We start from the raw sequence: 104,756 nt of genomic DNA, 5'->3' as shown, positions 1-104,756 counted from the left end.
GCCGCAACGTTTTCCTGCTTGGCGTCGATTTCGGTCTTGCCCTTGACTTCGGTCTTCTGGGCGAAAGCCGGGGAAGCGGCAAAGGCGGCGGCGATGATCAGGGTGGCGATAGTGCGCATGAGGTTTCTCCTAGGTTAGTAATTGATTGCTACGACGCTTCGTTTGCAAGATATCTATTTCTATTTCGGTGGCGTCGTAGTTCCCTTAACGACCGAGTGCCGACTCGGTTGACTTCCCGACCCAAGATCGCGGTGCCTTAATTCGGTGATCCGCCGTTTCGAGAAAAGCCTTGAACTTCGTACGAAACTCGGCAGTTCGGCGCAAAAGGCGTCGGAGGTGGCGGCAATAAGCCGCTGATCTTTGACGCGCTCCTTGTGGTTTCCCGAACAACGGCGCGGGAACGAGTACCGGGGTCGCCTCGCTCTCCCCCCACTAACGAGGCATTGGCCGCCTACTTTCTCGCCATCCAGCCGCTCGATGCGGCGTAGTGACTTGATGGGCCGTATCAATAACCGAGCCGCCAAGCGTGGAAGCGCGCGACCCAGGCAAGCAACTTCTGTGGTGCGTGCGCTTTTTTCCAGTTTCCAGCGACGTACTTGTTGGCTTCGGCCAGCGTCGGATAGATGTGTATCGTGGCGAGTATCCGGTTTAGGCCGATGCCCTGCCGCATCGCCAGAACGTATTCGGCGATCAAGTCGCCAGCGTGCTCGCCGACAATGGTGACGCCGAGGATTTTGTCCTTGCCGGGAACGGTGAGAACCTTGATGAAGCCGTGCGCTTCGCCGTCGGCGATCGCTCGGTCGAGGTCGTCGATGCCATAGACTGTCACTTCGTGTGCGATGTCACGTTCCCGGGCCTCGCATTCGTTAATGCCGACGCGTGCCACCTCGGGCTCCACAAAGGTCGCCCAGGGGATTACCGAGTAGTCGGCACGGAATTTGCGGAACGGATCGAACAGCGCATTGACTGCGGCATACCATGCCTGATGCGCCGCCGTGTGGGTAAACTGGAACGGCCCGGCGACGTCGCCGGCGGCGTAGATGTTCGGATATTTCGTTTGCAGGAAGTCGTTCGTCGCGATCGTTCGACCGACCGTGATCCCCAGTTCTTCGAGGCCGTAGCCAGCGAGATTAGCGACTCGGCCGACAGCGACCAGCAGTGCGTCGAAGGGGATGCGTATATCCTCACCGTTGTGCTCCGCGATCAGGATTTTTTCGCCATTGTCGACGACGAACTGCTTGGCGCGGTGGTTGACCCGCAGGACAATTCCCTCGGCGGCGAAGCGCCGGCTGACCAACTCGGAAACATCTGGGTCTTCGCGCATCATGAGCCGTGGTGCTGCTTCAACCTGTGTCACCGCGCTGCCGAAACGGGCGAAAGTTTGTGTCAGCTCGCAGCCGATCGGGCCGCCGCCGAGAACCAGCAAGCGGCGTGGCAGCTCGCGCAATTCCCAGACGTTGTCCGAAGTCAGATAGCCGACTTCTTCGATGCCCGGAATCGGTGGCACGAAGGGACGGGCACCGGTGGCAATGACGATGCTGCGGGTGCTGATTCTTTCCTTTTCTCCGCTCTGGCGGATGACCTCGACCTCCCAGGGCGAAACGATCCTGGCGCTTCCGGCGATGACCTCGACGCCGAGCGCCGCATAACGTTCCGCCGAATCGTGCGGCTCGACGGCCTTGATTATTCGCTGCACCCGTTCCATCACCTCGGCGAAGTCGAACTCGGCGCGCGCGCTACGGATGCCGAATTCCGCCGAGCGTCGCAGTTGCGAGAGCAACTTCGCCGAGCGGATCAGCGCCTTCGAAGGCACGCAGCCGGTGTTCAGACAGTCGCCGCCGAGGCGATGCTTCTCGATCAGAGTGACCTTGGCCCGCACGGCCGCCGCAATATAGGCTGTGACCAGCCCGGCCGAGCCGGCCCCGATGACGATCAGGTTGCGCCCGAAACGTGTCGGCTTTTTCCAGCCGGCATAGACGCGGCGCGCGGTCAGCGTGCCGACGACCCTCTTGGCGAGCAGCGGGAATACTCCCAGCAAAACCAGCGAGCCGAGCAAACCGGGCGAAAGAATGCCGGACGGCGAGTCGATCTTCGCCAATTGCGTGCCCGCGTTCACGTAGACCAATGTGCCAGCGAGCATGCCGATCTGACTGACCCAATAAAAGGTGCGCGTTCGAATCGGTGTCAGACCCATCAGCAGGTTGATGACAAAGAAGGGAAAGACCGGTACGAGGCGCAGGGTGAACAGGTAGAAGCCACCTTCGTTTTCAATGCCGGCGTTGATCGCCCGCAAGCGTTCGCCGAAGCGTTTCTGTACCCAGTCGCGCAGCAGAAAACGTGAGGCCAGGAAGGCCAGAGTGGCGCCTAGCGAAGAGGCGAAGGAGACCAGCAGCACTCCCCACAGCAGGCCGAAAACCGCGCCGCCGATGAGTGTCAGCACGGCGGCTCCCGGCAGCGAGAGACCGGTCACCGCGACGTAGACGACGAAAAAGATCGCAGCCGCCAGCAAGGGTTGGGCGCTTCGCCAAGCCTCGATCGTCGCTTGCTGGTTGCGAAAATGGTCGAGGCTCAGTAAACGGCCCAGGTCGAGCCCAAAATACGCCAGCACAAGGGCCGCCAGAGCGGCCAGCAGCAGTAACTTATGGGTTTTCATTGCAGGGCGCTTTCCAATGGTTGTTGAGGTGCACAACATTGTGTCGTTCGCCGATCGTCGGTCCTTACACGCTGTTCCAGCGTCTTCTAATGACCGTCCGACATTTCGCCTCAGCCGAGTCTTCCACGGCAAGCCAAACCAGAAACTCGGTCGGGTGCCTGTCGCGCTGCCCTGGAGCTATGAACTTTGGACACTCGAGAGCGAACTGGCCGGTCTCTGCGAAAGGCGCGACGCCCCCGATACCGCGCCGCTTCAGTAATTGGCAAGCCTTATCATGATTTCGCGAATCCGCTCGCCGATCTCTGCCGCGGGCAAAGCGTAGGCGAACTTGCGGATATAGCGGCCATCCGGACCGAGCAGGAACATTCCCGCCGAGTGGTCAACCGCGTACTGTTCCGCTGGTGCTCCGGGTTCGCGCACGATTTCGTAACGGACGAGGAAGTTGTCGGCCGCGCGCCGAATCAAGGCTGGCGGGCCACTCAGAGCCATGATCCGCGGGTCGAAAAAACCGACGTAATGCTGTAGGACGCTGGCCGTGTCACGCTCTGGGTCAAGCGTGATGAACAAGGTCTGCAGTCGTCCCGCTTCCTTGCCGAGTCGGGTCAATATAGCCGCCATTTCGGCCAGCGTGGTCGGACAGACGTCGGGGCAGGAGGTATAGCCGAACGAGATCAGTTGGAAGCGTCCTGGAAAATCGCCATTGCTTACGGCGCGCCCGTTGCCGTCCATCAAAAGGTAGCGGCCATGGCTCGGAGAAGGCGTTTCGAAGCTGGCTGTCGGCTCCTCGTTGTCCTCGGCCGCGCCGCCGATCAGCGGTGCGAAACCCGCCGCCAATAGCGCGCAGAGCAGAAGCCTCTTCGGCCTCATTGCGGCTGACCGAGCGACAAGACAGCCGGTAGGCGCTGTGCCATTTCGTCGACTCTGGAGTTGAAGTCAGTGGCCGCCGGGCACTCGCGCTCACCTTGGGCCAGAAAGGCAGCACTGCTCTGTTCTTCGAAGATCTCGCCGTAACGGCGGGTTTTGGGAGAGTACTTGATCATCAGTGCCTTGATCTGGCTGACAACGGTCTTTTCGTCGCAGGCCAGCGCTTGGCCATTCAGCCGCCCGAGCTCGCCGACGGCGGCGAGTCCGGCATCGGCCATGGCCGCTTCGACGAACAGGCTAAGGAAGGCGAGCAGGGTCAGGTGTCTCATCGCGCTTTCAGCGGTAATGGATGGTGTTCACTGCAGGGACTCCGATTATAGGCGGTCTGGCAAGAAACCGTCCTTGATTGGCCTCAAGAAGCAAAGGCGACCTGTCGATGCCGACAGGTCGCACAAGCAGTGAACTGCCGGCGTGTTCGCTAGTGCGCTAAACTGTGCCGTCGCTGTCGCTCCCATCCGCCAATGGCGACACACACCGGATTTCCCCATGTCGCAACTCGTACTCTTGCCGCACAAGGATCGCTCGCTTGCCCGCCGCCACCCCTGGATATTTGCTGGCGCGGTCGACCGGCTCGATGGCCGCGCACGGCCCGGTGACACGGTCGAGGTTGTAGCCGCCAATGGCCGTCCCTTGGCCAAGGCGGCGTGGAGCCCGGCGTCGAAGATTCGCGCTCGGGTGTGGACCTTTGACCCGGCAGAAGTCGTCGACGACGCTTTCTTCAAGCGCCACATACAGGCGGCGCTCGAGCGACGTCAGTCGATTCCCGAATTGCGTTATCAGGACGGCCTGCGCTTGCTGCACGGCGAGTCCGACGGATTGCCGGGCGTGATCGCCGATCGCTATGGTGACACCGTGGTCCTGCAATTGACAGCCGCCGGCGCCGACCGATGGCGCCGGGCGATCATTGGCGCGCTGCAGAGGGCGAGCGGCTGCGCTCGAATCTACGAGCGGTCGGATTCCGACGTGCGCCGACTCGAGGGACTCGATGCGGTGACGGGTTGGGTTCTTGGTACGGCGCCCGCCACGCCGCTGACCATCGTCGAGAACGGCGTGCGGATGCAGGTCGACGTAACGGCCGGCCACAAGACCGGCTTTTATCTCGACCAGCGCGAGAACAGGCGGCTGACGCGCGACCTGGCTGCCGATCGGATGACCTTGAACTGTTTCTGCTACACCGGTGGTTTTTCGCTGCAAGCGCTGGCCGGCGGCGCGGCGCACGTGCTGTCGATCGACTCGTCGGCCCCGGCCCTGGCAACTGCGATCGACAACCTGGCGCTCAACCCGCAACTTGCGGCCGAGCGCGCCGAATGGCGCCAAGCGGACGTCTTTGCGGAGTTGCGCACCCTGAGAAGTGCCGGTCAGCGCTTCGACCTGATCATTCTCGATCCGCCCAAGTTCGCACCTTCAGCGGCTTACGCCGAGCGCGCGGCGCGTGCCTATCGGGACATCAATGTTCTGGGTTTTCGCCTGCTCAATCCAGGCGGTCTGCTGATGACTTACTCGTGTTCGGGCGGTATCCGCGGTGAGCATTTTCAGCAGATCGTCAGCGATGCGGCGCTCGACGCCGGACGTCAGGCACGCCTGCTGCGGCGGCTCGCGGCGCCGCCGGATCACCCCGTAGCGCTGCACTTCGGCGAGGGCGAGTATCTCAAGGGCCTACTCTGTCAGGTTGATTGACGGCGCCACGGAGGGCAGCCTGGGCGAAACGACGGCCAGTCGCTAGCCGCTGCCCCAAATTTGCTGGACGCGGGCGTCGCGACCGCAACCTTGGCGATAGTAGGCATAGCGGATCGGGTTCTTCCTGTAGTAGTCCTGGTGGTACTCCTCAGCCGGGTAGAAGGCAGAAGCCGCCATGATCTCGGTTTCGATGCGCGGCAGCTTGCCGCTCGCCAGCAGCGCGTTGCGGCTGCTTTCGGCAATTCTTCGCTCGCCCTCGTTCTGCCAGTAGATGCCGCTGCGGTATTGGCTGCCGACGTCACAGAACTGCCGGTTCTTGACGGTGGGATCGATGTGGCGCCAAAAGTACTCTACCAGTTGTGCATAGCTGACCTTCTGCGGGTCGTAGCTCACGCGGACGGCCTCGGTGTGGCCAGTGCTGCCCGCGCTGACCTGCTCGTAGGTCGGATTGACGGTCCGTCCGGCGGTGTAGCCGGATTGCACGGCAACGACTCCCGGCAGCTTCTCGAAATCCGCTTCGATACACCAGAAGCAACCACCGGCGAAGATTGCACTGCGGACTTCATTCTTGCCGGCGAGCGGAGCGTCAGCCGCACCGGTGGCACCGGCAACGACGCTTAGGACGAGCACAGCGACCGTCATCCGGCGGGCGCTCACGTACGCAGCTCCGGCAGTTTGTCGGTCCGCGGAACGAAAGCCAGCGCCACGCCGTTGTTGCAGTAGCGCTTGCCGGTGGGTTTTGGCCCATCGTTGAACACGTGACCTTGGTGCCCGCCGCAGTGTACACAGTGGTACTCGGTACGCGGATAGATCAGCTTGAAATCGGTTCGGGTCGCGATCGATCCCGGCAAGTGGTCCCAAAAGCTAGGCCAACCGGTACCGCTCTCATATTTCTTCGAGCTGTCGAATAGCGGCAGGTAGCACGCGGCGCAAACGAAAGTGCCGTCGCGCTTCTCGTGGTTCAACGGGCTGCTTCCGGCGCGTTCGGTATCCTCTTCGAAGAGGACGCGATAAGCGGGCTGCGGCAGCAGCTTCGCCCACTCGGCTTTTGTCTTTTGCAGCGGCGTGTCGCCCCTCTCGCCCGCCCGGCTAGGGCCAGGGGCGGCTATGGGCAGCACGAAGGCAGACAAGCAGCTCAGCCATCTCAATGTTTGACGACGATCCATGGAGTTCTCCGAAAAATTAGAAGCAAGAAGTGGCAATCGTCACGGCGCCGCCACCTCCTGTGTCTGAAGGCAAGGATTCCACCGGTCGCCAGGGTTCAGGTGAGCGAGCTAAAACGCTTGTCCACCATATTTGCCCCGGTCCAGGAAGGACTGTGACAGTTCGTACGGCCAATACGTTGCGGCAAAGACGTCTGACGACCCAGTGGGTTCGCCGCCTTCTCGGACGCCGGACTTGAGGATTGGTCGCTGGTCGAGCGAAAAACTTACACTGCTTGCCCAGCGCTGTTCCAGCGGACTTGTTCCCGCTCGGGCCGCAGTCGGTGCGCAGAACGATTGCCCTCCTACGGCCAGTTGGCGAACTTTTTGAGGTTGCCCCCATGCCATCAAGATGGGCGACCGGCTTCGAAATGTTCGGCGTTCGTTACGAGACAAGGCTCGCGCCGCGCGATTCAGTGCGCGTGGAACCTGACAAGGGATCTCGGGTCGTTGACGAATGCCATGCCGACGGGCCTTGGCAAGCAGCGGCTGACGTTCTAGTATGGCGTGACTTCCCGACCAGAAAGGACGCTTCATGAAGACAATCAGGCAAATCCTGGCCGCCAAGAGCGGGCCGCTGGTGATCGTCGCCCCTGACGACGCTGTTTTTCATGCTTTGCAAGTGATGGCCGACCACAACGTGGGCGCTGTCCTCGTGCTCGATGGAAAACAACTGGTCGGCATCTTCTCCGAGCGCGACTACGCGCGCAAGGTCATCCTGTACGGCAAGGCCTCGAAGGACACCACTGTGCGCGAGATCATGACTGACAAAGTGCTTTACGTCACCCCTGAGCGCACGGTCGATGAGTGCATGGCCATCATGACCGAAAAGCACTTCCGTCATTTGCCGGTACTCGACGAGGACGGCCGGGTACTCGGTATCGTTTCGATTGGCGATGTGGTGAAGGAAACGATCTGCGAGCAGCAGTTCATCATACAGCAGATGGAAAAGTACATTACCGGCTGAGGATTCCGCGCGCGCCCTCATGGAAGTTCGTCGAGGCCGAACTTCGCCAAGTGCGCCGTCTGACCCCAGGCTTCGAGCCTCCAGGAGTCGCCGCGAACACTGACCCAGTTGATCGCCGCGTTGGGGATCAGAAAGTCGCGCGGGGCGCTCAGTGGATTGCCGCGCACCAAACGGTTGACGATGTCGAGGACACCGCCGTGGGTGACGACGATGATCGTCTCGCCACGATGGTCGGCGGCCAGCAGCCAGAGCCCTGTGCTGACGCGCTCATGCAGTTGCTGCAGGCTCTCGCCGCCACAGGGAATCACGAACTCCGGGTCGCGCCTCTCGAACGACAGATACTCGGCCGTGTAGGCGGCACGTGATTCGGAGTAGGTCAGTCCTTCGAAAAGGCCATAACGCCGCTCGCGGAATTCCGGCCGCAGAATCGGCACCAACCCCAAGCGGTTGGCGATGCTTTGTGCGGTCTGCCGGGCGCGTAACAGGTCGCTGCTGTACAAGGCGGCCACCGGTTCCCCGGAAAGCCACTTGGCAGCCGCGTCAGCCTGCGCCAGGCCGGCGGCGTTCAGCCCGATGTCGATTTGTCCTTGGATCCGTTGTTCCGCGTTCCAGTTGGTTTCGCCGTGCCGGACGAGGCAAATATGGGTAGCTTCCATGTCGATCGCTCAATCGCCGCCGTGTCTGCGGACGGCTTCGGGGCCTTGGAAAATGAATCCCAGATTCTAAACGACGCGCCGAGTTTTCGCCGCCGGCTATGTTTTCTCAGCCGCGCCACTTTCCGAGGTGCCACGCAGGCGGTCGCAACAGCCGTTAATTGTGTTCTGCCTACCGAAAGACTGACCCTCGCGATCGCCGCCGGGTTTCGGCGGCATGCGAGTCGCGCAAGAAGTTTTCGGAAGAGCCAAACAAGCACTTGCCATCGCCAAGCGTGCGGGTTGGGAGCCATTGGCCAAGAGGCAAGCACTGAACGCCTCGGAAGCCTATAATCGGCGCGATGTACATCGTCGTGATCGGATGGCTGTACGTCACCGCGCTGATGGCGCTGACTGAATCCAGCGTGGTTGCCGGCACCCTCTCCTTCCTTTTCTACGGGTTGCTGCCGATGGCCTTGCTGCTGTGGCTTTTCGGCGGCCCGGGGCGCCGCCGCCGTGCCGCTGGCCGCTCACGCGCCGGAGCGGCGGAGCCCGATCGCTGACTAATCGTCGGATAGCCAGATCATGGAAGCCATTCGTCCGGTGACGCCATCGCGTCGGTAGGAGAAAAAACGGCTTTCCTCACGCACGGTACAGTATCCGCCGCCAAACAGAGCCCCTACTCCGACGCGGCCGAAAGCCTGCCGCGCGAGCAGATAGATATCGGCCAGCCACTTGGACTGATGAGACTCACGCGAGGTCCCGGAGCGGCCAGACACGCCGCCCGATCCGCCGCCAGCGGACAAAGGGGTAAACGCTTCGGCCGCCGCGGCGTACGCATCAACGAAAGCCCGTCGTACTTCCTCGCCGACCTCGAACGACTGCGGGCCTATCGCCGGTCCCAGATAGGCGAGCAACTGCCGGCCGGGAACGCCGACAGCGCCTACCGTTTGTTCGAGGACGCCAGCCTGCAAGCCGCGCCAGCCGGCGTGGACCGCCGCGACGACGCGAGCCGAGCGGTCACAGATGAGAACCGGCAGACAGTCCGCAGTCATCACCGCGCAGACGACGCCTGTCTGTCGAGCGACTGCGGCATCGGCAACCGGAGCCGACTCCCGGTCCGTCTTCGCGGCATCGACGACCGTCGCACCGTGCACCTGTTTCAGCCATAGCGGTGGAGCCGGCAAACGTCGTGCCAAGCGTCGACGGTTCTCGCTCACCGCCAGTGGATCGTCACCGACATGATCACTCAAGTTGAAACTGGCATACGGCGTGGCGCTCACGCCGCCCGAGCGGCTGCTGATGAGGCTTCGCACGCGTGCCGGCGCTGGCCAATCGGGGACGATCCAGCCCTCGCTCTCACTGTTCTCCTGGATCATCGTCTTCCGGCTCTTCGACATCGACGTGGAGGATTGACGAGCGGCCGTCCTCGTCCCAGAACTCTTCCTCATTACGCTCTCCGTCCACGCCATCCATGTCCTGAGCGGACAAAGACTCGAGCCGTGACGCATGAAGTAACGCGGCCATGTCGGCCGGCAAGTCAGAGCGCCATTGCATCGCCCTGCCTAGTTCCGGGTGAAGCAGCGCTAGACGCCAAGCATGCAGGGCCTGACGCGAAAACAGCGGGCCGCGCGCGACGTGACCGGCCCCACCGTAGATCGGGTCACCGATCAGCGGATGTCCGATCGACGCCATGTGTACGCGAATCTGGTGCGTCCGCCCGGTTTCCAGTGCGCATTCGATCAACGTACAGTCGACGAAGCGCTCGAGCACCCGATAGTGCGTACGCGCCGGTTTGCCGTTGTGAACGACCGCCATTTTGGTGCGTACACCCGGATGGCGCCCGATTGGCGCATCGACCACTCCGGCCCGATCGACGCCGCCGCGCACGAGCGCCTGATAGCAACGCCTTACCGTGCGTGCCTGCAACTGCCGGACGAGATCGGTATGGGCCTCGAGTGCCTTGGCGACGACCATCAGGCCGCTGGTATCTTTGTCGAGTCGATGCACGATGCCCGCCCGTGGCACCTCGGCGAGCTGCGGCGCATGGTGCAGCAAAGCATTGAGCAGAGTCCCCGTCCAGTTGCCGTTTCCCGGATGCACGACGAGTCCCACCGGTTTGTCGATAACGATCAGGCTGTCGTCTTCGTACACAATCCGCAGGGGTATGTCCTCGGGTGCCGACGATTCCGCTCGCGCGTCGCTCGCCTCGGCGATCTCGATGGCCTCGCCGCCCCAAAGTCGGTGGCGAGGTTCGACGGTGCGTATTCCTCCGACCACGACTCGTCCTTGACGAATCCAGTCCTGCAGGCGGCTACGGGAATGTTGCGTGAGCAGACGGGCAAGCACTTGGTCGAGGCGTTGCCCGCCGCAGTCGACCGGCACGCTCAGGGCGATTCCAGGGTTTGCGCTATAATCGCGCGACCCGCCGTCCTTCATGAACGTGTCTGACGGCGCCTTTCTTTTCTGTGGGTTTTCCATCATGCGTAGTTTAGCGGTTATCGCGGCGCTTATCGTCACCGCTCTCGTGGCGGGTTGTGGTCTGCTCCCGGAGGCGAAGGATGAAACCATAGGCTGGTCGGCCAACAAGCTCTACGCCGAGGCCAAGGAGGCGCTCAACGACGGTTCCTACACCAAGGCAATCAAGTACTTCGAGAAGCTTGAGTCACGCTATCCCTATGGCCGCTACGCTCAGCAAGCGCAGATCGAAATCGCCTATGCCTACTGGAAAGACCTCGAACCGGCTTCGGCGATCGCTGCTTGCGACCGTTTCATCAAGCTGCATCCCAACCACCCGAACGTCGACTACGTCTACTACTTACGCGGCCTGATCAATTTCAACGAAGACTTGGGCATCATGGGAGCTATCAGCAATCAGGACATGACGGAGCGCGACCCGAAGGGCGCGCGCGAGTCATTCGATGCTTTCAAGGAATTGGTGACGCGCTTTCCGGACAGCAAGTACACGCCCGATGCGCTGTTGCGCATGAAGTACCTGGTCAATGCCTTGGCTTCGCTCGAACTGCACGTCGCCCGCTACTATATGAAACGCGGTGCCTATCTGGCGGCGGCGAACCGCGCCCAGTATGCGGTAAAGAACTACCCCGATGCGCCGGCGACTGAAGAAGCGTTGTTCATCATGGTCAAGGCCTACGACTCGCTTGGCTTGAACGACCTGCGCGACGATGCCGAGCGCGTCATGCGCCGGAACTACCCGGACAGCCTCTACTACACACGCGGTCTCGACCGCAAGGAAGCGTGGTGGAAGCTCTGGTAGGCGCGAAGTCGAGGAAGTCCTTCACTTTAGATCGACTGTTTGACCGCCAGTACCGCCTGGTTGCGCAAGGTCCGCAACAACGTCAGTTCCTTTTCGGAGATTACGATATCCCCGGCATGCTCGCCGTCGGCATAGATCATGGCGACCGGGCTGGCCTTGAGACAAAGCGGGAACACAACGAAGGTCTCGGCGTTGACCGCTTGGCGAAACCAGGCCGGAATGCGAGCCGCGATCTTCGGATCGTTGGTGTCAGTGATCAGGATGTCGACGCCATTGGCGAGCGCCGCATGAAAGATGTCAGGCGTGAAGACCAGCGAAAAACGGAAACGCCGAGCGATCTCCTGAGCGTCGGGACCGAAGCCGAAGCGGCCGAGCATCGAATTGCTGCGCCCATCGCGGATGCACAGGATGACGCTCTTGAAGCCCTTGGCGCGATACATGGTTTCCAGAATGATGCGCAGCACGTCGTTGAGCTTGAACTCGCTGACCAGCGCGTTGCTGACATCCTGAATTCCGGCCAGAAGAACGATTTCGCTAGCCGCCGCAGCCTCGCCGGCCGGGACGCCTTGGTTGCCGTTGTCAGCTTCCGCATCGGGGGCGGGTATCTCGGGAGCGGTATCGGCCAGCAGAGCTCCGGATAACGCTTCTACGCGGGTCGCCGTCGCCTCGGCTATGGCCGGAACGGCTGCGGCCGCGGCCGCGCCGCCCCAGGCTCGGATTTGGCGACCGAAGCGGGTCTGTTGAAGATTGAGATGGATCGTGGAGGCGAGCTGCCCTACTTGTTCGAAGGACTTCTCCATCGTCCGACGCAGATCCTGCTCATTGAGCGGAACGACGTCTGCGAAGCGTGTCACGATGCGGCGCAATTCCTTCTGCTGCTGTTCGGGGGGCGTGTCGGCAACCACCACGCAGAGCTCGTTCGAGAGGGCCGAAAGCAGGCGCAGGTTTTCTTCAGCGTTAGTCGGTCGACGGATGCTGCCGGCCGGCAGCTTGCGCATGCTGTTGACGATCAGTCTCGGGAAGCCCCAAGTCTGAGCAATCGCAACGCCCAAATCCTCGTACGAAATGCCCAGCACCTGCAGCGCTGCCGCATCAGCCGAGCAGTTCTTCTGCTGCGTGACACGCCTGATTTCGGCACTCTCCTCCGGAAAGTAGTACTGACTGAGCAAGCGGCCGAGATTGTGGAACATCGCGCAGATGAACACCTGCTCGCCGTCGCCGCGCGCTGCCGTCTTGCTGCCGATGTCTTTGGCCAGAATCGCCGCCAGATTGGCGCGAATGAACTCGTCCTTGAGTTGATTGGCATTGTCCTTATTCTGCAGATGCTCGAACAGCATTACGGTGACGGCGATGCTGCGCACCGCATCGAGACCGAGAACGACGACCGCGCGCGATACGGTACTGATATTCCCGCCGCCGGCCTGGCGGTAGTAGCTCGAATTGACCATGCGCAGAATCTTGTTGGTCAGCGACAGATCTTTCAGGATCGTGTTGGCAACGTCCGAGATGTTCCGTGTTTCCGACGAAGTGATCCTGTTGATCGCGCCGACCGACTCGGAAAGCGCGGGGAAGTCGCTCTTGTGCCGCATGCGCCGCAGCAGGAAATCGATCGTGCTCTGCCGACCATCCACCGCCGCGGGGTTTTCCGGTGCCAGAAAGTCGTCGAGTGCCTCGCGCATCTGGACGGCGGACGCGTAGCGCTCCGCTGGATCACGCGCCAGCGCGCGATACAACAGGTGCACCAGCTTCTCGTCGAGCGCCGCTCTCATTTCCGGCGGCAATCGGATGTCTTCACTCGCGATCCGGTGCATCACCTGCTTGATATCGCTGCCCGGAACCGCTCGTTGCCCGGTCAGCAACTCGTAAAGCACGAGACCGGCGGAAAAAATGTCCGACCTTTCACTGCTCAGGCGCTGCGCGATGTACTCCGGCGCCATGTACGCCGGCGTGCCAACCAATTGCCCGCCACTATTGGACACGCCCTCGGCACGTGTGGCGATGCCGAAGTCCATTACTCGTGGGCTGTCATCGTCGTCGAGGAGGATGTTGCTCGGCTTCAGGTCGCGATGAATGATTCCGGCCGCGTGCGCATGGGCGATCGCGTCGAGGATCGGTTGCATGATGGCGATCGCCCTGTCCGGCGGCAGCCCGCCGCTGAGCCGCAGGTACTCGGCCAGAGTCTTGCCCGGCACATACTGGAACACCAGGTAAAGGTCGCCCTGCTCTTCCCCCGCCTCGAAGATCGGCACGATGCTCGGATGCCGCAACTGGCTGACGACCCGCGCCTCTTCGAGCAGTTGCCTGTCCTGGTTCGGATCGGGTCGCGAGAAGTGCAGCGTCTTGATCGCCACCTGCCGCTGCAGATGCGGATCCCGTGCCAGATAGACGACGCTCTGCGCTCCCCGACCGAGTTCACGAATTACCTCGAAACGTCCAACGCGCTTGTTCACGTATTCAACCAGCCTCCCCAAAGACTCATTCTAAGCATAAAGGCTGCCGCCACGGGGCCGTCACCGTCACGCGCAGCGCAACATTGCCGGCTTTCAGGCGCCTTCTTCGTCCGTCGTCGCGATCTCCTCGAGGTCCCCCAGCCGTCGTCGCACCTCCGGCAGCGGCAGTGCCTCGACACTTTTCAGCTTGCGCTCGATCTGGCGTGTCCGCACGCCTGCCGACTCGATACTTCGGCTGGCCTGCTCCAGTTTCCGGCGGGTCGCGTCGAGAACTTCGCCAAATCTGCCGAATTCGGTTTTGATGGCACCCAGAACCGCCCACACTTCGGATGCGCGGCGCTCGATCGCCAGCGTCCGGAAACCCATCTGCAGGCTGTTAAGCAGGGCCGACAGCGTCGTCGGCCCGGCAACGCAGATGCGCCACTCGCGCTGCAGGCCGTCCACCAGCCCCGGCCGGCGCAAAGCCTCGGCGTACAGGCCTTCGGTCGGCAGGTAAAGGATGGCGAAATCGGTCGTATGGGGCGGCTCGACGTACTTGTCGTGAATCTTGCGCGCCTCTTCGCGCAGCCGTGTCTCGAGCGATTTGACCGCCAGTTCGAGCGCCATCGTGTCGCCTCTCTCCTGCGCGTCGAGCAGGCGCTGGTAGTCCTCGAGCGGGAACTTGGCGTCGATCGGAAGCCACACCGGACGCGCCTCGTCATGACCCGCCTCGCGCCCGGGCAAACGGACCGCAAACTCGACACGGTCGCTTCCGGTCGGCCGCGTCATCACGTTCTTGGCATATTGTTCGGGCGTCAGAAGCTGCTCGAGCAAGGCCGCCAGTTGCACCTCGCCCCAAATGCCGCGGGTCTTGACATTGTTCAGCACGCGCTTCAGATCGCCGACCCCGACAGCCAGGGTCTGCATCTCGCCAAGCCCGCGCTGCACCTGTTCCAGACGATCGCTGACCAGCTTGAACGATTCACCCAAGCGCTGCTCGAGTGTGGCGTGCAGCTTCTCGTCGACGGTCCGGCGAATGTCCTCCAGCTTGCCGGCGTTGTCGGCCTGCAGCGCCCCGAGGCGAGCCTCGACAGCCCGACGCAGATGCTCGGAGCGCTGCTCGTGGCTGTCCGTCAGGCGTGCCAACTGCTGGGCGAAGGACTCGAGTTGTTGCGCCTGCTGCTTGCCCAGCTCACCCAACTGTGACGCCAGGGTTTGCGACAGACGGCCGACCGCCAGCGACTGCTCCTCGCGGTCGCCGCGTGCCGCGCTGGCCGCTTCTTGACGCCCCAAGGTCATCTCCTGGCGCAGTTCGCGCTCCAAGCGCTCGAGGCCGCCCTGCAAATCGCGGAAGCTCGCTTCCAGCCTTTCCCTTGCCAGCGCCGTACGGAGGAGAACGGCAATCTGCAAAGCGACCATCACGCTGGTGACCAGGACGACGACGTACGGCCAGGCCTCACTCACCGGCGGCGGCTTTCGGGGTACGTGGGCTGGTGAGTGTCGGAACGCTCATTTGAGCGAGAAGGCCACGCGATTGCCCGCCAGCCGATCGGTTGCCCCCGCCTTGCTCTCGGGTTTGTCGAGTTTGACCGGCAACATGAACAGGCGCTCGCCGGCAAGTTCATGCGCCAGCAGCCAATCGCGCACGGCTTTCGCCCGGCGGTCGGCAAGGTCGCGCAGATCTTCGTCATCGACGGACGAGTTGGCGAGAATCAATTTCTCCATTTCCTCGACCGGCAAGCCCTTGACCATACCCACCAGGTTGCGCGGTTTGGGGAACTTTTCAGCCCGATAGACGCGCTCGAGCAGTGCTGGATACTCATTCGCACCAACCTCGACGGAATCAGTCGAGCCGCTCTCCACACCGTTCTTCGTCAAGTCCTCCCTCTTCAAGGCGCGCACCTTGGTCGCCAGGCGAGCACGCTTCAAGCCCTCGGGATCGCTCTCCGTATCCGCTCGACCTTCGATTTCGAGTTTCAGCGCTGGCCGGTCAAGGAGGGCTTGCGCGAGCTTCTCGAGACGTTGCTGAATGGCCGGCGTGATCACCGCCTGTCCAAAATCGAAGTCGACAGTCGAGAGCTCTTCGCCACCGGCAAAAACCGAGCCCAGCAAGGCAAACGGCGAGGTCACCGCCTTCACCAGCAGATTGACGATCACTTTGACGACCAGGCCGCCAATACTGAATTCGGGGTCGTCCAGCGAACCCGAAATCGGCAGGTTGATGTCGATCTCGCCGTTACGATTCTTGAGCAGGGCTACCGCCAGCGTGACCGGCAGCTTGGTCGCTTCCGGACTGGCGATCTGATCGCCAAATGTGAGTTGGTCGAGAAACAGCCGATTTTCGGCGGTCAGTTGGCCGTTTTCGATCTTGTATTTTACGAACAGGGAGAGCTTGCCTTTCTCGATCGCGTAACCGGCATACTTGCCGGAGTACGGCGATAGCGACGTCATCTCGATCCCTTTGACGTCGGCCTCGAGGTCGAGATAGGGGGCAAGCGCCAGCGGGTTGAGTTTGGCCGTGACGGTCAGCGGTGCGATGTTGTCGTAGCTGCCGCGCAGGGCCAGGCTGGCGACACTGTCGGTGGCCGACGACAGGCCGCTGATGCTGCCGCCGACCTGCTTCAGGTTGGCGGAGTAGTTGGGCCTGATGAAGTTGTCGCTGAACCGGATGTCGCCGCCTTGCAGCGTTATCTTGCCGATCTTGATCGGCAACGCGGGCTTGCTCGCTGTGGCTATCGGCGCTACGGCCTTGCCTTCGGCCGTCGCCACGGCCGGCTCCGACGCTTTCGCTGGCGCGGCGGCCGGTGCCGTAGCCGTCTGGCGAACGATTTGCAGCAGGTTCAGCTTGCCCTCTCGACTAACGATCACCCTGGCGAAAAAGTCCGCCAGAGCGACTTCGCCAATCGCCAGCGAATTCGGATTAAGGCGCAGGTCGAGATGACCCAGGTGCAGGGATTTCCACTTCACGAAGTCGGCCGAGTTGATCTTGTCGATAGCGAAAAGATCGCCGACCGTGACCTGGCCGGAGAATCCTCCGCTCAGCGGAACCGCTTCGCCCGCCGCGTTTCCCGCCCGATGCAACTGCAGGTCGCCGCTCAACGTTACCTGCCCGCGTGTCAGCTCGATGTTCAGGAGCTCGGTAAAATAAGGCTGCAGTGGCAACAACTCGAGTGCTTTGGCGCTGATCTTGAGATCCACCGCCAAAGGAAAGGCTCTGGCCGTTCCACCGACCTCCACTTCCCCCTTGCGGTTCAGTTTGAAGCGGGCGGCCAGCGTCGCCGCCTTGCCCGGCTCGGTGGAAACGTTCTCGGCCGAGACGTTCAAGCCTTCGATAGTCTGCGTTGCCGTCGGCGACACGGTCGCATCCTCGAAGCGCAAACCAAGATCTTCGCCGCGATACTTGAGTACCGTCACCTTCCACGGTCGGGCGGTATCCTGCTGTGAGGCCACGACGACCTTCAATTGGGGCGGCTGCACGAACTCGACGCGACCGTTCGCGACGCGCCGGATCAATACCTTGCTACCGCTGGCCGTAAACTGGTCGATCAACAGCTCGCGCTTGGCCAGGTCGAGTCGCCCGCCCTTCACCGAGACCTCCGCATGTTTGATCCATTCGCCGGCATCGAGCCGCCACGCGACATCGAACTGCGCGGGTGCGTCTCCCTGGCTGTCGAGGTTCCGCAGGTCCAGCTCGAGTCCTTCGATGCGTGCGTCGAAAGGTGTGCCGTGCGACTCGTCAAGCCAATGCAGGGCGCCGGAACTGACCTGCGCCGCGCCGAGCGACCACACCGCCGGCACCGGCTTGACTTCCTCGGCCGACCCCGCCCGGGCCGCAAGTTCGCGCCTGAAAAACTGCAGCCAGTTCATCTCGCCCTGCCGGCTCACCCTCGCGTGAATCTCGGGTGATTCGATGGCCACGCGGTCGATCACGAACTTCCGTCCGAGCGGATCAAGGCTCGTCGCGAGCACCTGCAGGCGTTTGACGGCGAGTAGCGCCGCGCCGCTGGCATCCTTGACGTCGACATCCTTGACCGTAACGCTGCCGGAAAGTATCAGCGCCGCCGGAGCATCGTGCTGCCGGTGAAAGCTCAGTTTCAGATCACTGTCGAGGGCGCCGGAGACGACTTGCACCGGCAGGCGAAGCGATAGGTAGTCGAGGTACTTGGCCAACTGCACGTCGCGAAGATCGAGCGCCAGCTCGCTTTCCAAGGTTTCGGCAAATGGCTTGCTCTTGCCCTGGATGACCAGCGGCGAACCATCGACCGCGGCCGAGAAAGCCGGTTCGACGAAAATCTCGGCGGCTGTGGGCAAGCTGGAAATGAACGGCAAGGCGATATTGACTTCGCTGATCAGGTGTTTTTCGTCCAGCACCTGATCGTCGAGCTCGACTCTTCCGCCGCTGATTTGGATGTTGTTGACCGAGAACAGCGGCGTCGGATCGTCCGTGGCGGGTCGCGCCAGGAACTCGTCGATCAAGTCCGAAAAGTTGAAGCGTCCGTCAGTGTAGCGAACGAGCCTGAGTACTGGGCCGACCAGCTTGAGCTCGCTGACCACCGGCCCACCACGCAATAGCGAACTCGACTCGAGATTGAGGTACAGGCTGTCGAAGCCCGCGACTGTCTGCCCTCCACCCTTTTCCTGGATCGCCAGGCCGGCTACTTGCACCGACAGCGTGTAGGGGTTTATGCTCACGCCTTCAACGCTTACCGGCCGATGCAGTTGGTTGGACAGCCCATCGACGACCATCGACCGGACAAGCGGCGGTAGCGCAAAGTAGCCGAGCGCGCCGATGACGAGGACGATGAACGCGGTTCCCAGCGCGAGTTTCTTGATGGTCATGGAGGCAGTCGCCTTGGAAGGATCGCTTGGTTCAGTCATGGCAGGCCGCAAGCTGGCTGGTCGAACGGCGAATTTAGCACGAAGATGCGCTTCCCGCACCGGCACGAGGATTCGGGCAGAGCGGTGGGCGGCGTACCGCCGGACAGGAAGTCACGGCCTATGGCTTTCCCGTACTGCCGGCCCGCACATTGAGACCAACTTGTGAACGAGAAGAGCACCAAGACGTCATCCGGACCGAGAGTCCTGCTCGTTGACGATTGCGATTTGACGCGGACACTGCTGCGTAGCATCCTGCGCGACAACCGCTATGATGTCATTGGCGAGGCGCGCAATGGCGTCGTGGCGCTCGAACTCGCGGAACGTCTGCGCCCCGACATCGTCTGCCTGGACGTGATGATGCCGGAAATGGACGGTCTCGAAACGCTGCAGGCTATCCGAGTGATGTACCCGGAGACAGTCGTCGTGATGGTTACCGGAAACCCCAGCGCAGACGCCGTGCGCGAATCGATTCAGGCCGGCGCCAGTGGCTTCGTCATCAAACCGTTCAAGGCTGGCACGCTGCTCGACACGGTCGGCCGGGCCTGGCAGTCAGCGCGGCAACCGACGCCGTCGGTGAGCCGGCAAACCGCCTGAACCAGAATCGCCCGGCTCCAGGCCATTTCAGAAAGCGTTCTTCCACTCCCGCAAAGCGCCAAATACGGCGACTTCGTCGCGCGCCTCGGGAGCCCTGCGCTGAGTGCTGGCCAGCACTTCCGGTTCGCGGCAACGCAAGAAAGGGTTGGTCGCCTTCTCGATGGCGATGGTCGACGGCACCGTCGCGGCTCCTCGGGCGCGGGCCGCCGCCACTTCGGCGGCACGGTTCTGTAGTCGACGGTTGCCGGGCTCGACTGCCAGCGCAAAACGCAGGTTGGCCTGTGTGTATTCGTGCGCGCAATAGACGGCGGTTTCGTCCGGCAAGGCGGCCAGCCGAGCCAGTGATTCCGCCATTTGCGCGGCACTTCCCTCGAACAGGCGGCCACACCCGCCGGCGAACAAGGTATCCCCACAGAACAGACAGCCTGCGCCATAATACGCAACGTGTCCCAGCGTATGCCCGGGGACCGCGACGACCTGGAAGTCGTCATCGCAGGCGGCGATGCGGATTGTCTCTCCGCCACGCAAGGGGCGCGTGATGCCTGCGATGGATTCCGCTGCCGGCCCGAAAACCTCTGCCGCATGGTGCGCCAGCAAGTCCGACACCCCCCCCTGGTGATCGGCATGGTGATGCGTGACGAGTATGGTGGTCAGCGAAAGACGTTCTCTCCTGAGCACATCGAGGACCGGGCGCGCATCACCAGGGTCGACGACAGCGGCAGCGGCACCGTTGTGCAACAACCAGATGTAGTTATCCTTGAAGGCCGGGATACGGATGACGTCGAACATTGTCGAATTTTGGAAGAACTGCGGAAAATGTCAATTGCTGGCCTCGACGCCTGGCTGCAAACCCCGCAAGGGCGCTACGTCATGGCTTGGGAGAAAGCGCGGATCGATGCCACGGTGGCCGACCTGTTCGGCTACAACGCGATCCAGCTCGGGCTGCCGCAGTTCGATCTGCTCGCTCAGAACCGCATCCCGCTGCGCCAGATCGCCTATCCGTCGGGCCAGGCAGACGTCATTTGTGACCTGCGTCAACTGCCTTTCTCGGCGCATAGCGTCGACCTCCTGGTCATGCCGCACGTGCTCGAATTTCATGATGATCCACACCAGATTCTGCGCGAGATCGAACGCGTTCTGATTCCTGAAGGCGAAGTCTTGATCACCGGTTTCAACCCGATCTCCCTCTGGGGTCTGCGCCGCCGGTTGCCCAACTGTCCTGCCGGCTTTCCGTGGAATGGTCAGTATCTGTCGGTACTTCGGCTCAAGGACTGGCTGCAACTGCTCGGCTTCGAGGTTGATCGAGTCAGTTTCGGCTGTTACGTGCCGCCTTGCCAGCACGAGCACTGGTTGAGGCGCTGGCACCTGATCGAAGGAATCGGTGAGCGCTGGTGGGGGTTTGCCGGCGGCGTTTACCTGGTACGCGCGATCAAGCGCGTGCACAGCATGCGCCTGATCCTGCCGAACTGGAAGCGACAACCTGCACCTCGTAAGGCGCTATCCATAGTCAGCCAAAAAAGGGGCGAACTTCATGGGCGCTGAACTGCTGGTCACCATCTACGCCGACGGCGGTTGTCGCGGCAATCCTGGTCCCGGTGGCTGGGGTGTCGTTTTGCAGTCGGGCAATTACGAGAAGGAGCTATGGGGTGGCGAACCCGTTACGACGAACAATCGAATGGAAATGACCGCCGCGATTCGTGCCCTCGAAGCTCTCAAGAAGCCGGCGACGGTTCAACTCCACACTGATTCGCAATACCTTCAGAAAGGTATCAGCGAATGGATTCACAACTGGAAACGCAATGGTTGGCGAACGTCGGACAAGAAACCAGTGAAAAATGCCGACCTCTGGCAGCGTCTGGATGAGCTTGCTGGCCAACACCGGATCCAGTGGTGTTGGGTCAAGGGACATGCCGGGCACAGCGGTAACGAGCGGGCGGACGCTCTGGCCAATCGTGGAATGGACGAGCTGCGACACGTCGGTCCTGTGCCCCCGGTTGGCCAACAATCATCGTCCGGCTGAGCGGGCTGGCAAGGGCAGTCAAGTTCAACGACGGAATGACACGCATGCGACAGATCTTTCTCGATACTGAAACGACTGGCCTCGAGCACAAGTTCGGCCATCGCCTCATCGAGATCGGCTGCGTCGAAATGCGTAATCGGCGTCTGACTAGGCGTCACTTCCACCGTTACCTCAACCCGGATCGTGACATTGATGCTGGCGCCCTGTCGGTGCATGGGATCAGCCGCGAGTTTCTGCTCGACAAGCCACGTTTTGCCGATATCGCGGCCGAATTTCTCGATTTCGTGCGCGGCGCGGAACTCGTCATCCACAATGCCGCGTTCGATGTCGGCTTCCTGAATGCTGAACTGGCTCTGTTGGACATGGCGCCGGTGGATACGGTGTGCCATGGGATCTGCGACACGCTGCGGATGGCCAAGGATCTGCATCCCGGCAAGAAAAACAACCTCAACGCTCTATGCGAACGCTATGGTGTAGACAACTCGCATCGTACGCTGCACGGCGCCTTACTTGACGCCGAGATTCTCGCCGAAGTCTATCTCGCGATGACCCGCGGTCAGGAAAGCCTGATCATCGATCTGGGCGAAGACAGCATCGGACGCCTCGATATCGGCGCCAAGACGTCCTCCGCCAGCCGGCGCCAAACACTCCAGGCAAAGCCTGCCAGTCCAGAAGAGTTGGCCGAACACCAGAAAGTGCTGGCCGCCATCGACCAAGCAAGCAAAGGCAGGTGCTTGTGGTTACGGGAGCAGGCGCCCCGTTGAGGGAATTACCGGGTTGGGCAGGGGGGTCGGGTCAGCTTTCACCACCCGACACGTCTGGTGGCCGCCTGGGTCGTCGCGTATGTCTCTTCGTTACCCGGCCATCAGGTGGGGTGTCCGACGCCGTCTCCGGCCTGGCGACAGGCGGCCGCGGGTCTGGTCGGGAAGCACCTGCAGGACGGGGTCCCATCTTGCGCTGGTCGGGGCGGCGACCGGGTCCGGCGCTCCCCTGGCGCTTGTCCATCGGACGCTCGGATTGCCGGTCAAACGGCCGTTCCGACTCGCGGTTGCCCGGCGCCAACGTGATTTCCAGCTCGATGATTTCATCCCATTGCGCGTCGCTACGATCGCGCTCGGGGATGGTGAGAAGTTCGCGGAGCCGGCGACGCGGATCCTGAGGAGGTGAGTCATTCATGAATGCATTATGACTCCACCGCAGTCTTCGTTCAACAAGCTTGACTACTTTGCGGCCGGCAAGGCGCCAGAGACGGCGGCCCGCTGGGTCAGTGCGTCGCCCGAAGATTGGCAGAAAACACCGTTTCGAGGCTCTCCGGGAACTGGAAACGGGCAAAAGCGCGGTGGATATCTGCCTCGCTGACCTGGCCACCAGCACCTTCGAAGCGGATTCCCAGCGGACGACCGTTCGATGCCAGAGTGGCGAAGGCGAAACGCCAGCGCTGTGCTTCGGCCAGTCGTTCGCGCAATTCAACCTCGTTGCTGATCGCCACGCCCGCTTGTTTCAGCGAATCCAGAAACTGGTCGAACGACTCGGTGCTCAAGCTACCCATTTTTATCTCCTGTGGAAGTATCTATGCTTGTTATCCCTGCCCGGCATAACGTTTCCTCCGTCCGGCGGTTGACATGAACTCGAAGGGCAATGGCTGTGAGCACGACACGTGATCGGTCATGCGCGGCCCGGCGTTTGCGGTGAGGCGTTGCTCAGTCCTGAAGCAGGCAGGCCGGAGGCCATGCTGGCCGATCCGGCGACGCCGCCGGTACCCTGATCCGATGACTCAGTCGGACTGCCGGGCGTCGGCCGTCCCGCCCGGCGGCCGATCAGGCGATGCACGACCATGTTCCCCTTGCCCTTGAGATGAATCGTCTGAGGTTCGAGAAAATCGAAGCGATCGCGCAGGCGTCGATAGCTGCGCTCATCGACCTGGACCATACCGGGAACGCCTTCGGTGGTGATCCGACTCGCGATGTTGACCGTATCGCCCCACAGATCGTAAATGAACTTTTTCTTGCCGACGACCCCTGCGACGACCGGGCCGGTGCCGATGCCGATACGCAATTCGAGATTCCTCTCGTTGACCTCCGAGTTGTCACGCAGCATTGCGCACATCTCGAGCGCCATGTCGGCGAGCGCCTCCAAATGGTCGCGACGCGCGTCGTCGAGGCCGGCGGCGACCATGTAGGCGTCGCCAATGGTCTTGATCTTCTCCAGACCATACTTCTCGGCCAGTTCGTCGAAGCACGAGAAGATCCTGTTCAGCATGGCGAATACCTGCTGCGGCGTCAGCCCCTCGGCGACACGGGTGAAGTTTACGATGTCGGCGAACATTACCGAGACCTCGGCGAAACCGTCGGCGATGGTCTGATTGCCTTGCTTCAGCCGTTCGGCGACAGGCCCCGGAAGAATGTTCAGCAACAATCGTTCGGAACGGTCCTGCTCGACCTGCAGCAAGCGGTGCGCTTCCCGCAAGCGTTCTTGCGCCGCGTGCTTTTCTTTGTCCGAATAGCGGAGCAGCAAATAGACGATCGTCGATACGGCGGCAAAATTGAGTGCGAAGAAGAAGGCGGCCGTCTGTGGCGACACCGTATACTGCGACGGCGGCGGCGCATCGGCCAGGTAGAAGTCAAAGGCACCGGAAAGGATCGTCAGAAAGAAGTAGGCGAAAAACCAGGCGCCCGATTGTCGCGGGCCAATGAACAGAACGGCGCCGACCGGTGCCAATAGAGCCCAGATGCTGATGCCGCTGGCGGTGATGAAGCTGCCGATGCTCCACTGCGCAACGAAGGGCGTGAACAGGAAGAGCGACAACTGCAAGACCCGGAAAGCGTTGAAGTTGAGCGTCTTCAGGTAGACGAGCAGATTGCCGACGAGCAGCAGTTGGAGGCCGAAAGGCAGGTTGGACGAGAAACGCGGCCCGAGTTGCCAGTAGATCAACAGCCAGACCATCGACGCCAGGCTGATCAGGCCGGTGGCAAAAAACAGCAGGGATTTCTGCAAGCGCAGTTCTTCGCTATCGTCTGGCGAAATACCCGCATTACGCAGTCGGTCGAGAAAAGGCTGATCGCCGCCCATCAAGGCAATCTACCGACGCTGATCATGCGATTGAAGAGAACGCCAGGAGAAAGCCAGACGACTTCGTCGTCGAAGGTCGGTGTGGGACTCTTGCTGACGAAATCGAGGTTGGCTGTGCTTGCACCGACGTTGGTCAACTGATTGTCCAGTTCGTCGGCGTCCGTGCCGACTGGCAATTGCGTACCCTGCGGCGTATAGGCGCCATTGCCGTTCTTGCCGTGGGATACCACTATTGCCGGTACTTGTTGGGCAATCACGCTGCCGCCGGCGACGGACCTGACCTGCAGGTCGCCCAGCGAGGTCAAGACGAAGGAGACGCTCGGCGCCGTACACGGTGTGCCGTAAGTGAGGAGTGGCGGTGCCACGCACTGAGCGAACACCGATGTGACGCGATACGAATAACGTCGCCCCCAGGCGTCGGTTTCCCGGACCCCGAGGGTCGCCCACGGCAAAACGCCAGCGGCATTGGGACAAAGTCCGCCGGCATCGAGAAACGCCTCGCTGCCGGCTCCTAGGACATTGCTCGCCGTGGTCGCCGATGCGGGACAAGGCAGGCGTCCCTTGACTGCTGCATAACCCAGCAGGGCCTCGCGGATCTCGGCGAGAGACTGTCGCGTATCGTGCGCGGCGCGTAGGTCGACCTGCGCCGTCAAGGGGACGAGCAGGCCGCCGATGAGCAGCGAGACGATTGTCAGCACCACCGCCAGTTCGGCCAGACTGAATCCGGAGCCCGTTGCGATCGGGCAGGAGCGGCTTGTCACGCCAGGCACCTGACCAGATCCGCCGCCGCATTGCGCCAGTCGAAGACCGATCTACCCGCGAAGGCGCTCGAACTCGCCGTCGGCACGCCAAAGGAGCTCGCGTTCGCGTTCTCCAGATAATTCAGCGGGTTCGCTTTGTCCGCCGACGTAGCGCGACTCTGAGCCGCCGTCTTGCGGCCGGCGAAGAGGAGAACGCGGCTGCAGTCAAACGACGACGACACACCGTCGATGAGTATCCGCGACGGCGTGGGAAGCTGAGTGAGAAACAACATCTCCTTCCAGTTGTCACAGAACTCCTGAAAGGCGTCTCCGCGTGCCGGCGGAGTGCAGGCAGGAGGGTTCTTGCAGCTACAGTCGAGGCGGTCGGTTCCCTTGCTGCCACTGATCACGATCGTTTTCAGATGCGCCTGAAAAGTCGGATCGTCGAGCAGTCGACCGCCGGGGTCGTCGGACGGCGCGAGGATGCCGATCATGGCGGCGAAGTCGCGGCGCCGGATCAAGGGATCGAAGATCTGGTCGACGGTGACGAATTCGAAGCGGTCGTTGAAATAGTCGCTGTCCACGAGGACGAACTTCTTGTTGCCGCTGCTCGAGGCGACCCGGCGGTTGGTCGAGCCGTCGAAATAGTTGAGCTGCCCGGCGACGGCGTGAGCGCTGTCGAAGGCGTCGAGATAGTTGCGAGCGTCGTAATTGCCACCGCACTCGAGGTACGCCGGGTCGGCCAGCGTTCGGCTCTGCGCTTCCAGCGCCGGGCCTGGTGCGACAAGCAAGGCTGCCAGATTGACGGCGATGAAACTGCCGTTGGCGTTGATGACGTCGATCTGGCCTAGGGTATCCCAGTTCAGTGCGTCGGTTTTCGGGACAGTCTTCAAGCGGCCGGAAACCGCGTACCACAGGCATTGTCCGCTGTCATCGCGCAGCGGTCCGGTATCGAGCGTTTTCCACGGAAACATGCCGACCACCGAGAAATCCTTGCCGTTGCCGGCAAAGGCTCCCGAAGCGTAGCCTTCAGCCGGCGATCCGAAACTGAACCCCAGGTCGGGCAAACGCAAGTACCCCGCTTCGTTGACCGAGGCACGTGAAACGGCGTCGCCGATCAGTGCCTGCTTCGCCTCGACGAGCGTCGTTGCCGCCGCCATATCGCGCGTTATCCGATGCTGTGTCGCATTGAGTTGCCCGACGAACAAGTACAGCCCGACCACCGAAAACAGCGTCAAGATGGCCAGCAGCGCCACCCCGCTCTGATGCCGTGCCTTGCCAACAGGGCGTTTTCGTCTGGCCATGACATCCTCCCGCTTGTCAATCGGGGCGCCGTCGGCGCCCAAGGCATCGCCGGTTGTCGCCGCGACACCTATCTGCTTGTTCGAGCCTGGGCGTCTACCCGGACCCGGCCGCCGTTCAACAGATCACTTGCTTCGCCAGTACTACGATTGATCGTCTCGCCGACGCGGGCGCTAGCGGTCGGCAAATCGCCAGCCTTGACCACAACCCCGCCCGGATCGCCGCGACGCGGCGTTACGCTGAGGCCGCTCCAGACGTCATTATCGTTCTGCGGTTTGCCGTTCACCCAGGCCGTACGCTTGCCGCTGCTGCGCGTCACCACGCCATCGACGGTTACCGTCGGCTCGTCGGAGGGCGCTGAGTGGTCGGGAACGTTCATCTCTCGCTGTCGGTCGAGCTGCTGGCGGCGTTCGGGAGTAAAGAACAGGCGGCCGAGCGCATTTTCCGCGCCAAGGGCCGAAGGCGACAGCAGCACGAGCGGCGACACCGCAAGGAGCACGGCAACACGCGTGGCAGGCAGGAACTCGATCATCGGCTGTCCTTTCTTGCATCCTGCAGCGTCAGCCAGTCGATCTCGCAGTTGGCCAGCAAGTTTGCCTGCCCGTCGCCGCGCTCGGCAGCCGCTGTCGGCGGTCGCGTAAGGTCGCAGCTCTTGACCCGGATGAGCGCCCTCGCCTGGCTGCGCAGATCGCCGATCAGTCGCGTCAGATCTTCCTCGTGCAGCAACTTGAGCTGCAACTTCATGGTGCTGGAATGGAAGGAGAAACTGCCGGTCGGCTTGCCCTCGACGAGACGCTGTGGCGCGATCTCGTACTGGAGGTCGATGATACGGCGCTGGTCACGGATCTCCTTCAGCAGTTCCACCCACTCGAGACGCTGCTCCTGGCCAATGATGCCACGCTCCTGCAGTTGAGTGAACAGAAGCGACTTTTGCCGGATCTCGATCTCCTCTTCGCGCACCTGCCTGAGCTTGCCATCCGCCTCCTGGCGTTGCGTCATGGCGCGTTCTCGGGCCAGTTGGGCCGCTGCCTTGGCGCCGTAAGAAAAGTACAGCGCCACGGCGGCAACGGCAAGCATCAGCAGGGCGGTCCACAGGCTGGTCCGAAGCTTGGTGTAATCGCGCAGGGTCAGCTTCATGGCGTCACGAAGTGGCGACCCGTCGGATCTGCAATTTGAAGGAATGCGGCTGTCTTTCGCCGGTATGCGTATCGCCACTCTTCAACGACTTGCCCGATTCGACGTCGAAAGGCTGCTGCAACACGTCGACCTCGAGTTGCGGGTTGCTTTGCAAGGCCTCGACCAGCTTGTTGAAAACTTCCAGCACTTGTCGCGGATTGCTCCCCGGGCCGAGTCTGAGCGTCGCGCGCACAATGGCGCTCTCCTGGGCGACGGCAAGCGAGGGGTTGGACGCGGCCTCGGCTACGCTGGCGACCGGCGGTGCGAGATTGGCTCCGCCCCGCCATTCGATGCTCTCGAGTTCGACCAACGTCGCCTGTTGAAGGGCACGGCTGACTTCCGCATAGAGATAGTCCGGCGACACGCTGCTCTTTTCGAGTTCCGTGTAGCGATTGATGACTGCCCGCAGGTTTTCGTTGGTCGTCGGAATCGGCGGAAACGTTTTGACTACTTCGTCATAGCGATGGCGCGCCAGCGTCGTTTCCGCGCTGAGCCCTTCGATTTCCTGCCTGAGTCGATAGGTGTCGATAAGTTGTTTGCCGGACAACAGCAGGCAGCCCAGCAAGGCGACGACGCCGACGCCCTGAAGAGCCGACCGGACAAGCCAGAGGTGGTAGCCATGGCGCTGCTGCTCGCTGGCAAACTGCGCACGTGGCGGATTGGCCATCAGCAGATCGAGAAAAATGGGCTCGCAACGGGTATCCGCCGGCAGCGTCCGGACACCGCACTTGCGCGCGCAGGTCTCGATGTCGAGCACGGCAAACGACAGTGTTTCGCTGTCGGCGCAACTGCTTTCGATCGCTGCCCTGGCATTGGCGTGCGCGAGGAGATAGGCGGTGATCGGCTGTTTGCGCGCCACGAGGCGCTGACTGACCAGATACTGGTGCATCTTTTGCGCTTCGCTGGAGAACGCCTGCGCCATGCCGGCAATGCTGCTCTGGTTCAAGGGAGTCAGACGGCTGAAGTGCAGCTTGCCCTTTTCCAGATAGCTCTGGCGGACGCTCTGGTCCTGTATGGTCAGCAGCAGACAACGTTCGTCGGCAATGCCGAGCTTCCTGAGCAGCAGCGGCGCCAAAAGAGGCAGCGAGTAAATGCCGGCCAGGGCGGCTTCGGCGCTCGCCAGCGCGGACAGCCAGGGAGCGAATAGCTCCTGATTGGTGAGCGCGGCGAGCATGATGCGCTCGTCCTTGCGGCGCGACTTCTCGTGGCCAAGTGAGACGGCGGTGGTCAGTGTGGCGCTGAAGAAGGCCTGCCCGAGCTTGCGGGCGATGATCGCCGCACGATCCGCGCCACGCAGAAAGGGGATGGTTTCGAGATGGAAGCCCTCTTCCGAGACGTTGGCCAGCAGCCAGAAGACGCTCTTCGATTGCTGCGCGAGATACTCGGTGAAATTCGCCAGTCCGCGTGGGCTGTCGTCGAACGATGCCTCCTCGGTCAATGCGCCGGCCTGCCAATGGCAAGCGGTCAGTTGATGAGCGGTCAGGTAGAGAAGACGACGAGGTCCCACAGCATCAGACCTTGATCTTGCTTATCACGTCGTAGACCGGCCCGAGGACCGAAAGCATGATCCAGCCGAGCAATCCACCCATGACCACGGTGAGCATGGGTTCGATCAGTTGCTGTGCCTTCTGGACCGACTCCTTGACATCGCGTGTGTAGAAATAGCTCACGTTCAGCAGAGCCTCGTCGAGCGCGCCGGTATTCTCGCCGACGCGCAGCATGCGGATCACCAGGGGCGGGAAAAAGCCGGTACTTTGAAAGGCCGCCGTGACGTTCTGTCCCTCGCCGATGAGTTGTTCTACTCGTTCCAGCCCCTGACGTACCACCAGGTTGCCGACGACATCCTGTGTGATACGAATCGACTCCAGAATCGGGATGCCGGAAGAGTAGAGCAAAGCGAAGGTGCTGGCGAAGCGGGCGAGGACGATCTTGCGCAGAATTTGGCCGAGCAGCGGCAGTTTGAGTTTGACGCCGTCGAAACGGATGCGCGCCAGCGGGTTGTGATGCAGCAGAATCCGCAGCCCGAGAACGGCAGCCACAGGCGGTAACAGCGCCAGAGGCCACCAGTTGACCAGGAGATCGGACACGAAGAACAGGATCTGCGTTTGCCATGGCAAGACCTGCCCCATGTTGCGGATGAACAGCTTGAGCTGCGGGACCATGTAGACCATCAGGAACAATGTGGCCGCGAGAACGATCAGGCTGACGAAAGCCGGATAAGCGAGCATCCTTTTGGTTTGCGAAGCGAGTTCATCCTCCCATTTCAGCGACTCGTTGAGGCTGTGCAGGACTTCGGGCAGGCGACCGCTCGTCTCCCCGGCGCGAATCAGGCTGACGAAGACGCGGTCGAAGACGCGTCGATGACCTTCCATGGCCTGCGACAGCGTTTGGCCGCCTTCGATCGATTCGATCAGGCTGGCGATGACTTCGCGGAAACGCGGGTGTTCCAGGCTGTCGCGCAGATCGGTCAAGCCCTCGATGATCGGTACGCCGGCGCGCACCAGTTGCTGCAGATGAAAGCAGAAGTGAATGATCTCCCGGCGGGGAACGCCGCCGCCAAGCAACAAGTGGTGACGGCGCAAGGGCTCGCCGCTGACGAGGTCGAGTTCCATGCGCCGCAGGCGCATTTCTAGGTCGACCAGGTTGATGGCGTCTATCCGCCCGAGAACCATGCGCCCGTCGGGGTTGACCGCCTTATAGTTGTACAGCGCCACGGCGTTTACATCCGGTCGGTCAGGTCGACGACGCGACCGACTTCCTCGAGCGAGGTGGATCCGTCGAGAACCCGTCGCAGGCCATCGTCGGCCAGTGTCGCGAACCCCTGGCGGCTGGCGAGTTGCCGCATCTCGCGGGCGGTGCTGCGGCGAGCGATGAGTTCGTCCATGTCGCTGTTGATACGCACCAGTTCCATGATCGCCAGGCGGCCGCGATAGCCCTGGAAGTCACAGCGCTCGCAACCGACCGGCCGGTAGATCACCGGCCGCGGTCCGTCGGCCAGATTGCCCAGCAGGCGCGCTTCGTGCGCTTCCGCCTGGTAGGGGCTCTTGCAATGCACGCACAGGCGCCGCACCAGGCGCTGGGCGATGATGCCGATGATGTTGCCGGCCATGATGTCTGGCAGGATACCGATGTCGAGCAGGCGCGGGATGGCCCCGATCGCCGAATTGGTGTGCAGCGTCGAGTACACCTGGTGGCCCGTCATCGCCGCGCGCAGCGCCATTTCGGCCGTCTCGGCGTCGCGGACTTCGCCGACCAGAATGATGTCCGGATCCTGACGCATGATCGAGCGGATCCCGTTGGCGAAATCGAGCTTCACCGATTCGGCGGCGGAAGTCTGGCGAACCAGGGTCATCGGATATTCGACCGGGTCTTCGAGGGTCATGATGTTGACCCCTTCGGAGTTGATGTGGTTGAGCACCGAGTAGAGCGTCGTCGTCTTGCCGCTGCCGGTGGGACCGGTGACGAAGAGGATTCCTTCGGGACGCGCGATCATCAGCTTGAGCTGGTCAAGCTGCTTTTCCGCCAGTCCCAGACCCTCGAGCGGAACGATTCCTTTTTGCCGGTCGAGGATGCGCAGGACGATGTTCTCACCGTGAATCGTTGGTTGCGCCGAAACCCGGAAATCGACCTGTCGCCCCCGCATGTTGAGCGAAATGCGACCGTCCTGCGGGGCGCGCGTCTCGGCGATGTTCATGCCGGACAGCACTTTGATGCGTACTGCCATGGCCGGCCAGTAGGTCTTGTGCAGCGAGCGAATCTGTCGCAGCATGCCGTCGATGCGGTAGCGAATGCGCAGGAAACTCGCCTCGGGTTCGAAGTGGATGTCGGAAGCGTCGTGCTTCACGGCGTCGGTCAGAATGGAGTCGATCAGGCGAACGACCGGCTGACTGTATTCGTCGGCCGACGACTGCAGACCACGGAAATCGATCTCGCCGGTCTCGATCTCGTTCAGGATGCCATCGATCGACAACTCGTGGCCGTAGTACTGGTCGATCGCCCGATCGATCTCGGTTTCGCCGGCGAGCAGGGTATCGATCTCGATCTCGTCGCCAGCCAAGCTGCGTATCTTGTCGAGCGCGACGATGTCGTTGATGTCGGCGATGGCCAGCGTCAGGCGCTGATTTTCTGCATCGTAGTCGAGCGCCAGCAGGTGATGGCGCTTGGCGAGATCACGTGGCACGAGCTTCAGTGCTGAGGGATCGATGATCGCGTTCGAGAGGTCGATGCTCTGCTTGCCGAGACTCTCGGAGAGCGCGTCGCGCAGCGTCGCCTCGGAGACGAAACCGAGCGCGACCAGGAGTTTCCCGATCGGCCGGTTCGACTTCATCTGCTCGAGCAGCGCGATGCGTAACTGATCTTCGCTGAGGATTCCCTTGCTGATCAGTATCTGACCCAAGGGCCGGGCGTGCGCGGTCGCGGCGTGGATCATCGGATCGAGCGCCCACCCCGGCTCCGGCAGGCGTGACGGCAATCGGGAACTACTGTTGAAGTTCAAGGAGGCGCTTCCCGACGGCATTCTGGTCGAAGACGCTGCGCCGCGTTTCCGCCGCACTCAGCGCCATCCGGTAGTATTGGGCCGCCAACCTGCCCTGGCGCAGGTGGTCGAGGCTGACGGCAACGTTGAACAAGGTGTCGGCATTGTCGGGCTCGAGCACATAGGCCTGGAAATAGGCCTGCTGGGCCTCGCTCCAACGACCCTGGCGGGCATACAGGTTGCCGAGGGCGACGAACAGGCCGGGCGAGTCCGGCTGACTGGCCAGCAAGGTCTTCAGGCGGCTTTCCGCCAGACCGGGGTCGCTCTGTCCGCGCAGGTCGATCACCGCCGCCTGCGCAATGGCATTGGCGGGATCGGCTTCGAGCACCCGCAGATAAAGCTGTTGTGCGCGCTCGGACTGCCCCTGACGGGCAGCGATCACCGCCAGACCAAGGAGCGCGTCGGCATTGTGAGTATCGCCGCGCAGAACCTGCTCGTAGCCACGGCGCGCGTCGTCCAGCCGGTTCGCCTGCAAGGCATCGTAGGCCTGGTCTATGGGCCGTTCCGGCCCGGCCCGGCTACTGCTCGGACGGAAGACTCCCGGGGTGTCGAATTGCGGCGGTCTCGCTGGCTCCCTGCGCGGACCGTCGGCACGCGGCGCGCCGGACGATGCGCTGGGCAGCGTGCGGGGTGCGGACTCCGCCGGAGCGGCCGGCCGCGGTGTCGGCACTTCCACCTCCGCAGGACGCACCGCCTGGCTTGCCGCCACCAAGGGCATCTGTGGGCGTGCCGGCGTGGCGTGCGGCGGAGTACTCAGCGAGCCGCCTCCGACCGACCGCAACTGCCACCAGACGTAGCCGACGATAAGCAGCGTCGCCACGACGACCAGCCCGCCTATCAACCACCAGGCGCGGCGCGACGCCCGTACCTGCTTGGTGGCGAAGACATTCTTCGCCGCCGCGCGCGCGGCCGCTTCGTCGTCCCCGGCCGAGGCAGGTTTCCTAGTGTGGTCGCGCCGTTCCGGCGACATCGCCGCGCTGGCCAGCAGATCGGCGTCGATCGACTCGCGATAGCCGGAGAGCGGCGGCAGCGGGGCTTCCGGCGCAGTCGAAGGGCCCTCCAGCGGGTCGAGGCGCAGCTCGGTGGCGGCCGGCGGGCCATCCGGCCGATCGCCCGGGGTGGCCAGCCGCTTCGCCTCCTCGGCCCGCCGCAGGGCATCCATCAGCAGGCTCACTGCAGAGGCTCCGGCGTCCGGTCGGGAAGAGAAAACGGCCGATAGACCTGGTCGATACGGAAGAAGTCCTTGTTCGGCAGCGATTCCCGGAAGCTGCTGAAGTCGCCGTCGATCGAGGCGTCCTTGATCACCGTCGGGCGCAGGAGGACGACCAGCTCCGACTTGGTCGAAGAGTTGCTGCGATTGTTGAAGATTTCACCGACCAAGGGGATGTCGCCCAGACCCGGCAGGCGTCCGAGCCGATTGTCGAGGCGATCCTCCATCAGGCCGCCGAGAACAGCGATATCGCCGCTTTCGACACGCAGCATCGACTCGATTTCTCGCGTCCTGATCTGCGGCACGAGGTTCTTGATGTTGTTCGCCGCGAGGCTGGGATTCGGGTCCTGCTTCAACTCGGCGATACTGGATATCGACGGGCGAACGTTCAGGGTGACGGTACCGCTGTCGCTGATCTGCGCCGTCAAGCTCATGAAAAAACCGATCGACACCGACTGTGGCGTCGTCGTCGTCGTTACGATCGCATTGGTATTGGGACCACCGGGTACGGCATCCTGCTTGACGTTGAAATAGACGAAGTCCTCCGAGACCTTGAGCGTCGCCGTCTGGTTGTTGAGCACGGCGAGCTTGGGGCTCGAAAGCACCTTGACCGTGCCGAACGCCCGCAGCAGTTCGACGGTGGCCAGCAGGTTCAGCGGATTGATGTCTCGATACCGGATGACATAGGGAGTGACGGCGCTTCCGACGTTGCTCGTCAGCGTCGGCCGTGCGATGCTATACTCGGTGCCGCTCGTCAGGCGACTCCACTCGATGCCCTGCTGGTAGCCATCACTCAGCCCGACTTCGATGATCGTCGCCTCGATCAGCACCTGCCGGCGGGCACTGCTCATGACGCGGTCGAGGAATTCCTGGACCTTTTCGTGTTGCCTCGAGGTGGCCCTGACGGTAACGACTCCGCCTTCGGGATTCGCAATCACTGACGCCGCCTCGCGAAAAGTCATCCGCTTGACGACCGTGGCGCCGGTGTTCTGCAGCGCCGCGGGATTCGGGCTCGCCGCCAGGGTCGGCACGACATGGCTCCCACGCGCCGCGGTGATGGCCGGGGCGCCGGTGCCGGTCGTCGTCTGCAAGCCGCTTTGCTCGGTCACTGTCTCGGTCGAGCCTTCGGGAAAGACCTTGTCCGTTTCGTGCAGCAGGTCCTTCAGATTCTTTTCGAGCGACTCCCAGAAACGGTTCTTCGACTTGTTCTCGATCTGAATGCGCGAGATGTTGCCGCTCCCCGTGCCCGCGCCACCGCCGCTGCCAGTGGCCAGCGCGCTGGTCGAAATCTGCGTATTGGTCGAGATCGTCCCGGTAACATCACGCGCGATGTTGAAGTAGTCCACCCGGTAATTCTTGAGATACGGCGTGTCGGGCATCACGGCGAGGTTGGGGCCGTCGAGTTCGAAGCGCATGTCGGCCTGCTTGGCGATGCGGGTGAGCAGTTGTGGCAGCGTTTGCTCGATGGCATTGAGTGTCACCGTTCCGCTCAGGCCGGGGTGGATGTCCACATTCAGTTTGGCGTCACGGGCCAGAGCGAACAGCAGGTCGTGCAGGTTGACGTTGTTGACGACGACGCTGTAAGTCTCGGTCTTGCCCGTCGGTTTCGGCCTCGGCAGCGAGACGTTCGGCTGCACCACCGGCGGAATCGACCCTGGCGCTCTGGCCGCTCCCTCGACTTGTAAATGCCCGGCCGACGGCCCGCCGCTCAGCGTCGTCGGCGTGCAAGCGCCGAGGAGCAGGACGAGAGGGATGATGCCGAGGAGGCTGACAGTTCGCAGGGGCACGCGTGGGCTCGATCCGGTCAAGGTTTGGACCGATGATACCATGCCTGAACTTGGATACAAGTACATGATTTTTATGTCTTAGGGCGATGTTTTCGGCCCTTCGGCGAGACGCGGCAGGCGCAGCCTGCCCACTTCGCGGACGTAGGGCTGGCTCGCCGGGCTGATCTGGGTCAGCGTCGCCAGCGCGGCGTTGGCTTCGTCGCGCGACGAGTAGTCGCCGTAGATGACCCCCAGCCGGTCTCGTCCGGCGATGCGCGATCGATAGACCCGAATCTGTCGCGGGTCCAGACTTCTAGCACTGTTGGCCATGAAATCAAGCACTTCTCGCTGGCTGCCGGCATCGGTCACGAGCAACTGGATGAAATAGTGGTGATCCGGCGTCGTCTGCAGCCACACTTCGGTGGCGGCGATTCGCTCGGCAAGCGAAACCGGCTTGCCCAGCGCACCGCTCTTGCCAGGCGAAACAGCGGACGGCGTCACAGCGGACGGCGTCACAGCGGGCTCGGCCGTCACCGGCGCGACGTTGGCTGGCGATGGCGGCGAAGCGGCCACCGCCGCCGCCTGCAACCGCGCCGTCGCGTAATGCGACCCGGCGAAGTAAGCCAGCCCGGCAACCAGGCAGACGACCGCCACGGCGCCGGCCCACAGGCCGGCAGCGTCGCGAAAGCGACGGCCCAGGGGAGGGAAGCCGGTGTCGTCGACGGCGGCTCTGACATGACGACGATCGACCCGGTATACGCTGTCCGAAAACGCGGCGAGCAGCGCTTTGTCGGCCAGGATGTTGATGCGCCGGGTCAGCCCTTGTGAGGCCTGGCCGATCAAGCGGATGGCGCCGTCGCTGAAGAGCTCCGGACCGCGGTAGCCGGCGGCGCGAAGACGGAAGGTCAGGTAGGCGCCGACGTCTCGCCGAGGCAGCGGTTGCAGCCGGAAATGGTGCGTGATGCGATCGTTGAGCTGGCGCATCCGGGTTTCAGCGAGTCGCTGATCGAGCTCGGGCTGTCCGAAGAGGACGATCTGCAGAAGCTTGTGCTGATTGGATTCGAGGTTGGACAGCAGGCGAATCTCCTCGAGCGCTTCGGGCGGCATCGCGTGCGCTTCGTCGATCAGCGCGACGACCTGCCGGCCGCTGGCGTAAATGGTCAGCAGGCGGTCCTGCAAGGCACGCAGCAACGGATGGCCGCGCTCGTCCGCCAGCGGGAGGCGCAGTTCGTCGGCGATGGCGAACAGGATCTCGTCACGCGACAGCAGCGGGTTGGCGAGGTATACGGTCTCGACGCTTGACGGGAGGTTCTCGAGCAACATCCGGCAGAGCATCGTCTTCCCGCTGCCTACTTCGCCGCTCACCTTGACGATTCCTTCGTCGTGCCGGATGGCGTAGATCAGCGCCTTGAGCGTGGCGCCACGGTTGGCTCCGGCAAAGAAAAAATCGGTGTGCGGCGTGATCCGGAATGGCGCCTCGCGCAAGCCGAAATACTCAAGGTAGATCATGTACCCTGGCCATCACGGCTCGCGCGACGAGGCTTCCATGCGGTTGTAGAGCGTCGTGCGGTGGATGCCGAGCAGGCGCGCCGCCTGGCTGACGTTGCCATGGGCCAGTTTCAACGCGGCCTCGATGTAGCCGCGCTCGGTGGCGTCGAGCAGGCGATCGAGACTGAACGGTTCGCGTTGCCGCAAGCGGTGGCTCGCTGCGGCAATCATCGCTTCGCTCGACGAGTCGTCGAACGCCATCGCCGAAGTGGCCGCGACGGGGAGGGGCTCGTCGGGCAAGTCCAGTTCGGCTTCCAGGGCGCGGCCGCTGACCGTTTGCCCACAGTACTTGGAGATCAGGCGGATGACGATGTTGCGCAACTCGCGGACATTGCCCGGGAAAGCGTAGGCACACCAGAGCGCGGTGGCTTCCGCCGAGAGTTGGAAGGGCGGCTGCTGCGTTTGTTCGGCGTACAGTTGCCGGAAGTGCTCGAGCAGGAGCAGCCGGTCGTCGCCCATCTCGCGCAGCGGTGGAGCGGCGATCGAACAAACCGACAGGCGATGGTAGAGATCGGCCCGGAAATTGCCCGACTTGACCTCGCGGCGCAGGTCGCGGTTGGTGGCCGCAACGATACGCGCTTGACTGACACGCCTCTGTGTTTCGCCAACCCGCTGATACTCGCCGTTCTCGAGCACGCGCAGCAGTTTGGCCTGCAGCTCGAGTGCCAATTCGCCGATCTCGTCGAGGAACAGCGTGCCGTCACCCGCCTCCTCGAAATAGCCGGCGCGCATCGTGACGGCACCGGTAAACGCGCCTCTGGCGTAACCGAACAGCGTCGGCTCGACCAGGCTGGGTGACACCGCTGCGCAATTGAGTGCCAGAAACGGCTTGTGGCGGCGTCGGGTATCGTAATGCAGACAACTGGCCGCGATGATCTCCTTGCCGCTACCCGACTCTCCCTCGATCAGCACCGGGAAAGGCAGGTCGGCGTACTGCCGTAGTTGCAGCCGCAGTTTCTGCATGGCCGGGCTGTTGCCGATCAGCGCCGAAGCGCTGTCGCGGCCCAGTTCGTCCAGTGCACGGAAGGTCAGCGCGCGCTTGAGGACTTCCTGCAGATCGCCCGGATTGCAGGGCTTGGCAACGAACTCGGCGGCCCCGAGGGTGCGCGCGTGACGGGCGTTGCCCTCGTCGCTCTGCCCGGAGAGGACGACGATCCGGATTTCCGGCGCGACTTGCAGCAACTCGGAAATCAGCGCGAAGCCCTCGTCGGGACGATGCGGCAATGGCGGCAGTCCGAGGTCGACCAGAGCCAGTTCGGGCATGCGGCGCAGCTGGCGCAGAAGCTGCATGCAATGGGAGCGCGAGTGGCTGGTAAGGACTTCGAAGAGCGGGCTCATCGAAAAGCTCAGGGTGTCGCAGATCAGCGCATCGTCGTCAACGATCAGCAGGAGAGGCTTGTCGTGCAGAGTGATGTCCGGTTGGCGTGGCATGAAAAACGTGGCGTCGCGACATAAGGAGCCTGCTGGCTATTATTCCACACTTGTATTGGGCGAGAAGCAATTCACATCGACGACTGCGGCAGTCAGGTATAATTCCGGCTCATTTTTGCCCTGGGATGCTGCAGTGCCAGCCGATAATCTCGTCGAAATCAAGGATCTGGATTTTGCCTACGATGATCGACCGATCCTCGACGGCATCAGTCTGCAGATTCCGCGCGGCAAGGTGGTGGCCATCATGGGTGGTTCGGGTTGCGGCAAGACGACGCTCTTGCGGCTGATCGGCGGGCAGCTCCGGCCCAGCCGCGGCGATGTCGTGGTCGACGGTCTGTCGGTTCCGGCGCTCGGGGATGACGAGCTTTATGCCCTGCGGCGGCGTATGGGCATGCTCTTCCAGTTCGGCGCCTTGTTCACGGACATTTCGGTTTTCGACAACGTCGCCTACCAGATGCGTGAACACACCGATCTGCCGGAGGAACTGATCCGCGACATGGTACTCATGAAGCTCAACGCCGTGGGCTTGCGAGGCGCGCATCAACTGATGCCGGCCGAGCTCTCCGGCGGCATGGCCAGACGCGTCGCGCTGGCCCGGGCAATCGCCCTCGACCCGATGCTGATCATGTACGACGAGCCCTTTGCCGGTCTCGACCCGATCTCGCTGGGGGTCATTGGACAGTTGATCCGCAAGCTCAACGACGCCCTCGGCGCGACGACGATCATGGTCACCCACGACATCCAGGAATCCCTGCTGATGGTCGACTTCATTTATTTCATGTCGGACGGGAAGGTGGTGGCGCTAGGCACGCCCGACGAGATCCGGGCCTCCAAACACCCCTTCGTCCACCAGTTCGTCTTCGCCGAAGCCGATGGACCAGTGCCGTTCCACTATCCGGCCACGCCTCTGGCGCAGGAACTGCTCGGGAAAGGCGCCGATGAACAAGCCTAGGCGAGGTGCCGTTGCGTTGCTGGCGACGATTGGCCGTATCGGACAACACGTCAACGACGCATTGCAACGACTGGGCTTCGCCAGTCGTTTTCTGGTCACCCTGCTGCGCTGGTCTGGCCAGTCCTTCCGGCGGCCCGGCCTGACGATTCGCGAGATCTACTACTCCGGCTTTCAGTCGCTGCTGATCATCATGGTGTCCGGGTTGTTCATCGGCATGGTGCTCGGTATGCAGGGCTACGAAACACTGCAGCGCTACGGCTCGGCCGACGCGCTCGGCATCCTCGTCGCGCTGTCGCTGGTGCGCGAACTCGGGCCCGTGGTCGCCGCGCTGCTCTTTGCCTCGCGCGCCGGTTCGTCGATCACGGCCGAGATCGGTCTGATGAAGGCTACCGAGCAACTGACCGCGATGGACATGATGGCGGTCAACCCGATCGCCCGTGTCGTCGCGCCGCGCTTCTGGGGCGGGGTGATCTCGATGCCCTTGCTGGCCGCGCTGTTCTCGGCCACCGGGGTGTTCGGCGGTTACCTGATCGGCGTGGTCTTCATCGGCGTCGATGAAGGCGCTTTCTGGTCGCAGATGCAGGCGTCGGTGGATTTTCGTTACGATATCTGGAGCGGCATCGTCAAGAGCTTCGTCTTCGGTTTGGCTGTTTCGCTGATCGCCGTTTTCGAGGGCTACGATGCGGTGCCGACGGCGGAAGGCGTCTCGGGTTCGATCAAGAGCACGGTCGTCAAGTCGGCCCTGGCGATCCTGGCGCTGGACTTCGTATTGACTTCTTTCATGTTCCGGGAGGCTGGATGAGTCGCAAGCTGCTCGACCTGTGGGTCGGTTTTTTCGTCGCCCTGGGACTGGCGGCGGTGCTGTTCCTGGCCCTGAAAGTCGGGAATCTGGCATCCGCCAACTTTTCCGAGGCATACCCGCTGACCGCCAAGTTTGCTAATATCGGAGGACTGAAGGTTCGCGCCCCGGTGAAGAGCGCCGGCGTGGTCGTCGGACGGGTGGCGGATATTCGTTTCGACCCGGAGACTTATGAAGCGGTGGTAACCTTCAGCATCGACAGCCGTTATCGTTTCCCCAGGGATACTTTCGCGCTGATCCTGACCTCGGGCCTGCTCGGCGAGCAGTATGTCGGACTCGAACCCGGCGGCGACGAGAAAATGCTCAAGGCGGGCGACGGCATCGCCAAGACGCAGTCGGCGGTGGTTCTCGAGAAGCTGATCAGTCAATTCATGTTCAACAAGGCATCCGAAGCGCCGACCGACAAATAGAATGGAAAGACGTCCATGAAACCCCAGTTTTCGACGCGCCTGTCCTGCCTCGCCTGCGCTGTTTTCCTCGTCGGCGGCTGCGCGACGGCGAACAATCCGAAAGACCCTTTCGAAGGCTTCAATCGTGCGATGTTCGCCGTCAATGAGGGCCTCGACATGGCCGTGGTCAAGCCGCTGGCGAAGGGTTACGACACGGTCGCGCCCCTGCCGGTCAAGGTCGTCGTCGGCAATTTCTTCGGCAATTTGTGGGACGTATGGACGGCCCTGAACAACCTGCTGCAGGGCAAGCCCGAGCAGGCGGCTTCCGACGTCGGCCGGGTATTGATCAACAGCACCGTCGGCATTGGCGGCGCTTTCGACGTGGCGGGCGAGATCGGTCTGAGCAAGCATTCGGAAGAATTCGGCCAGACACTCGCCAAATGGGGAGTGGGCGACGGCCCCTATTTCTACTGGCCGCTGATCGGGCCGCGTACGACTCGCGATACCTTCGGCTGGATGGTCGACACCTATTTCGATCCGGTCTGGCGCGTTGACGACATGGCCTTGCGCAACAGCCTGGTCGCGGTCCGCTACATCGACGTGCGGGCCAGCCTGCTGCCGTCCGACAAGGTGGTCGAGGAAGCCGCTTTCGACAAGTACAATTACGTTCGCGACGCCTACCTGCAGCATAGGCGCAACGAAGTGTTCGATGGCGATCCGCCGCGCCTTCGGCCGGAAGAATAAGCGCCTTGCCTCGCTACTACCGCTATCTCTTTTTCCCAGGCGCCGCTTCGGCTATGGCGGCGTCGACCAAACTCACTTCAGCCGCCGGGATACTGCTCATGAAGCGCTTCGTGCCATTTCTTTTCGGTTTGTTTGTCATGCTGTCGCCCGTGTTGGCCCAGCCGGTGTCGCCGGATGGCCTGGTTCGTACCGTAACTGACGACGTGTTGACCATCGTTCGCCAGGACAAGGACATCCAGGGCGGTAATACGCGCAAAGCGATCGAGCTGGTCGATACCAAGGTGCTGCCGTATTTCAATTTTCAGCGGATGACCGCGCTGGCGGTCGGGCGCGATTGGAGCAAGGCGAGCCCGGAACAGAAGAAGCGCTTGGCGGACGAGTTCAAGACACTGCTCGTGCGCACCTACTCCAATGCGCTGACCTCGTACAAGAACCAGACGGTGACCTACAAACCGACCAAGATGCAAGCGGGTGACACCGATGTTCTGGTGAAAACCGAAATCGTGCAGCCGGGCAGCAAGCCGGTACAACTCGATTACGCCCTGGAAAAGCAGGGCGACAGTTGGAAGGTGTACGACGTGATCGTCGCCGGAGTGAGCCTCGTCACCAACTACCGCGACACGTTCAACCAGGAAGTGCGCAACAACGGCATCGACGGTCTCATCCAGATGCTGGTCAATCGCAACAAACAGCTCGAAACCGGGAAGAAATGATCGAGCTTTCGAATGGCGCCCTGCGCGTCACGGCGCCCATGGTCATCGCCAATGCCCGCGCCCTGCTTGCCGCCGGCCGCAGTTGTCTGGCCAGCGCCAGCGGGACGCCACCGCCGGCCGGCTCGACGCGGCTCGACCTGACAGCTGTCAGCGACGTCGATTCGTCGGCTTTGAGCGTCATTCTCGCTTGGTTGCGTACCGCCGACGCACGTGGCCTGACGCTGCGCTTGGTCAATCCGCCCTCCAACCTGATCAGCCTGGCAGCGCTTTACGGCGTGTCCGAACTGCTCCCGCTCGCCTGACCGCGGGCGCCGTCTCGTCGCCCGCCACTGTGCCATGAGCATTGCCGTCGCCATCGACCGGGTCGAAAAGCACTTCGCTTCCGTCGTGGCACTGGCCGGGGTTTCGCTGCAGATCGCCGAGGGCGAATTCTTTGGACTGCTTGGCCCGAACGGTGCTGGAAAGACGACCCTGATCTCCTGCCTGGCCGGGCTTTCGCGTCCGGATGCCGGCCGCTTGAGCGTGCTCGGACACGACGTGGTCACCGACTACCGCGCGGCGCGCCGCCTGCTGGGTGTCGTGCCGCAGGAGCTGGTCTTCGATCCCTTTTTTTCGGTGCGCGAAAGCTTGCGCATCCAATCCGGCTATTTTGGCATCCGCCACAACGACGACTGGATCGACGAGATTCTCGCCAACCTCGATCTGACCGCCAAGGCCGACACCAACATGCGGCGTCTGTCGGGGGGAATGAAGCGGCGGGTTCTCGTCGCCCAGGCGCTGGTGCATAAGCCGCCGGTCATCGTCCTCGACGAACCGACGGCCGGCGTCGACGTCGAGTTGCGCCAGGGGCTGTGGCAGTTCGTCCGGCGACTGAATCGCAATGGACATACGGTGATCCTGACGACGCACTACCTCGAGGAGGCGGAAGCGCTCTGCGGGCGCATCGCCATGCTCAAGCAGGGGCGGGTCGTCGCCCTCGACACCACGAGTAATCTGTTGGCACGCTTCTCGGGACAGACGCTGCGCTTGCGCGTCTCCGGCCAGGCGTCGCTGCCAAACCGGTTGCGCAGCCGCGCCACCGAGAGCGACGGCTGCTGGACTTTCCACCTCAGCACGCTCAGCGAGATCGAACCTCTACTGGCGGCCGTCCGCGAGGCAGGTTGCCAGATCGACGAGCTACGTCTGTCGCAGACGGACCTCGAGGACGTTTTCCTCGGTGTCATGCAGAGCGCCAGTGATCGCCTGGCGACCGCGCCATGAGCGGTTTCCGGACCCTGCTCTACAAGGAAGTGCTGCGCTTCTGGAAGGTCAGCTTTCAGACTGTCGGCGCGCCGGTGCTGACGGCGCTGCTTTATCTGATGATCTTCTCGCATGTGCTCGAGGCGCACGTACAGGTGCACGGCGTGCCCTACACCGCCTTCCTGATTCCCGGCCTGGTCATGATGTCGGCCTTGCAGAACGCTTTCGCCAACAGTTCGTCCAGCCTGATCCAGTCGAAAGTCACCGGCAGCGTGGTGTTCGTCCTTCTGCCGCCGATTTCCTACGTCGAGTTCTTTCTCGCCTATGTCGTCGCTGCGATGCTGCGCGGCCTGATGGTCGGGCTTGGCGTGTTGGCGGTCACCTTGTGGTTTGCCCTGCCTAGCTTTGTCGCACCGCTCTGGATTCTGGCTTTCATCGTCGTCGGCGGCGGCATCATGGGCACCCTGGGTATCATCGCGGGCATCTGGGCCGACAAGTTCGACCAGTTGGCAGCCTTTCAGAACTTCCTGATCATGCCCTTGACTATGCTCTCCGGGGTTTTCTACTCGATTCATTCATTGCCCGAATTCTGGCAGCAGGTGTCGCGCTTCAATCCCGTGTTCTATATGATCGACGGCTTTCGTTTCGGCTTTTTCGGCGTCTCGGACGTCGCGCCGGAAACCAGTCTGGCCGTCGTCGTGACCAGTTTTTTGGTCGCCGCGGCGGCGACACTGGCGCTGCTCCGCAGCGGCTACAAACTGAGATCCTGAATCATGATGCATCCTGAACGAGTTAGCGCGATCATCGCGGCGGCGCTGCCCTGCGAACACCTGAAGGTAATCGGCGATGGTCAGCACTTCGAGGCGCTGATCGTCAGTGCCCAGTTTGTCGGCAAGACTCGCGTGCAGCGGCAGCAGCAGGTGAACCAGATCCTGCGCGAGCATTTCGACAGCGGCGAATTGCACGCCCTGTCGATGAAAACTCAAACCCCCGACGAGTGGAGCGCCAACGGTGGATAAGCTGTTGATTCAGGGCGGCGTGCCGCTGACCGGCGAAATCGCGATTTCCGGTGCCAAGAACGCCGCCTTGCCCATTCTCTGCGCCTGCCTGCTGACGTCCGAGCCGATGCATCTGACCAATGTACCCCGGCTCAAGGACATCTCGACGATGCTGCGCCTGATCGAGCAAATGGGCGTCACGGTCAGCCGCGATGGCGCCAACGGCCTAGTGGTGGACAGCCGTGGGCTGGACAAGCCACTGGCACCGTACGACATGGTAAAGACGATGCGCGCTTCGATCCTCGTCCTGGGTCCGCTGCTGGCGCGTTACGGCGAAGCCAGGGTGTCGCTGCCGGGAGGCTGTGCGATCGGCGCCAGGCCCGTCGAACAGCACATTCGCGGACTGCAGGCGATGGGCGCCGAGATTCACGTCGAGCAGGGCTACATCCAGGCCAAAGCGGGAGGAGCCGGCAAACGAAGTCTCAGCGGCACCTGCGTCGTTACCGACATGGTCACCGTGACCGGAACCGAGAACCTGATGATGGCGGCGGTGCTTGCCAAGGGCGAAACCATCATCGAGAATGCCGCGCGCGAGCCCGAGGTGGTTGACCTGGCCAACTGCCTGGTGTCGATGGGGGCGCAGATTTCCGGCGCCGGTACCGACAAGATTCGCATCCGCGGCGTCAAGCGTCTGCACGGCGCGACGCACCGCATCATGGCCGACCGCATCGAAACCGGAACCTATCTTTGCGCGGCTGCCGCCAGCGGCGGCAGCGTTCGCCTGACCGGAACCTCGGCCGCCTATCTCGACGCGGTGGTGGACAAGCTGCTCGACGCCGGTTGCGACATCGTCGCCGAGCGCGAGGCGATCCGGCTCACGGCGCCGTCGCGGCTCAAGGCGGTCAGCATCCGGACGTCGCCTTACCCGGCCTTCCCGACCGACATGCAGGCCCAGTTCATGGCTATCAACTGCGTCGCGGAGGGCTCGGCCGTCATCCGTGAGACGATCTTCGAAAACCGCTTCATGCACGCCGTCGAACTGATTCGCCTGGGGGCGGACATCAGGATCGACGCCAGCAATGCGATGGTCACCGGCGTCGACCGTCTGGAAGGGGCCACGGTAATGGCCACCGATCTGCGTGCGTCGGCCAGTCTGGTCATCGCCGGTCTGGTGGCGCAGGGGGAAACACTGATCGATCGCATCTATCACCTCGACCGGGGTTACGAAGCGATCGAGGAGAAGCTGAGCCAGCTCGGCGCGCGCGTCAGGCGGGTTCGCTGAAAATCAACTGTAGGTCGTTGTCTTGGGCGAAGTGGAGCACGAAACGGTAAGCCATCGGCTCCACCTCGTAGAGGCGGCCGTCCACGAAAACCGCTTTCTCGCCTTTGTGGTTGCGCGGCCCGACGTAGGGCGAATAGCGCATTCTTTTTTCGGCGCCGAAGGCCGACAGCACGCCGCAGAGTCGCTCGGCCCAATCGCTCGGGCGAAATTTCTTGCCGGCGGTCGTTACGCCGACAATGATGAAAGATGCATGCGACGAAGTGGTCATGTCTCGGTGATGTCGTAACGAGGTGAGCCGGGAATGCTTGTCTTGTCGAGGTGGTGGGCGATAGTGGGTTCGAACCACTGACTTCCACCGTGTGAAGGTGGCACTCTACCGCTGAGTTAATCGCCCTGCTTCATGGTTCAAGGATGACCTTCAGACCGCATACCGGCTGCCAACAGGCAGCCATCGCGCCAGCCGGAGCACCACAAAACCTTCCGGCCACCGTCCGGTCAGCGCGCCGCCCAGACGGGCGCGGCGAACTCGTGCGCTCCCTGGTCCGGCCCAGATGACTCACCGAACACAAAGTCGGATTACATCACAAGTCCTTAGTCGGGTCAATCGCCGCCCGGGCGCGGGCGCTTGGGCAAGGCGCCGGGCGAGGCGATGCCTGGCGCGCCAGAGCCGGCCGATTGCCAAAAGGACGCTCAGGCAGCCACCAGGAAATCGCGGCTGATGCCGTCACCGAGTTCGTAGATGCGGTCCATAAAATCGGTCAGATACTCGTGCAGGCCGCCGGACAGGATGTCCTCGATGCGCGCAAAATGGAGTCCGGCATGCAGAACGCCGGCTTGGCGCTCGGTTTCAGCCGAAGCGTTGTTGGCGATCAGCTGCAACATGCGTACGATGCCGTCGGCACAGGCGTGCAGGGAGCGCGGCATATCTACGCGCAGGATCAGCAACTCGGCGACTCGGCCGGGCGTGATCGCGTCGCGATACACCTTGCGGTAGACCTGGAAGGCCGAGAGCGAACGCAGCAAAGCACCCCAGCGGTAGAAATCGCTCGCTCCCTCGTCGCCGTTGCGCAGGATGTGGTACTGCATGTCGAGAATGCGGGCCGTATTGTCACCACGCTCCAACAAGCCGCCGAGGCGGATGAAGTGGAGCGAATCATCCTTCAACATGGTGCCGAAGGTCACCCCGCGCGTTACCGCCGAGCGCAGCTTGACCCAGTCGAAAAACTCGCTGACGCCGCGCGAATGAATTTGCTCGAAAGTCTGCTCGCGCAGTTCGATCCAGGTGGCGTTGACGCTCTCCCACATTTCGGCGGTGAGAGTGCCGCGCACGGCGTGCGCGTTTTCGCGTGCCGCCCGCAAACAGGTGTAGATCGACGAGGGATTCGCGGGGTCGGCAACCATGAAGCGCAGCACGTTGTCGACATTCACCTCGGCATAGACTTGCGCGAAAGCCGCTTCGAGGCTGTTGAGCGCCAGGATGGCGCGCCAGTTTTCATTCTGTGCGGCGACCGATTGCGGTACCAGGGACATCTGGTAAGAAACGTCGAGCAGTCGTGCGAGGTTTTCCGCCCGCTCGGTGTAACGCGCCATCCAGTAGAGGTGATCGGCAGTTCGGCTCAGCATGTCGGTTCTCCGTCCAGCTCAGTTTTCCAGCACCCAGGTGTCTTTGGTGCCACCACCTTGCGATGAATTCACAACCAGTGAGCCTTCGCGCAAGGCTACTCGTGTGAGGCCGCCCGGCACCAGTCCAATCTGCTTGCCGGAAAGGACGAAGGGACGCAGGTCGAGGTGGCGCGGCGCGATCCCCGAATCGACGAAGGTTGGACAGCTCGACAAGGCCAGCGTCGGCTGCGCGATATATTTCTCCGGCGTGGCGACGATGCGGGCCCGAAACTCTTCGATCTCGGCCTTGGTCGCCGCCGGCCCGACCAGCATTCCGTAACCGCCGGCGCCATGCACCTCCTTGACCACCAGTTCCGACAGGTGTGCCAGTGCGTACTCGAGGTCCTCCGGTTGACGCAACATCCAGGTCGGAACGTTCTTCAGCTTCGGCTTTTCGCCGAGATAGAAACTGATCATCTGCGGTACGTAGGGGTAAATCGACTTGTCGTCGGCCACTCCCGTGCCGATCGCGTTGGCCAGCGTGACATGGCCCGAACGATAGGCTGACAGCAAGCCCGGCACGCCGAGCATCGATTCCTTGTTGAAGACCAGCGGATCGAGGAAGTCGTCGTCCAGCCGGCGGTAGATGACATCGACCCGTTGCGGTCCCTGCGTCGTGCGCATGAAGACCGTTTCGTCCTTGACGAAGAGGTCCCTGCCTTCGACGAGCTCGATTCCCATCTGCTGCGCCAGGAAAGTGTGTTCGAAATAGGCGCTGTTGTAGGCTCCCGGCGTCAACAGGACGACCGTCGGATTGCTGACGCCCTTTGGCGCGACAGTGCGCAGGTTTTCGAGCAGCATGTCGGGATAATGCTGGACGGGTGCGATCAGATGCCGCGAGAAAAGTTCGGGGAAGAGCCGCATCATCATCTTGCGGTCTTCGATCATGTAGGAAACGCCGGACGGTACCCGGAGATTGTCTTCCAGGACGTAGGATTCGCCCGCCCCGGCGCGTACGATGTCGACCCCGGCAATGTGCGCATAGATTCCGGATGGCACGTCTACGCCCATCATCTCGCGGCGGAATTGCGCGTTGTTGAGCACTTGATCGGCGGGAATTTTTCCCGCACGCAGGATCTCCTGGTCGTGATAGATGTCGTTCAGGAAAGCGTTGAGCGCTTTCACACGCTGCCACAAACCTGCCTGCAGCGCGGCCCATTCGGCCGCCGGGATGATGCGTGGGATGATGTCGAAGGGGATCAAGCGCTCGGTGCCGGCTTCCTCGCCGTAGACGGCGAAAGTGATCCCGACCCGGTGAAAGGCCGTGTCGGCCTCTGCCCGCTTGCGCGCCAGGCGCTCTGGCGGCATGGCCGCGAGCCAGTCGGCAAAGGCTTGGTAGTGCGGCCGCAGCGTCCCTGCCGCGTCGTACATTTCATTGTAGGAATTCCCGCTCATGATGCTCACCGCCAGTGTGTGTTGTTGCGAATGAAGCACTAATCGTGCCATGTTCCTGGATGTCTGCCGCCCGCTGGATCAGGGGAAAGCGAAGGCGTGCGGTGCGAGCGCGTGGTGCGCGCGGCGCGGGCGATGCACCTTGCCGGTGCGTCGCGATTCTCCGCCACGGTGCGGCGCTCAGCCACCGCACGGCGCCCTAAGGTCACGCGGTCAGGCGGCGCGCGTCGGCGTTTCGACGATGGAAAATGACTGCGCCACGTATACGAAGAAGGCGGATGGACTGGCACAATGCTAACCGTAAGCCGGAAGGCGTCGCTTCCGGTGGTCGCGTGATGCGGGGCGCTGCTCCAGGGCAAGGGAAATCGAGATGGGCAAGTGGAGTTCGCGAGTGGCGGGAGCGGTGTCGCGTTTCTGGCCGGGTCAGTTCGGTCGGAAGAGTGGCGTGGCCGCGCCACGCGCTACCCCGCCAGACTACGTGGTCGACGCGTTCATGGCGAGCGATGTCGGCTGCGTGCGCGAGAGCAATCAGGATTCGATCGCCTTCGTCTCGCCGGGCGATGCCGAAGTTCGTCGGCGGCTCGGTGTGCTGGCGGTGGTCGCGGACGGCATGGGTGGGCACAACGGAGGCGAAGTGGCGAGCGCCATAGCGGTCGAGACGATCTGTCGCTACTATTACGCGACAACGAGCGACGCCGCCGCGCAGGCGCTGGCATTGGCGGTGCGCGAAGCGAACGGTGCCGTGTTTCGCGCCGCCGCGGCGGACTCGAGGCTCGAGGGTATGGGCACGACGGCCACGGCCCTCGTTCTGGTGGGCAGTGGCGTACTCTTTGCCCATGTCGGCGACAGTCGCTTGTACCGCTGCCGTGCCGGTCGCTGCAGGCAGCTCACCGAGGACGACAGCTTCGTGGCAGAGATGGTCAAGAACCGCCTGATCCGCCCCGAGCAGGCGGCCCATCACCCGGCCCGCAACGTTCTCCTGCGTTCCGTGGGAACACAGGAGAAGCTGTGGGTCATCGCTCAGCATGGCGATCCGCCGCAAGTTGGCGACTGTTTCGTTCTCTGTTCCGACGGGCTGTGGGACACTGTCGATGCGCGCGAGATCGCCCGCATCGTCGATACTGCGGAGCCGGAGGAAGCCTGCCGGCAACTCATCCAACTGGCGCGCGAGCGCGGCGGCAGCGACAACATCTCGGTCGGCGTGCTAGCCATTCGGGCGCTCGAACCGGACTCGCCGCCCGCCTGATGTCGGGGTCGCGCCGCTGGCCCGGTGGCCGCCCGGCTCGCGTGACCATGACGCAGTGGGAAGGAATCAGATCACTTTCTGCGCGCGCAGGCCGCCGATCTCTTGATCACTGAAACCGGCGGACCGTAGAACGTCCTCGCTGTGCTCGCCCGCGGCCGGCGGTGGCAGCCGAGCCTCGAAGGGTAGGTCACTGATCTTGAACGGCGGGGCAAATTGCTTGACGCCGTCGACCTCGACGATCATGGCCCGCGCCCGCAGTTGCGCGTTCTCGATACTCTCCTCGAGGCGCAGTACTGGGGTCACGCAGCAGTCGACGCGCTCGAAGACGGTCGTCCACTCGGCAAAGCTACGTTCGGCGAAGGCCAGCTCAAGTTCGCGCCGAATACGCTGGCCGTCGGCGCCGCAAGCAAAGGCGAACGGTTTGAGGTCCGGGCGTTCGATGGCGTCGCAAAGGCCTTGCCAGAACTTCGGCTCCATCGCACTAACCGCCATGTATCGGCCGTCACGCGTCGCATAGACGCCGTAGCTAGGCATGCCGCCCGAGAGGACGTCTTCGCCACGCGGTAGCGCCTGCCCCAGGCCAAGAACGGCGAGCAGCGGAAAGAGAGTGTGCGCGAAAACGGCGTCGGTCATCGACACATCGACGTAACGGCCGCGGCCGCTCTGGCGCGCGTCGACGACCCCGGCCAGCACCCCGAGCAACGCGGTCAGCGAGCCGCCGAGGAGATCGCCGATCTGGAAATTCGGCACCGCCGGTGCGCTGCCGGGCAGGCCGATCTGGTCGAGCAGCCCGCAATAGGCGAGATAGTTGAGGTCGTGGCCGGCGCGGTCGCGGTAAGGTCCGTCCTGCCCGTAGCCGGTAATCGCACAGTAAGTAACGCGCGGGTTGATCGCCGCGACGGCCGCGTAGCCGATACCCAGCTTGTCTACAACGCCAGGGCGGAAGCCCTCGAGAATGACGTCGGCTGTCGCCGCGAGGCGCATGAAGGCGGCGACTCCCGCCGCCTGCTTGAGGTCGAGGCAAAGGCTGCGCTTGTTGCGGTTGACGAGCTGGAAATAGCTGATCTGGCCATGGATCGCGCCGGCGCCGCGCGCGTAGTCGCCAGCGCCGGTGTCTTCGATCTTGACGACGTCAGCACCAAGGTCGGCAAGGTGCATGCTGGCCAGCGGCCCTGGCAAAAGGCGTGTCAGATCGAGGACGCGAAGACCGGCAAGAGGTGGGGGACGCATTAGGCTTGACTTTCACAAAAGGTCATGGCTGTCGCCACTGGGCAAGCAGTACGATGATGAAATCCGGCAGACCCTGCAGTACCGGCGTGACCGGCGTCTGCAGTCCGCGCGTCAGTTCGTCGACGCGGTCCGAGACGTAGGCGTCGAGTTGCTTGTAAGTGATCCGGCCGCGTTTCTTCAGATCGGCCGCGCCGCGCAGGCCCTCGAGCAGAGCCTTGGTAAAGGCTCCGTTGCCCCACGCCGGATCCTCCATCGATTCCTGCGTTCCCGCGGACGACGCGAAGACGACGATGTTGTTCTCAGCGCTCGCCAGTTCGTTGATGGCCTCGGTGTTGTCGAGCCGCTGGCGCGCTGTGCCGATGACGTTGCCGGCGTGGCAGGTGTCCACGAACATCAGCGTACGGCCGGGCAGACTGGTCAGGGTCCGGCGGATCAGCGAGAAGCTGACGCCGGTGGCGTCGAGGCGCGACGCGTCGGCATCGCGCGGCAGGTAGAGATACTCGCCGCGACCATCGTTGACGCCATGTCCGGCGAGAAAGACCATCGCCGTATCGTGCGGCCGGACGGCACCTCTCAGCCAGGCCAGCGCCGCTTCGACCGCCTGTTTCGACGCCGCGCCGTCCACCAGCGTGCGGACGACCACCTTGCGGTACATCGTTCCCTCCTGTCGCCGCATCAGCGTCGCAAAGTCCGCGGCGTCCTTGGCCGCGAGGTCCAGTCGATACTCAGGCTTGTCGTAGGCCGACACGCCGACCGCCAGGACATAGAGGTCGTTCTCGGCGGCCGCGACTTTCTTTTCCCCCAGATAGCGCACGCGTACGACGGCCGGTACAGAGGCGCCGTGGGCGTTCTCGGCGATCAGTTGCAACTCGGCATCCTCGGCCGGCAGTTCGACAGTCAGCTCGCGCGTCGCCTCGCCGGCCGGTTGCGCAACCCAGGCCTCGGCGCCGAGCGGCGCTTCCTGGCCATTGACCCGCAGCCGGACTCGGATCACCGGTGCACCGGCCGGCGTGCGCAGCCGATAAGCCAGCGTGAGCGGCGATTTGCTGACGCTGGCCTCGTATCCCGGCCTGACGATGTCGACCACTGGCGGCAGACGGTCGACAGCGGGTGCACTGATTTCCTGACCCTGCCCGTCGTCGGGACTGGCTGGCCGGCCCGTTCCGGATTTCCCGTTCGCCGTCTGACGCGCTGCCGATGGCGCCGGAGCATCACCAGCGGGCTTGGCGGTCGAGGCACTCTCCAGTGTCCGCACGTTGCCGCGCTCGCGCTTGGCGGCGCCGATCCCCTGGCGCTGGTCGCCAGCGGAAAGGACCTGGCGAACCATTCCCGGGAGCAGATAAGTGGCGCGAAAACGCGACAGGGGAAAGAAGTCGGCCGTTCGCCCCGGGTCGCTACTGACGATCCAGCCAGCATGGTCCTCGGCGCCGATGGCGGCTTCGTAATAGCCCGCCCGTGAGATGGCCAGCCACTTGCGGTCGCCGGGTTGCAGATAATAGCTCATCAGTGGCTCGCCATCGCGCCAACGCAGCAAATGAATGAAGCCGTCGAGGGTCGCGGCGACGACCAAAGCGCGCTTTTCGAGCAGATTTACGGCGACCACGTCGGCCTGCAGGTAACGTTTCCATAGTTCGCCGCCCTGATCGCTTACCTTGCGCAGGAAGCGTTGTGACGATCCATAGACCAAGGCCGCTTCGCTCGAATGCACTGCTACCGACAGCGAGCGCTCGCGCCGGTTGGTTTTCGGAAGCGGCTGGCCATTGACGGTGCCTTCGCTCGTCCCCTGCCAGGCCAGCACATTCATACCCGAGCGACTGGTCAGCGGTGCCTGCCATGCTTCGCGGGCCGCGTCGACGGCGGCAAACCCGGGGTTGTCGAGCGTAAAGGCCAGCAGGCGGCCTTTCTGCTCGGCCAGTACCGGCAGCGCGACCCGCTGCTCATCGGAGGAAACCAGCAGCGCTTCGGGATGACCATCGAGTTCGGCCACCGCGCGCGCGTTGCGCCAGAGAATTTGCATGTCCGGGCCGACCGCGGCAAGCGCGCCGTCTTCGGAAAGGTAGGCGAGAACGCCGCTGCGCAAAGCAACGACATCGGCGATGCGACGGTCGGGGACACGCAGGTCGTCGAAGCCCTGGCGCTGGTAGCCCGTCCCGTTCCAGCGCCGGATGAGCCCGCTGGCGCTGTCGCGCGCGTGGGCGGCGCCGAAGATATGGCGACCGTCGGGCGATTCGCGAACGATCAGCGAGCGAACGCCCGTCGGCATGGCGCTGCGGTTCAATCGATACGGCAGCGCGGCGAGCGATTCGCCATCGTAGAGGCCGTGGCCGAAAACGAGGACCGCCCGCTCGTCGGCTGTCCAGTAGGCCCGAAAAGCGCCGCGGTCCGTCAGGACGCGCTCGGCGACGCGGTTGAAACCGGTGCCGGCCGGCTTGTAGAGGACTACCCGACTGGCGGCGGGATAGTTGTGCGAAGTCGCGAAGAGCGTACCGTCGGCGCGAAAGGCAAGGGCCGAGATGTTGCCCGTCAGCGATCGGTCCTCGAACACACGGCGGCCGCCGTCGACCTCGAGGATGCGCAGGCCGCTTTCGGTGCCGCCACTGTCGTCGACGAAACCGATGGCCAGCAGGCGGCCGTCGGACGACCAGGCAAGCGCCGTGATCGGTGACTCGAAACCGGGAAAAGCGCCTACGATGCGGCCATCCTGCAGCGAGACGATGGCCACCGAGCGTCCCTTGCCGAAGCTGTAAAGACTGCCGCCAACGGCGGCCAGACGGCCGTCGGGCGACAGGGACAGCGCGTAAAGCAGCCCGTCATGGCGGCCGGCCACCGGCAGAATGAGTCGCCGCACTTGCCGTCCGCTGTCGACGTCCCAGACGCGTATGGTCTTGTCGAGCCCGACGCTGACCAGATGACGTTCGTCGGGCGTTGTCGCGAGGCGATACGCGTTGCCCGCGTGCACGCCCGGATCGATGGTGAACACCGGCTTGGCGGACGGCTGTCCGCTCGGCAGACCACTCGGCTGCGCAGAGGCAAGCGAGACCAGAAGCATCAGCCCGAGGGCCAGTAAGCGCGTCATTGGGGCCTCCTGCGGAAGCAAGGGAGTCGGCGCCGGCTTGTACCGGCGGTCAGGCCATGGCTAGACCGAAGTTCCGGAGCATGTCCGACTCGGCACGCGGCGGGTCGACTGTCGTGGGCGCGCAAACACCGGCGCTTCCGGAGTGACGATCGGACAGGCAAGCTATCAACTCTCAATGAGTGAAGCGAAAAGCGAAGGCAGCACCGATGGTTTCGCATGGGTATCAATTGCTCAGTCGAGAATGTAATACGAACTATACGCTGCTTGGAATCCTGCCCAGTCAGCGGGTGACCGGATCGCCACCATTTGCCAGGGAAACAGCCTGACGGATGGGCTTGGCATCCATCCCGAGCATCAAGAATAGTGGGGCCCACGATGCCACACGAACGCTCCGACGACCGGAGCACCAACATTAGCAATGTAGCAATGTAGCAATGGCTCAATGCGAGCGTACACGCATCGACGCCGCGCAGCGCGGTGAAATGATCCCTCCCAGGCACCCCAGCGGCCGATATCGCGCTCTCCAGTCGGCCAGGACGCGCGCTCGGCAGCTCGCAGGCAACGTCGGCCTAGCACCGATCGCGATCCGCGGCGTGTCCGGATAGTATAGGTGGACGTCGAGATGACACCAGGCGAGCACCCGGACGGCGAGCTTTCCGATCTGAACATTCGGCGGGCCTTGGTGGCCGCAATCAGCCGCGCCGATCGCGAACGGGCTGGACAATTGCTCGACTACTGGGCTGCGCGACACGGTTATGCCGCGGCGTACAAGGATCTTCTCGAGCCGGCCCTGAAAAGAATCGGTCGCGGTATCAACTCGGAACGCTTTTCGCTGGCTCAAGCCTATGTCGCGGCCAAGGTGGCCGAAGACATGTTGACCAAGTCCGCCGGATCGTTCGCGCAGAACAGCGAACAAAGAACGGCCAAAGGGCCGGTGGTTCTCGGCAACGCGGAGGAAGACTTCCATGCCCTGGGTCGCCGCATGGTGGCGACGATGCTGCGCTCCAGCGGGTGGGTCGTTTGCGATCTGGGCAACGATGTGCCGGCGGCCGAGTTCGTAGACAAGGCGATCGAGATTGGCGCGCGGGTCATCGGCGTGTCGGCGATGACCGTGACGACGGCACTGAACATCAAGGAAGTCCGGCGTGAGCTCGACGCCCGAGGGCTGTCCGGTCGCATTCAACTGGCGGTGGGCGGCGCCGTGTTTCTCGTTGCCGACGGGCTGTGCGATGAGGTGGGGGGAGATGGCACCGCGCCGGACATGCTCGAAGCGCCCCATCTTTTCGCGGAGCTCTGGGCGCGCGGCGAACGCTTCGAGGACGCCCGGTGAACAGCCTCCAGCGCCTGCAATGCCTGTTGGCGGGTGAAATGGCCGACCGGCGAATGTTCACCATGCCGTTGAGCCAGTACAGCGCGGCTTTGACCGGCTGCTCCCTGGAGGAGCATTACAATGACCCGGCGGCTTATGCTCGCGGGCAGACGGCGGTACGCGAAACCTTTGCCCCGGACATATTGTTCGGCCCCGTGATCGTCGCCGCGATCGGCGAGGCATTCGGCAGCAAGGCCCGCTATTTCGACAAGGGACCGCCCGTGGTGTCGACCCCAGCCATCGAGGCGGCCTCCGAATGGAAAGGTTTGCCGCTTCCCGATCCGGACCGGCATCCGCGTCTGTCGTACCTGCGGGAGGCGTTGCGGCGCGTGGTCGCCGAACACGGGCGCGAAGTGCCGGTAGCCGTGCTTCTCGTCGCGCCAATCGACATTCCCGGGCTGGTAATGGGTCTGGATGCCTGGCTGGAAACCTTGCTGTTCGATCGTCCAGCGGCTGAGGCGATCATGCAGCGAGTGACTCCCTTCGCCGCGGACCTGGCCAACCGCTGCTTCGCCGATGGCGCTGCCTTTGTCGTGTGGACAATCGGCTTCGCTTCGCCAGGTTTCGTCACCCGCGAGATATTGCAGGAGTTTTCGCGGCCCGTGCTGGTTGATACCTTGGCGCGAGTTCATGGGCCGGTCGTCCTGCACCATTTGGAATTTCCCCTCGTGGCCAACCTGGATGTTTTGTCGGGTTTGCCTTCCGTCGCCGGTTTCGTGCTCGCGCAGGGCGACAACCTGAAACGGGCGCGCCGGCTTCTTGGCGCAGACTCCATTCTGCTCAGCGGGCCCGCGTCACCGTGGATGCGGCGAGCCGCGGCAGCGGATGTCGAAGCGGTGTGCCGCAAGACACTGGAGAATCGGCGCGACGACCCGCGCTTCATTCTGGCCAGTTGCAAAGGTGACATGTACATCGATACGCCTCCGGCCAACATTCACGCCTTCCGGAAATCGGTGGAGGAATTTGCTGGGGATCGCCGGTGACCGGATGCGGGCCTTGTCCACCGACGCTGGTCGTATGCTCGGTGTTCGCGGCCGAGGTCGAGGCGCTCTGGCAGATCCACTGGCCCGCGCTACGGATTCGCGTCGTGCGCTCCATGTTGCACGTTTGTCCGGCTAGACTCGGTGAGCAACTGGAAGCGATCGTCGAGGAGGAACGGAGGACCGGGCGAGGGGTGGTCCTGGTTTATGGCGACTGCTACGTCGGGATGCGGCAGCTTGCGGCGCAACCCGGCGTCGTGCTGACCAAGGGAGCCAACTGTGCCGAACTGCTGCTCGGCCGCGAACGCTACCGGCGGGACGCGCGCGACGGTGCCTACTTCCTGCTGCCGGAATGGGCGCAGCGAGGCGAGCGCTTCTTCGCGAACGAGTTGGGTCTCGATCGGGCCAATGCCAGAGGGCTGATGGGCGACTTGCATCGCCTGATCGTCTATCTCGATACTGGCTTGCTGTCCGTGCCGCAAGAGAAGCTGCGGGCGATTGCGGACTATTGCGGTCTGCCATGGGAGTCACGTGCCACACCGCTCGATTGCCTGCACAGCGCGATCAGCGAGGCGATGGGGCGGCTCGATGAGTGGGCGATAGCGGGATGACCAGGGACGCTTTCAACGATCCCGCCCTGTCGTTCATGACCATCGACGTTCTGAGCAACGTTCTCGACCGTGCGGACAACCCTGGCAATACGGGCAGCTATTTGACCAAGGAACTACGTGCGATGACCGCCGCTCGCAGCGTGCTGTTGATCCAGTTCGACAACGATTCGGCAGCGAGCGACTACCGGATCGTCAGCGTCGATCCGAAGCGCCGTAAACCGGTCGGTGATGCGGCGGGATTTCGCCGCCTATGCGGCATGGTCCGGGGCATGCCGGCCGTCGAAGTGTGGCGTCCCGGCGACTCTTCGGAAGCGGCGCGCATCCTGCTCGATGAAGGAATGGGTCTGACGATGGCCATGCCCTTGATGGTCGGTACTCACCACGTCGGAGGGCTGCTCCTGCTCGGCTTGCCCGAGGAGGCTGAACTGGCGGCCACGACGACCTTGATTGGGCCTTTGTCGACCATTCTGGCTCTGGTGTTGCGCAATGCGCTGCTCTACGAACGCCAGGAACAGACCATCAAGTCGCGTACCGCCGAGTTGTCCGACCTCAACCGGAAGCTGACGCTCGAACTCGCCGAACGCAAGCGTGCGGAACTGGAGTTGCAAAGCTATCGCAATCACCTCGAGGAACTGGTGGCGGTTCGCACGGCCGAACTGGAGCATGCCAAAGAGTTGGCCGAGACGGCCAACCGGGCCAAGAGCACCTTCCTGGCCAACATGAGCCACGAACTGCGCACGCCGCTCAACTCCATCCTCGGCTTCTCGGTGCTGATGTGCCGGGAAGCCGTCATCACCGGTCGCGACCGGGAACATCTGGACATCATCAACCGCAGTGGTGAACACCTGCTGCGCCTGATCAACGACATCCTCGACATGGCCAAGATCGAGGCTGGCCGCATCGTTTTGGAGGTGGCGCCATTTGACTTCGACTCGGCGGTGAACGATGTCGTTGCCATGATGGGGCAGCGCGCACGCGAAAAGAGTCTCGATCTGCGCCTGGAACGTCGCGGGCCGGTGGCACCGCACATTCGGGGCGACGAAGTCCGGTTGCGGCAGGTGCTGGTCAACCTGCTCGGTAACGCCATCAAGTTTACCGAGCAGGGTGGGGTCACGCTGCGGCTGGATGCCACTGGCGGCGCAGACGGTCGCCGCCTGCGCATCGATGTGGTGGATAGCGGCCCGGGTATCGCGTTGGCGGAACAGGCGATGATCTTCGAACCGTTCGTACAGGCGGGCCAGGCGTCGGTGCACAGTGGAACCGGCCTCGGATTGGCGATTACACGTCAGTTCGTCGAGTTGATGGGCGGCCGAATCCGTGTCGTCAGCGAGATTGGCCAGGGCAGTTGCTTCTCTATCGACCTGCCGATCGAGCCCGTGTCGGCACCCGAAGTGAGCGGCTTGCCTGGAGAAGACGGTGAGGTTCTCGCCTTGGCGCCAGGCCAGCCGGAGTTCCGGATCCTGATTGTCGAGGACCAGCCTGAGAACGCCTTGCTGCTTGCCAGGCTGCTGGAAGAAGCAGGGTTCCCGGTGAAGACTGCGGAGAACGGCCTGCGCGGCGTCGAGTTGTTCCAGTCGTGGCGCCCCCATTTCATCTGGATGGACCGACGCATGCCCGGCATGGACGGACTGGAGGCCACCCGGCGCATCCGTGCTCTGGACGGTGGAAAGGACGTCAAGATAGTCGCGCTCACCGCTTCGGTGTTCGCCGAGCAGCGTGGAGAAATGTTGGCGGCGGGCATGGATGACATTCTGCACAAGCCATTTCGTCGCGCCGACGTCTTCGCGTGCTTGGCGCGGCTCTTGGGTGTGCGTTACCAGCGTGAGGCGACGGTGAACCGGTCGTCGCGGGTTGCAGAACGGGCGGACGTCGAGGCGCTGCCATCAGAATTGCGGCGCGAACTGGGCGAAGCGGTCGTCGCCTTGAATGTCGAGCGCATCCACAGGTTGATCGCGCGAGTGGAGGCGCAGGACGAGGCGCTTGGGCAGCTTCTGCGGCAACATGCCGAGAATTTCGCTTTCGAGAAGATCGAAAAGATCCTGCGCGACGGCCTCGAAACCTGAGCCGGCGTCGGTGAATTCGGTCCCTTAGCCTGGCCTCGGCCGGCGTCCCGGGTGGCGCGGCAACCCTCTGGCCAAGACGGCCCAAACCGGAGCGGTCGAGAATGGCGCTTCCCATGGTCCCGACCGCGGTGCTTGGTCCGGCAAGCGCGACGCCGGTGTGAAACCGGTCGCGTTGCGGCAAACCCTCGGTGCGCCAGCGCCTTACTGCAGATCTTCCAGGCGCAGGCGAATTATCGGTCCCTTGACCGCCGACAAGGCTTCGATGCCGGCAATTGCCGTATCGACGTTTCTTTCGCGCGTCTTGTGGGTCAGCATGATGATGTCCGTCTGTTCTTCGCCTTCCCCCGGCTCGCGCTGGATCATCGCGACGATCGAAATGCCGTCGTCGGCAAGGATGCGCGTCACGTCGGCAAGAACGCCGGGGCGATCCTCGACGCGTAGGCGCAGGTAATAGCTCGTGACGACATCGGCCATTGGCAGGATCGCGAGATCGACCATCGCGTCGGGCTGGAAGGCAAGATGCGGCACGCGATGCTCCGGGTCGGCGGTATGCATCCGCGTCACATCGACCAGGTCGGCGATCACGGCCGACGCCGTGGGTTCGGCGCCGGCTCCCTTGCCGTAGTAGAGCGTGGCACCGACCGCGTCGCCCTTGACCAGGACGGCGTTCATCGCGCCCTCGACGTTGGCGATCAGCCGCCTGGCGGGAATCAGCGTCGGATGGACGCGCAGTTCGACGCCTTCGGCGGTGCGCTTGGTGATGCCAAGCAGCTTGATGCGGTAGCCGAGTTGCTCGGCGTAGCGGATGTCGGCCGCATCGAGCCGGCTGATGCCTTCGATGAAAGCCTGGTCGAAGCTCATCGAGTTGCCGAAGGCGATCGCCGACATGATCGACAGCTTGTGCGCGGCGTCCACCCCCTCGACGTCGAAGGTCGGATCGGCCTCCGCGTAGCCGAGACGCTGCGCCTCCGCCAACACCGTGGCAAAGGACAGCCCCTTGTCACGCATCTCGGACAGGATGAAGTTCGTCGTGCCGTTGATGATGCCGGCGATCCACTCGATGCGGTTGGCCGTCAGCCCCTCGCGTAAGGCCTTGATGATCGGGATGCCGCCGGCGACGGCGGCCTCGAAGGCGACCATGACGCCCCGCTTCTGCGCGGCGGCGAAAATCTCGTTGCCGTGCTTGGCGAGCAGGGCCTTGTTGGCGGTGACGACATGTTTGCCATGCTCGATCGCCTGCATGACCAGCGTCTTGGCCACGTCGTCGCCACCGATCAACTCGACGACGATGTCGACTTCCGGGTCGGCGACGACGGCAAAGGGATCGTCGGTGGCCCGGCAACTGCCGCCAGTCAGCTCGCGAATGCGCGCCAGCTTGCGGTCGGCGACGACGCTCACGGCGATCGGCCGGCCGGCTCGACGAGTGATTTCCTGGGCGTTGCGCCTGAGTACGGAGTAGGTTCCTCCGCCGACGGTGCCGAGGCCGAGCAGTCCAACGTTGATGGGTTTCATAGGGCAGTGTGCGCTTAAGGTTGTGGAGGGCGATGGGGGCTGGCGGCCGTCAGTCAGGCCTGCGGCCGGCCTCTAGCTTGGCGCCCCGAAGCGTTTGCGATAGGTGGCGAGGAAACGCGCGATGCGGCCGATGGCGTCACGCAGGTCGTCCTCGTAGGGCAGGAAGACGAGGCGAAAGTGGTCCGGCTCTGGCCAGTTGAAGCCGCTGCCCTGAACCAGCAGCACGCGCTCCTCCTGCAGCAGCTCGGCGATGAAATCCTGGTCGTTGTCGATCGGGTAGAGTCGCCGGTCGAGGCGCGGAAACATGTACAGGGCGGCCTTGGGCTTGACGCAGGTGACGCCGGGAATCGCCGTGATCAAGGCGTGCGCCAGGTCACGCTGGCGGCACATGCGGCCGCCCGGCGCGATGAGGTCGTCGATGCTCTGGTAGCCGCCGAGCGCCGTCTGAATCGCGTGCTGTGCCGGAACGTTGGAGCACAGGCGCATCGACGCCAGGATGTCCAGCCCCTCGACATAGTCGCGGGCGTCGCGCAGGTCTCCGGAAACGACCATCCAGCCCGCGCGATAGCCGCACGAGCGGTAGTTCTTGGACAAACCGTTGAAGGTCACCGTCAGTACGTCGTCGGACAGCGAAGCGATTGCCGTATGCGTTGCACCGTCGTAGAGCACCTTGTCGTAGACCTCGTCGGCGTAGAGGATCAGTCCATGCTGGCGCGCGATGGCGACCATCTCGCGCAGCACGCTCGGGGGATACAAGGCGCCGGTCGGGTTGTTGGGATTGATCACCACCAGGGCGCGTGTGCGCGGCGTGATCTTGGCGCGCAGATCGTCGAGATCGGGCAGCCATTCGTTTGCCTCGTCGCACAGGTAGTGGCAAGGCGTGCCGCCCGACAGGCTCACCGCCGCGGTCCACAACGGATAGTCGGGTGCCGGTACCAGCACTTCATCGCCGGCATTGAGCAGCGCGTTCATGGCCATCACGATCAGCTCGGAGACACCGTTACCGATATAGATGTCCTCCAGCGTGACGCCCTTGATGTGCTTCTGCTGCGTGTAATGCATCACCGCCTTGCGGGCCGAGAAGATTCCTTTCGAATCCGAGTAGCCCGCGGCGTTCGGCAGGTTGCGGATCATGTCGAGCTGGATTTCTTCCGGCGCCTCGAAACCGAAAGCGGCCAGGTTGCCGATATTGAGCTTGACGATGTGGTGACCCTCGTCTTCCATTTGCTTGGCCTTCTGCAGCACGGCGCCGCGAATGTCGTAGCAGACGTTGTCGAGTTTGGTGGACTTGAGTATCGGTTTCATCGCCATGAGCCTAGAGCAGCCCGTCCTTTCTGAACATGTCCTTGATTCCCCGTACCGCTTGCCGCGTACGCTCTTCGTTCTCGATCAGCGCGAAGCGGACGTGATCGTCGCCATACTCGCCGAAACCGACACCGGGCGAGACGGCCACCTTGGCATCGGTCAACAGTTTCTTGGCAAATTCGAGAGACCCCATCTGCAGGTAGGCGGCGGGGATTTTCGCCCAGATGTACATCGACGCCTTCGGTACTTCGACCATCCAGCCGGCCTCATGCAGCCCCTTGGCGAGTACGTTGCGCCTTCCCTGGTACAGTTGGCGCACTTCCTCGACGCATTGCTGAGGACCGTCGAGCGCAATCACCGAAGCGACCTGGATCGGCGTGAAGGTTCCGTAGTCGTGGTAACTCTTGATGCGCACCAGCGCGTGACACAACTCCCGGTTGCCGACCATGTAGCCAACACGCCAACCGGCCATGTTGTAGCTCTTGGACATGGTGAAGAATTCGACGGCAACCTCGCGAGCCCCGGCGACCTGCATGATCGACGGCGCCTGGTAGCCGTCGAAGCAGATGTCGGCGTAAGCCAGGTCGTGCACCACCAGAATGTCGTGCTGGCGGGCCAGGGCAACGATACGCTCGAAGAAACCGAGGTCGACGCAGCGCGCCGTCGGGTTGCTCGGGAAACCGAGGATCATCATCTTCGGCTTGGGAATCGACTCGCGGATTGCGCGCTCGACTTCCTCGAAAAAATCGACGTCGGGCGTCATGCGGACCGAGCGGATGTCGGCCCCCGCGATGATCGCCCCGTAGATGTGAATCGGGTAAGAAGGATTCGGCACCAGCACCGTGTCGCCGCGATCGAGCGTGGCCAGCATCAGGTGCGCGAGTCCTTCCTTCGAACCGATCGTCACCACGGCTTCGCTTTCCGGGTCGAAGCTCACGTCGTAGCGCCGTTGATACCAGTCGCAGATCGCCTTGCGCAGCCGCGGAATCCCCTTCGAGATCGAATAACCATGCGTATTCTCGCGCAGTGCCGCCTCGACCAGCTTGTCGGTGATGTGCTGCGGGGTCGGTCCGTCGGGATTCCCCATGCTCATGTCGATGATGTCCTCGCCGCGCCGACGGGCAGCCATCTTCAGCTCGCTGGTAATGCTGAAGACGTAGGGTGGCAAGCGTTTGATGCGCGAAAACTCTCTCATGGCGGGTGCTCGGAAAAGGATCGTGACAGTGGTCGGGCAAACGACAAACACGCGGCGCGGGGCGGCGACGACGAGATATCCGACTCTGAACGGCTGCAGCAAAAAAGCTATAATCCTACTTTAACGTCCTGTGCACCGCAATTTTCATGAAACTGCAGCTCGACAGCAGCGTTGGCCTGAACACCTTTTCCGCCTACGGTGCCGGCTATGTCAGCGTAAACGGCGTCCGCCACACCGGCAACCTGGCGGTACTGCCCGATCGTCTGATCCCGGACTGGACGCAAGCGACCTTCGAAACGCTGTCCATCGCTGACATCGAATGGCTCGCCTCGCTCGATGCCGAAATCGTCCTGCTGGGGACCGGCGACCGCCTTCGCTTCCCGAGCCCCGAGTTGCTGCAACCCTTGGTGCGGCGCCAGAAAGGGCTGGAGGTGATGGATTTGCCGGCGGCCTGCCGGACTTACAACGTCCTGGTGGGTGAAGGCCGCAAGGTCGCTGTCGGCCTGCTCCTTGTCTGACGGCCACCACCCGTCGTCGGCGACCAGGCGTCACCCGTCGGGCTCGGCACGATGAAGCGCATCGCCCTCAAGATCGACGTAGACACCTGCCGCGGGACGCTCGTCGGCGTTCCCTTCCTCCTGGAACTGTTGCCGCGGCTCGGAGCGTCGGCGACCTTCTTCTTTTCGCTTGGCCCGGACTGCAGCGGGCGCGAAGCGCGCCAGTCCTCGCCCTGCCGTTACTACGACTTCTCCGCCCGCCTTGATGGATTGATCCTGCCGGCTCCCGATATCGGCACGCGCGCCGCGGACATCATGCGTCAAGCGCGCGACGCGGGTTTCGAGGTGGCCATACACGCCTGGAATCGCGTCCTCTGGGAAGACAAGGTGCTGTCAGCCGACAATCCCTGGATCGAGGTCGAAATGACGCATGCCTGGCGGCGTTTCGAGGCGATTTTTGGCCAACCGGCGACGGCGCACGGCGCCGCCGGTTGGCGGATGAGCCGCCATGCCTTGCGTCTCACGCAACGCCTGGGATTCGGCTATGCCAGCGATTGCCGCGGAAAGTATCCCTTCTTTCCGGTCATAGACGGCGAAATCGTCCGCTGCCCCCAAGTCCCCACGACCCTGCCGACGCTCGACGAGTTGCTGCTCACCGGGGCCGCGTCGGCTGAGCAGGCGGTCGAACGGATTCTGGAGCTTTCCGCCAGGATACGAGGTGACCATGTCTTCACCTTGCGTGCCGAACTGGAGGGAATCCGGTTCCGCAGCGCATTCGAACTCCTCCTCGCCGAGTGGCAGCAAAGAGGCCACCAACTGATCGCCCTGCGAGACGTGCTGGCGGCTCGCAACATTGCGCAGCTGCCCCGTCACGCTGTCGTCTTCGCCGGCGTCCCAGGCCGCACGGGACCTCGCCTGCTACAGGGGAAGAGTTTTCTCGAGGGCGAAAGGGACCAATAAAAAGGGGTGGCCGCCGGCCACCCCTCTCGACCAAAGGTCGGGAAGCGGTCAGTCTCGATCGCCGCTGAACACCATCAGGAGGTTGAGCAGGCTGACGAAGACATTGTAGATGTCGAGGTACACCGCGAGGGTCGCCGAAATATAGTTGTCTTCGCCACCGGTGACGATCCGGCTGATGTCGTAGAGGATGTAGGCCGAGAAGACCATCACCGCGAGCGCCGAAATGGTCAGCGACAGAGCCGGGATCTGGAAGAAGATGTTGGCCACCGCCGCCAACAAGACGACAACCATACCGATGAACAGGAACTTGCCCAGGAAGCTGAAATCCTTCTTGGTCACCGTAGCCACACCGGCGAGCGTGAAGAAGATCACCCCGGTTCCGCCGGCCGCCATGGCGATCAAGCTGCCTCCGTTGCTGAAGCCTAGCGCCACCTGCAGGATGCGCGACAGCATCAAGCCCATGAAGAACGTAAAGCCGAGCAGCAGGGCGACGCCCATGGCGCTATCCTTGGTGCGCTCGATACCCCACATGAAGCCGAAGGCGATGCCGAGAAACAGCACGAAAGACAGGAACGGGCTGCCGGCGAAGAAAGAAAACTGCAACTGGACGCCGAGGAGTGCGCCGACGACGGTCGGCACCATGGTCAAGGCGAGCAGCATGAACGTGTTGCGCAGAACCCTGTTCTGCTGCAGCGTCAGCTCCCGAGTTGCCGTGTTGGTCATCTGATACTGGGGTTGCATTGCGTGTTCCTCCTTGAGTTGAAGTACGACTACGCCGCTAAGACTAGCCAAGCAAGGGAAAAGTTGCAATGCCGAATAGCGCTTGCCACGCGCTGGTCCCTGAGTAGCGCGGCTCGAAGAGCGGTCGCCGTGCTATCATCCGAAAGTTTCCCGACTCCCGGCAGGCTGTTGGAGGTGTGGCAGAGTGGTCGATTGCACCGGTCTTGAAAACCGGCAACGGGCAACCGTTCGTGAGTTCGAATCTCACCGCCTCCGCCAGTAAAAACAACTACTTGTGGCAGTCCTGGGCGGTGCATAGCAAGTATGGAAAAGCCCTGCAACTGACCACGTGCCGGGTTGAAATCAGCGACCCCGTCATCGCCGAGAACGATGCAGAGCGGTAAACGACTCGGTAAGCACGCCAAAGCCCCATCCTGAGAAGGAATGGGGCTTTTGTTTACCGCTAGTTTCCTGCCCGCCTGCTGTTAAGAATCGCTGCCTTTGGCCCTCGTCCTGTTTTCATCGCGTCCTCTCGGCGTTGAATGAGAGGCGCTACATGCGATTATTGACCACATGCTTTCGCGTGCTGATGCCGGTCTTGCTGGATGCGGATACGGCTCATTTCCTTGACGTGCTGAGATGCCTTTCCTGGCATCGACCGGCGCTCAAGAACGCCTATGTCGCATTTCCCAGCCTTCGCCGCCCCGAGAATCGGGGCCGGCGGGAAAGGCGAGTGTCTAAGCTTCAGCTTCAGCAACTTCATGCGGGGCTGATATCGCGGGGCAAGTCGAGGACGTCCCGCCACCGGCGCGCGCCAAGTGCTAAGCTCGGCTTTTCCTTGCAGGAGACGGACATCGATGGAGACACGCCAACTGGGCCGCGACGGCCCGCGAGTTTCGACCCTCGGCCTGGGCTGCATGGGGATGAGCGACTTCTATTCCGGGCGCGACGATGAAGAATCGATCGCGACCATACAGCACGCTCTGGATCTCGGCATCAACTTTCTCGACACATCCGACATCTACGGGCCACACACCAACGAGCAACTCGTCGGTCGGGCGATCCGAGGCCGGCGCAGCGAAGTATTCATCGCCACCAAATTCGGCATTCTGCGCGACCCCGACGACCCGTCGGTGCGCGGTTTCGACAGCCGCCCCGAATACATCCGCGGCGCCATTGAAGGGAGCCTTCGTCGCCTTGGTGTCGAGACGATAGACCTCTACTACCAGCATCGGGTCGATCCCAAGGTGCCGATCGAGGAAACCGTCGGCGCGCTGGCCGACTTGGTCCGCGCCGGCAAGGTGCGCTACATCGGGCTCTCCGAGGCGTCGGCGGAGACACTGGAACGTGCCTACCGGGAGCACCCGGTAACCGCACTGCAGAGCGAGTATTCGCTGTGGACGCGTGACCCGGAGACCGGCGTTCTCGACACGTGCCGCAGGCTGGGCGTCGGCTTCGTGTCTTACAGCCCGCTTGGCCGGGGCTTTCTGACCGGCGCGATCGCGCGACCGGAGGATTTCGCGGCCGACGACTACCGCCGGTCGAGCCCGCGCTTTCAGGGCGAAAACTTCGCCAGAAACCTCGCCCTCGTCGCCAAGGTCAAAGCATTGGCCAGCGAGATCGGCTGTACACCAGCACAGCTCGCGCTTGCCTGGCTCCTCACCCAAGGGGAAGACATCGTGGCGATCCCCGGCACCAAGCGGCGCAAGTACCTCGACGAGAATGCCGGCGCGCTCGCCGTCCACCTTTCGCCAGCGCAACTAGGCGCGCTGGACGCCGAGTTCCCGCTCGACGCGGCGGCCGGGGAGCGCTACCCGGCGAACATGATGGGAGCGCTCAACCGCTGACCCGCGCGGCATGCTGACTGGCGTGCCGTGTTCGCCGCCTCACACCAGGCGGTGGCGGGCCGTCTGGCGGGAACGCCACTGGCCAAGACGTTCCAGGTAGAGATACACCACTGGCGTCAGGTAGAGAGTCAGGAACTGCGAAAGGACCAATCCGCCGACGACGGCCAGGCCGAGCGGGCGGCGCACCTCGGCGCCGGCGCCGATTCCGAGTGCGATCGGCAAGGTTCCGGCCAGCGCCGCCATGGTGGTCATCATGATCGGTCGAAAACGGATCAGGCAAGCTTCGGAGATCGCCTGCCGCGCCGGCATCCCGGAGCGGCGCTGCCGGTCGAGGGCGAAGTCAATGATCATGATGGCATTCTTCTTGACGATGCCGATCAGCATGATGACGCCGACGAAGGCGTAGAGGCTCAGATCGACCTTGAACAACCACAGCGTCAGCAGCGCTCCGAGACCGGCGGCAGGCAAACCCGAAAGGATCGTCAGGGGGTGAACGAAACTCTCGTAGAGGATGCCGAGCACCAGATAAACGACCAGAACGGCGATCAAGAGCAGGATTCCCAGACCTTGCAGCGACGACTGGAAAGCCTGCGCGGTTCCCTGCAGGCTCGTGTTCAGCGACACCGGCAAGCTCAGCTCGCTCTCCAGCGCCTGGATGCGGTCGACCGCCTCGCCGAGCGAGACGCCCGGCAAAAGGTTGAACGAAATGGTGACGGACGGCAATTGCCCCTGGTGGTTGACGGTCAACGCCTGCGTCTTGCGGCTGATCGAAGCCACTGTCTCGAGCGGCACCAGCTTGCCGCCGGTAGCGCGAACGTAGAGGCGCGAAAGCATCGCCGGATCGGCCTGGTAATCGGGCGCGACTTCGAGAATCACCTGATATTGGTTGGTCGCGCCGTAGATCGTCGATATCTGGCGCGCGCTGAAAGCACTCTGCAGGGCATCCTCGACCTGGGCGAAGCTCAGGCCGAGGGAGGACAGCTTGTCGCGGTCGATATCGAGCGCGACCACCGGGCTGAGGTTGTTGAGATTGCTGGTGACATCGACAAACCCCGGCAACTGCCGAATCCGGCCGAGCAGGGTGTGCGTCCACTGGTAGAGCTCATCGAGGTCGGTGTCCTGCAGCGTATATTGATATTGCGCCGCCGTGATCTGCCCGCCGATGCGGATGACTGGCGGGTTCTGCAGGTAAACCTTGATTCCGGGCACCGCCGCCAGTTTCGGTCGCAGTTCCTGGATGATTTCGTCGGGCGTCAGCTCGCGTTCTTCGCGCGGTTTGAGGAGCATGAAAATCGTTCCGGTATTCGATGTCGGCCGGATTCCCCCGGCTCCGACCGACGACATGAACGAACGAATGTTCGGGTCTTTGGCGACGATCTCGGCCAGTGCCCGCTGGTGTTCGACCATCGAGGCAAACGAAGCGTCCTGCGCGCCCTCGGTGAAAGCTATGAGACGGCCGCTGTCGCCGCTCGGAATGAAGTCCTTCGGCACCACGGCGAACATGACGACGGTCAGCGCCAGGCTGGCCGCCAGGCTGGCCAGGATGAGCTTCGGCCGGCTCATCGCCCAGCCCAGGCTGCGCTCGTAAGCCCTTAGCAAGGCGGCGAAAAAGCTCTCGAAAGCCTTGAACAGGCGCCCATGTCCGGCCAACTCGACGGGTTTGAGATAACGGCTGCAAAGCATCGGCGTCAGCGTCAGGGAGACGAAGCCGGAAACCAGGATGGCAACGCAAATGGTTACGGCGAACTCGTGCAGCAGGCGTCCGACGATTCCGCCCATGAACAACACCGGGATGAACACGGCCACCAGCGAGAGGGTCATCGAGATGATCGTGAAGCCGATTTCCCGTGCGCCCTTGATCGCGGCTTCGAAAGGTGGCTCGCCCGCCTCGAGGTGTCTGACGATGTTCTCCAGCATGACGATCGCATCGTCGACGACGAAGCCGACAGCCAGCGTCAGGGCGAGCAGCGAGAGATTGTCCAGGCTGTAGCCGAGAAGCTGCATGGCGGCGAAGGTGCCGATCACGGAAATCGGCAGTGCGAGGCTGGGGATCAGGGTCGCCGAAAGGTTGCGCAGGAAGAGCAGAATCACCACGAGGACGAGGAAGCTGGCCAGCACGAGCGTGAACTGAACGTCGTCTATCGAGTCGCGGATCGACAGGCTGCGATCGTAGAGAATGTTCATGTCGATCGCCGCCGGCAGTTTTGCCTTGAAGCCCGGCAGGATTTTGCGTATTGCATCGACCGTCTCGATCGTGTTGGCACCCGGCTGGCGCTGAATGGCGAGGACGATCGCTCGTTTGTCGACGTTCCAGCTGGCGATCTTGTTATTCTCGACGCTGTCGATCGGCGTCGCCACGTCTTGCAGCCGAACTGGCGCACCATTGCGCCAGGCGACGATCAGCGGTCGATAGGCGGCGGCGTCGGAAAGCTGACCGTTGTCCTTGATGGCGAAGGTCTGCCGACTGCCGTCGAACATCCCCACGGGTTGATTGACATTGGCCTGAGCGACGGCCTGCTGCAGTTCGTCGATCCCCATTCCGCGGGCCGCCAGCTGGTCGGGATTGGCGCGGATGCGTACAGCGTACTTCTGCGCGCCGAAAACCTGCACCTGCGCGACCCCCGGTATGGTCGACAGCCGTTGCGCGAGTTGCGTCTGGGCGTACTCATCGACGATCGGCAAAGGCAGGGTGGCCGACGACAAGGCGACGTAGAAAATGGGCGAGTCGGCCGGATTGACTTTCCGGAACGAGGGAGGAGAAGGCAGGTTCGGTGGCAGTTTGCGCAGCGCCGCGGAGATCGCCGACTGGACGTCCTGCGCCGCGGCGTCGATATTGCGGTCGAGGGTGAACTGCAGAGTGATCGAGGTCGATCCCTGGGCGCTGGTCGAGGTCATCGAATCGAGGCCGGCGATCGTCGAAAACTGACTCTCGAGTGGAGTCGCCACCGCCGCGGCCATCGTTTCCGGCGACGCGCCCGGCAGGTTGGCGGTGACCGAAATGGTCGGAAAATCGACGCTCGGCAATTCGGATACGGGCAGCGCGCGATAGGCAATGACGCCGAAAATGACCAGCGCCGCGATCAGCAGCGTCGTCATGACCGGACGGCGAATGCAGAGTTCGGCAAGCTGCACTCGCGACCCCTATTTCCCCTGTTCGGCGAGTGGCACGCCCGTAGCGCCTTCCTTCGCCTGGACCGTGGCACCGGGCGAGAGGCGAAGGTGACCATCGGTGACGACGTTCTCTCCGGCTTGAACGCCCCGCGTGACGGCCGTCAGGCCCCCGCTGCTGGTGACCACTTCGACCTTGCGCACCTCGACCGTCCGCTGCGCATTGACGACAAAGACCAACGGTCCGTCGGGGCCCTGCTGTACGGCTTCGTTCGGCACGACGACCGCGGCGCGCAGAGTGTCCAGCGTCAGGCCGACGTTGAGGAACTGTCCCGGGGTCAGCGCCTCGTTCCGATTGTCAAGCACGGCCTTCAGCTGGATGGTGCCGGTGGCCACGTCGACGGCGTTGTCGATGAAACGCGCTTCCCCCTCGAATTGCCGAGTCCGGTCACCCGGCAGTCCGACGCTGACCTTCAGACAGCCACGACAGCCGGAGTCTTCCTGTGCCATCGCGGCGCGCAGGCGGGGCAGGTGCTTTTCGGGAACGGAAAAGCTGACGTAAAGCGGGCGCACACGGTTGATCACGGCGAGGACCGTGTCGTTGGCCTTCACCGCGGCGCCGGGAGAGACCAGTCGGGCGCCGACGACGCCGGCAAACGGCGCGCGCAGGCTGGTGTAGGAAAGTTGCGACCGCGCCAGATCGAGTGCGGCCCGATCGGCGCGTAGCGCGGCGCCGACCACCGCCTCGCTGGTGCGCATCTCATTGACCTTCTCTTCGGACACGAAACCGCGATCACGCAGAGCCATGTAACGCGTCGTGTCGGCCCGCGCTTTGCCGAGTTGTGCTTCGTCGCGCGCCACATTGGCTTCCGCTTGCCGGAGGCGCAGTGTGAAATCGACCTTATCGAGCCGTATCAGCTCGTCGCCCTGCCTGACGTGCTGCCCCTCGGTAAAGACCACCGCGGCCACCTGTCCGTCAACCCGCGACTTGAGGCTGACGCTCTCATAAGCCTCGCCACGGCCGATGACTTCCAGTATTACTGGCATGTTCTCGACCACCGCTCGCGAGAGCCGTACGGGGACGGGCGGCGGCTCCTTGCCGGGTGCCGTTTCCGCTGGCCGGTGGGTGAGGTACCAATAGGACGCGCCTAATCCAAGCGCCGTCAGCACGGCGACGACGGTCCGTCCTATCTTCCTCACCTGCTGTCGCCGGCGATCGTCATTCGCCCGTCGCGATCCGCGCCAGAGCCTGTTCGATCGCGCTCGCGTCGAGCGGTCGAACGAGGCGCGCCATCTCTTTGCCCTGGCGGAGAAAAAGTAGTGTCGGCCAGAGCTTGACCTGGTAGGAGCGCCCCAGGCGGCGACCCGGACCATCTTCTACCTTGAAGTGAACGACCTGCGGATGCCTGGCCAGTGCCTCGTCGATCAGCGGCCGGGCGGCCCGGCAATGGCCGCACCATGAGGCGCCGAACTCGATCACTGTCGCTTCCTGGCAGGCATCGAGCGTGGCGCGCGACAGTTCATGTGCGGGATAAATGGCTGGCGCTGGCATCGTCTCTCCAGGAAGGCGGTAAGCGTGTCCGACGGGAAAAGAAAGCATGGGCAAGCATACCGCAGCTTGAGAATAAATTTCGGGCTCCGTCCCGCGGGAGGATAGGGTTCGGCGCCGCGAACGTCAGGCATTTTCCAACTCGCCGCCCGGCCGAACAGCCGTCGCGAGGCCACTTATTGGCCAGCATCTCCAACGACCGCGCCAGCGCCGGTAGGCGGCGCCGACCCTTGCTCGTCGGGTGCCGGATCGCGGCGGGGAAATCTGCTAGCATGAAGCCCACTTTTTGGCAGACGAAAAACCGACGGAACTTCATACGCTCATGCTAGAAAGTTCGGCGAGCCCAGGATGATCCACCCGCGCGACGCGCTGCAACTCTCTCTGCGTGCCATCACCGCGCACCGGTTGCGCAGCTTCCTGACGCTGCTCGGCATCGCCGTCGGCATCGCCGCGGTGATCCTCCTGACCTCGATCGGCGAGGGCATCCACCGTTTCGTATTGGCCGAGTTCACGCAGTTCGGTACCAACGTCATCAGTGTCGCGCCGGGAAAGACCAGGACTTCCGGCCATTCGCCGACGGGCATTCCGACCTCGGTACGGCCTCTGACGCTCGACGACGCACGCGCCCTCGAACACCTGCCGCACATCACCGGCATGACTGCCACCGTGTGGGGCAACTCCGAAATCAACGCCAACGGTCGCCTGCGACGCACCACCATCAACGGCGTCAGCGCCCAGATGCTCAAGGTGTTCAGCATCAAGGTGCGCAGCGGTCAGTTCCTGCCGGCCGAAGACGCGGAACACGCGCGTGCCTTCCTCGTACTTGGCGCCAAGCTCAAGGAAGAACTGTTTGGCGCCGAAAACCCGCTCGGCGCCCGCGTTCGGGTTGGCACACTGCAGTTTCGCGTCATTGGTGTCCTCGAAGCGAAAGGGCAGTTTCTTGGCATCGATCTCGACGACGCCGCCTACATCCCGACCGGGCGCGCCCTCGAACTCTATAACCGCGACGGGGTGATGAAAATCGACCTGTCCTACGAGGAAGGCGTTCCCGCCGCGGCGGTCAGCGCCCGCGTCATCGCGACGCTCAAGGCTCGCCACGGCCGCGAAGATTTCACGATCACGACGCAGGAAGACATGTTGCGCACGTTGTCGAACATTCTCGACGTGTTGACCATGGCCGTCGGTGCGCTTGGCAGCATTTCACTGCTCGTCGGTGGCGTCGGCATCGTCACGATCATGACCATCGCCGTTACCGAACGGACCGGAGAAATCGGCTTGCTGGTCGCACTCGGCGCACCGCGCCGGACGATCCTCGGACTCTTTCTTGGCGAGGCGATCGCCCTTTCCGCGCTCGGTGGTCTGCTCGGTTTGCTGCTCGGGATGGGGTTGGCGCAGTCGATTCACCTCCTGGTGCCGGCGCTGCCGGTGCACACCCCGCTCAGTTTCGTTGTCCTGGCCGAAGGGATCGCCATTCTGATTGGCCTGCTGGCCGGTGTTTTGCCGGCCCGGCGCGCCGCGCGGCTCGACGCCGTCGAGGCCCTGCGCGCTGAGTGAGGGATGGCTTGGCGTTACCCGTTCGCTTCGGGCGGGCAAGACCCGGCCTGCTGTGCCGGCTGTCGGGAAATTTTACACCCGCCTTGCCGCGAGTTGCCCGACGCGAAACTAAAGATCTTTAAATCCGATTGTTGGTGAGCATAGCTCGATTCTTGCTTGGCTGAATCCCGGTCTCGCATCAGGCCCCGACCGGCGGTAGCGCAATTCCTCATTGGCCGCCCAAATGCCGGCGCTTACCCAAATCAGGAGGAAACACGAGATGAAAAAACTGCTACTCACGTCGGCGCTGCTTGTCTCGGTCCTGGCACCGGTTTCGGCAAACGCCGCCCTGCAGTCGCTCTCCAGCCTTTTCGTTTTTGGCGATAGCCTTTCGGATGGCGGCAACAGCGGGCTGGTCAGTCAGGCGGCAACGGGAGGCGGTGTCACCTTTCCGCCGCCGCCCTACTATAACGGTCAGTACTCGAACGGTCCGGTTGCCGTCGAGTACCTCTGGAACAGCTACAACCCCGGCGATACGAGCTTCCGGCCGTCACTGGCCGGTGGCACAAACTATGCGATCGGCGGTGCGACGACCGGGGCGTCAAGTTACAACGGGGTCAACGACAGCGTTCCGGATCCTCTGAAGCCCGCCTATTCGGCGAAGAGCAACGCCTGGCAACTGGGCGAATTCGCCGCCGCGAAACCGGTCTTCGATCCGGCGACATCGCTTTTCGTGGTCTGGCTGTTCCCCAACGACGTCTTCTACAGTGCCAAGACCGGCGCGCTTCCGGGGACCGTCCCGGGGTCTCCGGGTGGCGGCAACGTCGTCAGCAACGGCATCGCCAACATCCTGACCACCATCGGAACACTCGCCGCGGCCGGCGCGCAGCATTTCCTGGTGCCCAACATGCCCGATCTCGGAACAGTGCCTGGCTTTGCCGGTAAACCCGAGGCCCCCGGTCTGACTTTCCTGACCGGCCAGTTCAATACCAACCTCAAGCTGCAGCTCGATCTGCTGGACGCCGCTTTGGCGTCGGCCGAAATCGTTCAGTTCGATACCGAAGCGCTGTTCAAGAGGGTGACCGGCAACCGGACGGCCTATGGCCTCGAAGTCACCGACAAGGCGTGCGTGGACTATCTGCTGAGTGGCGAGTGCAACCCCGGCAACTGGAATAAGTGGTTGTTCTGGGATGGTGTTCACCCGACGACCGCGGGTCACCAAATCCTGGCAAGCCAGTTCCGGGCGGCCGTGCCGGAGCCCGCGACGCTTTTCCTGCTCGCCTTCGGCATTTTCGGCCTGGCCGCTTCGGCTCGTCGCCAGTCGATGTAAAATCGGCCGCAACCGTCGTCCCGGCCCCGCTGCGGCGGGGCTTTTCGTTTCACCCGAGGAGGAGCGCGCGTGTTTGCGGTGTATGGCTTGAGCGGCCCGATCTATCACGGGACGTTCGAAGGGCTGGACCAGGTCGCCGGCGTCCATCGCGGCACCGCCGTTCGGCCGATCGCCGAGCAAGAGCCGGCGCCGCTGTTCAGCGCTCCCGCCGCCCAGGCGGTCAGTGCCTATCGGGCGATGCTGCGCGGCGACCCCGACCGGGGTCCGCTCTACCATGCTTACCAGATCATGCAGCGGCAAATCGTTTCGCTGACCAGCACCGATGCCGTCGAGCACGCTTGGCGGGTCTTGCTCGAACGACGCATTCATCAGGCACCGGTCCTCGATCCAGGCTATCGCCTGGTCGGCATCGTCAGCGAGCGCGACCTGCTGACCGTGCTCAACGTGGAAGAAGGACGCGTGCGCGACGTGCTGGCGAGGCAGGTGAGCGACGTCATGACGACCCCGGTGGTGAGCGCCGATCCGATCACCGACATCCGTCGCATCGCGTGGGTGATGCTCGAATACCAAGTAGACGGCGTGCCGATTGTCAACGACGCGCAGTTGCTGGTAGGTTTCGTGTCACGTAGCGACATCCTGCGGGCGATCATCACCGACCCGCCGCTCAGCCTCTGGCGCTAAGCCGGCCGCCGGAATGCCGTACCCACCCTCTCCGATCGATCTTTCTCCGAGGCTACCCGATGAACGATGCGCCCATCCGGATCTATCACAACAATCGCTGCTCCAAGAGTCGTGCTGCTTGTCAGCTGTTCGCCGAGCGGGGCGTCGATGTCGAACTCGTCGAGTATCTGAAAACGCCTCCGACGCTTGAAGAATTGCGTCAACTGCTGCGCAAGCTGGGCATGCCACCCGCCGCAATCGTGCGCCGCGGCGAAGCCATCTTCAAGGAACGCTACGCCGGACGTTCGTTGACCGACGACGAGTGGCTGGAAGCGCTCGCGACACACCCCATCCTGATCGAGCGCCCCATCGTCGTGCGCGGCGACCGGGCCGTTCTCGGGCGGCCTCCCGAGCGGGCGCTGGATCTTCTGTAACAGCGCGGCGCTCGTCTTACTTGATCGGGCTGGGCTTGCTTGTCCACACGTCGCGCAGCGTCACCGTCCGGTTGAACACGGGCGCCCCTTCCTCCGATTCGACACGGTCGGCGACGAAGTACCCGTGGCGCTCGAACTGGAAGCACTCTTCGGGTTTGGCAAGCTTCAGCGCCGGCTCGACCCAGGCGCCGACGACTCGCCTGCTGTCCGGGTTGAGGTCGTCGAGGAAATCACGCTCGACATCCTCGGCGTCGCCTTCGCGCCGGGCGCCGGGCGAAGGGACGGCGAACAGGCGGTCGTAGAGGCGGACCTCGGCCGCATAGGCGTCGGCCACCGCCACCCAGTGCAGGTTGCCCTTGACTTTGTAGCGATCGGCGCCGGACGTTCCGCTCTTCGAATCAGGCAGATAGTCGCAATGGACGGCGTTGACCTCACCGCTTTCGTCGACCTCGAAACCGGTGCACTTGACGACATAGCCGTAGCGTAGCCGTGCCATGCTGCCAGGGTAGAGCCGGTGGTAGCCCTTGCTCGGCTCAACCATGAAATCCTCGCGCTCGATCCACAGTTCGCGACCGAAGGGCATGGCCCGCTTGCCGAGTTCCGGTTTTAGCGGATGGTTGGGCGCGAAACACGCTTCGCTCGTGCCGACGGGATAGTTGTCGATGATCAGACGCAGCGGATCGAGCACGGCAACGCGGCGTTCGGCGGACTCGTTGAGCACTTCGCGCATCGTGTCTTCGAGCAGCGAATACTCGATCAGCGAATCCGAACGCGAAACCCCGACGCGTTCGGCAAACAGCCGAAAGCCGGCTGCTGGATAGCCGCGCCGGCGCGCGCCAACGAGCGTCGGCAGGCGCGGGTCGTCCCAGCCGGAAACATGCCCTTCGTCGACGAGTTGAATCAGCTTGCGCTTGGAAAGAACGATGTACGTCAGGTTGAGGCGTGAAAACTCGATCTGTTGCGGCAGCGGGCGTTGCAACAGGCCGCCCTCGGCCAGGCGCTCGAGCAGCCAGTCGTAGAACGGACGCTGATCGGCGAACTCGAGCGTGCAGATCGAGTGCGTGATGTTTTCGAGCGCGTCCTCGATCGGGTGCGCATAGGTATACATCGGGTAGACGCACCAGCGATCACCCGTGTTGTGGTGGCTGGCGTGACGGATACGATAGATCACCGGGTCGCGCAAGTTGATGTTGGCTGAAGCCATGTCGATCTTGGCGCGCAGGACGTGCGCGCCGTCGGGGAACTCGCCGCCCCGCATGCGCCCGAAAAGATCCAGGTTTTCCTCTACGCTGCGTTGGCGGTAGACCGACTCCTTGCCTGCCTCGGTGAGCGTACCGCGGCTGGCGCGTATTTCCTCGGCGCTCTGGCTCTCGACGTAAGCGTGACCGCTGGTGATCAGATACTCGGCGAACTGCGCCATCCAGTCGAAATAGTTGGAAGCGAAATAGAGATGGCACTCGCCTGCCGGCTGGTTTTCGGAAGGTTCTTCCTGCCAGGAAAATCCGAGCCAGCGCACGGCGTCGATGATCGAATCGACATATTCCTGCTCCTCTTTCTCCGGGTTCGTGTCGTCGAAACGCAGATGGCAGCGGCCGCCGTAATCCTGCGCCAGTCCGAAGTTGAGGCAGATCGATTTGGCGTGACCGAAGTGCAGGTAGCCGTTCGGCTCCGGCGGGAAACGGGTGCGAATCCGGGCCGGGTCGAGTGCCCCGGCCAGTTGCTGGTCAGCCGGTCCAGGAGCGCCCGACCAGCGGCGGGCCGCGTGCTTTCCGGCGGCGAGATCGCTTTCGATGATGTTGCGGATGAAGTTGGTACTGGCCAGTACGGCGGAGTTCACCGCACGGTCGGAGGGCTCGTGGCTCACAGCGCTGTCCTTGATTCGCGAAGCCTCGCATTTTAACGGTCAGCGCGACAAAGCGGCCAGGATTGCCGCTCTGCCAAGCTTCTCCATCGACCTTTGAGCGAGCACACCGCGACAGGTTCGACGGCTCGGCTTCGGAGTTCGATGATCTGGCCGATCCTGAAGCGAACCTAGGGATCGGCGGACACTTCCCTATCGTCCGCCGCAACGGCCAGCGCCTGCGCCCTCGCCTCGAAGGCGGCCACCATGCTGCTGGCCATCGGCAGAATCAACAGTTGAACGACCGGCATCAGCCACAAGGAGCGCGTTTCGCAGTTCAAGGCGAAATCGACGTGGCAGCGCCGATCACCGAGTGAGGCGAACTGCCAGCGGATGTCGAAACGGCAGAACGATCGGTCAGCGGAGACGACGGTTATGCCATGCGGACGGTCGAGTTCGGTGCGCGTACGGAAGCGATGGGTTAGCAGACCCAGGGCCAGACTCTGCTCGGTTTCATAAGCGTCGGCGTAGCGTTTGACGATCCGTGCTTCGCGGATCAGGGGCAGGAATTCCGGATAGCGCTCGACATCGGCGACGATGTCGAAGATGACATGCGACGACTGCGCCAGCGCGCGGCTCTCGCGGTGGGTGGCCATGGGCTAATTCCTCCCTGCTCTAGTGTCTACGGGGGGTGCCGTATAGTGCTGTTCCTCGTCCTTGGGGGCTGGCGTGACGCCGCTCGCGACGACCCGCATCATGGTAGCCGCCCAAGACGATCACGCGTCGCTCGCCCGCAGTGCTACCGGCGAACCGACGGCGAGCGCCAGGACGGACGCCGCGCTGCCGCGATTGACTGCAATTTCGGCCAGCCCGACGCTGTTCGCGTACCAGAATGGCAGGCCGGGCGGCACGTCGGCGAACACCCGCGCCGGCGCGATGTGGGCGCCGCCTGCGGTCAGCGTGGTGTTCCTCGGAAGGTCGGCCGCCCGCAGGCCGGTCATGGCATTGCCGTAATGATCGATGTAGAGGACTTGCGCCAGATCATCCGCCGGCAGCACATGCTGCAGACCGTCGCATTCCTCGAGCGCCGCGGTCGGCCAGTCGCCGGCAGCGATCCGGGCGGCGACCGGGGCAAACAAGTCGCGGCCATGGAACGAGGCCGACAAGCCGTCTGGCCGCCAGATGATGCGCCAGACGCGACGCGTCTGCGCCCGCGCTGCGACGACGGACAGAAGGCCGTTGTCCGGTCCGACGTAGCATTTGTCGTCAGCTTCCAAGACGACCGCTGGGCGATCCCCACCAACTCCCGGGTCGACCACGGCGAGAAATACGGTGCCGGCATCGAAGCTCCGCGTCAGCGCCGCCAGCAAGTGGGCGCCGGCCTGCGGATCGAAGTTCGGCACTCGATGCAGCAGATCGACGATCGGAAGATCGCGCCGTCCGTGCCGCAGCAAGGCCGCTTTCATCTGGCCGACATAGGGGTCGTCGTGGCCGAAATCGGTGTAGAGAACAATCATCGCGCGTCGGTGGTCGTGTGTTCCTGGGATACCTGCGGCCAACCATTTCGCCCGGCCTTCGCTGCCCAGACGATTCCCCATTGCATGGGCCGTCGCGGGCCGCTGATCCATCGGTGGAACTGATAACATAGCGCCGCATTATGCACCAGGAAAAACGACTCGAAAGGCCGCTACCATGTTTACCAAAAGGAAGCCGCTGGCCGCACTGTTGGGCGCCGTTCTGGTCTTTGCCGCTACCGGACAGCCGCTGGCCGCACCAGCCTCGGCGAGCGAGAACGACCCGCCGGCCGACACCGAAGCGCTGGCCACGCCTGACGGAAGCTCAACCGATGAGGCGGCCGAAGACACTCCCAACTGGCAGGAAGGCACCCTCACCGGCGACTGGGGTGGTGCCCGCAAACAACTCTACGACGCGGGACTTCAGGCCGACCTCGTCTATACCGCCGATTACCTGCGCAACAACCGCGGCGGTATCACGCACGGCGGTGCGTACATGGGCCATGTCGATTTGATCTTGCAGGTCAACGGCGACAAGCTCTTCGGCTGGCGGGGTGGCTCCGCCTATCTGCACGTGATCAGCAACGGCGGCGGCCGGGTCAATCTGAACTATGTCGGCAGCCTGATGGGCGTCGACAACATCGAGGCACCGGTCAACCGCAGCGGCATCTTCAAGGCTTGGTTGCAACAACTGCTTTTCGACGACAAAGCCTCGCTTCGGGTCGGCCTGTACCCGATAGACAGCGAGTTCTACGTCACCGATTCGTCGGGCGTCTTCCTGCATCCGTCGTTCGGGATGGCCGCCGAGACGGCCAACTTCGGTAGTCTGGCCGGCCCATCGATCTACCCGACGAGTTCGTACGCCGCACGTCTGCGTATCGATCCCGACCCCGCCTGGTACGCCATGCTGGCTATTTCGCGCGGCCTTCCCTCCGACCGGGTGGCGACCGCCGGCCCGAACATCAGTTGGCCAAAGGGCGTCGGCAGCATGCTCATTGGCGAAATCGGATTCAGCCCGCTCAAGGCCGGATTGCTGCAAGATCAGCCCGCGTCTCAGGAGAAAAGCGACTTCGAGCCGATCAGCAAGCTGGCCATCGGTATGTGGCGCTACGCGCCGCGCTTCCCACAACTCGTGGCTGTCGACGCGCTTGGCGAGCCTTTGCTGGCGACGCATTGGGGGGGCTATCTCCTACTCGAGCAGACCGTGTTCCGGGTGCCGGATTCCAACCGCGACCTGACCGCGTTCTTCCGTTACGGTTTCACAGACGGAAAGACCAATGCGATCGACTACTCGGTAAGTGGCGGCCTCAGCCTGCGCGGCCCTTTTGCCGGGCGCGAGAAGGACATCTTCGGTATCGCGGCGACGCGTGCCCATGTCGGTCCGCAAGGGCGATCGCAGCTGGCCGACGAGTTGGGCGAGCCGCTGTCCTCGGCCGCCGAAACGGCCGTCGAAATGACCTACCGGGCGCAAATCACTCCGGGTGTGACGCTGCAACCAGTCATTCAGCGCGTCGTCAACCCGGGCCTCGGTTTGCCGAACGCCACGCTGGCCGGGGTTCGCCTGCAACTGGCGCTCTGAGACCGACCAGCCCTCGCCTAAACGAGCGACACGGGCTCTTCCGCGAGCTCCGATACGAGACGCGACAGCGCCGTCATTAGTTCTTCGTCGTTGCGTGTGTCCTGCCAGCGGCTGCCATCCCAGCGGTAGTGAAACCCCCCCGAGCGGGCAGCGACCCAGATCTCCTGGGCGGCGTCGTGCCGATTGACGATGATCTTGCCTCGACCTGCCCAGTCGATTTCGAGCACGCTGTCGTTAAGCCTTTCGAAATCCAGATCGGCCAGATCGGCGCCGCGACGTTCCAGTGCGGCTTCGATCCGGGTCAACGTGGCCTCGGCGCGTTCGTCGAATTCGCTATCAGTCATCCTGTGCTAACATATTTTGTTTTGGCCTTCCCGAACCATGTGGCATTCCCTTGTCCTGCCCTTGCTGGCCATTTTCGCGCTCGGCGCTTGCGGCCACAAAGGGCAACTGACGCTGCCGCCAAAACTGCCGACACCGGCAAGTGCCGCCAGCACGCCCTCTGCCGAGGCGACAGCAAAAACTCCCGGCGCGACCACGGTCAAGGATTCTAGCACGGCGGGCGAGGCGGCCCGATGAGTGCCTTTGTCCGCCGGAACGGCGTCCTGCACGCGGAATCCGTCTCGTTGCTCGATCTGGCCCGGCGCTTCGGCACGCCGTGCTGGGTTTATTCGCGCCTGGCGCTGGAAAGCGCGCTCGACGAATTCCAGCGCGAACTTGCCGGTTTCGACGCGCTCGTCTGCTACGCCGTCAAGGCCAACGCGAACCTCGCCGTGCTCGATGTCTTTGCCCGTCGTGGCGCTGGCTTCGACATCGTTTCCGGCGGCGAGTTGCAGCGTGTTCTGGCGGCCGGCGCGGACCCTCGGCGAATCGTCTTCTCGGGCGTCGGCAAGACCGCTGCCGAAATGGAACTGGCGCTGGCGACCGGCATTCTGTGCTTCAACGTCGAATCGGCACCCGAAGTCGATCGCCTCGACGCCGTCGCCGGCCGTCTCGGCAAGATCGCTCCGATCAGCTTGCGCGTCAATCCCGACGTCGATCCGAAAACTCACCCCTACATCTCGACTGGCCTCAAGCAGAACAAGTTCGGTGTCGCCTACGACGACGCTCTGGCCCTGTACCGGCACGCCGCCAGCCTGCCGCATCTCGAGGTGAGCGGCATCGACTGCCACATCGGTTCGCAGTTGCTCGATCCAGCGCCCTTCGCCGAGGCGCTCGACAAGATCCTGGCGCTGGTCGACCAACTCGCCAGTGAGGGAATCACGTTGCGCCATATCGACCTCGGCGGCGGGCTTGGCATTCGTTATCGCGACGAAGACGTTCCGACCGTCCAGGCCTACCTGCAGCCGCTTTTACGGAAGCTCGAAGGCCGGCGGCTGCGAGTGCTGCTCGAACCGGGCCGTCGACTGGTCGGCAATGCCGGTCTGCTGCTGACCCGGGTCGAATACCTGAAGCCGGGCGAAGTCAAGAGTTTCGCCATCGTCGACGCGGCCATGAACGACCTCGCGCGTCCGGCTTTGTACGGTTCCTGGCACGACATCGTCCCGGTGGTCGCCGGCCCGGGGGAGGTCATTCCCTGGGAAGTCGTCGGGCCGGTCTGCGAGTCGGGTGATTTCCTCGGTCACGGCCGCGAACTGGCGTTGGCGGCGGGCGATCTGTTGGCGGTGATGTCGGCCGGAGCCTACGCCATGGCGATGAGTTCGAATTACAACAGCCGGCCGCGCGCGGCTGAAATAATGGTCGATGGCGCCCAGGCACACCTCGTTCGCCGCCGCGAGACGGCTGAGGAACTCTACGCGCTGGAACGACGCCTTCCCTGACCTCGCGCCGCAGCCAGGCGGGCCACCCCGCCTGGCAATCGCGTTTTTTGGCGGCAGAAAACCTGTCTCAGCCGACAAGCAGCAAGCTTTCGTCCCACTTCGGGTGCTTTTCGAAACCCAGAAGCCCAGCGATCGTCGCCGCGATGTTGGACAAGCCCGCGGTTTCCGTTTGCGCCAGGCTTAGCCGGCCTCCGGTGACGTTGTCGTAGAGGATCAGCGGGACCGGATTCAGCGTGTGGGCGGTCTTCGCCTTGTAGGAGCCATCGGCGTTCCTGGCCGGTTGCTTGGTTTTCTTGTCGATTTCGTACATCTCGTCGGCGTTTCCGTGGTCGGCGGTGATCAGCGCCACGCCGCCGAGCGCGTCGACTACTGGCAGGATGCGCGCAAGTTGCAGGTCCACTGCCTCGATGGCCATGGTCGCGGCTCGGAAGTGGCCGGTATGCCCGACCATGTCGCCGTTGGCGAAGTTGCAGCGCAGGGTCCGGTACTGACCACTCCGCAAAGCGTCGATCATGGCGTCGGCGATCTCGGCGGCTTTCATCCACGGACGCTGTTCGAAGGGAACGATGTCGCTCGGCACTTCCTGATAGGTCTCGCCGTCGAACTTGTTGGAGCGGTTACCGTTCCAGAAATAGGTCACGTGTCCGAACTTCTGGGTTTCGGAACAGGCAAATTGCGTAATCCCGGCTTTGGCAAACCATTCGCCCATCGTGTCGAGAATGGCCGGCGGGTCGACCAGGAAGCGCTTGGGAAGCTTGAGGTCGCCGTCGTACTGCAACATGCCGGCGTAGGTCACGCGCGGTACGCGGCGCCGGGCAAACTTGTCGAAACCCGCCTCTTCGAAAGCGCGCGTGATTTCGATCGCGCGATCGCCGCGGAAGTTGAAGAACACCACCGAGTCGCCATCCTCGACCGTCCCGATCGCCTGACCGTCGCGGGTAATCACGAAGGGCGGCAAATCCTGGTCTATCGTTCCCGGGAAGCTCGCGCGCAGCGCTTCTATGGCGGCGGCGGCACTCCCGTACGGCGCGCCTTCGCCCAACACGTGCGTCTGCCAGCCTTGGGCGACCATATCCCAGTTCGCCTCGTAGCGATCCATGGTGATCTTCATGCGGCCGCCGCCCGAGGCGATTTGCGCATCGAAGCCGTCGCGGCTCACTTCGCTGAGAAAATCCTCGAACGGCAATACGTAGTCGAGCGCGCTGGTTTCGGGGACATCGCGGCCGTCGAGCAGGATGTGTACCCGTACCGCCCTGACGCCTTCTTCCCTGGCGCGGACGATCATGGCCCGCAGGTGGTCCACGTGACTGTGCACATTCCCGTCCGAGAACAGGCCGATGAAGTGGATGACGCCGCGCCCCGCCTTGGCGCCGGCGACGATTTGCTGCCAGGCAGCGCCTTGCCAGATCGAGCCGCTGGCGATGGCGTCGGCGACCAGCGCGGCGCCCTGGCTATAGACCTGACCGGCGCCGATGGCATTGTGGCCGACTTCTGAGTTGCCCATGTCATCATCGGAAGGCATCCCGACGGCCACTCCGTGGGCGCGCAAACGGATGTTCGGGTAGTTGGCGAAGAGTCGATCGAGTGTAGGTTTGCGGGCGGCGGCGATGGCGCTGCCGACATCGGACGTGGCGATGCCGTAGCCGTCCATGATGATCGTGACGATGGGGCCTTGAATTCCAGGGAAAGAGGCAGATTTCTGCAACATGATGGATTCCTGCGGAAGTGGAGGGGTAGGAACGCAGGCTCCTGCAGGATTGGAAGCAGGAGCGTCCAGCCCAGTATACCGTAAGCCGTGGGGTCGGTTACCGAGTGCCGTGCCGCCGGTTGGCAGCCCGGTGACTCCAAGGCCAGGGAGGTAAACCTGGCGGTATCAGCCTTCCTGCAGGCAGCCGCTGCTCGTCAGGCCGACTGGCGTGGTCGAGGTGCTTTGCTGGCGCGAGCGCGAGCGCCGCCGTTTCACCTTCGAGCGGAGCGCTGGCCGTCGCGCGTGGCTGTGGTGCCGTCGTCTGCGGTGTCGACGATGGGCGACCAGCAAGGCGATCTTGCCGACGAGCAGGAAAAAAATTACCACCCAGACCAGCGGATGCTGAGCAATTTCCTTGACCGACTCGATGAGGCTACGCACCGGATTGAAGCCGCCGAGCGAAGGATCGGGCTGAGCGCTGGGTGTCGTCTGTGTCACCACTGGCCGTGTCGGCGGATATTCCGGAGACGCGGCGATGGTCAGCGCCGTATCGCCATGCCCCACGGTCACCGTGCCGGCTTCAGACACGAAATGAAACCCGTCGACGCCGGCCACGGTAAAGACTACCCGTCCATCGCGGTCAACCCGCGCGTCAAGTGCTTCGACCAGGGCCTCGGTTACCGATTCCTGAAGTGCGTTCAGCGCCAGCAGAAGATCCTCGCCAGGTCCGCGAACCTCTCCCGCCGTGGGCGGCACCACGCGTGGCGATGAGGCGGCGGACGCGAGCTCCTGCGGTCGGATGTCGACCGCGGCGCGTGAGAGGCCGCTCAGCGATTCGCTTCCGTCGACCCCCAGCAGGGCTGAGTTCTCTTTGTTGCCCAAGCGCGCGGGTCCGGACAGCGAAGCAACGGGTTCGCCACCACCGCGTGTCAATGTGTCCGACGACGGACTTCGCTGGTCGACGTTGGCCGCGTTCAGCGGATGTGGACTTCCGACCGCGGCGCTCGGCAGCGTCACGTTTCCTGGTGCGTGATCCTCATTGAGCAAAGGATGTGCGGCGACCGTACCGGCGAACAAGGCAGCCAGAATCAAGCCTGGAAGACGACACCTGCCGTGCAGCCGTGGAAGCATTTCAGGACTCCGAAATCACCGGCAGCGTAAAAGCAAGAATCGCACCCGCCGTAAACAGTTTATTTTACATCAATGCGTTGACGCGGGCCGAACAGCGCCTTCTTGGGCAGGTGTAAAATTTGTCGACAAGCTCAATGAAGGTCAGCGGAAATGCGCGTTCGCCTGGCAGCAAGCACCTCGGTAGAGATGACGGTAACCGGCCTGTCGTGCGCCGCCGCCAACTTGGCACGCGCGAGGACGAGGGCGACAGCTGTGCCCAGGCGGTCGGCAAGCGGCTGGGGAGTGTCATGGACGCCGGGAGTGAGCTTGCCCGGCACGACGGTTCGCCGGTTGGGCTCCGACCAGGCGGCCAAATGAAAGAGCAAACCGGCGGCCGCGTGGCCTGGCATTGCCTTCCGGCCGACGAAGCCGCCGCTCGACTGCAGGCCAGCTTTGAGCAGGGCCTCGCCGAGAGCGAAGTGCTTACTCGCCGTGCCATACACGGTGAGAACCGAATTTCGCCGAAGCCAGGCAAGGGGCCACTGCAGCGCTTTGCGCTTCAGTTCGTCCAGCCGCTGATTCTGGTATTGCTGGCGGCCGGCGCCGTCACCGCCTTTCTCGGCGAATGGATCGATTCCGGAGTTATCTTCGGTGTCACGCTGATCAACGCGATCATCGGCTTCATACAGGAGGGACGCGCCGAGAACGCCCTGGCCGCGCTGGTCCATTCGGTCAGCAGCGAGGTCACGGTGCTGCGCGGTGGCTGCAAGCAGCGCCTCCCGTCGGCCGCTCTGGTGCCTGGCGATGTCGTGCTGCTGGCTGCCGGTGACAAGGTTCCGGCCGACCTGCGCCTCTTCCGCGCCAAGGACTTGCAGGCTATCGAATCGGCGTTGACCGGAGAGTCGACGGCCGTCGCCAAGCACGGCGACGCGCTACCCGCCGACACGCTGCTCGCCGAGCGCGGCAACATGGCCTATGCGGGAACGGTGATGATCAGCGGGCTGGGGGCGGGGGTCGTAGTCGATACCGGCGATCGCACGGAAACCGGCCGCATTTCGCGCCTGATCGCCGAAGCGCCCGATCTGTCGACCCCGTTGACCCGCAAGATGGCCGCTTTCAGCAATTGGCTATTGATCGCCATCGGTCTGCTGGCAGCACTCACCTTCGCGGTCGGCATGTTGCGCGGCGAATCGGCGTTTGCCATGTTCATGGCGGCGGTCGCGCTGGCTGTTGGTGCGATTCCCGAAGGGCTGCCGGCGGCGATGACCATCACCTTGGCTATCGGCGTGTCGCGCATGGCAAAGCGGCGGGCGATCATCCGCAAGCTGCCGGCCGTCGAGACACTCGGCAGCACGACCGTCATTTGCTCGGACAAGACCGGCACGCTGACCGAAAACCAGATGACGGTGCGCGAGATTCACGCCGGCGGCGTCCGCGCGACGGTCAGCGGCAGCGGCTACTCGCCAAGCGGCCGCGTGGGCGACGGCGAAAGCATCGCCGTCGCCTTGCGCGAGTGCTTGCTGGCTGGCGCGTTGTGTAACGACGCCGGACTGAACCGGGTCAACCGGCACTGGGAGGTCGTTGGCGACCCGACCGAGGGAGCGCTGCTGGTAGTCGCCCGCAAGGCCGGGCTCGACGAACGAACGCTGCAGAAGATCTTTCCGCGCCTGGACGAGATCCCGTTCGATTCGACGCGCCAGTATATGGCGACACGGCACGAGATCGAGGGTCAGCGAATCGCCTACTACAAGGGGGCTCTCGAGCAACTTCTGCCGCGCTCGACGAGCATGCTCGACGCGAACGGCCAGGCGATACCACTGCGTCGCTCGGAGATCGAAGGCGCCGCCCGTGGCATGGCGGCGCAAGGTTTGCGTGTGCTTGCGATGGCGCGCCTTGCCGGGGGAACGACAGCGGCCCTCGACGCGGCCAGCGCCGACGCCGGCCTGCAATTCATCGGTCTGGTCGGCATGATCGATCCGCCACGTCCGAAGGCGGTGGCCGCCGTCAGAACCTGCCACGGCGCGGGAATCGCCGTGAAGATGATCACCGGCGATCATGCCGTCACGGCGCTCTCGATCGCTCGGCAACTGGGTATTGCCAGGGCGGCCGACACCGCGTTGACCGGCCGCGAACTGGCACTGCTCGATGAGGAAGCGCTGCGCGGCGTGGTGCGCACGGTAAACGTCTTCGCGCGCGTCGAACCCGAACAGAAGCTTCGCCTGGTACGCGCGCTACAAGCCAACGGCGAGGTGGTGGCCATGACCGGCGACGGTGTCAATGACGCGCCGGCCCTCAAGCAGGCTCACATCGGTATTGCCATGGGCCTGGCCGGTACCGAAGTCGCCAAGGAGGCCGCCGACATGGTGCTTACCGACGACGACTTCGCCAGCATCGAGGCGGCCGTCGAGGAAGGGCGCGGCGTCTTCGACAACCTGGTCAAGTTCATCACCTGGACGCTGCCGACCAACTTCGGCGAGGGCCTGGTCATCGTCGCCGCGATTGTCGCCGACGCCACGCTGCCGATCACTCCGCTGCAGATTCTCTGGATCAACATGACGACGGCGGTCTTTCTCGGCCTCATGCTGGCCTTCGAACCGATCGACCACGGCGTCATGCGTCGTCCGCCTCGTCCTCCGGACACGCCGATTCTCGACGCGGCCCTGGTCTGGCGAATCGTGCTGGTCAGCGTGTTGCTCCTCGCCGGCTCGTTCGGGCTCTTTCTGCGCGAACTGGCGCAGGGAGAGCCTCTCGCCGAGGCGCGTACCGTGGCTCTCAACGTCTTTGTCGTCGTGCAGGCGATGTACCTGTTCAATTGCCGCTCGCTGACTCGTTCGGCCTTGGCCGTGGGCCTGTTCTCCAACGCCGCGGTCTGGTATGGCGTGCTGATCATGGCCCTGCTGCAGGCATTGCTGACCTATACGCCGCTCCTCAACCGCTTGTTTTCCACGGCACCGATCGGCTGGCACCAGTGGTGCGAGATTTTTGCCGTCGGCGCGCTCGCCTATCTCGTCGTGGGTATCGAAAAGCGATTTCGGGCGCGTCGCTGAGACTGCCGGATCGTCTTCGACCGGGCGACCGCGCCCGCTGAAAACACCGGTCAGCGCAATGCTTCCGCCGTTTCGGCGAAGATATTCGGCGGGTCCGGCAGGGCCGCGGGATCAGGCCGTCGGCAAGCGCGGCGCCCCTGCCAGCCAGGGCAACAGGACGGCAGCGGCTTCCTGCGCACCACCAGGTCGCGGTGCCGGCCGAGCCGGTTGCCGCCACAAGGCCGTCAGCGCTTCGTGCAGGCACCCCGAAACCAGATCGTCGGGGCTGATTTCCTCGCACCGCCCGTGGCGCTCGAGCCAAGCGATCAGAGGATCCTGTTCCGGCCAGTCCGGTCGCCGCACATAGAGCACCGGCGTGCCATTGCAGGTCGCTTCGGTGAAAGTGCCGTAACCGGGTTTGGTCAGCACGGCGTCCACCGAACACAGGAGGTCGGTAAACGGCAGGCCAAGAGTTTCGAAACTGGTGAAGGACGGGTTTTCGACCTGCCAGTCCTGTGGAATCAGCCAGCGGACGCCGGACCGGCAAGGCCAGTTGGCAATCGGCAGTTCTTTGCCGACACCCCCGAAGGCGATGAGCACCAGCCGTTCGTGCGGGGAAAGGCGAAGCTGCTCGTGCAGCCTTCGACGGCAGTCGTTGCCGAGGGCGGCAACCGGGCCGATGGACTGCCGGCGCCGCAGATCGGGCATCGGCATTCCCGGCGTCAGCCGCAGGAAGCGAGCGGCGCCGTTGTAGGCGGCCAGCATCTGACGGTGAATGGCTGGCGCCCAGCTCTCGCCGGCAAAGAAATGGGCGAACAGATCAGCCCAGTTGAGCGAACACATGGCCACCGACGGGATGCCAGCCCGCTTGGCTCCCGCCAACGGCAGGTAGGCGACATCGCTGAGCACGAGTTCGGGCCGCAGGTCGGCGAGAAAACGCGCCTCGCGGTCGACCCGCGCCTCCCACTCGGCATGTTGCCGGCGATAAGCCAGGGCGGTTTCCGGAAGGTCGATGTTGACCGCGTCGTGCATCACGTAGCCGAAATCGCTGCGCTCGCTAAGGTGAGTGAAGTCCGCCGGAATGCGTGCCTGCAGGTTAGCGCTCGGCAGGCCGCTGCGGATGGTGAGGTGCAAGGCGGGCAGACGTTCGAGCAGGGCAGCGAGCACCGGGGCGACCTGCGATAGATGACCGAAGCCATGCGCGGAAACATCGACGAAAAGCCGCGGACGACGCATCGTTGGCCGAGTGGGTCAGACCAAGCGCGCCAGCATGGCTCCCGGCAGTCTCGCCGGTAGCGGAATCCATACCCGATGCCCGTGGCCGGGAGCGACGTCGATGTGGATTCCGAGCAGGTCTTCCATGCGCTCGACAGACAGCTTCCGGTTGCCGCTCGGGTGGATGATCTCCAGGCGATCGCCGACTGAAAAGCGGTTCTTGACTTCGACCAGCGCAAGCCTGCGTGCCGCGTCCCAGTCGAGCACATCGCCGACGTAAATGCTGCGCCCGGATTCGGAATGGCCGCGCAGGTAGTTCTGCGTTTCCTGCGCCTGGTGGCGCTGATAGAAGCCGTCGGTGTAACCGCGGTTGGCCAGACCCTCAAGCTCACCGAGCAGCGTGGGGTCGAAGGGGTGGCCGGCGACGGCATCGTCGATCGCCCGACGATAGGCCTGTACGGTACGCGCCACGTAGTAAGCCGACTTGGTGCGGCCTTCGATCTTCAGTGAGTCCACACCGATTTCAGTCAGGCGGTGGACGTGCTCTACTGCGCGCAAGTCCTTCGAATTCAGGATGTACGTTCCGTGCTCGTCCTCGTCGATCGGCATCAGTTCGCCCGGGCGCTCCTTTTCCTCCAGCAGGGATACGCCAGCCGCGCGGATCGCGCGCGCGCCTCCGGTCCGCACGTCGCCAAGCGCATCTTCCTCGCCGGTCCTGACCTTGTATTCCCAGCGGCACGAGTTGGTGCAGGCGCCCTGATTCGGGTCGCGATGGTTGAAGTAGCCGGAGAGCAGACAGCGACCCGAATAGGCGATGCAGAGCGCGCCGTGGACGAAGACTTCAAGCTCGACGTCCGGGCATTCCTGGCGGATCTCGGCCACTTCCTCGAGCGACAGCTCGCGCGACAGGATGATCCGCCTGATGCCAAGTTTCTGCCAGAAGCGCACGCCCGCAAAATTGACCGTGTTCGCCTGTACCGAAAGATGTATCGGCATCTCCGGCCAGGCTTCGCGAACCAAGTCGATCAGTCCCGGGTCGGCCAGGATCAGCGCATCCGGCCGCAGTGCCACCACCGGCGCCATGTCGTTCAGATAGCTGCGGATCTTGCTGTTGTGCGGCAGAACGTTGCTCACGACGTAGAGCTTCCTGCCCGCCGCGTGCGCTTCGGCGATCGCGCTGGCCAGCTCCGGCAGGCGGCCGAAGTCGTTGTTGCGCACACGCAGGCTGTAGCGCGGCTGGCCGGCATAGACGGCGTCGGCGCCGAAAGCCAGGGCCGTACGCAGCCTGGCGAGCGAACCGGCGGGCGCAAGCAACTCGGGCGAGGACAGGGCGGCAGCTTGAGGCATCCGGCGCGGGGGCGTGACAGGGTAGAATGCGGCAAGCAGAGATTCTAACCCATTAGCCCGATCGCCCCGCCATGTCCGAAGAGATCCTGATCAACTTCACTCCGCAGGAAACGCGCGTCGCGGTCACCCACCAGGGCGTCGTGCAGGAACTGCATATCGAACGCAGCGCCAGCCGCGGCTTCGTCGGCAACGTCTACGTCGGGCGTATCGTTCGCATTCTGCCGGGGATGCAGTCGGCCTTCATCGACATCGGCCTCGACCGTACGGCTTTCCTGCACGTCGCCGACATTCGCGAACCGCGTACCAGTGACGAACCGTTACGGCCGATCGAGCGCCTGCTGTTCGAAGGACAGAGCATCCTTGTGCAGGTGATCAAGGATCCGATGGGCAGCAAGGGCGCACGCCTGTCGACCCAGGTGTCGATCGCTGGCCGGATGCTCGTCTATCTGCCGCAGGACAAGCATATCGGGATTTCGCAGCGCATCGAGCGGGAATCCGAACGCGAAGCCTTGCGTGAGAAACTGGGTCGGCTGGTACCCAGCGACGAAAAGGGCGGCTTCATCGTGCGGACGATGGCGGAAAGCGCGACGGAAGGCGAACTGGCCAAGGACATCGAGTTTCTGCGCAAGATCTGGCGCGACATTCAGGTTCAGTCGACGACCGCCGCACCGCCCTCGCTGCTCTACCAGGAGCTGTCGCTGGCGCAGCGTGTGCTGCGCGATTTCGTCAATCCCGAGACGGCGCGCATCGTCATCGACTCGCGCGAGAACTTTCAGCGACTTACCGCCTTTGCCGCCGAGTACACTCCGAACGTGGGGCCGTTGCTCGAGCACTACACCGGTGAGCGGCCGCTTTTCGATCTGCATGGCGTCGAAGACGAAATCCAGAAAGCTCTCGCCCGGCGTGTCGATCTCAAGTCAGGCGGCTACCTGATCATCGATCAGACCGAGGCCATGACGACCATCGACGTGAACACCGGCGGTTTCGTCGGTGTGCGGAACTTCGACGACACCATCTTCAAGACCAATCTCGAGGCGGCTCAGACGATCGCGCGTCAGTTGCGGCTGCGCAACCTCGGCGGCATCATCATCATTGACTTCATCGACATGGAGAACGAGGAGCACCGGGCGGCGGTTCTCAGCGAGTTCAACAAGGCGCTGGCGCGCGATCATACCCGTCTGACGGTGAACGGCTTTACCGCGCTTGGCTTGGTCGAAATGACGCGCAAGCGGACCCGCGAGTCGCTGGCCCATGTCCTGTGCGAGGAATGCCCAACCTGTGGCGGCCGCGGCGAGGTGCGGACGGCGCGCACCGTGTGCTACGAGATTCTGCGCGAACTGCTGCGCGAGGCCCGTCAGTTCAACGCCCGCGAGTACCGCGTGCTCGGCAGCCAGGCGGTCATCGACCGCTTTCTCGACGAGGAGTCGCAAGGCCTGGCGATGCTTTCCGACTTCATCGGCAAACCGATCTCTCTGCAGGCCGAACCGAGCTACTCTCAGGAGCAGTACGACATCGTTTTGATGTGACGCCGCTCGGCGGCACACGTCGTCCGGCGCGGTGCAACGGCGGCGAGTGCCGCGGTAGAGGGCTCGCCACCGGGCCCCGCGCCGCATGCAGACCGAATTCCGTGGCGCTGGCGGAGCGTGCGTGCCGCAGGCGCTTGGCCTGCTTTACAAACACCCTCAGTCAATGCATCATCGGGCTGGCCGACTCGGTGTAGCCCGGACCTGTTGGTTCCAAACGCGTTGCAAAGTCCTTTTGCAGAAAAATGGCAGCCAATCCGCAACAATCTTCGCTCAGCGGCCTCGCCCGTGCGCTAGTCCAAGCTGGTCGGCTCAAAGAAGCCGAGGCGGAGACCATGCTTGCCCAGGCGACAGCCAGCAAGACGTCGCTGATCGAGCAGATGGTGGTTGCCAGGAAGGCGACCTTTCTCGACGTGGCGCGCTTCGCCGCCGACAAGTTCGGCTACCCCTTGCTTGATCTTGCCGCCATCGACGAAGCGAATCTCCAGAAGAGCGCCGTTGACCGCAAGCTGATCGCGACGCATCGCGTCGTTCCTCTGCATAAGCGCGGCAACCGGCTGGCCATTGCGATTGCCGATCCGACCAACCTGCGCGCGCTCGACGAGATTCGCTTCCAGACCGGGCTCGCGGTCGACCCGGTGATTGTCGAGGAAAACAAGCTGGCGCCGCTGGTCACCAAGCTGACGGAGTCCGTCGAGGATAGCCTGAAGAGTTTCGCCAGCGAGGACATCAACCTCGAGTTCACCGACGAGCAAGCGCAGGAAAAGGTCGACGATGCCTCCAGCCTCGAAGTCGATGACGCGCCGGTGGTCAGGTTCATTCAGAAGATGATGCTCGACGCGATAAACGACGGGGCGTCCGACATCCACTTCGAACCCTACGAAAAGAGCTATCGCATCCGCTTTCGAACCGACGGCATCCTGCGCGAAGTGGCCGCGCCGCCGCTCGTCATCAAAGACAAGATCGCTTCGCGCATCAAGGTCATCTCACGCCTCAACATCGCCGAGAAGCGAGTTCCCCAGGATGGACGCATGCGTCTGGTGCTGTCGAAGAATCGGGCGATCGACTTCCGCGTCAGCACTCTGCCGACGATGTACGGGGAAAAAATCGTCTTGCGGATTCTCGACCCGAGCAGCGCCACCATGGGCATCGACGCCCTGGGTTACGAACCGGAGCAGAAGGCGATCTTGCTGGATGCCATTCAGCGGCCCTACGGAATGATTCTGGTTACTGGCCCGACGGGTTCCGGGAAAACCGTTTCGCTGTATACCTGTCTCAACATCCTCAACCGCCCCGGGGTCAACATCGCGACGGCCGAAGACCCGGCGGAGATACCGCTGCCCGGAATCAATCAGGTCAACGTCGACGACAAGTCCGGACTGACGTTTCCGGTTGCCCTGAAGGCGTTTCTCCGTCAAGACCCCGACATCATCATGGTGGGTGAGATTCGCGACATCGAAACCGCCGAAATCGCGATCAAGGCCGCGCAGACCGGCCACATGGTGTTGTCGACCCTGCACACCAACGACGCACCGGCCACGCTGACGCGTTTGATGAACATGGGGATCCCGACCTTCAACCTGGCGTCGAGCATCCTGCTGATCACTGCTCAGCGGCTGGTTCGTCGCCTGTGCACATGCAAGAAGCCGCTCGAGACGCCGATCGAGACCCTGCTCAATGCCGGTTTCGAGGAAAGCGATCTCGACGGTAGCTGGCTTCTCTACGGCCCGGGAGGATGCGAGCGTTGCAAGGGGACCGGTTACAAAGGACGCGTCGGCTTGTACGAGGTGATGCCGGTGACCGAAGCGATTCAGCGCATCATCATGGCCAGCGGTACCGAACTCGATATCGCGATTCAGGCCCGGAAGGAAGGCGTCAACGACCTGCGCCGTTCCGGCTTGCTGAAGGTCAAGCAGGGGCTCACCTCACTTGACGAGGTTCTCGGCAGCACCAACGCTTGAAAAAGAGGGAAGCATGGCGACGGCAGTCAAATCCACCAAGAAGGCCCCGACGGAAGTCAAGGAGTACGTTTTTCTCTGGGAAGGGAAGAACAAAGCGGGCAAAATCATTCGTGGTGAGCAGCGTGCGACCAGTGTGACCGTCGTCCAGGCCACGCTGCGGCGGCAGGGGGTGTTGGTCAGCAAGATCACCAAGCAGCGTTTTCGCGGTGGGCGAACGATCTCCGAAAAGGATATCACGCTGTTTACGCGGCAGTTGGCGACGATGATGAAAGCGGGCGTACCACTCCTGCAGACATTCGAAATCGTCGGTCGTGGGCACGACAATCCGGCCGTCGGAAAACTCCTGCTGGACATCAAGTCGGACGTGGAAACCGGCAGTTCGCTGTCGCAAGCCTTCCGAAAATACCCGCTGCAGTTCGACCTCCTGTATTGCAACCTGGTCGCTGCCGGCGAACAGGCCGGTATTCTCGAAAGCCTCCTGGATCGACTGGCCACCTACAAGGAAAAGATCATGGGCATCAAGTCCAAGATCAAGGCCGCCTTGTTCTATCCGGTCGCGATCATCGTCGTTGCCTTCATCATCACGGCGGTGATCATGATCTTCGTGATTCCGGCTTTCAAGGAAGTGTTCAAGAGCTTCGGCGCCGACCTGCCGGCGCCGACGCTGATCGTGATCGGCATGTCGGACTTCGTCGTCGAGTACTGGTGGGCGCTTTTTGGAGGCATCGGCGGGTCGATCTTCGCCTTTTTTTATGCCTGGAAACGGTCGGAAGCCATGCAGATCGCTTTCGATCGACTCTTCCTCCGGCTGCCCGTTTTCGGCGACATCATCCGCAAGTCGGTAATCGCCCGCTGGTCCCGTACGCTGGCGACCATGTTTGCTGCCGGCGTGCCGCTCGTCGAGTCGCTCGAGTCGGTTGGCGGAGCGGCCGGCAACTATGTCTACAAGATGGCGACGCGGCAGATCCAGAGCGAAGTCAGTACCGGTACCAGCCTCACTTCGGCGATGCAGAACGTCGACCTGTTTCCGAACATGGTCACTCAGATGGTGGCAATCGGCGAAGAATCCGGCGCCCTCGATTCGATGCTGGGCAAGGTGGCCGATTTCTTCGAAGACGAGGTGGACGATGCCGTCGAGGCGCTGTCGAGCCTGATGGAGCCGATGATCATGGTCGTTCTCGGTGTGCTCATCGGCGGCATGGTGATCGCCATGTATCTGCCGATCTTCAAACTCGGCGCCGTCGTCGGGTAATGCCTGGCGCGCTGGTCGCCGCACTGGATCCGGCGTTTTTCGCCCTGCTGTGCGGCGTCTGTGGACTGTTGGTCGGCAGTTTTCTCAATGTCGTGATCCATCGCCTGCCGAAGATGATGGATCGCGACTGGCGAGTCCATTGCGCCGAACTCCGCGGTGAGGACTTGCCGGTACAGGAGCCTCTGTCGTTGGCCCGGCCGAACTCGCGCTGCCCTGCCTGTGGTCACGCCATCCGCGCCCTGGAGAACATCCCGGTGCTGAGCTGGATTTTTCTGCGCGGTCGCTGCTCGGCCTGTCGGGCGCCGATATCGCCCCGCTACCCGCTGGTCGAGGCGATCAGTGGCTTCGTTTGCGCTTTCGCGGCCTGGCATTTCGGCTATGGCTGGCCACTAGTCGGCGCGATGCTGCTCGTCTGGTGCCTGATCGTCCTCGCCTGCATCGACTTCGACACCTTGCTGCTGCCCGATTCGATCACCTTGCCGCTGCTCTGGACTGGCCTGTTATTCAACTTGTTCGGGATCTTTGCCGACCTCCAGTCGGCGGTGATTGGCGCGGTCAGTGGCTATCTCTCGTTGTGGCTGGTGTACTGGGTGTTCAAGCTGACGACCGGCAAGGAGGGAATGGGGTACGGCGACTTCAAGCTGCTCGCCGCACTTGGCGCCTGGTTTGGCTGGCAGATGCTGCCTTTGACCATCCTCCTGTCGTCGCTGCTGGGTGCCGTGGTCGGTATCGCGATGATCGTCGGTGCCAAGCGCGGTCGCAGTGTACCGATACCTTTCGGGCCCTACCTGGCGGCAGCCGGCGCCTTGGCACTGTTCTGGGGAAAGCCGCTGACCCGCGCCTACGTCGGCTTGCTTTAGGCTTCCCACGGGGTCGTTCGGCCCGGCTTGGATGGCGCGGATCGCCGTCCCGTTGGCGTATAATCCACTTTTTTTCCCAGCGCTTTCCGAGGGTTGGTCATGCCGATTTACGCGTATCGCTGTGCTTCCTGCGGCTTCGAGAACGATCACCTGCAAAAACTGAGCGATCCGCTGCTGCACATCTGCCCGCAGTGTGGGCAGGCGACCTATGGCAAGCAGGTGACGGCTGCCGGCTTTCAGCTCAAAGGCACGGGCTGGTATGTCACCGATTTCAAGGATCGCCAGAGCAAGGCGCCAGGCGCCAAGGAGCCCGGTGCGTCCGAGCAGGCGGCGAGCACCGAGAAGGTCGCTGGCACCGAGAAGACCGCGAGCACCGAGAAAGCCGAAAGCACGGAAAAAGCTCCGGCGACCGCTTGCGCGACAGGAGCTGGCGCGTGCGCCGACAGTTGATCAAGCGTTATTTCATCACCGGTCTGCTGATCTGGGTGCCATTGGCGATTACCGCCTGGGTGCTGACGCTGATCGTCGGTACGATGGACCAATCGCTGCACCTTTTGCCGGCCGCGGTTCACCCGCGCAACCTTCTCGGTTTCGACATTCCGGGGGTGGGTGCCGTGCTGACGCTTTTGGTCATCATCGTCACCGGCGTGCTGGCGGCCAACTTCATCGGTCAGCGGCTGGTCGTCTGGTGGGAGCGGTTGCTGGCCCGCATCCCGGTGGTCAACTCGATCTACAACAGCGTCAAGCAGGTTTCCGACACCCTTTTTTCGTCATCGGGCAACGCCTTTCGCAAGGCGCTGCTCATCGAATATCCGCGTCGCGGTACATGGACGATTGCCTTTCTGACCGGCGTTCCGGGTGGCGAGGTGCTGCGCCATCTCGAAGGGGAGTACGTCAGCGTCTACGTGCCGACGACGCCCAACCCGACTTCCGGCTTTTTCCTGATGTTGCCGCGAAAAGAAGTGATCGAGTTGGAGATGAGCGTCGATACGGCGCTGAAATACGTGATCTCGATGGGTGTCGTGGCGCCGGTGCTGCGCCCCGCCGGTCGTGCGGCCATCAACCAACGGAACTAACCTGGGAAGAAGCATGCGCACTCACTATTGCGGGCAAATCAGCTCACAGAACATCGGCCAGGAGGTGACGCTTTGCGGCTGGGCGCATCGTCGCCGCGACCACGGAGGGGTGATTTTCGTTGACCTGCGCGACCGCGAGGGGATCGCGCAGGTGGTCTGCGACCCGGATCGCCCTCTTACGTTCAGGACCGCCGAATCGGTGCGCAGCGAGTTCTGCCTGCGCGTCAGCGGCAAGGTCCGGGCGCGCCCCGAGGGTACGGTCAACAGCCAGCTCGCCAGCGGTGAAGTCGAGATTCTCTGCTACGAAATGGAGGTTCTCAACCCGTCGGCGACGCCACCGTTTCAACTCGACGAGGAGAACCTGTCGGAGAACACGCGGTTGTTGCATCGGGTGCTCGACCTGCGCCGCCCGCAGATGCAAGAGAAGCTGCAGTTGCGTTACCGGACGGCGCGTGCTTTCCGCCGCTTCCTAGACGCCGCCGGCTTCGTCGACATCGAAACTCCGATGCTTACGCGGAGTACGCCCGAGGGCGCGCGCGATTATCTGGTTCCGTCGCGGGTTCATCCGGGCCAGTTCTTTGCGCTGCCGCAATCCCCGCAGCTTTTCAAACAGTTGCTCATGGTTGCCGGTTTCGACCGCTATTACCAGATCGTCAAGTGTTTCCGCGACGAGGACTTGCGCGCCGACCGTCAGCCCGAGTTCACTCAGGTCGATATCGAAACGTCGTTCATGGACGAAACGGCGATCATCGAGCTGATGGAGGAACTGATTTGCCAGGTGTTCCGGGAAGCGATCGGTGCCGAACTGCCGGCGCCTTTTCTACGTCTGTCGTATGCGGAGGCCATGGCACGTTACGGCTCGGACAAGCCCGATCTGCGTGTCACTCTCGAACTCGTCGATGTCGCCGATGTGCTGCGGGATGTCCCGTTCAAGGTCTTTGCCAGTGTTGCCAACAGCGAAGGCGGACGGGTTGCGGCGTTGCGTATTCCGGGTGGCGCCAGTCTGACCCGCAGCGAGATCGACGCTTACACCCAGTTCGTCGGGATCTACGGTGCGAAGGGCTTGGCTTACATCAAGGTCAACGACGCGACACAACTCAACGAAAAGGGTCTCCAGTCGCCGATCGTAAAAAATTTGCACGCCGCGGCGCTACAGGCCATCGTCGAGCGAACCGGCGCCCAGTCGGGCGACTTGTTGTTTTTTGGTGCCGACAAACGCAAAGTGGTCAATGATGCGCTGGGCGCTCTGCGCGTCAAGATCGGGCACGAGAAAAACTTCGTCAATGGCCATCCCTGGGAGCCTGTCTGGGTGGTCGATTTTCCGATGTTCGACTACGACGCGGAAGAGCAGCGCTGGACGGCCTGCCATCACCCCTTCACCAGTCCGAAAGACGAACACCTGGCCCGTCTCGAGACTGACCCCGGGAATTGTTTGGCGAAGGCTTACGATCTCGCGCTGAACGGTTCCGAACTCGGCGGCGGCTCGGTGCGGATTCACCGTGCTGCGGTGCAGGAGAAGGTATTCAAGGCGCTCGGTATCGGCGAAGAAGAAGCGCAGCAGAAGTTCGGTTTCCTGCTCGAGGCACTCAAGTACGGGGCGCCGCCGCACGGTGGCTTGGCGTTTGGTCTGGACCGCATCGTCGCGATGCTGGCCGGTGCCGAGTCCATTCGCGACGTGATCGCCTTCCCGAAGACCCAGCGTGCCCAGTGTTTGCTGACCGAGGCGCCGAGCGGCGTGGACGAGAAGCAACTGCGCGAACTGCACATTCGCCTGCGCCAGAAAGTTTCCACGCAGGTCGAGATCGGCAAGGAATAGTTGAGACGATGGCCAGGCGTGCCGAGATTCTCAGGTTCTTCTTACTCGCCGCGCTGGTCGCGCTGTTTGGCCTGGCAGGCGCGACGTCGGCACGCGAGAGCCAGTTCCTGCGGAGCATCGCTTACGCCGATCTGCCGCCGGAAGCCCAGCAGACTTTGCTTCTGATCCAGCAGGGTGGTCCGTTTCCGTATCCGCGTAAGGATGGCGCGACCTTCGGGAATTTCGAGCGACGTCTTCCCTGGCAGCCGCGTGGCTATTATCGAGAGTACACGGTACCGACACCCGGTAGCCGCGATCGCGGTGCGCGGCGGATCGTTGCTGGCCAGGGCAGCGGCGGCGACGTGGCCACATCCGGGGAGTACTACTACACCAGCGATCATTACCGCAGCTTCCGCCGCATACGCCAACAGCCGTGAGCCAGACGACTCTACAGACACTGCTTGGTGACGCCCGTTTGGCGGGTGTTTACCATCTTCCGGAAAGTGGCCGGCTGGCCGTCAGGCAAGCTGCCGAGGCCGTGGGGCTGGCTTGTTTCGAGATCGATTTTCACGATGCCCAGCGGATCGACGTCGCTTTGGCCGAACTGGCGAGCGCCCTCGACTTTCCCGCCTGGTATGGCAATAACTTCGATGCCCTCAAGGATTGCCTGACCGACTTTTCCTGGTGTGAGGCAGCGGGTTACGTGCTCATCGTCGCGCACGCCGAGAATCTTCACGCCAAGGCACCGGCCGCTTTCCAGCTTCTCAACCAGGTGTTCGCCGCCGCAATTGGCGAATGGCAAGCGCAGGAAGTGCCACTGTGGGTATTCTATGACTTGCGCGCGGACGGACTAGCGACACTGCCGACCTTGACATGACGCAGTTCAAGCGGCCGGTCTCGGTTCTGGTGGTGATTCACACGCCGGACTTGCAGGTGTTGCTTCTGGAGCGCGCCGCACACGCGGGCTATTGGCAGTCGGTAACGGGTAGCCAGGAGGACGGTGAAACCCTACCGGCCACGGCCATTCGCGAAGTGGCGGAAGAAACCGGGATCAGGGCGGCGCTGGACGATCTGTGCCAATGGGAGGTGACCAATCGCTACGAGATCTTCGCCGAGTGGCGCCACCGCTACGCCCCGGGTGTCCTGTACAACACCGAGCACGTCTTCTCGCTACAGCTTCCAGCCAGCCGGCCGGTGACAATCGCGAGCGCCGAACATCTCAATTTCTGCTGGCTACCCTGGCGCGAAGCGGCGGCGAAGTGCTTCTCGTGGAGCAACCGGGACGCCATTCTCATGCTGCCGGAGATGACGGGTCGGCCGCCGCGCTGAGTCGTTTCCCCAGGCACACGGGCAATAGCAGCCGGCGCCCGTTTCCTGGGTCGGGCTCAACAGCGGCCTTTCCATGCACCAGCAGGAAGCCAGCCCGGCGGCTGCCGCGCAGACGAAGGACGCGCCACAAGCGGCGCACACGGTGCTAAGGCCGGCCGCTTCGGCCTTCATACCGGCACCGCGCTTTTGGCCAGCAGACCTTCCTCGACCCAACGGCGGAGCAGCGTCGCTGCCGCCATCGCCGGTTCGGGCTCACCCGCCTTGGCAAGCGCGGCGCACCAGTGCGCAAAGTTTTCACTTTCTCCCAAGGCGCGCAGGGCGGCCGCTTCGCCGGCCTCGGCCGAGCGCCAGCAGCAGTCGAGGGCCGGACGCCAGATCAGAAGGGCATGTTCCTGAATCTGGGGTTCTTCGGTCCTGGCCTCGGCATCGTCGTTGAGGGCTTTCCAGAGGGGCTCGACTGCCCAAGTCAGATCAAGTATTTGCAGCGACGGCATGAGGTGGAAGCGATGTTCCGGCCACTCGTCGGCGTGCAGCGCGGCAAGGTCCGGGAGCTTGGTCGCGGCGCTGTCGGCGGCGTCGAAGGCGGCGCGCATCGCCCAGTCCATGCGTGCCAGATCGAGCAACGCCGGGTGCCCGACACGCTCCGGAAAACGAGCAATAAAGTCGGTCAGCGAGTCGCCGAACCAGCGGATAGAGCGGAAACGCGACGGGTGTTCTCGGATGTAGGCGCCTGCCAGGGTCGAGAAAGCGTCGTCGCCGAGCGCCCGATGCAATACCGGGAAATTGTCGCGCAGGGCGGCCGCCAGGCGGGAGCGGTAGGCCTGAAGGTACAAATCGAAACCGCCAGCCAGTCCTTCCTCCTCGCCGGCAAACAGGTCCGGCAGCGGATTCCCGCCCAGAACGGCCTCCTGAAAACGCCGTTGCAGCTCAGCAAGCACCATCACGCGGCACGCTTCCTTTCGTTCAGGGCGGCTTGGGCGACCGAGCGTGCCACATCGAGCTCGTCTATCAGCTCGTGCAAGGGCGGAATATTGTCGTCACGCTCGATCATCGTCGGGAGCCTACCCAGTCGTCGGACAGTGTAGGCATACAAATCCCAGACCGCTTCGCAGATCGGATGGTCGTGCGTGTCGATGATGTACTGGCCATGATCCTCGTGGCCGGCGAGGTGAATCTGGCGAACGGCCGAGGCCGGCATGGCGTCGATGAAGTCCTGCGCATCAAAGCCGTGGTTCACGCTGCTGACGTAGACGTTGTTGACGTCGAGCAGCAATTCGCAGCCGGTACGACTCACCAGCTCGCGAATGAATTCCCACTCGCTCATTTCGTCCGCGCGGTAGCGCACGTAGCTGGAAACGTTTTCGATTACCAGAGCCCGGCCGAGAACATCCTGCACCTGCGCGATGCGTGGTGTCAAATGCTGCAGTGTCGCCACGTTGTAAGGCAAAGGCAGCAGGTCGTGCAGATTCAGCGAGCGCGTTCCCGTCCAACAGAGATGGTCCGACACCCAGGCCGGCTCGATACGGTCGGCGAGCCTCCTGAGTTGTCGCAGGTAGTCAGTGTCGAGCGCGTCACTGCTGCCAATCGACAACGAAACGCCGTGCATCACCATCGGATAGTCCTGGCGAATCGATTCGAGAAAGTGAAGGGGCTTACCGCCGTCTACGAGATAGTTTTCAGAGATCACCTCAAGCCAGTCCACCCGTTGGCGGGTGGCGCGGAAATCGCCATAGTGCTCGCTGCGTAACCCCAGGCCAAAGCCCTCGATGGTGCTGCTCACGGCGTCTTTCTCCTTCGCACGTCTTAATCATCGCGTGTCGCGTTCGACGGTCCTCGCGCCGGTACGCACCCGCTACGTAAGACTCCCAGGCAGGCTCCTCGTGGGCGGCGGCTCTGACCAATGCGACAACTTCCGCACTGTCGTCCGGCGTCACCGCTGTGTTGTCGCGCGGTGCCGCCGGACGACAAGGAAGAGTCTACTTCACTACCTTGCCTCCGGCGTCGGTGCATTCCTTGGCGCTGGCCTTGACGACCCAACCCTGACCTTTGCAGGCATTCATCCCCTTGCATTCGCTCTTGGCGGTCTTGCACTCGGAAGTGCCCTTGCACGAGTTGATTCCCGCACAGTGGACGGCGCCGCCTTCGGCCGCGCTGACGGTGGGTGCGACGAGAGTGCCAGCGGCGAACAGGGCGGCAGCGGCGGCGGCAATAGCGAAACCAGGCAGTTGAGTTGACATGTCGTTTCTCCTTTGATTGGGGTTGGGTGGTGTCAAGGCGCTTGCGGCTGCAGCGGTTTCCCTGACCTTGCTTAGACGCGGCCGAGTGGCAATTACTTACAGACACGACAAAAAAAGTTGCCCGTCCCGTTCGCTCGGCGAGCGAACTTATTTCACTGTTGGCACTCTCAGGCGGTGAGTGCTAAAATTTATTTGCTAACCTGTAGGAGAAATCGATCCAAATGACGCAAGCCATGGCTTTGCCGACGGTGTCCGCAGTCGGCAGTATCGATGCCTATATCCAGGCGGCCAGACAGTTTCCCATGCTGACGCAGGAGGAGGAGTTTCGTCTGGCAACTCGCTTCCGCGAGGAGAGCGACCTTGACGCCGCGCGGCAACTGGTTCTTTCACACCTCCGTCTGGTGATTTCGATCGCACGAGGTTACCTCGGTTATGGGTTGCCGCATGCCGACCTGATCCAGGAGGGCAATATCGGATTGATGAAGGCCGTGAAGCGCTTCGACCCGGCGCATGGCGTGCGCTTGGTTTCTTTCGCGATCCACTGGATCAAGGCCGAAATCCACGAGTATGTCCTGAAGAACTGGCGGATGGTCAAGCTGGCAACGACCAAGGCGCAGCGTAAGCTGTTTTTCAACCTGCGCAGCATGAAAGAGAACGGCGAGGCGCTCAGTCCGGTACAGGTCGCGGACATTGCCCACCGTTTATCCGTCAAGCCGGACGAAGTCAGTGAAATGGAGGCCCGCCTGTCGGGCCACGACGTGGCTCTGGACGGCGACTCGGACGACGAAGAGGCCTTTGCCCCGATCGCCTATCTCGCCGACACCTCCAGCGAACCTGGGCAGGTGCTCGCGACGCGGGCACGCGAACGCTTGCAGCACGACGGTCTGCAAAGTGCTCTGGCACGGCTTGATCCGCGCAGCCGCCGGATCGTCGAGGCACGCTGGCTGACCGACGACGATCCTGCCACCCTGCACGAACTGGCGGCTGAGTTTGGCGTCTCGGCGGAGCGCATACGCCAGGTCGAGGCCAAAGCGCTGGTGAGGATGCGCGCCAGCTTGGCGCCGCTGGTTGCCGAAGTGTGACTCGGCAGTGACGGGACAATGCGCCAAAGGCCGGTTCGTCCGGCCTTTTTCTTGTCGTTGTTCGCTGCAACAAGGCTCCCCGGAGCGATTGCCGTGCCGCGCTTGGAGGGCGCGTCAAATGGTCGCGGACGTCGATGTTGCGGAGCACCATCGACGTTCCTTAAGGCGAATGCAATCATAATGTTACCCCGACTTCTTGCCAACAAACCGCGTTTTTATGTTACTCTTGCTGTCTCGATACCTTGATTTGCGTCAAGTTCAGCCGGGCGGGGCGGGATGTCCGGTCATTCGGGGGAGATTGATGAGCCTGGTGGCAGCACAAACGCTTGCGGGCAGAACGTGGGTGGCCCGGCCGAACCACTCTCTTTCGGTGGCGGGGCGAAAGCGCCTGTTTCTCTTCACGGCGGTGGTATCCGGGGGGATCGCTTGCGTTTTTTCGTTTTTTGGTGCCTGGCCGGTGATTCCGTTCGCCGGACTGGAACTTGCTTTTCTGTGGTGGGCGCTGCGCCGCACTGAGTCGGCGGCCGACGACTTCGAGAGGATAACCCTCGAGTCAGGGCAGCTGACCATAGAAACGCGTCGCGGCACGCAGGTGGAGCGCCACGAGTTCCAGCCGTACTGGGCGCATTTGCAGTATGTCAAGCCCCCGGGGCAGAACTGCCATCGCTTGCTGATCCGCTCGCATGGCAAAGAAGTCGAAGTGGGCAGCCTGTTGACCGAAGAGCAGAAAATGGCGCTCGCCGAAGAGCTGAAACAAAATCTGGGTGCCGCTTAACCCCGACCAAATACTCCAAGGAGACAAATTGAAGATCCTTAATCGTTTCTGCCAGCGGGTGGGTATTTCGTTTCCAGTTCTGCTCGTGGCAGTGCTCCCATCACTTGCGCTTGCCGATTACAGCTGGAACTTCCCCAAGCCGGTCACGCCGCTCGCCCGTGACACGCTCGAGATTCACAATCACTTCATGATCGTCATCACGATTCTGTTCGTCGTGGTTTTCGGCATCATGATCTATTCGATG

At 63.1% G+C, this 104,756-nt stretch carries 95 protein-coding genes and 2 tRNA genes; 48 read left to right on the top strand and 49 right to left on the bottom strand.

The window, feature by feature from the left end; translation table 11 throughout:
• Positions 1-505: 505 nt before the first annotated feature.
• The 3 genes from Q1M07_RS10310 to Q1M07_RS10300 all read right to left on the bottom strand — a co-directional run bounded on the left by Q1M07_RS10310 (position 506) and on the right by Q1M07_RS10300 (position 3,846).
• Entirely contained in the window at positions 506-2,653 is a 2,148-nt protein-coding gene (locus Q1M07_RS10310; RefSeq protein ID WP_300453628.1) for an FAD-dependent oxidoreductase, read from the bottom strand.
• Positions 2,654-2,905: 252 nt separating this feature from the next.
• The gene (locus Q1M07_RS10305; protein ID WP_300453626.1) at positions 2,906-3,520 is read right to left on the bottom strand and encodes an SCO family protein; all 615 of its coding nucleotides are present in this window, start codon (positions 3,518-3,520) and stop codon (positions 2,906-2,908) included.
• Positions 3,517-3,846: a hypothetical protein gene (locus tag Q1M07_RS10300; RefSeq protein WP_300453624.1), complete on the bottom strand. Its 330-nt coding sequence runs from the start codon at positions 3,844-3,846 to the stop codon at positions 3,517-3,519. Before Q1M07_RS10300 ends, Q1M07_RS10305 begins: the two co-directional genes overlap by 4 nt.
• A 217-nt stretch (positions 3,847-4,063) precedes the next feature.
• On the opposite strand from Q1M07_RS10300, the gene Q1M07_RS10295 reads away from it, so the two are divergent.
• Complete coding sequence (locus Q1M07_RS10295) at positions 4,064-5,254, top strand: class I SAM-dependent methyltransferase (RefSeq protein WP_300453622.1); 1,191 nt, start codon at positions 4,064-4,066, stop codon at positions 5,252-5,254.
• A 42-nt stretch (positions 5,255-5,296) separates the two neighbouring features.
• Here Q1M07_RS10295 and msrA read toward each other — a convergent pair whose 3' ends face one another.
• Complete coding sequence (gene msrA / locus Q1M07_RS10290) at positions 5,297-5,911, bottom strand: peptide-methionine (S)-S-oxide reductase MsrA (RefSeq protein WP_300453620.1); 615 nt, start codon at positions 5,909-5,911, stop codon at positions 5,297-5,299.
• Positions 5,908-6,420, bottom strand: coding sequence for a peptide-methionine (R)-S-oxide reductase MsrB (gene msrB / locus Q1M07_RS10285; RefSeq protein ID WP_300453642.1), 513 nt, complete (start codon positions 6,418-6,420; stop codon positions 5,908-5,910). Before msrB ends, msrA begins: the two co-directional genes overlap by 4 nt.
• A gap of 571 nt (positions 6,421-6,991) precedes the next feature.
• Between msrB and Q1M07_RS10280 the strand changes: the two genes are divergently transcribed.
• Positions 6,992-7,423: a CBS domain-containing protein gene (locus Q1M07_RS10280; RefSeq protein ID WP_300453618.1), complete on the top strand. Its 432-nt coding sequence runs from the start codon at positions 6,992-6,994 to the stop codon at positions 7,421-7,423.
• 17 nt (positions 7,424-7,440) lie between these two features.
• Here Q1M07_RS10280 and Q1M07_RS10275 read toward each other — a convergent pair whose 3' ends face one another.
• The gene (locus Q1M07_RS10275) at positions 7,441-8,079 is read right to left on the bottom strand and encodes a histidine phosphatase family protein (protein WP_300453616.1); all 639 of its coding nucleotides are present in this window, start codon (positions 8,077-8,079) and stop codon (positions 7,441-7,443) included.
• A gap of 338 nt (positions 8,080-8,417) precedes the next feature.
• Between Q1M07_RS10275 and Q1M07_RS10270 the strand changes: the two genes are divergently transcribed.
• Entirely contained in the window at positions 8,418-8,618 is a 201-nt protein-coding gene (locus tag Q1M07_RS10270) for a hypothetical protein (RefSeq protein WP_300453614.1), read from the top strand.
• Here Q1M07_RS10270 and pgeF read toward each other — a convergent pair whose 3' ends face one another.
• Positions 8,619-9,434 (bottom strand): peptidoglycan editing factor PgeF, encoded by an 816-nt coding sequence (gene pgeF / locus Q1M07_RS10265; RefSeq protein WP_300453613.1) that lies wholly within the window; start codon positions 9,432-9,434, stop codon positions 8,619-8,621. It lies immediately after the preceding gene.
• On the bottom strand, positions 9,415-10,494 hold the full coding sequence (rluD, locus tag Q1M07_RS10260) for a 23S rRNA pseudouridine(1911/1915/1917) synthase RluD (protein WP_300453611.1): 1,080 nt from the start codon (positions 10,492-10,494) through the stop codon (positions 9,415-9,417). Before rluD ends, pgeF begins: the two co-directional genes overlap by 20 nt.
• 43 nt (positions 10,495-10,537) lie before the next feature.
• Here rluD and Q1M07_RS10255 point away from each other — a divergent pair, with 43 nt between their 5' ends.
• Positions 10,538-11,332: an outer membrane protein assembly factor BamD gene (locus Q1M07_RS10255; protein WP_300453609.1), complete on the top strand. Its 795-nt coding sequence runs from the start codon at positions 10,538-10,540 to the stop codon at positions 11,330-11,332.
• 26 nt (positions 11,333-11,358) lie between these two features.
• Here Q1M07_RS10255 and Q1M07_RS10250 read toward each other — a convergent pair whose 3' ends face one another.
• The 3 genes from Q1M07_RS10250 to Q1M07_RS10240 all read right to left on the bottom strand — a co-directional run bounded on the left by Q1M07_RS10250 (position 11,359) and on the right by Q1M07_RS10240 (position 18,600).
• The gene (locus Q1M07_RS10250) at positions 11,359-13,782 is read right to left on the bottom strand and encodes a serine/threonine protein kinase (protein WP_300453607.1); all 2,424 of its coding nucleotides are present in this window, start codon (positions 13,780-13,782) and stop codon (positions 11,359-11,361) included.
• A gap of 93 nt (positions 13,783-13,875) precedes the next feature.
• Complete coding sequence (gene rmuC / locus Q1M07_RS10245; RefSeq protein WP_300453640.1) at positions 13,876-15,180, bottom strand: DNA recombination protein RmuC; 1,305 nt, start codon at positions 15,178-15,180, stop codon at positions 13,876-13,878.
• 90 nt (positions 15,181-15,270) lie between these two features.
• Positions 15,271-18,600: a DUF748 domain-containing protein gene (locus Q1M07_RS10240; protein WP_300453605.1), complete on the bottom strand. Its 3,330-nt coding sequence runs from the start codon at positions 18,598-18,600 to the stop codon at positions 15,271-15,273.
• A 201-nt stretch (positions 18,601-18,801) separates the two neighbouring features.
• Between Q1M07_RS10240 and Q1M07_RS10235 the strand changes: the two genes are divergently transcribed.
• Complete coding sequence (locus Q1M07_RS10235; RefSeq protein WP_300453603.1) at positions 18,802-19,233, top strand: response regulator; 432 nt, start codon at positions 18,802-18,804, stop codon at positions 19,231-19,233.
• A 27-nt stretch (positions 19,234-19,260) separates the two neighbouring features.
• Here the strand turns inward: Q1M07_RS10235 and gloB are convergent, their stop codons facing one another.
• Positions 19,261-20,022, bottom strand: coding sequence for a hydroxyacylglutathione hydrolase (gene gloB / locus Q1M07_RS10230; protein ID WP_300453601.1), 762 nt, complete (start codon positions 20,020-20,022; stop codon positions 19,261-19,263).
• Positions 20,023-20,049: 27 nt separating this feature from the next.
• On the opposite strand from gloB, the gene Q1M07_RS10225 reads away from it, so the two are divergent.
• From Q1M07_RS10225 to dnaQ, 3 genes are read left to right on the top strand one after another with little or no spacing between them, the layout of a single operon-like run.
• Entirely contained in the window at positions 20,050-20,775 is a 726-nt protein-coding gene (locus Q1M07_RS10225; protein ID WP_300453599.1) for a class I SAM-dependent methyltransferase, read from the top strand.
• On the top strand, positions 20,765-21,253 hold the full coding sequence (gene rnhA, locus Q1M07_RS10220) for a ribonuclease HI (RefSeq protein ID WP_300453597.1): 489 nt from the start codon (positions 20,765-20,767) through the stop codon (positions 21,251-21,253). The genes Q1M07_RS10225 and rnhA overlap by 11 nt, the downstream gene beginning before the upstream one ends.
• A gap of 44 nt (positions 21,254-21,297) precedes the next feature.
• A complete protein-coding gene (dnaQ, locus tag Q1M07_RS10215; protein WP_300453595.1) occupies positions 21,298-22,017 on the top strand; it encodes a DNA polymerase III subunit epsilon in 720 nt (239 codons plus the stop codon).
• A gap of 500 nt (positions 22,018-22,517) precedes the next feature.
• Here the strand turns inward: dnaQ and Q1M07_RS10210 are convergent, their stop codons facing one another.
• The 13 genes from Q1M07_RS10210 to Q1M07_RS10150 all read right to left on the bottom strand — a co-directional run bounded on the left by Q1M07_RS10210 (position 22,518) and on the right by Q1M07_RS10150 (position 38,029).
• Positions 22,518-22,802: a hypothetical protein gene (locus tag Q1M07_RS10210; protein WP_300453593.1), complete on the bottom strand. Its 285-nt coding sequence runs from the start codon at positions 22,800-22,802 to the stop codon at positions 22,518-22,520.
• Positions 22,803-22,918: 116 nt separating this feature from the next.
• Positions 22,919-24,322: an adenylate/guanylate cyclase domain-containing protein gene (locus Q1M07_RS10205; protein WP_300453591.1), complete on the bottom strand. Its 1,404-nt coding sequence runs from the start codon at positions 24,320-24,322 to the stop codon at positions 22,919-22,921.
• Positions 24,322-25,083 (bottom strand): type II secretion system protein, encoded by a 762-nt coding sequence (locus Q1M07_RS10200; RefSeq protein ID WP_300453589.1) that lies wholly within the window; start codon positions 25,081-25,083, stop codon positions 24,322-24,324. Before Q1M07_RS10200 ends, Q1M07_RS10205 begins: the two co-directional genes overlap by 1 nt.
• Positions 25,080-26,366 (bottom strand): hypothetical protein, encoded by a 1,287-nt coding sequence (locus Q1M07_RS10195; protein WP_300453588.1) that lies wholly within the window; start codon positions 26,364-26,366, stop codon positions 25,080-25,082. Before Q1M07_RS10195 ends, Q1M07_RS10200 begins: the two co-directional genes overlap by 4 nt.
• Positions 26,367-26,434: 68 nt before the next feature.
• Entirely contained in the window at positions 26,435-26,896 is a 462-nt protein-coding gene (locus Q1M07_RS10190) for a hypothetical protein (RefSeq protein WP_300453585.1), read from the bottom strand.
• Complete coding sequence (locus Q1M07_RS10185; RefSeq protein WP_300453583.1) at positions 26,893-27,501, bottom strand: hypothetical protein; 609 nt, start codon at positions 27,499-27,501, stop codon at positions 26,893-26,895. The genes Q1M07_RS10190 and Q1M07_RS10185 overlap by 4 nt, the downstream gene beginning before the upstream one ends.
• A gap of 4 nt (positions 27,502-27,505) precedes the next feature.
• Positions 27,506-29,047 carry a hypothetical protein gene (locus Q1M07_RS10180; RefSeq protein ID WP_300453581.1) on the bottom strand — a complete coding sequence of 514 codons (1,542 nt, stop codon included), beginning with the start codon at positions 29,045-29,047 and terminating at the stop codon, positions 27,506-27,508.
• 4 nt (positions 29,048-29,051) lie between these two features.
• Positions 29,052-30,254 (bottom strand): type II secretion system F family protein, encoded by a 1,203-nt coding sequence (locus tag Q1M07_RS10175; RefSeq protein ID WP_300453580.1) that lies wholly within the window; start codon positions 30,252-30,254, stop codon positions 29,052-29,054.
• A gap of 5 nt (positions 30,255-30,259) precedes the next feature.
• Positions 30,260-31,969 (bottom strand): GspE/PulE family protein, encoded by a 1,710-nt coding sequence (locus tag Q1M07_RS10170; RefSeq protein WP_300453638.1) that lies wholly within the window; start codon positions 31,967-31,969, stop codon positions 30,260-30,262.
• Positions 31,970-32,018: 49 nt separating this feature from the next.
• Positions 32,019-33,248: a tetratricopeptide repeat protein gene (locus Q1M07_RS10165; protein WP_300453578.1), complete on the bottom strand. Its 1,230-nt coding sequence runs from the start codon at positions 33,246-33,248 to the stop codon at positions 32,019-32,021.
• A complete protein-coding gene (locus tag Q1M07_RS10160) occupies positions 33,245-35,071 on the bottom strand; it encodes a type II and III secretion system protein (RefSeq protein ID WP_300453576.1) in 1,827 nt (608 codons plus the stop codon). Before Q1M07_RS10160 ends, Q1M07_RS10165 begins: the two co-directional genes overlap by 4 nt.
• Positions 35,072-35,149: 78 nt before the next feature.
• Complete coding sequence (locus tag Q1M07_RS10155; RefSeq protein ID WP_300453574.1) at positions 35,150-36,559, bottom strand: AAA family ATPase; 1,410 nt, start codon at positions 36,557-36,559, stop codon at positions 35,150-35,152.
• 12 nt (positions 36,560-36,571) lie between these two features.
• Positions 36,572-38,029: a sigma-54 dependent transcriptional regulator gene (locus Q1M07_RS10150; protein ID WP_300453572.1), complete on the bottom strand. Its 1,458-nt coding sequence runs from the start codon at positions 38,027-38,029 to the stop codon at positions 36,572-36,574.
• Between the two features lie 133 nt (positions 38,030-38,162).
• On the opposite strand from Q1M07_RS10150, the gene Q1M07_RS10145 reads away from it, so the two are divergent.
• The 10 genes from Q1M07_RS10145 (at position 38,163) to murA (ending at position 45,205) form a co-directional block, all read left to right on the top strand.
• Complete coding sequence (locus tag Q1M07_RS10145) at positions 38,163-38,981, top strand: ABC transporter ATP-binding protein (protein ID WP_300453570.1); 819 nt, start codon at positions 38,163-38,165, stop codon at positions 38,979-38,981.
• Positions 38,968-39,783: a lipid asymmetry maintenance ABC transporter permease subunit MlaE gene (mlaE, locus tag Q1M07_RS10140; RefSeq protein ID WP_300453568.1), complete on the top strand. Its 816-nt coding sequence runs from the start codon at positions 38,968-38,970 to the stop codon at positions 39,781-39,783. The genes Q1M07_RS10145 and mlaE overlap by 14 nt, the downstream gene beginning before the upstream one ends.
• Positions 39,780-40,250 carry an outer membrane lipid asymmetry maintenance protein MlaD gene (gene mlaD, locus Q1M07_RS10135; RefSeq protein WP_300453566.1) on the top strand — a complete coding sequence of 157 codons (471 nt, stop codon included), beginning with the start codon at positions 39,780-39,782 and terminating at the stop codon, positions 40,248-40,250. Before mlaE ends, mlaD begins: the two co-directional genes overlap by 4 nt.
• Positions 40,251-40,265: 15 nt before the next feature.
• The gene (locus Q1M07_RS10130; protein WP_300453564.1) at positions 40,266-40,973 is read left to right on the top strand and encodes a VacJ family lipoprotein; all 708 of its coding nucleotides are present in this window, start codon (positions 40,266-40,268) and stop codon (positions 40,971-40,973) included.
• 137 nt (positions 40,974-41,110) lie between these two features.
• Entirely contained in the window at positions 41,111-41,686 is a 576-nt protein-coding gene (locus Q1M07_RS10125; protein ID WP_300453636.1) for an ABC transporter substrate-binding protein, read from the top strand.
• A complete protein-coding gene (locus Q1M07_RS10120; protein WP_300453561.1) occupies positions 41,683-41,988 on the top strand; it encodes an STAS domain-containing protein in 306 nt (101 codons plus the stop codon). Before Q1M07_RS10125 ends, Q1M07_RS10120 begins: the two co-directional genes overlap by 4 nt.
• Positions 41,989-42,022: 34 nt before the next feature.
• Positions 42,023-42,946 carry an ABC transporter ATP-binding protein gene (locus tag Q1M07_RS10115; protein WP_300453559.1) on the top strand — a complete coding sequence of 308 codons (924 nt, stop codon included), beginning with the start codon at positions 42,023-42,025 and terminating at the stop codon, positions 42,944-42,946.
• Positions 42,943-43,695 carry an ABC transporter permease gene (locus tag Q1M07_RS10110; RefSeq protein ID WP_300453557.1) on the top strand — a complete coding sequence of 251 codons (753 nt, stop codon included), beginning with the start codon at positions 42,943-42,945 and terminating at the stop codon, positions 43,693-43,695. Before Q1M07_RS10115 ends, Q1M07_RS10110 begins: the two co-directional genes overlap by 4 nt.
• Before the next feature lie 3 nt (positions 43,696-43,698).
• The gene (locus tag Q1M07_RS10105; RefSeq protein WP_300453555.1) at positions 43,699-43,944 is read left to right on the top strand and encodes a BolA/IbaG family iron-sulfur metabolism protein; all 246 of its coding nucleotides are present in this window, start codon (positions 43,699-43,701) and stop codon (positions 43,942-43,944) included.
• Positions 43,937-45,205 carry a UDP-N-acetylglucosamine 1-carboxyvinyltransferase gene (gene murA, locus Q1M07_RS10100; RefSeq protein WP_300453553.1) on the top strand — a complete coding sequence of 423 codons (1,269 nt, stop codon included), beginning with the start codon at positions 43,937-43,939 and terminating at the stop codon, positions 45,203-45,205. The genes Q1M07_RS10105 and murA overlap by 8 nt, the downstream gene beginning before the upstream one ends.
• Here the strand turns inward: murA and Q1M07_RS10095 are convergent.
• The 4 genes from Q1M07_RS10095 to Q1M07_RS10080 form a co-directional block, all read right to left on the bottom strand.
• On the bottom strand, positions 45,189-45,473 hold the full coding sequence (locus Q1M07_RS10095) for a DUF3579 domain-containing protein (RefSeq protein ID WP_300453551.1): 285 nt from the start codon (positions 45,471-45,473) through the stop codon (positions 45,189-45,191). The genes murA and Q1M07_RS10095 overlap by 17 nt on opposite strands.
• A gap of 51 nt (positions 45,474-45,524) precedes the next feature.
• A tRNA-Val gene (locus tag Q1M07_RS10090) sits at positions 45,525-45,599 on the bottom strand.
• A gap of 296 nt (positions 45,600-45,895) precedes the next feature.
• Complete coding sequence (locus Q1M07_RS10085; protein WP_300453549.1) at positions 45,896-46,828, bottom strand: alpha-E domain-containing protein; 933 nt, start codon at positions 46,826-46,828, stop codon at positions 45,896-45,898.
• A gap of 18 nt (positions 46,829-46,846) precedes the next feature.
• Positions 46,847-48,262: a circularly permuted type 2 ATP-grasp protein gene (locus Q1M07_RS10080; protein WP_300453547.1), complete on the bottom strand. Its 1,416-nt coding sequence runs from the start codon at positions 48,260-48,262 to the stop codon at positions 46,847-46,849.
• Between the two features lie 367 nt (positions 48,263-48,629).
• Here Q1M07_RS10080 and Q1M07_RS10075 point away from each other — a divergent pair, with 367 nt between their 5' ends.
• Positions 48,630-49,505, top strand: coding sequence for a Stp1/IreP family PP2C-type Ser/Thr phosphatase (locus Q1M07_RS10075; protein ID WP_300453544.1), 876 nt, complete (start codon positions 48,630-48,632; stop codon positions 49,503-49,505).
• Positions 49,506-49,571: 66 nt separating this feature from the next.
• On the opposite strand, the gene Q1M07_RS10070 is transcribed toward Q1M07_RS10075, so the two are convergent.
• Together Q1M07_RS10070 and Q1M07_RS10065 are read right to left on the bottom strand one after the other, a co-directional pair.
• Complete coding sequence (locus tag Q1M07_RS10070) at positions 49,572-50,735, bottom strand: CaiB/BaiF CoA-transferase family protein (RefSeq protein WP_300453542.1); 1,164 nt, start codon at positions 50,733-50,735, stop codon at positions 49,572-49,574.
• Between the two features lie 22 nt (positions 50,736-50,757).
• Complete coding sequence (locus tag Q1M07_RS10065) at positions 50,758-53,811, bottom strand: caspase family protein (protein ID WP_300453540.1); 3,054 nt, start codon at positions 53,809-53,811, stop codon at positions 50,758-50,760.
• Between the two features lie 610 nt (positions 53,812-54,421).
• On the opposite strand from Q1M07_RS10065, the gene Q1M07_RS10060 reads away from it, so the two are divergent.
• From Q1M07_RS10060 to Q1M07_RS10045, 4 genes are read left to right on the top strand one after another with little or no spacing between them, the layout of a single operon-like run.
• Positions 54,422-55,141, top strand: a complete 720-nt coding sequence (locus Q1M07_RS10060; RefSeq protein ID WP_300453538.1) for a cobalamin-dependent protein — start codon at positions 54,422-54,424, stop codon at positions 55,139-55,141.
• Entirely contained in the window at positions 55,138-56,163 is a 1,026-nt protein-coding gene (locus tag Q1M07_RS10055) for a uroporphyrinogen decarboxylase family protein (protein WP_300453536.1), read from the top strand. Before Q1M07_RS10060 ends, Q1M07_RS10055 begins: the two co-directional genes overlap by 4 nt.
• Complete coding sequence (locus Q1M07_RS10050; RefSeq protein ID WP_300453534.1) at positions 56,160-56,771, top strand: DUF1638 domain-containing protein; 612 nt, start codon at positions 56,160-56,162, stop codon at positions 56,769-56,771. Before Q1M07_RS10055 ends, Q1M07_RS10050 begins: the two co-directional genes overlap by 4 nt.
• Positions 56,768-58,834: an ATP-binding protein gene (locus Q1M07_RS10045; protein ID WP_300453532.1), complete on the top strand. Its 2,067-nt coding sequence runs from the start codon at positions 56,768-56,770 to the stop codon at positions 58,832-58,834. Before Q1M07_RS10050 ends, Q1M07_RS10045 begins: the two co-directional genes overlap by 4 nt.
• A gap of 201 nt (positions 58,835-59,035) precedes the next feature.
• On the opposite strand, the gene Q1M07_RS10040 is transcribed toward Q1M07_RS10045, so the two are convergent.
• The 3 genes from Q1M07_RS10040 to alaC form a co-directional block, all read right to left on the bottom strand.
• The gene (locus Q1M07_RS10040; RefSeq protein WP_300453530.1) at positions 59,036-60,346 is read right to left on the bottom strand and encodes a homoserine dehydrogenase; all 1,311 of its coding nucleotides are present in this window, start codon (positions 60,344-60,346) and stop codon (positions 59,036-59,038) included.
• Positions 60,347-60,418: 72 nt separating this feature from the next.
• A complete protein-coding gene (locus tag Q1M07_RS10035; RefSeq protein ID WP_300453528.1) occupies positions 60,419-61,651 on the bottom strand; it encodes a pyridoxal phosphate-dependent aminotransferase in 1,233 nt (410 codons plus the stop codon).
• 10 nt (positions 61,652-61,661) lie between these two features.
• Complete coding sequence (gene alaC, locus Q1M07_RS10030) at positions 61,662-62,846, bottom strand: alanine transaminase (protein WP_300453526.1); 1,185 nt, start codon at positions 62,844-62,846, stop codon at positions 61,662-61,664.
• A 146-nt stretch (positions 62,847-62,992) separates the two neighbouring features.
• On the opposite strand from alaC, the gene Q1M07_RS10025 reads away from it, so the two are divergent.
• Positions 62,993-63,364, top strand: coding sequence for an Mth938-like domain-containing protein (locus Q1M07_RS10025; RefSeq protein ID WP_300453524.1), 372 nt, complete (start codon positions 62,993-62,995; stop codon positions 63,362-63,364).
• Positions 63,365-63,415: 51 nt separating this feature from the next.
• Positions 63,416-64,303: a polysaccharide deacetylase family protein gene (locus tag Q1M07_RS10020; RefSeq protein ID WP_300453522.1), complete on the top strand. Its 888-nt coding sequence runs from the start codon at positions 63,416-63,418 to the stop codon at positions 64,301-64,303.
• Between the two features lie 48 nt (positions 64,304-64,351).
• On the opposite strand, the gene Q1M07_RS10015 is transcribed toward Q1M07_RS10020, so the two are convergent.
• Complete coding sequence (locus Q1M07_RS10015; RefSeq protein ID WP_300453520.1) at positions 64,352-65,044, bottom strand: Bax inhibitor-1/YccA family protein; 693 nt, start codon at positions 65,042-65,044, stop codon at positions 64,352-64,354.
• Between the two features lie 170 nt (positions 65,045-65,214).
• On the opposite strand from Q1M07_RS10015, the gene Q1M07_RS10010 reads away from it, so the two are divergent.
• A tRNA-Ser gene (locus Q1M07_RS10010) sits at positions 65,215-65,302 on the top strand.
• 578 nt (positions 65,303-65,880) lie between these two features.
• A complete protein-coding gene (locus Q1M07_RS10005; RefSeq protein WP_300453518.1) occupies positions 65,881-66,870 on the top strand; it encodes an aldo/keto reductase in 990 nt (329 codons plus the stop codon).
• Between the two features lie 39 nt (positions 66,871-66,909).
• Here the strand turns inward: Q1M07_RS10005 and Q1M07_RS10000 are convergent, their stop codons facing one another.
• Genes Q1M07_RS10000 through Q1M07_RS09990 form a run of 3 tightly spaced genes read right to left on the bottom strand, consistent with a single transcriptional unit; the run spans position 66,910 to position 71,530 of the window.
• Positions 66,910-70,002, bottom strand: a complete 3,093-nt coding sequence (locus tag Q1M07_RS10000; RefSeq protein ID WP_300453516.1) for an efflux RND transporter permease subunit — start codon at positions 70,000-70,002, stop codon at positions 66,910-66,912.
• A 9-nt stretch (positions 70,003-70,011) separates the two neighbouring features.
• On the bottom strand, positions 70,012-71,148 hold the full coding sequence (locus Q1M07_RS09995) for an efflux RND transporter periplasmic adaptor subunit (protein ID WP_300453634.1): 1,137 nt from the start codon (positions 71,146-71,148) through the stop codon (positions 70,012-70,014).
• 49 nt (positions 71,149-71,197) lie between these two features.
• A complete protein-coding gene (locus Q1M07_RS09990; protein ID WP_300453514.1) occupies positions 71,198-71,530 on the bottom strand; it encodes a thioredoxin family protein in 333 nt (110 codons plus the stop codon).
• A 348-nt stretch (positions 71,531-71,878) separates the two neighbouring features.
• Here Q1M07_RS09990 and Q1M07_RS09985 point away from each other — a divergent pair, with 348 nt between their 5' ends.
• The 4 genes from Q1M07_RS09985 to arsC all read left to right on the top strand — a co-directional run bounded on the left by Q1M07_RS09985 (position 71,879) and on the right by arsC (position 75,484).
• A complete protein-coding gene (locus tag Q1M07_RS09985; RefSeq protein ID WP_300453632.1) occupies positions 71,879-73,081 on the top strand; it encodes an ABC transporter permease in 1,203 nt (400 codons plus the stop codon).
• Positions 73,082-73,340: 259 nt separating this feature from the next.
• Positions 73,341-74,390, top strand: coding sequence for an SGNH/GDSL hydrolase family protein (locus Q1M07_RS09980; protein ID WP_300453512.1), 1,050 nt, complete (start codon positions 73,341-73,343; stop codon positions 74,388-74,390).
• Between the two features lie 69 nt (positions 74,391-74,459).
• On the top strand, positions 74,460-75,071 hold the full coding sequence (locus Q1M07_RS09975; RefSeq protein ID WP_300453510.1) for a CBS domain-containing protein: 612 nt from the start codon (positions 74,460-74,462) through the stop codon (positions 75,069-75,071).
• A 59-nt stretch (positions 75,072-75,130) separates the two neighbouring features.
• Entirely contained in the window at positions 75,131-75,484 is a 354-nt protein-coding gene (gene arsC, locus Q1M07_RS09970) for an arsenate reductase (glutaredoxin) (protein WP_300453508.1), read from the top strand.
• Between the two features lie 16 nt (positions 75,485-75,500).
• Here the strand turns inward: arsC and Q1M07_RS09965 are convergent, their stop codons facing one another.
• The 3 genes from Q1M07_RS09965 to Q1M07_RS09955 form a co-directional block, all read right to left on the bottom strand.
• A complete protein-coding gene (locus Q1M07_RS09965) occupies positions 75,501-77,348 on the bottom strand; it encodes a glutamine--tRNA ligase/YqeY domain fusion protein (RefSeq protein WP_300453506.1) in 1,848 nt (615 codons plus the stop codon).
• A gap of 167 nt (positions 77,349-77,515) precedes the next feature.
• Positions 77,516-77,980 (bottom strand): type II toxin-antitoxin system RatA family toxin, encoded by a 465-nt coding sequence (locus tag Q1M07_RS09960; protein WP_300453504.1) that lies wholly within the window; start codon positions 77,978-77,980, stop codon positions 77,516-77,518.
• A gap of 120 nt (positions 77,981-78,100) precedes the next feature.
• Positions 78,101-78,841 (bottom strand): SAM-dependent chlorinase/fluorinase, encoded by a 741-nt coding sequence (locus Q1M07_RS09955; RefSeq protein WP_300453501.1) that lies wholly within the window; start codon positions 78,839-78,841, stop codon positions 78,101-78,103.
• 175 nt (positions 78,842-79,016) lie between these two features.
• Between Q1M07_RS09955 and Q1M07_RS09950 the strand changes: the two genes are divergently transcribed.
• Entirely contained in the window at positions 79,017-80,417 is a 1,401-nt protein-coding gene (locus Q1M07_RS09950; protein WP_300453499.1) for a carbohydrate porin, read from the top strand.
• Between the two features lie 17 nt (positions 80,418-80,434).
• Here Q1M07_RS09950 and cyaY read toward each other — a convergent pair whose 3' ends face one another.
• Entirely contained in the window at positions 80,435-80,761 is a 327-nt protein-coding gene (gene cyaY, locus Q1M07_RS09945; protein ID WP_300453497.1) for an iron donor protein CyaY, read from the bottom strand.
• 37 nt (positions 80,762-80,798) lie between these two features.
• Between cyaY and Q1M07_RS09940 the strand changes: the two genes are divergently transcribed.
• Both Q1M07_RS09940 and lysA read left to right on the top strand, forming a co-directional pair.
• Positions 80,799-80,996, top strand: coding sequence for a hypothetical protein (locus Q1M07_RS09940; RefSeq protein ID WP_300453495.1), 198 nt, complete (start codon positions 80,799-80,801; stop codon positions 80,994-80,996).
• Positions 80,993-82,237, top strand: a complete 1,245-nt coding sequence (gene lysA, locus Q1M07_RS09935) for a diaminopimelate decarboxylase (protein ID WP_300453492.1) — start codon at positions 80,993-80,995, stop codon at positions 82,235-82,237. The genes Q1M07_RS09940 and lysA overlap by 4 nt, the downstream gene beginning before the upstream one ends.
• A 67-nt stretch (positions 82,238-82,304) precedes the next feature.
• On the opposite strand, the gene gpmI is transcribed toward lysA, so the two are convergent.
• A complete protein-coding gene (gpmI, locus tag Q1M07_RS09930; RefSeq protein ID WP_300453490.1) occupies positions 82,305-83,945 on the bottom strand; it encodes a 2,3-bisphosphoglycerate-independent phosphoglycerate mutase in 1,641 nt (546 codons plus the stop codon).
• Between the two features lie 165 nt (positions 83,946-84,110).
• On the bottom strand, positions 84,111-85,055 hold the full coding sequence (locus Q1M07_RS09925) for a hypothetical protein (protein ID WP_300453489.1): 945 nt from the start codon (positions 85,053-85,055) through the stop codon (positions 84,111-84,113).
• A 353-nt stretch (positions 85,056-85,408) separates the two neighbouring features.
• Between Q1M07_RS09925 and Q1M07_RS09920 the strand changes: the two genes are divergently transcribed.
• Complete coding sequence (locus Q1M07_RS09920) at positions 85,409-88,081, top strand: cation-transporting P-type ATPase (protein WP_300453487.1); 2,673 nt, start codon at positions 85,409-85,411, stop codon at positions 88,079-88,081.
• Between the two features lie 111 nt (positions 88,082-88,192).
• Here Q1M07_RS09920 and Q1M07_RS09915 read toward each other — a convergent pair whose 3' ends face one another.
• Positions 88,193-89,296, bottom strand: a complete 1,104-nt coding sequence (locus Q1M07_RS09915; protein WP_300453485.1) for a hypothetical protein — start codon at positions 89,294-89,296, stop codon at positions 88,193-88,195.
• Positions 89,297-89,311: 15 nt separating this feature from the next.
• The gene (gene yegQ / locus Q1M07_RS09910) at positions 89,312-90,622 is read right to left on the bottom strand and encodes a tRNA 5-hydroxyuridine modification protein YegQ (RefSeq protein ID WP_300453483.1); all 1,311 of its coding nucleotides are present in this window, start codon (positions 90,620-90,622) and stop codon (positions 89,312-89,314) included.
• A gap of 71 nt (positions 90,623-90,693) precedes the next feature.
• Between yegQ and rng the strand changes: the two genes are divergently transcribed.
• The 10 genes from rng (at position 90,694) to nudB (ending at position 100,418) form a co-directional block, all read left to right on the top strand.
• A complete protein-coding gene (gene rng, locus Q1M07_RS09905) occupies positions 90,694-92,148 on the top strand; it encodes a ribonuclease G (protein ID WP_300453482.1) in 1,455 nt (484 codons plus the stop codon).
• A gap of 242 nt (positions 92,149-92,390) precedes the next feature.
• Positions 92,391-94,106, top strand: a complete 1,716-nt coding sequence (gene pilB / locus Q1M07_RS09900) for a type IV-A pilus assembly ATPase PilB (protein ID WP_300453480.1) — start codon at positions 92,391-92,393, stop codon at positions 94,104-94,106.
• A gap of 13 nt (positions 94,107-94,119) precedes the next feature.
• Positions 94,120-95,358 (top strand): type II secretion system F family protein, encoded by a 1,239-nt coding sequence (locus tag Q1M07_RS09895; protein WP_300453478.1) that lies wholly within the window; start codon positions 94,120-94,122, stop codon positions 95,356-95,358.
• The gene (locus tag Q1M07_RS09890) at positions 95,358-96,218 is read left to right on the top strand and encodes an A24 family peptidase (RefSeq protein ID WP_300453476.1); all 861 of its coding nucleotides are present in this window, start codon (positions 95,358-95,360) and stop codon (positions 96,216-96,218) included. The genes Q1M07_RS09895 and Q1M07_RS09890 overlap by 1 nt, the downstream gene beginning before the upstream one ends.
• A gap of 99 nt (positions 96,219-96,317) precedes the next feature.
• Positions 96,318-96,668 (top strand): zinc ribbon domain-containing protein, encoded by a 351-nt coding sequence (locus Q1M07_RS09885; RefSeq protein ID WP_300453473.1) that lies wholly within the window; start codon positions 96,318-96,320, stop codon positions 96,666-96,668.
• Positions 96,653-97,294 (top strand): DUF502 domain-containing protein, encoded by a 642-nt coding sequence (locus Q1M07_RS09880; RefSeq protein WP_300453472.1) that lies wholly within the window; start codon positions 96,653-96,655, stop codon positions 97,292-97,294. The genes Q1M07_RS09885 and Q1M07_RS09880 overlap by 16 nt, the downstream gene beginning before the upstream one ends.
• 13 nt (positions 97,295-97,307) lie before the next feature.
• Positions 97,308-99,110, top strand: coding sequence for an aspartate--tRNA ligase (gene aspS, locus Q1M07_RS09875; RefSeq protein WP_300453470.1), 1,803 nt, complete (start codon positions 97,308-97,310; stop codon positions 99,108-99,110).
• An 8-nt stretch (positions 99,111-99,118) separates the two neighbouring features.
• Positions 99,119-99,526, top strand: a complete 408-nt coding sequence (locus tag Q1M07_RS09870; protein ID WP_300453467.1) for a ribonuclease domain-containing protein — start codon at positions 99,119-99,121, stop codon at positions 99,524-99,526.
• A complete protein-coding gene (locus Q1M07_RS09865) occupies positions 99,523-99,966 on the top strand; it encodes a barstar family protein (protein ID WP_300453465.1) in 444 nt (147 codons plus the stop codon). The genes Q1M07_RS09870 and Q1M07_RS09865 overlap by 4 nt, the downstream gene beginning before the upstream one ends.
• A complete protein-coding gene (gene nudB / locus Q1M07_RS09860) occupies positions 99,963-100,418 on the top strand; it encodes a dihydroneopterin triphosphate diphosphatase (protein WP_300453463.1) in 456 nt (151 codons plus the stop codon). The genes Q1M07_RS09865 and nudB overlap by 4 nt, the downstream gene beginning before the upstream one ends.
• A gap of 167 nt (positions 100,419-100,585) precedes the next feature.
• On the opposite strand, the gene Q1M07_RS09855 is transcribed toward nudB, so the two are convergent.
• From Q1M07_RS09855 to Q1M07_RS09845, 3 genes are all read right to left on the bottom strand, one after another.
• The gene (locus tag Q1M07_RS09855) at positions 100,586-101,359 is read right to left on the bottom strand and encodes a DNA-binding domain-containing protein (protein WP_300453630.1); all 774 of its coding nucleotides are present in this window, start codon (positions 101,357-101,359) and stop codon (positions 100,586-100,588) included.
• Positions 101,359-102,198 (bottom strand): DUF692 domain-containing protein, encoded by an 840-nt coding sequence (locus tag Q1M07_RS09850; RefSeq protein WP_300453460.1) that lies wholly within the window; start codon positions 102,196-102,198, stop codon positions 101,359-101,361. Before Q1M07_RS09850 ends, Q1M07_RS09855 begins: the two co-directional genes overlap by 1 nt.
• A gap of 196 nt (positions 102,199-102,394) precedes the next feature.
• Positions 102,395-102,655: a hypothetical protein gene (locus Q1M07_RS09845; RefSeq protein WP_300453457.1), complete on the bottom strand. Its 261-nt coding sequence runs from the start codon at positions 102,653-102,655 to the stop codon at positions 102,395-102,397.
• A gap of 221 nt (positions 102,656-102,876) precedes the next feature.
• Between Q1M07_RS09845 and rpoH the strand changes: the two genes are divergently transcribed.
• The 3 genes from rpoH to Q1M07_RS09830 form a co-directional block, all read left to right on the top strand.
• Entirely contained in the window at positions 102,877-103,737 is an 861-nt protein-coding gene (rpoH, locus tag Q1M07_RS09840; RefSeq protein ID WP_300453455.1) for an RNA polymerase sigma factor RpoH, read from the top strand.
• Positions 103,738-103,954: 217 nt separating this feature from the next.
• Complete coding sequence (locus Q1M07_RS09835; protein WP_300453453.1) at positions 103,955-104,512, top strand: DUF2244 domain-containing protein; 558 nt, start codon at positions 103,955-103,957, stop codon at positions 104,510-104,512.
• A 28-nt stretch (positions 104,513-104,540) separates the two neighbouring features.
• The coding region (locus Q1M07_RS09830; RefSeq protein ID WP_300453451.1) for a cytochrome c oxidase subunit II transmembrane domain-containing protein at positions 104,541-104,756 on the top strand (216 nt) is incomplete at its 3' end.

It is taken from the genome of Accumulibacter sp. (genome assembly GCF_029255285.1).
Lineage (GTDB): Bacteria > Pseudomonadota > Gammaproteobacteria > Burkholderiales > Rhodocyclaceae > Accumulibacter.
This window is presented reverse-complemented; position numbering and strand designations above follow the sequence as displayed.

What these genes read in the sequence shown, in the direction of transcription:
- Q1M07_RS10310 (WP_300453628.1), bottom strand. Translation starts at nt 2,653, where the DNA reads ATGAAAACCCATAAGTTACTGCTGCTGGCCGCTCTGGCGGCCCTTGTG.
- Q1M07_RS10305 (WP_300453626.1), bottom strand. Translation starts at nt 3,520, where the DNA reads ATGAGGCCGAAGAGGCTTCTGCTCTGCGCGCTATTGGCGGCGGGTTTC.
- Q1M07_RS10300 (WP_300453624.1), bottom strand. Translation starts at nt 3,846, where the DNA reads ATGAGACACCTGACCCTGCTCGCCTTCCTTAGCCTGTTCGTCGAAGCG.
- Q1M07_RS10295 (WP_300453622.1), top strand. Translation starts at nt 4,064, where the DNA reads ATGTCGCAACTCGTACTCTTGCCGCACAAGGATCGCTCGCTTGCCCGC.
- msrB (WP_300453642.1), bottom strand. Translation starts at nt 6,420, where the DNA reads ATGGATCGTCGTCAAACATTGAGATGGCTGAGCTGCTTGTCTGCCTTC.
- Q1M07_RS10280 (WP_300453618.1), top strand. Translation starts at nt 6,992, where the DNA reads ATGAAGACAATCAGGCAAATCCTGGCCGCCAAGAGCGGGCCGCTGGTG.
- Q1M07_RS10275 (WP_300453616.1), bottom strand. Translation starts at nt 8,079, where the DNA reads ATGGAAGCTACCCATATTTGCCTCGTCCGGCACGGCGAAACCAACTGG.
- Q1M07_RS10270 (WP_300453614.1), top strand. Translation starts at nt 8,418, where the DNA reads ATGTACATCGTCGTGATCGGATGGCTGTACGTCACCGCGCTGATGGCG.
- pgeF (WP_300453613.1), bottom strand. Translation starts at nt 9,434, where the DNA reads ATGATCCAGGAGAACAGTGAGAGCGAGGGCTGGATCGTCCCCGATTGG.
- rluD (WP_300453611.1), bottom strand. Translation starts at nt 10,494, where the DNA reads ATGAAGGACGGCGGGTCGCGCGATTATAGCGCAAACCCTGGAATCGCC.
- Q1M07_RS10255 (WP_300453609.1), top strand. Translation starts at nt 10,538, where the DNA reads ATGCGTAGTTTAGCGGTTATCGCGGCGCTTATCGTCACCGCTCTCGTG.
- rmuC (WP_300453640.1), bottom strand. Translation starts at nt 15,180, where the DNA reads ATGGTCGCTTTGCAGATTGCCGTTCTCCTCCGTACGGCGCTGGCAAGG.
- Q1M07_RS10240 (WP_300453605.1), bottom strand. Translation starts at nt 18,600, where the DNA reads ATGACCATCAAGAAACTCGCGCTGGGAACCGCGTTCATCGTCCTCGTC.
- gloB (WP_300453601.1), bottom strand. Translation starts at nt 20,022, where the DNA reads ATGTTCGACGTCATCCGTATCCCGGCCTTCAAGGATAACTACATCTGG.
- Q1M07_RS10225 (WP_300453599.1), top strand. Translation starts at nt 20,050, where the DNA reads ATGTCAATTGCTGGCCTCGACGCCTGGCTGCAAACCCCGCAAGGGCGC.
- rnhA (WP_300453597.1), top strand. Translation starts at nt 20,765, where the DNA reads ATGGGCGCTGAACTGCTGGTCACCATCTACGCCGACGGCGGTTGTCGC.
- dnaQ (WP_300453595.1), top strand. Translation starts at nt 21,298, where the DNA reads ATGCGACAGATCTTTCTCGATACTGAAACGACTGGCCTCGAGCACAAG.
- Q1M07_RS10210 (WP_300453593.1), bottom strand. Translation starts at nt 22,802, where the DNA reads ATGGGTAGCTTGAGCACCGAGTCGTTCGACCAGTTTCTGGATTCGCTG.
- Q1M07_RS10205 (WP_300453591.1), bottom strand. Translation starts at nt 24,322, where the DNA reads ATGGGCGGCGATCAGCCTTTTCTCGACCGACTGCGTAATGCGGGTATT.
- Q1M07_RS10195 (WP_300453588.1), bottom strand. Translation starts at nt 26,366, where the DNA reads ATGGCCAGACGAAAACGCCCTGTTGGCAAGGCACGGCATCAGAGCGGG.
- Q1M07_RS10190 (WP_300453585.1), bottom strand. Translation starts at nt 26,896, where the DNA reads ATGATCGAGTTCCTGCCTGCCACGCGTGTTGCCGTGCTCCTTGCGGTG.
- Q1M07_RS10185 (WP_300453583.1), bottom strand. Translation starts at nt 27,501, where the DNA reads ATGAAGCTGACCCTGCGCGATTACACCAAGCTTCGGACCAGCCTGTGG.
- Q1M07_RS10170 (WP_300453638.1), bottom strand. Translation starts at nt 31,969, where the DNA reads ATGATCCACGCCGCGACCGCGCACGCCCGGCCCTTGGGTCAGATACTG.
- Q1M07_RS10155 (WP_300453574.1), bottom strand. Translation starts at nt 36,559, where the DNA reads ATGATCTACCTTGAGTATTTCGGCTTGCGCGAGGCGCCATTCCGGATC.
- Q1M07_RS10150 (WP_300453572.1), bottom strand. Translation starts at nt 38,029, where the DNA reads ATGCCACGCCAACCGGACATCACTCTGCACGACAAGCCTCTCCTGCTG.
- mlaE (WP_300453568.1), top strand. Translation starts at nt 38,968, where the DNA reads ATGAACAAGCCTAGGCGAGGTGCCGTTGCGTTGCTGGCGACGATTGGC.
- mlaD (WP_300453566.1), top strand. Translation starts at nt 39,780, where the DNA reads ATGAGTCGCAAGCTGCTCGACCTGTGGGTCGGTTTTTTCGTCGCCCTG.
- Q1M07_RS10130 (WP_300453564.1), top strand. Translation starts at nt 40,266, where the DNA reads ATGAAACCCCAGTTTTCGACGCGCCTGTCCTGCCTCGCCTGCGCTGTT.
- Q1M07_RS10125 (WP_300453636.1), top strand. Translation starts at nt 41,111, where the DNA reads ATGCTGTCGCCCGTGTTGGCCCAGCCGGTGTCGCCGGATGGCCTGGTT.
- Q1M07_RS10120 (WP_300453561.1), top strand. Translation starts at nt 41,683, where the DNA reads ATGATCGAGCTTTCGAATGGCGCCCTGCGCGTCACGGCGCCCATGGTC.
- Q1M07_RS10115 (WP_300453559.1), top strand. Translation starts at nt 42,023, where the DNA reads ATGAGCATTGCCGTCGCCATCGACCGGGTCGAAAAGCACTTCGCTTCC.
- Q1M07_RS10110 (WP_300453557.1), top strand. Translation starts at nt 42,943, where the DNA reads ATGAGCGGTTTCCGGACCCTGCTCTACAAGGAAGTGCTGCGCTTCTGG.
- Q1M07_RS10105 (WP_300453555.1), top strand. Translation starts at nt 43,699, where the DNA reads ATGATGCATCCTGAACGAGTTAGCGCGATCATCGCGGCGGCGCTGCCC.
- Q1M07_RS10095 (WP_300453551.1), bottom strand. Translation starts at nt 45,473, where the DNA reads ATGACCACTTCGTCGCATGCATCTTTCATCATTGTCGGCGTAACGACC.
- Q1M07_RS10085 (WP_300453549.1), bottom strand. Translation starts at nt 46,828, where the DNA reads ATGCTGAGCCGAACTGCCGATCACCTCTACTGGATGGCGCGTTACACC.
- Q1M07_RS10080 (WP_300453547.1), bottom strand. Translation starts at nt 48,262, where the DNA reads ATGAGCGGGAATTCCTACAATGAAATGTACGACGCGGCAGGGACGCTG.
- Q1M07_RS10075 (WP_300453544.1), top strand. Translation starts at nt 48,630, where the DNA reads ATGGGCAAGTGGAGTTCGCGAGTGGCGGGAGCGGTGTCGCGTTTCTGG.
- Q1M07_RS10070 (WP_300453542.1), bottom strand. Translation starts at nt 50,735, where the DNA reads ATGCGTCCCCCACCTCTTGCCGGTCTTCGCGTCCTCGATCTGACACGC.
- Q1M07_RS10065 (WP_300453540.1), bottom strand. Translation starts at nt 53,811, where the DNA reads ATGACGCGCTTACTGGCCCTCGGGCTGATGCTTCTGGTCTCGCTTGCC.
- Q1M07_RS10045 (WP_300453532.1), top strand. Translation starts at nt 56,768, where the DNA reads ATGACCAGGGACGCTTTCAACGATCCCGCCCTGTCGTTCATGACCATC.
- Q1M07_RS10040 (WP_300453530.1), bottom strand. Translation starts at nt 60,346, where the DNA reads ATGAAACCCATCAACGTTGGACTGCTCGGCCTCGGCACCGTCGGCGGA.
- Q1M07_RS10035 (WP_300453528.1), bottom strand. Translation starts at nt 61,651, where the DNA reads ATGAAACCGATACTCAAGTCCACCAAACTCGACAACGTCTGCTACGAC.
- alaC (WP_300453526.1), bottom strand. Translation starts at nt 62,846, where the DNA reads ATGAGAGAGTTTTCGCGCATCAAACGCTTGCCACCCTACGTCTTCAGC.
- Q1M07_RS10025 (WP_300453524.1), top strand. Translation starts at nt 62,993, where the DNA reads ATGAAACTGCAGCTCGACAGCAGCGTTGGCCTGAACACCTTTTCCGCC.
- Q1M07_RS10020 (WP_300453522.1), top strand. Translation starts at nt 63,416, where the DNA reads ATGAAGCGCATCGCCCTCAAGATCGACGTAGACACCTGCCGCGGGACG.
- Q1M07_RS10015 (WP_300453520.1), bottom strand. Translation starts at nt 65,044, where the DNA reads ATGCAACCCCAGTATCAGATGACCAACACGGCAACTCGGGAGCTGACG.
- Q1M07_RS10005 (WP_300453518.1), top strand. Translation starts at nt 65,881, where the DNA reads ATGGAGACACGCCAACTGGGCCGCGACGGCCCGCGAGTTTCGACCCTC.
- Q1M07_RS09990 (WP_300453514.1), bottom strand. Translation starts at nt 71,530, where the DNA reads ATGCCAGCGCCAGCCATTTATCCCGCACATGAACTGTCGCGCGCCACG.
- Q1M07_RS09980 (WP_300453512.1), top strand. Translation starts at nt 73,341, where the DNA reads ATGAAAAAACTGCTACTCACGTCGGCGCTGCTTGTCTCGGTCCTGGCA.
- arsC (WP_300453508.1), top strand. Translation starts at nt 75,131, where the DNA reads ATGAACGATGCGCCCATCCGGATCTATCACAACAATCGCTGCTCCAAG.
- Q1M07_RS09960 (WP_300453504.1), bottom strand. Translation starts at nt 77,980, where the DNA reads ATGGCCACCCACCGCGAGAGCCGCGCGCTGGCGCAGTCGTCGCATGTC.
- Q1M07_RS09955 (WP_300453501.1), bottom strand. Translation starts at nt 78,841, where the DNA reads ATGATTGTTCTCTACACCGATTTCGGCCACGACGACCCCTATGTCGGC.
- Q1M07_RS09950 (WP_300453499.1), top strand. Translation starts at nt 79,017, where the DNA reads ATGTTTACCAAAAGGAAGCCGCTGGCCGCACTGTTGGGCGCCGTTCTG.
- cyaY (WP_300453497.1), bottom strand. Translation starts at nt 80,761, where the DNA reads ATGACTGATAGCGAATTCGACGAACGCGCCGAGGCCACGTTGACCCGG.
- Q1M07_RS09940 (WP_300453495.1), top strand. Translation starts at nt 80,799, where the DNA reads ATGTGGCATTCCCTTGTCCTGCCCTTGCTGGCCATTTTCGCGCTCGGC.
- lysA (WP_300453492.1), top strand. Translation starts at nt 80,993, where the DNA reads ATGAGTGCCTTTGTCCGCCGGAACGGCGTCCTGCACGCGGAATCCGTC.
- gpmI (WP_300453490.1), bottom strand. Translation starts at nt 83,945, where the DNA reads ATGTTGCAGAAATCTGCCTCTTTCCCTGGAATTCAAGGCCCCATCGTC.
- Q1M07_RS09925 (WP_300453489.1), bottom strand. Translation starts at nt 85,055, where the DNA reads ATGCTTCCACGGCTGCACGGCAGGTGTCGTCTTCCAGGCTTGATTCTG.
- Q1M07_RS09920 (WP_300453487.1), top strand. Translation starts at nt 85,409, where the DNA reads ATGAAAGAGCAAACCGGCGGCCGCGTGGCCTGGCATTGCCTTCCGGCC.
- Q1M07_RS09915 (WP_300453485.1), bottom strand. Translation starts at nt 89,296, where the DNA reads ATGCGTCGTCCGCGGCTTTTCGTCGATGTTTCCGCGCATGGCTTCGGT.
- yegQ (WP_300453483.1), bottom strand. Translation starts at nt 90,622, where the DNA reads ATGCCTCAAGCTGCCGCCCTGTCCTCGCCCGAGTTGCTTGCGCCCGCC.
- rng (WP_300453482.1), top strand. Translation starts at nt 90,694, where the DNA reads ATGTCCGAAGAGATCCTGATCAACTTCACTCCGCAGGAAACGCGCGTC.
- pilB (WP_300453480.1), top strand. Translation starts at nt 92,391, where the DNA reads ATGGCAGCCAATCCGCAACAATCTTCGCTCAGCGGCCTCGCCCGTGCG.
- Q1M07_RS09895 (WP_300453478.1), top strand. Translation starts at nt 94,120, where the DNA reads ATGGCGACGGCAGTCAAATCCACCAAGAAGGCCCCGACGGAAGTCAAG.
- Q1M07_RS09890 (WP_300453476.1), top strand. Translation starts at nt 95,358, where the DNA reads ATGCCTGGCGCGCTGGTCGCCGCACTGGATCCGGCGTTTTTCGCCCTG.
- Q1M07_RS09885 (WP_300453473.1), top strand. Translation starts at nt 96,318, where the DNA reads ATGCCGATTTACGCGTATCGCTGTGCTTCCTGCGGCTTCGAGAACGAT.
- aspS (WP_300453470.1), top strand. Translation starts at nt 97,308, where the DNA reads ATGCGCACTCACTATTGCGGGCAAATCAGCTCACAGAACATCGGCCAG.
- Q1M07_RS09870 (WP_300453467.1), top strand. Translation starts at nt 99,119, where the DNA reads ATGGCCAGGCGTGCCGAGATTCTCAGGTTCTTCTTACTCGCCGCGCTG.
- nudB (WP_300453463.1), top strand. Translation starts at nt 99,963, where the DNA reads ATGACGCAGTTCAAGCGGCCGGTCTCGGTTCTGGTGGTGATTCACACG.
- Q1M07_RS09855 (WP_300453630.1), bottom strand. Translation starts at nt 101,359, where the DNA reads ATGGTGCTTGCTGAGCTGCAACGGCGTTTTCAGGAGGCCGTTCTGGGC.
- Q1M07_RS09845 (WP_300453457.1), bottom strand. Translation starts at nt 102,655, where the DNA reads ATGTCAACTCAACTGCCTGGTTTCGCTATTGCCGCCGCCGCTGCCGCC.
- rpoH (WP_300453455.1), top strand. Translation starts at nt 102,877, where the DNA reads ATGACGCAAGCCATGGCTTTGCCGACGGTGTCCGCAGTCGGCAGTATC.
- Q1M07_RS09835 (WP_300453453.1), top strand. Translation starts at nt 103,955, where the DNA reads ATGTTACTCTTGCTGTCTCGATACCTTGATTTGCGTCAAGTTCAGCCG.